The organism is Pseudomonas sp. CBS (assembly GCF_024734645.1).
Classification (GTDB): domain Bacteria; phylum Pseudomonadota; class Gammaproteobacteria; order Pseudomonadales; family Pseudomonadaceae; genus Aquipseudomonas.
On record NZ_CP102929.1, the window covers coordinates 3,497,015 to 3,610,713 of the forward strand.

At 61.3% G+C, this 113,699-nt stretch carries 111 protein-coding genes and 1 pseudogene (2 of these 112 running past the window's edge); 57 read left to right on the plus strand and 55 right to left on the minus strand.

Annotated elements, in window-relative coordinates:
- The 3 genes from NVB75_RS15905 to NVB75_RS15915 form a co-directional block, all read right to left on the minus strand.
- Positions 1-2,532, minus strand: the 5' portion of a protein-coding gene (locus tag NVB75_RS15905; protein ID WP_258348303.1) for a TonB-dependent receptor. Its footprint begins 129 nt before the window's first position; the window shows 2,532 of its 2,661 coding nt (coding positions 1-2,532); it begins with the start codon at positions 2,530-2,532; its stop codon lies off the left edge, out of view.
- A gap of 134 nt (positions 2,533-2,666) precedes the next feature.
- Complete coding sequence (locus NVB75_RS15910; protein ID WP_258348305.1) at positions 2,667-3,656, minus strand: FecR family protein; 990 nt, start codon at positions 3,654-3,656, stop codon at positions 2,667-2,669.
- A gap of 63 nt (positions 3,657-3,719) precedes the next feature.
- Positions 3,720-4,241, minus strand: a complete 522-nt coding sequence (locus NVB75_RS15915; protein ID WP_093204841.1) for an RNA polymerase sigma factor — start codon at positions 4,239-4,241, stop codon at positions 3,720-3,722.
- A gap of 205 nt (positions 4,242-4,446) precedes the next feature.
- Between NVB75_RS15915 and aroQ the strand changes: the two genes are divergently transcribed.
- Together aroQ and NVB75_RS15925 are read left to right on the plus strand one after the other, a co-directional pair.
- A complete protein-coding gene (aroQ, locus tag NVB75_RS15920; RefSeq protein WP_017477859.1) occupies positions 4,447-4,887 on the plus strand; it encodes a type II 3-dehydroquinate dehydratase in 441 nt (146 codons plus the stop codon).
- Complete coding sequence (locus NVB75_RS15925; RefSeq protein WP_258348307.1) at positions 4,884-5,750, plus strand: shikimate dehydrogenase; 867 nt, start codon at positions 4,884-4,886, stop codon at positions 5,748-5,750. Before aroQ ends, NVB75_RS15925 begins: the two co-directional genes overlap by 4 nt.
- Before the next feature lie 122 nt (positions 5,751-5,872).
- On the opposite strand, the gene NVB75_RS15930 is transcribed toward NVB75_RS15925, so the two are convergent.
- Both NVB75_RS15930 and quiC read right to left on the minus strand, forming a co-directional pair.
- On the minus strand, positions 5,873-6,538 hold the full coding sequence (locus NVB75_RS15930) for a TetR/AcrR family transcriptional regulator (protein WP_258348313.1): 666 nt from the start codon (positions 6,536-6,538) through the stop codon (positions 5,873-5,875).
- Between the two features lie 71 nt (positions 6,539-6,609).
- Positions 6,610-8,508: a 3-dehydroshikimate dehydratase QuiC gene (quiC, locus tag NVB75_RS15935; protein WP_258348314.1), complete on the minus strand. Its 1,899-nt coding sequence runs from the start codon at positions 8,506-8,508 to the stop codon at positions 6,610-6,612.
- On the opposite strand from quiC, the gene NVB75_RS15940 reads away from it, so the two are divergent.
- Together NVB75_RS15940 and NVB75_RS15945 are read left to right on the plus strand one after the other, a co-directional pair.
- Positions 8,507-8,644, plus strand: coding sequence for a hypothetical protein (locus tag NVB75_RS15940; protein ID WP_157721300.1), 138 nt, complete (start codon positions 8,507-8,509; stop codon positions 8,642-8,644). The genes quiC and NVB75_RS15940 overlap by 2 nt on opposite strands.
- A 120-nt stretch (positions 8,645-8,764) precedes the next feature.
- Positions 8,765-10,099 carry an MFS transporter gene (locus tag NVB75_RS15945; RefSeq protein ID WP_017477863.1) on the plus strand — a complete coding sequence of 445 codons (1,335 nt, stop codon included), beginning with the start codon at positions 8,765-8,767 and terminating at the stop codon, positions 10,097-10,099.
- Positions 10,100-10,104: 5 nt separating this feature from the next.
- On the opposite strand, the gene NVB75_RS15950 is transcribed toward NVB75_RS15945, so the two are convergent.
- On the minus strand, positions 10,105-10,983 hold the full coding sequence (locus NVB75_RS15950; protein WP_258348322.1) for a DMT family transporter: 879 nt from the start codon (positions 10,981-10,983) through the stop codon (positions 10,105-10,107).
- A gap of 186 nt (positions 10,984-11,169) precedes the next feature.
- Here NVB75_RS15950 and NVB75_RS15955 point away from each other — a divergent pair, with 186 nt between their 5' ends.
- The 3 genes from NVB75_RS15955 to NVB75_RS15965 all read left to right on the plus strand — a co-directional run bounded on the left by NVB75_RS15955 (position 11,170) and on the right by NVB75_RS15965 (position 13,694).
- Positions 11,170-11,586 carry a hypothetical protein gene (locus tag NVB75_RS15955; RefSeq protein WP_258348323.1) on the plus strand — a complete coding sequence of 139 codons (417 nt, stop codon included), beginning with the start codon at positions 11,170-11,172 and terminating at the stop codon, positions 11,584-11,586.
- A gap of 239 nt (positions 11,587-11,825) precedes the next feature.
- Positions 11,826-12,716 (plus strand): neutral zinc metallopeptidase, encoded by an 891-nt coding sequence (locus NVB75_RS15960; RefSeq protein ID WP_003215526.1) that lies wholly within the window; start codon positions 11,826-11,828, stop codon positions 12,714-12,716.
- Positions 12,717-13,694 (plus strand): alpha/beta hydrolase, encoded by a 978-nt coding sequence (locus tag NVB75_RS15965; protein WP_258348325.1) that lies wholly within the window; start codon positions 12,717-12,719, stop codon positions 13,692-13,694.
- 135 nt (positions 13,695-13,829) lie between these two features.
- Here the strand turns inward: NVB75_RS15965 and NVB75_RS15970 are convergent, their stop codons facing one another.
- Genes NVB75_RS15970 through NVB75_RS15980 form a run of 3 tightly spaced genes read right to left on the minus strand, consistent with a single transcriptional unit; the run spans position 13,830 to position 15,894 of the window.
- On the minus strand, positions 13,830-14,417 hold the full coding sequence (locus tag NVB75_RS15970) for an HAD family hydrolase (RefSeq protein ID WP_258348326.1): 588 nt from the start codon (positions 14,415-14,417) through the stop codon (positions 13,830-13,832).
- A complete protein-coding gene (gene tesB / locus NVB75_RS15975; RefSeq protein ID WP_017477869.1) occupies positions 14,414-15,283 on the minus strand; it encodes an acyl-CoA thioesterase II in 870 nt (289 codons plus the stop codon). Before tesB ends, NVB75_RS15970 begins: the two co-directional genes overlap by 4 nt.
- A 41-nt stretch (positions 15,284-15,324) precedes the next feature.
- Positions 15,325-15,894, minus strand: a complete 570-nt coding sequence (locus NVB75_RS15980; RefSeq protein ID WP_017477870.1) for a GNAT family N-acetyltransferase — start codon at positions 15,892-15,894, stop codon at positions 15,325-15,327.
- Positions 15,895-15,970: 76 nt separating this feature from the next.
- On the opposite strand from NVB75_RS15980, the gene NVB75_RS15985 reads away from it, so the two are divergent.
- Positions 15,971-16,891 carry a histone deacetylase gene (locus tag NVB75_RS15985; RefSeq protein WP_258348332.1) on the plus strand — a complete coding sequence of 307 codons (921 nt, stop codon included), beginning with the start codon at positions 15,971-15,973 and terminating at the stop codon, positions 16,889-16,891.
- A 172-nt stretch (positions 16,892-17,063) separates the two neighbouring features.
- Complete coding sequence (locus tag NVB75_RS15990) at positions 17,064-18,296, plus strand: TIGR03862 family flavoprotein (RefSeq protein WP_258348333.1); 1,233 nt, start codon at positions 17,064-17,066, stop codon at positions 18,294-18,296.
- Between the two features lie 242 nt (positions 18,297-18,538).
- On the opposite strand, the gene NVB75_RS15995 is transcribed toward NVB75_RS15990, so the two are convergent.
- Both NVB75_RS15995 and yedA read right to left on the minus strand, forming a co-directional pair.
- Entirely contained in the window at positions 18,539-19,870 is a 1,332-nt protein-coding gene (locus NVB75_RS15995; RefSeq protein WP_017477873.1) for a DEAD/DEAH box helicase, read from the minus strand.
- Positions 19,871-19,918: 48 nt separating this feature from the next.
- Complete coding sequence (gene yedA / locus NVB75_RS16000; protein ID WP_258348340.1) at positions 19,919-20,815, minus strand: drug/metabolite exporter YedA; 897 nt, start codon at positions 20,813-20,815, stop codon at positions 19,919-19,921.
- A 160-nt stretch (positions 20,816-20,975) separates the two neighbouring features.
- Between yedA and NVB75_RS16005 the strand changes: the two genes are divergently transcribed.
- The 3 genes and pseudogenes from NVB75_RS16005 to NVB75_RS16020 all read left to right on the plus strand — a co-directional run bounded on the left by NVB75_RS16005 (position 20,976) and on the right by NVB75_RS16020 (position 22,601).
- Entirely contained in the window at positions 20,976-21,437 is a 462-nt protein-coding gene (locus NVB75_RS16005; RefSeq protein WP_258348341.1) for an Lrp/AsnC family transcriptional regulator, read from the plus strand.
- A gap of 325 nt (positions 21,438-21,762) precedes the next feature.
- Positions 21,763-21,843 (plus strand): annotated as a pseudogene (locus tag NVB75_RS16015) (Lrp/AsnC family transcriptional regulator); the annotation flags it as partial.
- 464 nt (positions 21,844-22,307) lie between these two features.
- Positions 22,308-22,601: a DUF6124 family protein gene (locus tag NVB75_RS16020; RefSeq protein ID WP_258348342.1), complete on the plus strand. Its 294-nt coding sequence runs from the start codon at positions 22,308-22,310 to the stop codon at positions 22,599-22,601.
- Between the two features lie 129 nt (positions 22,602-22,730).
- Here NVB75_RS16020 and NVB75_RS16025 read toward each other — a convergent pair whose 3' ends face one another.
- The 3 genes from NVB75_RS16025 to NVB75_RS16035 all read right to left on the minus strand — a co-directional run bounded on the left by NVB75_RS16025 (position 22,731) and on the right by NVB75_RS16035 (position 24,743).
- Positions 22,731-23,342: a PolC-type DNA polymerase III gene (locus NVB75_RS16025; protein ID WP_017476222.1), complete on the minus strand. Its 612-nt coding sequence runs from the start codon at positions 23,340-23,342 to the stop codon at positions 22,731-22,733.
- A 24-nt stretch (positions 23,343-23,366) separates the two neighbouring features.
- On the minus strand, positions 23,367-23,843 hold the full coding sequence (locus NVB75_RS16030; RefSeq protein ID WP_017476223.1) for an NYN domain-containing protein: 477 nt from the start codon (positions 23,841-23,843) through the stop codon (positions 23,367-23,369).
- A 129-nt stretch (positions 23,844-23,972) separates the two neighbouring features.
- The gene (locus NVB75_RS16035; RefSeq protein WP_258348344.1) at positions 23,973-24,743 is read right to left on the minus strand and encodes a DUF2076 domain-containing protein; all 771 of its coding nucleotides are present in this window, start codon (positions 24,741-24,743) and stop codon (positions 23,973-23,975) included.
- Between the two features lie 179 nt (positions 24,744-24,922).
- Between NVB75_RS16035 and NVB75_RS16040 the strand changes: the two genes are divergently transcribed.
- On the plus strand, positions 24,923-25,582 hold the full coding sequence (locus tag NVB75_RS16040; protein WP_258348345.1) for a YciC family protein: 660 nt from the start codon (positions 24,923-24,925) through the stop codon (positions 25,580-25,582).
- A 41-nt stretch (positions 25,583-25,623) separates the two neighbouring features.
- A complete protein-coding gene (locus NVB75_RS16045; protein ID WP_258348347.1) occupies positions 25,624-26,712 on the plus strand; it encodes an endonuclease/exonuclease/phosphatase family protein in 1,089 nt (362 codons plus the stop codon).
- A gap of 141 nt (positions 26,713-26,853) precedes the next feature.
- Here the strand turns inward: NVB75_RS16045 and hrpB are convergent, their stop codons facing one another.
- On the minus strand, positions 26,854-29,361 hold the full coding sequence (gene hrpB / locus NVB75_RS16055; RefSeq protein WP_258348348.1) for an ATP-dependent helicase HrpB: 2,508 nt from the start codon (positions 29,359-29,361) through the stop codon (positions 26,854-26,856).
- Positions 29,339-29,527: a hypothetical protein gene (locus tag NVB75_RS16060; RefSeq protein WP_076014067.1), complete on the minus strand. Its 189-nt coding sequence runs from the start codon at positions 29,525-29,527 to the stop codon at positions 29,339-29,341. The genes hrpB and NVB75_RS16060 overlap by 23 nt, the downstream gene beginning before the upstream one ends.
- Before the next feature lie 33 nt (positions 29,528-29,560).
- On the opposite strand from NVB75_RS16060, the gene NVB75_RS16065 reads away from it, so the two are divergent.
- Positions 29,561-29,980 (plus strand): polyribonucleotide nucleotidyltransferase, encoded by a 420-nt coding sequence (locus NVB75_RS16065; RefSeq protein WP_258348350.1) that lies wholly within the window; start codon positions 29,561-29,563, stop codon positions 29,978-29,980.
- Positions 29,981-29,995: 15 nt separating this feature from the next.
- Entirely contained in the window at positions 29,996-30,889 is an 894-nt protein-coding gene (locus NVB75_RS16070; protein ID WP_258348351.1) for a cation diffusion facilitator family transporter, read from the plus strand.
- Here NVB75_RS16070 and NVB75_RS16075 read toward each other — a convergent pair.
- Positions 30,886-31,986 carry a DUF6515 family protein gene (locus NVB75_RS16075; RefSeq protein WP_258348352.1) on the minus strand — a complete coding sequence of 367 codons (1,101 nt, stop codon included), beginning with the start codon at positions 31,984-31,986 and terminating at the stop codon, positions 30,886-30,888. The two genes, NVB75_RS16070 and NVB75_RS16075, sit on opposite strands and share 4 nt — an antisense overlap.
- 414 nt (positions 31,987-32,400) lie before the next feature.
- Between NVB75_RS16075 and NVB75_RS16080 the strand changes: the two genes are divergently transcribed.
- Positions 32,401-32,880 (plus strand): Lrp/AsnC family transcriptional regulator, encoded by a 480-nt coding sequence (locus NVB75_RS16080; protein ID WP_003194418.1) that lies wholly within the window; start codon positions 32,401-32,403, stop codon positions 32,878-32,880.
- Between the two features lie 227 nt (positions 32,881-33,107).
- Positions 33,108-33,317, plus strand: a complete 210-nt coding sequence (locus tag NVB75_RS16085; protein ID WP_042610560.1) for a DUF2788 domain-containing protein — start codon at positions 33,108-33,110, stop codon at positions 33,315-33,317.
- Here the strand turns inward: NVB75_RS16085 and NVB75_RS16090 are convergent.
- From NVB75_RS16090 to NVB75_RS16105, 4 genes are all read right to left on the minus strand, one after another.
- Positions 33,312-33,953, minus strand: coding sequence for a pseudouridine synthase (locus tag NVB75_RS16090; RefSeq protein WP_029616066.1), 642 nt, complete (start codon positions 33,951-33,953; stop codon positions 33,312-33,314). The genes NVB75_RS16085 and NVB75_RS16090 overlap by 6 nt on opposite strands.
- A 71-nt stretch (positions 33,954-34,024) precedes the next feature.
- Positions 34,025-35,524: an AMP nucleosidase gene (gene amn / locus NVB75_RS16095; RefSeq protein ID WP_172834544.1), complete on the minus strand. Its 1,500-nt coding sequence runs from the start codon at positions 35,522-35,524 to the stop codon at positions 34,025-34,027.
- 156 nt (positions 35,525-35,680) lie between these two features.
- Positions 35,681-37,333 carry an acyl-CoA dehydrogenase family protein gene (locus tag NVB75_RS16100; RefSeq protein ID WP_258348358.1) on the minus strand — a complete coding sequence of 551 codons (1,653 nt, stop codon included), beginning with the start codon at positions 37,331-37,333 and terminating at the stop codon, positions 35,681-35,683.
- An 88-nt stretch (positions 37,334-37,421) separates the two neighbouring features.
- Positions 37,422-39,794, minus strand: coding sequence for a 7TM diverse intracellular signaling domain-containing protein (locus NVB75_RS16105; RefSeq protein WP_258348359.1), 2,373 nt, complete (start codon positions 39,792-39,794; stop codon positions 37,422-37,424).
- 285 nt (positions 39,795-40,079) lie between these two features.
- On the opposite strand from NVB75_RS16105, the gene NVB75_RS16110 reads away from it, so the two are divergent.
- The 4 genes from NVB75_RS16110 (at position 40,080) to NVB75_RS16125 (ending at position 43,600) form a co-directional block, all read left to right on the plus strand.
- The gene (locus NVB75_RS16110; RefSeq protein ID WP_258348361.1) at positions 40,080-40,877 is read left to right on the plus strand and encodes a hydroxymethylpyrimidine/phosphomethylpyrimidine kinase; all 798 of its coding nucleotides are present in this window, start codon (positions 40,080-40,082) and stop codon (positions 40,875-40,877) included.
- Positions 40,878-40,895: 18 nt separating this feature from the next.
- Positions 40,896-41,519 carry a thiamine phosphate synthase gene (thiE, locus tag NVB75_RS16115; RefSeq protein WP_258348362.1) on the plus strand — a complete coding sequence of 208 codons (624 nt, stop codon included), beginning with the start codon at positions 40,896-40,898 and terminating at the stop codon, positions 41,517-41,519.
- Positions 41,520-41,536: 17 nt separating this feature from the next.
- On the plus strand, positions 41,537-42,820 hold the full coding sequence (gene hemL / locus NVB75_RS16120; protein WP_258348363.1) for a glutamate-1-semialdehyde 2,1-aminomutase: 1,284 nt from the start codon (positions 41,537-41,539) through the stop codon (positions 42,818-42,820).
- A gap of 225 nt (positions 42,821-43,045) precedes the next feature.
- The gene (locus NVB75_RS16125; protein WP_017476238.1) at positions 43,046-43,600 is read left to right on the plus strand and encodes a tetratricopeptide repeat protein; all 555 of its coding nucleotides are present in this window, start codon (positions 43,046-43,048) and stop codon (positions 43,598-43,600) included.
- Between the two features lie 129 nt (positions 43,601-43,729).
- Here NVB75_RS16125 and NVB75_RS16130 read toward each other — a convergent pair whose 3' ends face one another.
- Positions 43,730-44,056: a DUF1820 family protein gene (locus NVB75_RS16130; protein WP_003215457.1), complete on the minus strand. Its 327-nt coding sequence runs from the start codon at positions 44,054-44,056 to the stop codon at positions 43,730-43,732.
- A gap of 132 nt (positions 44,057-44,188) precedes the next feature.
- On the opposite strand from NVB75_RS16130, the gene miaB reads away from it, so the two are divergent.
- The 5 genes from miaB to lnt all read left to right on the plus strand — a co-directional run bounded on the left by miaB (position 44,189) and on the right by lnt (position 49,598).
- On the plus strand, positions 44,189-45,517 hold the full coding sequence (gene miaB / locus NVB75_RS16135; RefSeq protein WP_076014076.1) for a tRNA (N6-isopentenyl adenosine(37)-C2)-methylthiotransferase MiaB: 1,329 nt from the start codon (positions 44,189-44,191) through the stop codon (positions 45,515-45,517).
- 214 nt (positions 45,518-45,731) lie between these two features.
- A complete protein-coding gene (locus NVB75_RS16145) occupies positions 45,732-46,733 on the plus strand; it encodes a PhoH family protein (RefSeq protein ID WP_003215453.1) in 1,002 nt (333 codons plus the stop codon).
- Entirely contained in the window at positions 46,726-47,199 is a 474-nt protein-coding gene (gene ybeY / locus NVB75_RS16150; RefSeq protein ID WP_258348373.1) for an rRNA maturation RNase YbeY, read from the plus strand. Before NVB75_RS16145 ends, ybeY begins: the two co-directional genes overlap by 8 nt.
- Before the next feature lie 27 nt (positions 47,200-47,226).
- Positions 47,227-48,066: an HlyC/CorC family transporter gene (locus tag NVB75_RS16155; protein ID WP_003215451.1), complete on the plus strand. Its 840-nt coding sequence runs from the start codon at positions 47,227-47,229 to the stop codon at positions 48,064-48,066.
- 8 nt (positions 48,067-48,074) lie between these two features.
- Positions 48,075-49,598, plus strand: coding sequence for an apolipoprotein N-acyltransferase (gene lnt, locus NVB75_RS16160; protein WP_258348375.1), 1,524 nt, complete (start codon positions 48,075-48,077; stop codon positions 49,596-49,598).
- A gap of 120 nt (positions 49,599-49,718) precedes the next feature.
- Here lnt and NVB75_RS16165 read toward each other — a convergent pair whose 3' ends face one another.
- Both NVB75_RS16165 and NVB75_RS16170 read right to left on the minus strand, forming a co-directional pair.
- The gene (locus NVB75_RS16165; RefSeq protein WP_258348377.1) at positions 49,719-50,480 is read right to left on the minus strand and encodes a YdcF family protein; all 762 of its coding nucleotides are present in this window, start codon (positions 50,478-50,480) and stop codon (positions 49,719-49,721) included.
- 103 nt (positions 50,481-50,583) lie between these two features.
- On the minus strand, positions 50,584-50,901 hold the full coding sequence (locus NVB75_RS16170; protein ID WP_258348378.1) for a hypothetical protein: 318 nt from the start codon (positions 50,899-50,901) through the stop codon (positions 50,584-50,586).
- Between the two features lie 261 nt (positions 50,902-51,162).
- Between NVB75_RS16170 and leuS the strand changes: the two genes are divergently transcribed.
- The 5 genes from leuS (at position 51,163) to NVB75_RS16195 (ending at position 57,217) form a co-directional block, all read left to right on the plus strand.
- Positions 51,163-53,808 (plus strand): leucine--tRNA ligase, encoded by a 2,646-nt coding sequence (gene leuS, locus NVB75_RS16175; RefSeq protein ID WP_258348383.1) that lies wholly within the window; start codon positions 51,163-51,165, stop codon positions 53,806-53,808.
- Between the two features lie 90 nt (positions 53,809-53,898).
- A complete protein-coding gene (gene lptE, locus NVB75_RS16180) occupies positions 53,899-54,504 on the plus strand; it encodes an LPS assembly lipoprotein LptE (protein WP_258348391.1) in 606 nt (201 codons plus the stop codon).
- 39 nt (positions 54,505-54,543) lie between these two features.
- Positions 54,544-55,581 carry a DNA polymerase III subunit delta gene (gene holA / locus NVB75_RS16185; RefSeq protein ID WP_258348393.1) on the plus strand — a complete coding sequence of 346 codons (1,038 nt, stop codon included), beginning with the start codon at positions 54,544-54,546 and terminating at the stop codon, positions 55,579-55,581.
- 84 nt (positions 55,582-55,665) lie between these two features.
- Positions 55,666-55,830 carry an alternative ribosome rescue factor ArfA gene (arfA, locus tag NVB75_RS16190; RefSeq protein WP_003176285.1) on the plus strand — a complete coding sequence of 55 codons (165 nt, stop codon included), beginning with the start codon at positions 55,666-55,668 and terminating at the stop codon, positions 55,828-55,830.
- A 61-nt stretch (positions 55,831-55,891) separates the two neighbouring features.
- On the plus strand, positions 55,892-57,217 hold the full coding sequence (locus tag NVB75_RS16195; protein WP_258348394.1) for a lytic murein transglycosylase: 1,326 nt from the start codon (positions 55,892-55,894) through the stop codon (positions 57,215-57,217).
- Positions 57,218-57,350: 133 nt separating this feature from the next.
- Here the strand turns inward: NVB75_RS16195 and NVB75_RS16200 are convergent, their stop codons facing one another.
- The 13 genes from NVB75_RS16200 to NVB75_RS16265 form a co-directional block, all read right to left on the minus strand.
- Positions 57,351-58,286, minus strand: coding sequence for an LD-carboxypeptidase (locus tag NVB75_RS16200; RefSeq protein WP_258348396.1), 936 nt, complete (start codon positions 58,284-58,286; stop codon positions 57,351-57,353).
- A gap of 195 nt (positions 58,287-58,481) precedes the next feature.
- The gene (lipA, locus tag NVB75_RS16210) at positions 58,482-59,501 is read right to left on the minus strand and encodes a lipoyl synthase (protein WP_003215441.1); all 1,020 of its coding nucleotides are present in this window, start codon (positions 59,499-59,501) and stop codon (positions 58,482-58,484) included.
- Between the two features lie 2 nt (positions 59,502-59,503).
- Positions 59,504-60,151, minus strand: a complete 648-nt coding sequence (lipB, locus tag NVB75_RS16215) for a lipoyl(octanoyl) transferase LipB (RefSeq protein ID WP_258348397.1) — start codon at positions 60,149-60,151, stop codon at positions 59,504-59,506.
- The gene (locus NVB75_RS16220; RefSeq protein WP_003215438.1) at positions 60,151-60,426 is read right to left on the minus strand and encodes a DUF493 domain-containing protein; all 276 of its coding nucleotides are present in this window, start codon (positions 60,424-60,426) and stop codon (positions 60,151-60,153) included. The genes lipB and NVB75_RS16220 overlap by 1 nt, the downstream gene beginning before the upstream one ends.
- Before the next feature lie 84 nt (positions 60,427-60,510).
- Positions 60,511-61,668, minus strand: a complete 1,158-nt coding sequence (locus NVB75_RS16225; protein ID WP_017476252.1) for a D-alanyl-D-alanine carboxypeptidase family protein — start codon at positions 61,666-61,668, stop codon at positions 60,511-60,513.
- A 185-nt stretch (positions 61,669-61,853) separates the two neighbouring features.
- On the minus strand, positions 61,854-62,852 hold the full coding sequence (locus tag NVB75_RS16230) for a septal ring lytic transglycosylase RlpA family protein (protein ID WP_258348399.1): 999 nt from the start codon (positions 62,850-62,852) through the stop codon (positions 61,854-61,856).
- The gene (mltB, locus tag NVB75_RS16235) at positions 62,852-63,865 is read right to left on the minus strand and encodes a lytic murein transglycosylase B (protein ID WP_063026905.1); all 1,014 of its coding nucleotides are present in this window, start codon (positions 63,863-63,865) and stop codon (positions 62,852-62,854) included. Before mltB ends, NVB75_RS16230 begins: the two co-directional genes overlap by 1 nt.
- A gap of 17 nt (positions 63,866-63,882) precedes the next feature.
- A complete protein-coding gene (gene rodA, locus NVB75_RS16240; protein WP_050543221.1) occupies positions 63,883-64,986 on the minus strand; it encodes a rod shape-determining protein RodA in 1,104 nt (367 codons plus the stop codon).
- A gap of 31 nt (positions 64,987-65,017) precedes the next feature.
- A complete protein-coding gene (gene mrdA / locus NVB75_RS16245) occupies positions 65,018-66,916 on the minus strand; it encodes a penicillin-binding protein 2 (RefSeq protein WP_258348401.1) in 1,899 nt (632 codons plus the stop codon).
- A 15-nt stretch (positions 66,917-66,931) separates the two neighbouring features.
- Positions 66,932-67,399 carry a 23S rRNA (pseudouridine(1915)-N(3))-methyltransferase RlmH gene (gene rlmH / locus NVB75_RS16250; RefSeq protein ID WP_003185785.1) on the minus strand — a complete coding sequence of 156 codons (468 nt, stop codon included), beginning with the start codon at positions 67,397-67,399 and terminating at the stop codon, positions 66,932-66,934.
- A gap of 9 nt (positions 67,400-67,408) precedes the next feature.
- Entirely contained in the window at positions 67,409-67,903 is a 495-nt protein-coding gene (rsfS, locus tag NVB75_RS16255) for a ribosome silencing factor (protein WP_003215432.1), read from the minus strand.
- Positions 67,904-67,972: 69 nt separating this feature from the next.
- Entirely contained in the window at positions 67,973-68,617 is a 645-nt protein-coding gene (gene nadD, locus NVB75_RS16260) for a nicotinate-nucleotide adenylyltransferase (protein ID WP_003215431.1), read from the minus strand.
- Positions 68,617-69,882, minus strand: a complete 1,266-nt coding sequence (locus tag NVB75_RS16265) for a glutamate-5-semialdehyde dehydrogenase (protein WP_258348403.1) — start codon at positions 69,880-69,882, stop codon at positions 68,617-68,619. The genes nadD and NVB75_RS16265 overlap by 1 nt, the downstream gene beginning before the upstream one ends.
- 176 nt (positions 69,883-70,058) lie before the next feature.
- On the opposite strand from NVB75_RS16265, the gene NVB75_RS16270 reads away from it, so the two are divergent.
- Positions 70,059-70,742: a DNA-3-methyladenine glycosylase gene (locus NVB75_RS16270; protein WP_218263839.1), complete on the plus strand. Its 684-nt coding sequence runs from the start codon at positions 70,059-70,061 to the stop codon at positions 70,740-70,742.
- Positions 70,743-70,889: 147 nt separating this feature from the next.
- Positions 70,890-72,206: a bifunctional DedA family/phosphatase PAP2 family protein gene (locus NVB75_RS16275; RefSeq protein WP_258348405.1), complete on the plus strand. Its 1,317-nt coding sequence runs from the start codon at positions 70,890-70,892 to the stop codon at positions 72,204-72,206.
- Here NVB75_RS16275 and NVB75_RS16280 read toward each other — a convergent pair.
- Genes NVB75_RS16280 through NVB75_RS16290 form a run of 3 tightly spaced genes read right to left on the minus strand, consistent with a single transcriptional unit; the run spans position 72,200 to position 73,881 of the window.
- The gene (locus tag NVB75_RS16280) at positions 72,200-72,793 is read right to left on the minus strand and encodes an LON peptidase substrate-binding domain-containing protein (RefSeq protein WP_017476259.1); all 594 of its coding nucleotides are present in this window, start codon (positions 72,791-72,793) and stop codon (positions 72,200-72,202) included. The genes NVB75_RS16275 and NVB75_RS16280 overlap by 7 nt on opposite strands.
- 21 nt (positions 72,794-72,814) lie before the next feature.
- Positions 72,815-73,531, minus strand: coding sequence for an LrgB family protein (locus NVB75_RS16285; protein WP_017476260.1), 717 nt, complete (start codon positions 73,529-73,531; stop codon positions 72,815-72,817).
- Positions 73,528-73,881, minus strand: a complete 354-nt coding sequence (locus tag NVB75_RS16290; RefSeq protein WP_017476261.1) for a CidA/LrgA family protein — start codon at positions 73,879-73,881, stop codon at positions 73,528-73,530. The genes NVB75_RS16285 and NVB75_RS16290 overlap by 4 nt, the downstream gene beginning before the upstream one ends.
- A gap of 179 nt (positions 73,882-74,060) precedes the next feature.
- On the opposite strand from NVB75_RS16290, the gene NVB75_RS16295 reads away from it, so the two are divergent.
- The 3 genes from NVB75_RS16295 to NVB75_RS16305 all read left to right on the plus strand — a co-directional run bounded on the left by NVB75_RS16295 (position 74,061) and on the right by NVB75_RS16305 (position 77,007).
- Positions 74,061-74,516 carry a MaoC family dehydratase gene (locus tag NVB75_RS16295; protein WP_258348411.1) on the plus strand — a complete coding sequence of 152 codons (456 nt, stop codon included), beginning with the start codon at positions 74,061-74,063 and terminating at the stop codon, positions 74,514-74,516.
- A 102-nt stretch (positions 74,517-74,618) separates the two neighbouring features.
- Positions 74,619-76,337, plus strand: coding sequence for a C13 family peptidase (locus tag NVB75_RS16300; protein WP_258348412.1), 1,719 nt, complete (start codon positions 74,619-74,621; stop codon positions 76,335-76,337).
- 28 nt (positions 76,338-76,365) lie between these two features.
- A complete protein-coding gene (locus NVB75_RS16305; protein WP_258348414.1) occupies positions 76,366-77,007 on the plus strand; it encodes an oxidoreductase in 642 nt (213 codons plus the stop codon).
- Positions 77,008-77,155: 148 nt separating this feature from the next.
- Here NVB75_RS16305 and NVB75_RS16310 read toward each other — a convergent pair whose 3' ends face one another.
- The 4 genes from NVB75_RS16310 to NVB75_RS16325 all read right to left on the minus strand — a co-directional run bounded on the left by NVB75_RS16310 (position 77,156) and on the right by NVB75_RS16325 (position 81,374).
- A complete protein-coding gene (locus NVB75_RS16310; RefSeq protein WP_063026896.1) occupies positions 77,156-77,440 on the minus strand; it encodes a YceK/YidQ family lipoprotein in 285 nt (94 codons plus the stop codon).
- Positions 77,433-78,062 (minus strand): flavin prenyltransferase UbiX, encoded by a 630-nt coding sequence (gene ubiX, locus NVB75_RS16315; protein WP_003219402.1) that lies wholly within the window; start codon positions 78,060-78,062, stop codon positions 77,433-77,435. The genes NVB75_RS16310 and ubiX overlap by 8 nt, the downstream gene beginning before the upstream one ends.
- Positions 78,059-79,408, minus strand: a complete 1,350-nt coding sequence (mpl, locus tag NVB75_RS16320; protein ID WP_177026234.1) for a UDP-N-acetylmuramate:L-alanyl-gamma-D-glutamyl-meso-diaminopimelate ligase — start codon at positions 79,406-79,408, stop codon at positions 78,059-78,061. The genes ubiX and mpl overlap by 4 nt, the downstream gene beginning before the upstream one ends.
- Before the next feature lie 61 nt (positions 79,409-79,469).
- Positions 79,470-81,374, minus strand: a complete 1,905-nt coding sequence (locus NVB75_RS16325; RefSeq protein ID WP_258348425.1) for a sigma-54-dependent Fis family transcriptional regulator — start codon at positions 81,372-81,374, stop codon at positions 79,470-79,472.
- Positions 81,375-81,659: 285 nt separating this feature from the next.
- Here NVB75_RS16325 and NVB75_RS16330 point away from each other — a divergent pair, with 285 nt between their 5' ends.
- The 10 genes from NVB75_RS16330 to fic all read left to right on the plus strand — a co-directional run bounded on the left by NVB75_RS16330 (position 81,660) and on the right by fic (position 92,664).
- Entirely contained in the window at positions 81,660-83,180 is a 1,521-nt protein-coding gene (locus NVB75_RS16330) for an aldehyde dehydrogenase family protein (RefSeq protein WP_003219398.1), read from the plus strand.
- A 205-nt stretch (positions 83,181-83,385) separates the two neighbouring features.
- A complete protein-coding gene (gene eat / locus NVB75_RS16335; RefSeq protein ID WP_258348426.1) occupies positions 83,386-84,834 on the plus strand; it encodes an ethanolamine permease in 1,449 nt (482 codons plus the stop codon).
- 64 nt (positions 84,835-84,898) lie between these two features.
- Complete coding sequence (locus NVB75_RS16340; protein WP_063026888.1) at positions 84,899-86,293, plus strand: ethanolamine ammonia-lyase subunit EutB; 1,395 nt, start codon at positions 84,899-84,901, stop codon at positions 86,291-86,293.
- Positions 86,290-87,138, plus strand: a complete 849-nt coding sequence (eutC, locus tag NVB75_RS16345) for an ethanolamine ammonia-lyase subunit EutC (protein WP_258348427.1) — start codon at positions 86,290-86,292, stop codon at positions 87,136-87,138. Before NVB75_RS16340 ends, eutC begins: the two co-directional genes overlap by 4 nt.
- Positions 87,139-87,230: 92 nt before the next feature.
- On the plus strand, positions 87,231-87,689 hold the full coding sequence (locus NVB75_RS16350) for an N-acetyltransferase (RefSeq protein ID WP_167665715.1): 459 nt from the start codon (positions 87,231-87,233) through the stop codon (positions 87,687-87,689).
- 240 nt (positions 87,690-87,929) lie between these two features.
- Positions 87,930-88,586 (plus strand): DedA family protein, encoded by a 657-nt coding sequence (locus NVB75_RS16355; protein ID WP_003219387.1) that lies wholly within the window; start codon positions 87,930-87,932, stop codon positions 88,584-88,586.
- A gap of 6 nt (positions 88,587-88,592) precedes the next feature.
- Complete coding sequence (locus NVB75_RS16360) at positions 88,593-89,423, plus strand: zinc-dependent peptidase (protein WP_017476272.1); 831 nt, start codon at positions 88,593-88,595, stop codon at positions 89,421-89,423.
- 93 nt (positions 89,424-89,516) lie between these two features.
- Positions 89,517-90,044, plus strand: a complete 528-nt coding sequence (gene ppa, locus NVB75_RS16365) for an inorganic diphosphatase (protein ID WP_003176323.1) — start codon at positions 89,517-89,519, stop codon at positions 90,042-90,044.
- A 215-nt stretch (positions 90,045-90,259) separates the two neighbouring features.
- Entirely contained in the window at positions 90,260-91,036 is a 777-nt protein-coding gene (locus NVB75_RS16370; RefSeq protein ID WP_258348428.1) for an XRE family transcriptional regulator, read from the plus strand.
- A gap of 506 nt (positions 91,037-91,542) precedes the next feature.
- A complete protein-coding gene (gene fic, locus NVB75_RS16375; RefSeq protein WP_214499373.1) occupies positions 91,543-92,664 on the plus strand; it encodes a protein adenylyltransferase Fic in 1,122 nt (373 codons plus the stop codon).
- Positions 92,665-92,787: 123 nt separating this feature from the next.
- Here fic and NVB75_RS16380 read toward each other — a convergent pair whose 3' ends face one another.
- A complete protein-coding gene (locus tag NVB75_RS16380) occupies positions 92,788-93,027 on the minus strand; it encodes a DUF3077 domain-containing protein (protein WP_258348429.1) in 240 nt (79 codons plus the stop codon).
- Positions 93,028-93,500: 473 nt separating this feature from the next.
- On the opposite strand from NVB75_RS16380, the gene NVB75_RS16385 reads away from it, so the two are divergent.
- The 10 genes from NVB75_RS16385 to NVB75_RS16430 all read left to right on the plus strand — a co-directional run bounded on the left by NVB75_RS16385 (position 93,501) and on the right by NVB75_RS16430 (position 106,602).
- Positions 93,501-94,145, plus strand: coding sequence for an NAD(P)H-dependent oxidoreductase (locus NVB75_RS16385; RefSeq protein WP_258348431.1), 645 nt, complete (start codon positions 93,501-93,503; stop codon positions 94,143-94,145).
- A complete protein-coding gene (locus tag NVB75_RS16390; RefSeq protein ID WP_258348432.1) occupies positions 94,084-94,476 on the plus strand; it encodes a MerR family transcriptional regulator in 393 nt (130 codons plus the stop codon). The genes NVB75_RS16385 and NVB75_RS16390 overlap by 62 nt, the downstream gene beginning before the upstream one ends.
- A gap of 147 nt (positions 94,477-94,623) precedes the next feature.
- Positions 94,624-99,231 (plus strand): polymorphic toxin type 47 domain-containing protein, encoded by a 4,608-nt coding sequence (locus NVB75_RS16395; protein ID WP_258348433.1) that lies wholly within the window; start codon positions 94,624-94,626, stop codon positions 99,229-99,231.
- Complete coding sequence (locus tag NVB75_RS16400) at positions 99,228-99,617, plus strand: hypothetical protein (RefSeq protein WP_258348434.1); 390 nt, start codon at positions 99,228-99,230, stop codon at positions 99,615-99,617. Before NVB75_RS16395 ends, NVB75_RS16400 begins: the two co-directional genes overlap by 4 nt.
- A gap of 69 nt (positions 99,618-99,686) precedes the next feature.
- The gene (locus tag NVB75_RS16405; RefSeq protein ID WP_258348435.1) at positions 99,687-100,112 is read left to right on the plus strand and encodes a FecR domain-containing protein; all 426 of its coding nucleotides are present in this window, start codon (positions 99,687-99,689) and stop codon (positions 100,110-100,112) included.
- A gap of 89 nt (positions 100,113-100,201) precedes the next feature.
- A complete protein-coding gene (locus NVB75_RS16410; RefSeq protein ID WP_258348436.1) occupies positions 100,202-101,341 on the plus strand; it encodes a Fic family protein in 1,140 nt (379 codons plus the stop codon).
- A gap of 88 nt (positions 101,342-101,429) precedes the next feature.
- Positions 101,430-101,672 (plus strand): exodeoxyribonuclease VII small subunit, encoded by a 243-nt coding sequence (locus tag NVB75_RS16415; protein ID WP_003209964.1) that lies wholly within the window; start codon positions 101,430-101,432, stop codon positions 101,670-101,672.
- Positions 101,669-102,556 carry a (2E,6E)-farnesyl diphosphate synthase gene (gene ispA, locus NVB75_RS16420; RefSeq protein ID WP_258348440.1) on the plus strand — a complete coding sequence of 296 codons (888 nt, stop codon included), beginning with the start codon at positions 101,669-101,671 and terminating at the stop codon, positions 102,554-102,556. The genes NVB75_RS16415 and ispA overlap by 4 nt, the downstream gene beginning before the upstream one ends.
- Before the next feature lie 110 nt (positions 102,557-102,666).
- Entirely contained in the window at positions 102,667-104,565 is a 1,899-nt protein-coding gene (gene dxs, locus NVB75_RS16425) for a 1-deoxy-D-xylulose-5-phosphate synthase (protein ID WP_093204678.1), read from the plus strand.
- Positions 104,566-104,706: 141 nt separating this feature from the next.
- Positions 104,707-106,602, plus strand: coding sequence for a TonB-dependent receptor domain-containing protein (locus tag NVB75_RS16430; RefSeq protein WP_258348441.1), 1,896 nt, complete (start codon positions 104,707-104,709; stop codon positions 106,600-106,602).
- Positions 106,603-106,709: 107 nt separating this feature from the next.
- Here the strand turns inward: NVB75_RS16430 and NVB75_RS16435 are convergent, their stop codons facing one another.
- The 10 genes from NVB75_RS16435 to nrdR all read right to left on the minus strand — a co-directional run.
- The gene (locus tag NVB75_RS16435; RefSeq protein ID WP_258348443.1) at positions 106,710-107,507 is read right to left on the minus strand and encodes a cobalamin-binding protein; all 798 of its coding nucleotides are present in this window, start codon (positions 107,505-107,507) and stop codon (positions 106,710-106,712) included.
- Positions 107,507-107,926 carry a nuclear FMR1 interacting 1 family protein gene (locus tag NVB75_RS16440; protein WP_258348444.1) on the minus strand — a complete coding sequence of 140 codons (420 nt, stop codon included), beginning with the start codon at positions 107,924-107,926 and terminating at the stop codon, positions 107,507-107,509. Before NVB75_RS16440 ends, NVB75_RS16435 begins: the two co-directional genes overlap by 1 nt.
- The gene (gene ribA / locus NVB75_RS16445) at positions 107,923-108,540 is read right to left on the minus strand and encodes a GTP cyclohydrolase II (protein ID WP_063026867.1); all 618 of its coding nucleotides are present in this window, start codon (positions 108,538-108,540) and stop codon (positions 107,923-107,925) included. Before ribA ends, NVB75_RS16440 begins: the two co-directional genes overlap by 4 nt.
- 128 nt (positions 108,541-108,668) lie before the next feature.
- Positions 108,669-109,622, minus strand: coding sequence for a thiamine-phosphate kinase (thiL, locus tag NVB75_RS16450; RefSeq protein WP_258348446.1), 954 nt, complete (start codon positions 109,620-109,622; stop codon positions 108,669-108,671).
- Positions 109,623-109,640: 18 nt separating this feature from the next.
- Positions 109,641-110,141, minus strand: coding sequence for a transcription antitermination factor NusB (nusB, locus tag NVB75_RS16455; protein ID WP_258348447.1), 501 nt, complete (start codon positions 110,139-110,141; stop codon positions 109,641-109,643).
- Entirely contained in the window at positions 110,138-110,614 is a 477-nt protein-coding gene (gene ribE, locus NVB75_RS16460) for a 6,7-dimethyl-8-ribityllumazine synthase (protein ID WP_003209986.1), read from the minus strand. Before ribE ends, nusB begins: the two co-directional genes overlap by 4 nt.
- Before the next feature lie 90 nt (positions 110,615-110,704).
- Entirely contained in the window at positions 110,705-111,796 is a 1,092-nt protein-coding gene (ribBA, locus tag NVB75_RS16465; protein WP_258348449.1) for a bifunctional 3,4-dihydroxy-2-butanone-4-phosphate synthase/GTP cyclohydrolase II, read from the minus strand.
- A gap of 16 nt (positions 111,797-111,812) precedes the next feature.
- The gene (locus tag NVB75_RS16470) at positions 111,813-112,490 is read right to left on the minus strand and encodes a riboflavin synthase (protein WP_258348450.1); all 678 of its coding nucleotides are present in this window, start codon (positions 112,488-112,490) and stop codon (positions 111,813-111,815) included.
- Positions 112,491-112,524: 34 nt separating this feature from the next.
- On the minus strand, positions 112,525-113,661 hold the full coding sequence (ribD, locus tag NVB75_RS16475; RefSeq protein ID WP_258348451.1) for a bifunctional diaminohydroxyphosphoribosylaminopyrimidine deaminase/5-amino-6-(5-phosphoribosylamino)uracil reductase RibD: 1,137 nt from the start codon (positions 113,659-113,661) through the stop codon (positions 112,525-112,527).
- Positions 113,658-113,699, minus strand: the 3' portion of a protein-coding gene (nrdR, locus tag NVB75_RS16480) for a transcriptional regulator NrdR (protein WP_003209990.1). It continues 429 nt past the right edge of the window; only the last 42 of its 471 coding nucleotides appear in the window; its start codon lies off the right edge, out of view; its stop codon occupies positions 113,658-113,660. Before nrdR ends, ribD begins: the two co-directional genes overlap by 4 nt.

The window sequence follows — 113,699 nt, forward strand, 5'->3', positions numbered from 1 at the left end:
ATCAGTAGCGCGGTAGCTGCTGTAAAGGTCGTAGACGGTGTAGGGTTTCCAGTCAGCGGGGTAAACGCCGGTTTGCGAGGTGGTCACGCCGACGCCGCCTTTTACGTAGTAACCGGCGCTGTAGCGGGCGCGGACACCCACATCCAGCTTGCGCTCGAAGAAACGCGCGCCCAGCGTCGCGGTGCCACGGTCCATCGGCATGTGCTCGGAGGAACCGAGGATGGCGTTGCAACCCACGGCGGCATTGGCCACGTCGTCCGGCACCATGGCGTCCACCGGCCTACGGTTACCTGGCCGGCTCTGGATCTTGGTCACGCCGCCGAGCCAGGCGGTGTTGCTGCAGAACTTGTTGCTGCCGAGCATGCGGGTGTAGTTGACCTGGCCGTAGGCAAACCCGGCGTCATAATCCAGTTGGTATTCGAGGCCGCGAAAACGGGTGGTCTCCAGGTTGTTCACATACGCCGCGTTGCCAATGTTGGCGATGCCATAACCGGGTGGCTGCACCCCCAGGGCCATATAGGAGAAGTCATCGACGCGGGTGTTGAAGTAGGACACTTTCACGCCCACACGGTCGCCTTCCAACAGCAGGTCTTGCTTGAGCACGTTGAACCCGACCTCCCACGCCGTGGACTTCTCGGGCTTCAAGTAAGGGTTGGGCAGGATCGATTCCGAGCCACCGCCATGGGGCCGGCCGCTGACCAGGGTTTCGGTGACCGCCGGAGGACGCCAGCCCTTGCCGTATGTGGCGAACAGCTGCAGCCAGTCGACACCCGGCTTGATCGACAGGCCGAAGGTCGGCGAGAAATGCCCCTCCTCCCGGTCAACGTCATAGGCCACGGGTACGCCGATCTGGCGGGTGGTGCCGATGATGAAAGTGCGGGTGTTCAAGCCGGTTTCGCCCCGCAGTCGATAGCGGTCGTAACGCAGCCCGGCATTCAGGTTCAGCCAGTCGTCGTAGTCGTAATCCAGGCGACCGAACAGGCTGCCCATCGCCCGGTCACCTTTGGGGGTGATGCTTTCCAGCGCGGAAGCCTCAACCGCAGAGCCAGCCTCCACCGGTTGGTTGGAGTCCGGCCGGACCTTGTCGTAGAAAAACTCCAGCCCGTAGTTGGCCTTGAGCACGGACAGCTCGCTCAAGGCAAAGGTCGAGGTGTTCTGCGCCTGAACGCCATAGGTGTCGGTTTGATAGGTCACGTCGTAGCCGGGTGTGCGGCCACGGGCCAACGTGGACTGGTCGTTGCGGGTGTCGACCGCGTAGAGTTTGGCCTTGAAGTCGATCAGCGGATTGTCCGGCGTGTAGCTGTAGTCCAGCGCGAGGTTCTGTGCTTTAACGTTGCTGCTGCCGAGCTTTTCCCATAATTGAGGTTTTTCGGCGGTCATCATGTTGACGTCGTCGTAGTCGACTTCGGTCAACAGGTAGCTCAGTTGCAAACGCTGGTCAGCCGGCAAGTTGAGACCGAGCTTGAGCAGACGCGAACGCATCACCGAACCCGAATAGGCAACCTGGGTATTCTTGATGCGATCCTGGCTGGCCGGTATGAACGCCGTGCCGGTACGCAGGTCGCCGATGCTGCCCTGGGTGCCGGGGTCGTAATCCCCCAGATGCCGCTCACTGGCGGCCACCAGCATGTCCCACACATCGGTGCCGACGGCAAACGCCGAACTGCCGATAAAGTGCGTACCGTTGCTGAGCCCGCCGAGGCCCGTGGTGACACGAATGCGCCCGCCGATTTGCTTGCCGTCCTTGAGCAGGTCAGCCGCCTCCACGGTACGAAAGTTGGCAACCCCGCCAATCACTCCTGCACCGCCCATGGTGGAGGTCGCGCCCTTTTCGATCACCACCTCGGACAGCAACTCAGGGTCGACATACAGCGTGCCGTTACGTTGCTGGTGACCGCTCTGCTGATAATTCTGGCGCATGCCGTCGACCGACATGTTGACCCGGCCATAGTCCTGGATCCCGCGAATATTCACCGACAGGCCAGGGTCTTGCTGACTGACCGCCGAGTAGACCCCAGGGGCCTCTTCCAGCATCTCGGCGGCATGGCGCGGCGGGTTGCGATCCAACTGTTCGCGCCCCACCACACTGACCGAGCGCGGCGATGAATACACCCAGTCATTCCTGTGCTGGCCGGTGATCGTGGTGGTCGCCAATGCCAGCGCAGCGTTGGCCGGCTGCTCAACCCGGGTCAGGGTGACCTGGCGGGCGCCGGTAAAGCGGTACTCCACCGGCGCGGCACCGAGCAAACGACCGAGGCCTTCGTGCACGCTGAAGCTGCCCTTGAGCGCGGTGCTGCTCAACCCTTGCAGGCGCTGGCTGTCGAACAGCACCTGCAAGCCGGCCTGGTCGGCGAAGCGCAGCACGGCACTGCCCAAGGGTTGCGCAGCGATGTCGAACATCAAGGTAGCGGGCTGCGATGCACCGGCCGGCGCCTCGGCGGCCTGCACCTGGCAGGCAGAGGCGAACAGCCCCAAGTGAATGGCAAGGGCCAACCGGCTGCCGGTGATACGCCCCTTGGTGATTGCAGACATCTACGTTATCCCTTCGCTGACCATTCTTGTTTATGCGAATACTTCTCACTTAACAGGACGTGTCAGGCGTGGGAACTCAGTAAGGTTTTTTTGAAAGTTTTTTCGAAGGCTGGAAATGGGGCCTGGCGACCCCATCAATAGATCAGGCTAAGCCCCGCCAGATCGAAGCGCTGCACCTGCAATTCTTCGGTCAGGGTACCGAGGGCGGTGTCGAGCATGTCGAGACGGAACACGCCGCTGACTTCACGGGTGCCCAGGTCGGCATCGGTCAGTACGACCTTGCCAGGCCGGTAGCGGTTGAGTTGCTCGATGACCTTGGCCAGTGGCAAGCGATCAAAGATCAGCACACCCCGACGCCAACTGGTGGCGCGCTCCAGGTCGAGGTCATCAAGGGCGACCACGCCGTTTTCGGGACTGTAGCGCGCAGCCTGGCCTTCCTTGAGCACGGTTTCTTTCTGCGGCAGCGCCTGGAGCGTCACCGCCACACTGTGCTGCAAGACGCCGACCCAGGCCTGCCGGTCATCTTCCCGCTCGACCACAAACCGCGTGCCCAAGGCGCGGGTTTGCCCGCTGGCGCTTTGCACCACGAACGGCCGTTTTTCCTCGCCGGCCATGGGCGCCACATCAAAGATCGCCGAGCCCTTGATCAGGCTGATGCGCCGCTGCACACCGTCAAACTCCAGCTTGATTGCACTCGCAGAATCCAGCTGCACGCTGCTGCCGTCGGCCAGGTGCACGGTGCGCACTTCGCCCTTGTGGGTGACGTAATCGGCCTGCAGGTGCAGCAACGCTTCGGGCCCGCGCACCCAGCCGACGCCGGCCGCCACCAGCAACAGCGCGACACTCGCTGCCACGCGCCACGGCTTGCGGCGCCGAGAGCCGCGCACCGGCGCAGCGGCGGTGGCTGGCCGCTGGCGATGCACCGTCTCATCGCGATGCACCTCCCCCAGCGCCGCCCATGTCTGCTCAGCAAAGCGCAGCGCCGCTTCATGGCGGCTGTCCCTGGCGATCCATTGGCGCAGCTCGGCTTGCTCCTGATCGGTCAGGGCACCGGCGTGCAGGCGCACCGCCCAATCGGCAGCCGCCTCGGTAATGCTGTGCTGTTGCGGACCTGGGCTATTCACGTGTGAATCTCGAATTTTTCGTTATGTAACGCTGTGACGTCTGACCCCAGGTTTGTCGGTAATTCATTCGTCGGATGGCCCCGCCTCGCCTTCCTGCAAACGCTGCATGACATACGCCAGCGCCTTGGCCAGGTGCTTTTGCACCGAGCTGTCGGAAATATCCAGGTGCCGTGCGACCTGGGCATGGGTCATGCCCTCGATGCGGTTGAGACGGAAAATCTGTCGGGTACGCTCCGGCAATTCCGCCAGTGCCTGCTTCAATGCCTGCCGCTGTTGCTGCGCCATCGCCTGAGCCTCCAACCCGGCCATTTCGTCTTCAATCTCGGCCAGCGCCTCATGGGGCACGGAGTCGGTCTTGCGCCGTGCCTCCTGGCGAATATGGTCGATCAGCAGATTGCTGGCCGTGCGATAGAGATAGCCCTGGGAGTTGTCGATGCGCTCGCCGACCGGCTTTTGCGCCAGGCGCAGGAAACTCTCCTGCACCAGGTCTGCGGCCAACTGCGGGTCCCGTACCTTGCGCGCGAGATACCCGCGCAGGGTATCGGCGTGCTTGAGAAACAGGCCTTTGAGATCCACGTCCGACAAACCGACTCCCTGGAATGTAAAGGAAACAGGCGGGCATCTTAAGCGTTGTCGAGAATGATTTTCAATTGATATCAACTCTGATCTGCATAACGATGGTTTTCATTCTGCGTTCGATAATCGAACGGTTCCCACCCAGATGATTGACCAAATTAACCATCCAGTACATTTTATCGGCATACATAAAAACAACAGTGGAGAACCCTTCATGCCGCCCATCGTGCTGGTGCTCAACGGCCCCAATCTCAACCTGCTCGGCACTCGCGAGCCCGCCACTTATGGCCACGAAACCCTGGCCGACGTCGCCGCCCTGTGTGGCCGCAGCGCCGAACAGCTGGGACTGAAAGTCGAATTCCGCCAGACCAACCACGAAGGCGAATTGCTGGACTGGATCCACGGCGCCCGCGCCCGTTGCGCCGGCATCGTGATCAACCCGGCGGCCTGGACCCACACCTCGGTGGCGATCCGCGACGCGCTGGTGGCCAGTGAAGTGCCGGTGATCGAAGTGCATTTGTCCAACGTGCATGCCCGGGAAGCCTTCCGTCATCACTCGTTTGTGTCACCGATTGCCAAGGCGGTGCTGGCCGGTTTTGGCAGCCATGGTTATCACCTGGCCCTCGAACATTTCAGCAAGACCTTGAAGGGATGAGCCCGGTGTCCAAACGTCGAATTCTCACCGGCCTGATAGGCGCCGGCATCCAGGCCTCCCGTACTCCAGCCTTGCACGAGCGCGAAGGCGATGCACAGGGCTTGCGTTACCTGTATCGCCTGATCGACCTCGACCAGTTGCAGACGGATACCCGCGCGCTGCCCGACCTGTTGATGGCCGCCGAGCAGATGAACTTCACCGGCTTGAACATCACCTACCCGTGCAAGCAGGCGATCCTGCCGCTGCTGGACGAACTGTCGCCCGAAGCGCGGGGCATCGGCGCGGTGAATACCGTGGTGCTTTGCGACGGTAAACGCATCGGCCACAACACCGACTGCCTGGGCTTTGCCGAAGGTTTTCGTCGCGGCTTGAATGATGTGGCTCGCACGTTCGTGGTGCAGATGGGCGCAGGCGGTGCCGGCGCGGCAGTGGCCCATGCGCTGCTGGGCGAAGGCGTGGAACGCTTGAGTATTTTTGACGTGGACGCCGAACGCGCCCGCAGCCTGGCGGACAACCTCAACCAGCATTTTGGTGCCGGTCGGGCCCAGGCAGGCAATGACCTGGAAAGCGCCATGGCCGAAGCCGACGGCCTGGTGAATACCACACCGATGGGCATGGCCAAGCTGCCGGGTATGCCCGTACCGCTGGACACCTTGCGCGCCGACTTGTGGGTAGCGGAAATCGTGTACTTCCCACTGGAAACCGAACTGCTGCGCAACGCCCGCGCCTTGGGCTGCCGCACCCTGGATGGCGGCAACATGGCGGTGTTTCAGGCGGTGAAAGCGTTTGAGTTGTTCACTGGCGAAGTGGCGGATGCCGAGAGAATGCTCGCGCACTTCCGAAGCATGACCACCCAACTGTAGAAACCGGATCAAAAATGTGGGAGCGGGCTTGCTCGCGAATGCGGAGTGTCAGTCGCCGGATGTATGGCTGATCCACCGCCTTCGCGAGCAAGCCCGCTCCCACATTTTGCTCAGTGCTGAACTCAGGCCTGCAAATAGCGCAACACCGACTCGCAGATCATCGCCCGATGCCGCTGCTTGACCGCCTCATCCGACAACTCGATCTGAAAGATCTCGCTGAAGGTGTGGCGGTTCGACACCCGGTAAAAGCTGAACGAGTTGATCAGCAAGTGCACGTCCAGCGGCTCCAGCCCTTCGCGGAACAGCCCCATCTGCGCACCCCGGCGCAACGTAGTGCCGAGGGCTTCGAGGATGTTGCTGTTCATCGCCTTGATCGACGTCGACTGCTTTACGTACTCGGCGTTATGAATGTTCTCGATGCTCACGATCCGCACAAAATCCACGTTCTGATCGTGGTGATCAAAGGTGAATTCCACCAGCCGGCGAATCGCTTCCCGGGGCTCCAGGGCCGTCAGGTTCATCCGGGTCTCGGTGTTGCGAATGTCGCCGTAGAGCTTCTCCAGCACCTCGACGTAGAGCTGTTCCTTGCTGCCGAAGTAGTAATAGATCATGCGCTTGGAAGTCTGGATACGCTCCGCGATCGCGTCCACCCGCGCGCCGGACAGGCCCTGCTGAACAAACTCGACGATGGCTTCCTGGAGAATGTTCTCGCGGGTCTTTTCCGGGTTGTTCTTGCGGCTCTTGCGCGGCGCAGTGGCCGCGGCGGGAAGCTCGGAAGTCAGGGTCATGGTGCGCTCACGGCCTTAGGTGCAGGCGGTGATTATGGGCCGCGCCGCACGCCGAAGGAAGCGCCAGCACCTTACAACCTGGCCTGGCGCGCCGCTCCGCTGCGGGACTTGGCCATGGCCGCCAGGCGCACCGCCACGTTGGCCGCGCCGTAACCGGTGTAGCCGTTCTTGCGCTGGATGATCTCGAAGAAAAACCGGCCTTCGAACGGCTCGGTGTAGACGTGAAACAGTTCACCGCCCTGGGCATCGCGGTCGTACAGCACGTTGTAGTAGGCCAACTGGCTGAGGAACTCGTCGTCGAAATCAAACCGCGCCGCCAGGTCATCGTAGTAGTTCAGCGGGATATCCAGCAGCGGCACACCGGCGTCCTTGGCCCGGCTGACCTCGGCGAAAATGTCCGCGCAGTCGAAGGCAATGTGGTGCACGCCCGAGCCGCGATAGCTCGACAACGCGTGGGAAATCGCGGTGTTGCGGTTCTCGGAAATATTCAGCGGCAGGCGAATCGAGCTGCAGCGACTGCGCAGTGCCCGGCTTTTCACCAGGCCGTAGGGGTCGGGCAGCACCACTTCGTCATCGGCTTCGAAATCCAGCAGGCTTTTGTAGAACAGCACCCAGCTGTCGAGGCTGTCGGCAGGCAACGCCATCGCCATGTGGTCGATGCGCAGCAGGCCGCCGCTGGCAGGGCTTGCGGGTTGCAGGTTGAAGTCGGTGTCGTAGAGGCCGCCTTCGTTCTGGTCTACCAGGTAGATCAGGCTGCCATCTGGTGCACGAACGGCCGCCAGCTCCAGCTCGTTGGGGCCGACGAGCCCACGATACGGCTGGCCCTTGTAGGCCACCGCCCGCTCCAGGGCTTTGGCGCTGTCCTTCACGCGGATCGCCGTGGCGCACAACGACGGGCCGTGGGCCTCGAAGAAGTTGTGGGCGAAGGAATAGGGTTCACAGTTGAGGATCAGGTTGATATCGCCCTGTCGCAGCAGGCTCACACTCTTGGAGCGATGCTGCCCGGCCTTGACGAAGCCCAGACGCTCCAGCCATGAAGTGAGCTTGGCACCGAGGTTTTCATCCACGGCAAATTCCAGGAATTCAATGCCGTCGTATTCGCTGGCGGCCGGGGTTTCAAACAGAATCTCGGGGACCGGTTTGGCTTCCTCCGCCAGCCGCTGGCGGGTCTTCTCTTCGAGGTACAGCAGCGAGCGCAGGCCGTCGGCGGCGTTGGCCCGGGTCGGTGCGGCGCGGAAGCCGTCGTTGAAGATTTCCAGGGAAAGCGGCCCGGTGTAGCCGCTCTTGATGATGGGGGCGAGGAAGCCCGCCAGGTCGAACTCGCCCTGGCCTGGGAAGCAGCGGAAATGCCGGCTCCATTCCAGTACATCCATCGCCAGGATCGGCGCGTCGGCCATCTGCACAAAGAAAATCTTGTCGCCGGGGATCTCGGCAATGGCGCTCGGGTCGCCCTTGAGGGACAGGGTGTGGAAGCTGTCGAGCAACACGCCCAGGCTCGGATGATCGATCTTGCGCACCAGGTTCCACACCTGTTGCCAGGTGTTGACGTGTCGGCCCCAGGCCAACGCTTCATAGCCAATGCGCAGGCCACGGCGGCCAGCGTGTTCGGCCAGCAGGCTCAGGTCATCCAGTAGAATGCTTTCATCGCCAACGGAATCGGCTGACGCGTTACTGCACACCAGCACCAGGTCGGTGCCCAACTCCTGCATCAAGTCGAACTTGCGCTCGGCTCGTTCAAGGTTGCGCGCCAGGCGGTCGCGGCGGCAGCCTTCAAAATCCCGGAACGGCTGGAACAAGGTGATGGCAATGCCGAGGTCGGCGCACATTTGCCTGACTTCACGCGGGCTGCCGTCGTAATACAGCAGATCGTTTTCGAAGATTTCCACGCCATCAAACCCGGCAGCCGCGATGGCTTCGAGTTTTTCCGGCAAGGTTCCGCTCAAGGAAACGGTGGCGATGGAGCGTTGCATGGGGCGACTCCCGGCAGATGAAGCAGGTCTTATTTACGGCAAATTATTGGCCGCCAGGTTCATCACAGCAATTGAAATGTACGAACCGGTTAGTTTTATGGGCGATTATCGAACAGAATGGCAATCGGCGAATTGACGATTTTTTAGCCTCTGCGCACCATCGACAGCACATTGAGTCCCGCTCGGGTTGAGTGGCCTCGGTTAACCAAGACCCTGAACACACCATAAAAATTTCAAAAAAAACGGGTACTTCCTCATGCCTTCGCAAAATCCCGCCGTGGCCGTGCGCCACAGCAATCCCCATAGCGGCATCGGCGACAAAATCCGTGGCGCCATGGCTGTCGGTAAAACCCGCTGGGGCATGCTGGCCCTGGTGTTTTTCGCCACCACCCTGAACTACATCGACCGCGCCGCCCTCGGCGTGATGCAACCGATCCTGGCCAAGGAAATGAGCTGGACGGCGATGGACTACGCCAACATCAACTTCTGGTTCCAGGTGGGTTACGCCATCGGCTTTGTGCTGCAAGGCCGGCTGATCGACCGGGTCGGCGTCAAGCGCGTGTTCTTCTGCGCGGTACTGCTGTGGAGCCTGGCCACCGGCGCCCACGGCCTGGCCACCTCGGCGGTGGGCTTTATGGTCTGCCGGTTCATTCTCGGGCTGACCGAAGCCGCCAACTACCCGGCCTGCGTCAAGACCACCCGCTTGTGGTTCCCCGCTGGCGAGCGTGCCGTGGCCACCGGGATCTTCAATGCCGGCACCAACGTCGGCGCGATGATGACGCCGATGCTGCTGCCGCTGATCCTCCACGTATGGGGTTGGCAGGCCGCCTTCCTGTGCATGTCGGCACTGGGTGCGATCTGGCTGTTGTTCTGGGGTTTGAAGTACTACAACCCGGAAGACCATCCGAGCGTTAAGCAATCGGAACTGGACTACGTGCAGCAGGAAGTCGAACCGGAACAACCCCGCGTGCCGTTCAGCCGCATCCTGCGGATGCGCGGCACCTGGGCCTTCGCCCTCGCCTACTCGATGACCGCACCGGTGTTCTGGTTCTACCTGTATTGGTTGCCGCCGTTCCTGAATCAGCAATACAACCTGGGCATCAACGTGACCCAGATGGGCATTCCGCTGATCATCATTTACCTGACGGCGGACTTCGGCAGCATCGGCGGCGGGATTCTGTCTTCGTTCCTGATCGGCCGTGGGATGAATCCGATCAAGGCGCGGCTGTTATCCATGCTGCTGTTCGCCTGCTGCATCGTCGGGGTGATCATGGCCGCCGGTTCCAGCCAGCTGTGGGTCGCGGTGTTTGCCATCTCCCTGGCCATCGGCGCGCACCAGGCCTGGACGGCCAACATCTGGAGCCTGGTGATGGACTACACGCCCAAGCACATGATGAGCACGGTGTTTGGTTTTGGCGGCATGTGCGCGGCCATCGGCGGGATGTTCATGACTCAGATCGTCGGCCACATCCTGACCGTGACCAACAACAACTACACCGTGCTGTTCACCCTGATTCCGGCGATGTACTTCATCGCGCTGATCTGGATGTACTTCATGGCGCCACGCAAGATTCCGACCGTCGAGGTCTGAATCTCCTACTTGCGCCGCTGCTGCCAGGCAGCGGCCAACCCACTCAGGCAGATCACCCCGATCCCGACCACCGTGGTCAGGTCCGGGGTGTGATTGAACACCAGCCAGCCCAACAACCCCGCAAACACGATCTGGCAATAGCCGAACGGCGCCAGCAGGGCCGGTGCCGCGAAGCGGAAGGCCTGGGTCAGCATCAAGTGCGCGGTCATCCCGCAACTGCCCAGCGCCAGCATCAACACCCCATGCCACAGGCTCGGCACTTGCCAGAAGAACGGCACCAGCGCACTCATCACCAGGGTGTTGCACAGCCCGGCGAAGAAGTTGCTGGTGGTGGGCGTGTCGTACTTGCTGAGGATGCGGGTGAGCAGTTGGTAGAAGCAGAAGAACAGCGCGGACGTCAGCGGCAACAACACCGCCGGGGTGAACAGCTCACCGCCCGGGTGCACAATGATCAACACCCCGATGAACCCGCAAATCACCGCCAGCCATTGGCCACGGGTCACATGCTCACCCAGCAGCGGCACCGACAAGGCGGTGACCAGGATCGGCGCAAGAAAGTTGACCGCCGTGGCCTCGGCCAACGGGATAAAGTGCAACGCCGCCGTGAAAAACAGGCTGGTGCCCAGCAAGCACAACGCCCGCGCCACCTGCAGCAACGGTCGTTTACTGCGCAGCACCCGCAGCCCTGATTGCGGCAGGAAAATCCCGGCCATCAACAGCGTATGCACCAGATAACGGGCCCACACCACCATCACGATCGGGTAAAACCCGGCCAGGTATTTGGACAGCGCGTCGTGGCTGGAAAACAGAAAAGTGGCCACCACAATCAGCAAAATGCCTTTGAGCGGGTGGTTGACGCCGGAAAGTGGGGTGCTGAGGGTCATTGCATTCTCTTGAGTGGCAGGCTGAAATGACCGCCGCATACCGCGGCATAATCTAGAACGGGTAAAGCGCCTCGCTCAAGAGCATAACCAAACACTGTTCGAACAGCGCACTAAATTGCGGTTTTCCAGTCCAACGCTTCACGCCGCCCTGCCCACTGCGCGTTTTTTAACCAAGGCCTTCGTACCATGAAAAAAACCCTGTTGATTCTTTCGACCCTGGCGCTGCTCAGCGCCTGCGACAAGCAAGCCGAGACCGCCAAGGCGCCGGCGCCGCCCTCCGTCCAAGCGACGCTGGTACCGGAAGTGCTGCCCACCGACAAATGGGTCGGCAAGTGGATTGGCGTCGAAGGCCTGAACCTGACCATCGCCAAGGACGACAGCATCGGCCGTGGCCACTATGTACTGACCATGAAATACGGCCTGGATGACTATGATTCCGGCACCTTCAAGGGTCAGGCATCCGAAGACGGCATCACCTTTGAACGCCCGGACGGCCCGCAGATTCTGAGCGCCGGCGACGGCGAAGCCACCGGCCTGAAATGGCTGGCCGACAAGAAAGACTGCCTGATCGTCGACACCGGCGAAGGGTATTGCCGCGACTGACACCCATAACTTCCCGCTGGACACCCATTACCTGTGGCGAGCGGGCTTGCCCCGCGTTGGGCTGCGCAGCAGCAGCCCCATAGCAGGCAAAAGTGTTCTTTCCGGAAGGATTCGGTGTTCTTATTGGGACTGCTATGCAGTCCAACGGGGGACAAGCCCCCTCGCCACCGACAGCCGGACTGGCGCCAACCCTACACACCAACAACACTGAGCTGCAGAACCATCAAGAGGATTGCCACATGCTATGGAAAAAAGGCCGACGCAGCGACAACGTGGTGGACGCCCGCGATGACAGCGGTGGCGGTGGCGGCGGCATGCGCTTTGGCGGCGGCAAGGGCCTGAGCCTGACGGCCATCGTGCTGATCGTCGGCATCGGCTGGCTGACCGGCCAGGACCCGATGCAGATCCTCGGGCAACTCAGCGGCCAGCTCACCGAGCAAGCGCCCTCCGTCAGCCCGCAAACCCGCCAGGCGCCGCCGGCCAATGATGAACAGGCCGACTTCGTGCGCGCCGTCCTCGGCGACACCGAAGACACCTGGGCCCAGGTGTTCCAGGAAAACGGCCTGACCTACAAGAACCCCAAACTGATCCTGTTCCGCGGCCGGGTGAACTCCGCCTGCGGTGGCGCCACCTCCGCCAGCGGGCCGTTCTATTGCCCGGCAGACCAACAGGTATACCTGGACCTGGATTTCTTCCGGGAAATGTCCCAACGCTTCAAGGCCGCCGGGGATTTCGCCCAGGCCTACGTGATCGCCCATGAAGTCGGACACCACGTTCAGACGCTGCTGGGCATCTCGGCGAAGATTCAGGCAGCCCGCCAGCAAGGCCGGCAGATGCAAGGCGACGGCGGCCTGCTGGTGCGCCAGGAGCTGCAAGCCGACTGCTTCGCCGGGGTGTGGGCCAACCGGGCACAAAAACGCCTGAACTGGCTGGAGCCCGGCGACATTGAAGAAGCATTGAACGCGGCCAACGCCATCGGCGATGACCGCTTGCAGCAACAGGGCCAGGGCCGTGTGGTGCCTGACTCGTTTACCCACGGCACCTCGGCACAGCGGGTTCGCTGGTTCAAGACCGGCTTCGCCCAGGGCCAGATCACTCAATGCGACACCTTTACCGCCAAGAGCCTTTAAATGAATAAACGACTGGGTCTGCTGTTAGGTTTGTTGATCACCTGTTCCTCCTCCACCTGGGCTGCCGAGCATGGCGTCAAGGTGGTCAGCCCCGATCGTTTTCACCTGGATGCCGGCGACCTGAGCGTCGGCTTGAGCCAGGACTGGCGCCAGCCGCTGCCTCAAGTCACCCGCGCGCTGATCATCGTGCATGGCCGCCTGCGCAACGCCATGACCTACCTGGGCAGCGGCGAAAAAGCCGCCGAAGCCGCAGGGCAAAACGCCAACACCCTGGTGATTGCGCCGCAGTTTCTCAACCAGACCGACATCAAGCGCAACCAGGTCGACGGCCAGACCCTGCGCTGGAACAGCAATGACTGGATGGCCGGCGAGCCGTCTACCGGCCCGGGCCAAATCAGCTCCTACGGCGCGTTGGACCAGATCATCAAGCACCTGGGCAACCGCAAACTGTTCCCGAACCTGAAAGAAATCGTGGTGGCCGGCCATTCTGGCGGCGGCCAGGTGGTGCAGCGTTTTGCACTGACCGGGCATGATCACCCGCTGCTGCAAACCGAAGGCATCAGCCTGCGCTATGTAGTGGCCAACCCTTCGTCCTACGCGTACTTCAGCCCGCAGCGGCCGGTGAAGTTCGATGTGGCCAGTTGCCCGGGCTTCAATGACTGGAAATACGGCATGCAAAACCTGCCGGCCTACGCCAAGGGGCAAAGTGCCGAGCAGCTGGAGCAGGCTTACGTTTCGCGCAATGTCACTTACTTGCTGGGCCAGCAGGACACCGACCCGAATCACCCGGCGCTGGACAAGAGCTGCGGGGCTGAAACCCAAGGTGCGTATCGCTTGATTCGCGGGCACAACTATTTTGACTACCTCAAGCAGCGGCATCCGCAGTTGGGCCATAAGCTGGTGGAAGTGCCGGGGGTTGGGCATGACGGGGACAAGATGTTTACGTCGCCTGAGGGGCAGAAAGTACTGTTCCAATAACCACTGAAGAAACCGGATCAAAAATGTGGGAGCGGGCTTGCTCGCGAATGCGGTGGATCAGTCAGCCTATGTATTGACTGACACACCGCATTCGCGAGCAAGCCCGCTCCCACATTTGATCTTCATTGCCTGGAGTTAGAGCATCCGGCGCAATACCGCGCAATCTTCGGCATGCCAATCCGCAAGTTCCGGCCACGGGTTATCCGGCAAATTAACCAACACCGTCCTGGTCCCCGCCGCCCGCCCACAATCCAGATCAAACCGGTAATCACCGACCATCACCATCTCTTGCGGCGTCACTTCCCACGCTTGCGCCAGCTTCAACAAACCACCCGGGTCAGGCTTGGGCGGCGCGTCATCGCGCCCCAACACATCCTCGACCGCAAAGCAGTCCGCCAGGCCGATTGCCTGCAACGTCACATGGGCCAGTTCCCGCGCATTGCGCGTCAGGATGCCCAGCCGATAACCGCGCCCGGCCAGTTCCCGCACCAACTCCACCGCGCCCTCAGCCGCCACCGAACCCAGCGCCAACTCACGCTCATGCTCCAGCAGCCACGCATGCTTGGCTGCTGCTTCATCAGCAGGCAATGCCGCCAGGTGCGTAAGAATGTCGTCAGTCGGCGGAATATCCAACGCTACGCGAATCGCCGCGAAGTCATGCACGGCCACCGTCAGGGTGCCATCCATGTCGAACACCCAATGCTTCACATCACTCAGGCTCATGCCCAATCCTTGCGATGACGAATCAAGCCTTCCTGGGTGACTGACGCCACCAGTTGCCCGGCGCGGTTGTACACGCTGCCCCGGGAGAACCCACGGGAATTGCCGGCCCACGGGCTGTCCATGGCGTAGAGCAACCAGTCATCGGCACGCAGGTCGGCGTGGAACCACAGCGCGTGGTCGAGACTGGCGACTTGCATGTCTTTCTGCCACACGGTTTTGCCATGGGGCAGCAGCGAAGTGGTCAGCAGGCCGAAGTCCGAGGCGTAAGCCAGCAGGTATTTGTGCAGCGCCGGTGAGTCGGCCAACGCGCCATCCGCGCGAAACCACACGTATTTGACCGGGTCGGACGGCTGCGGGTTGTACGGGTCTTTCTCGGTCACCGGCCGCACTTCGATCGGCTTGGGGCACAGCAGCTTTTCGCGCATATGCTCAGGAATCAGGTGCGCGCGCTGCTGGGTCAGTTCCAGCTCCGAGGGCAAGTTTTCCGGGCCGACCACCACGGGCATGGTGGTCTGATGCTCGAAGCCTGCTTCGTCGTACTGGAACGAAGCGCTGCAGGTGAAGATCGGGTTGCCCTTCTGGATCGCCGTCACCCGGCGCGTGCTGAAACTGCCGCCATCGCGTACCCGGTCAACCGAATACACCACCGGCAGCGCCGCATCGCCCGGGCGCAGGAAGTAACCGTGCAACGAATGCACATGCCGCGCCTCTTCAACGGTCTGGCTGGCCGCCGACAGCGACTGGCCGAGCACTTGGCCGCCGAACAGCTGGCGAAAGCCCAGGTCCTGGCTGCGGCCACGAAAGAGGTTTTCCTCGATCGGTTCCAGGGTCAGCAGGTCCACCAGATCTTCCAACACTTGGCTCATAGAGCATCTCCTACAACAATCTATTGGGCATTCCGGGCTGCTTATCCGTGCAGCGTGTCCAACCATTGGGCGCGGGTGATGCGATACAACACATGATGCCGCACCGGGTCATCCGCTGCGACCTTGGGGTGTTCAAAATCTGCCAGGGGATCGTAATGCATACCGATGGCCTGCATGACTTTTTGTGATGGCAGATTGGCTTCAGTGGTAAATGAAACGATCTCGTCCAGCTTCAGCCGGTCGAAACCACAGCGCAGGGCGGTCCAGGCGGCCTCGCTGGCGTAGCCCAGGCCCCAATGTTCCTTGGCCAGGCGCCAGCCAATTTCCACCGCCGGAGTGAACGGCGCCTCGAAGCTGACATTCAGCAAGCCGGTGAGGCCGATGAATTCGCCGCTGTCCTTGCGCTGCAACGCCCAAAGACCAAACCCGTACTCGGCAAAGTGGCCGCGAATACGCCCGATCAGCGCAGCGCTTTCCAGACGGCTCAAGGTGGCCGGGAAATAACGCATCACCTGCGGGTCGGCGCACATGCGCGCAAACTCCGGCAAGTCGGCATCACTCCATTGGCGCAGCACCAGGCGTGCGCTTTCCAATTGCAGTATTGGCTCCATTGATCCCCCTCCCTTGCCATGTGCGTGAGTGTAACGCGCTGTTAAGATCCGTCGCTGGTTCCCGTCAGAAATCGCCATGCCTTTGCCACTGATCTACCACGACGACTACAGCCCCGAGTTCCCGGCGGACCACCGCTTCCCCATGGATAAATTCCGCCTGTTGCGCGACCACCTGGTGGAGAGCGGCCTGACCAAGGACAGCCAACTGCTGCGCCCGGAACTCTGCCCAGCCGAGATTCTGGCCCTGGCCCATGAACCTGGGTATATCGAACGCTACATGAGCGGCGAGTTGTCCCGCGAAGACCAGCGGCGCCTCGGCCTGCCCTGGAGCGAAGCCCTGGCCCGGCGCACCGTGCGCGCGGTGGGCGGCTCGTTGCTGGCGGCCGAGCAGGCCCTGGAGCATGGCCTGGCCTGCCACCTGGCCGGCGGCACCCACCACGCCCACTACGATTACCCGGCGGGTTTCTGCATCTTCAATGACCTGGCGGTGATCAGCCATTACCTGCTGGCCAGCGGGCGGGTCAACCGGGTGCTGATCTTCGACTGCGACGTGCACCAGGGCGACGGCACCGCGCGCATCCTCCACGACACCCCGGACGCGATCACCGTGTCCCTGCACTGCGAAAAAAACTTCCCCGCCCGCAAGGCCGAAAGCGACTGGGACATCCCGCTGCCGATGGGCATGGGCGACGCGGATTACCTCAAGGTGGTCGACGATGCCCTCAACTACCTGCTGCCGCTGTATCAGCCCGACCTGGTGCTGTATGACGCCGGCGTAGATGTGCACAAGGACGACGCCCTCGGCTACCTCAAGCTGACAGACGCAGGCGTCGCTGCCCGCGATGAAAGCGTGATGCGCCACTGCCTGGGCCGCGATATTCCGGTGGTCGGCGTGATCGGCGGTGGCTACAGCAAAGACCGCCCTGCCCTGGCCCGTCGCCACGGGATCCTGCACCACAGCGCGCAGCGAGTCTGGACGTCATCAGGTTGTCATTGAGTTATGCACCTTACCCACAATCGCTGTGGAACTGCCTGTGGATAACCTGAGTGAAAGCCGCTGCAAGCCATAAGCTGTATGGCCTGCAGAAGGCTGTTCATTTTTTGATCAGGCAGGTTCGCCGTCCTCGGGTAGAATGCTCGGCCTACTTTGCCGAACCGCAGTTATCCCCATGCCCCAGACTCAAACCTCACCTCAACACGTCATCATCATCGGCGGCGGCCCCGCCGGGCTGATGGCCGCGGAAGTGTTGAGCCAGGCCGGGGTCCGGGTCGACGTGTACGACGGTATGCCCTCGGTGGGCCGCAAGTTTCTGCTGGCGGGCGTCGGCGGCATGAACATCACCCATTCCGAAGCCTACCCGGCGTTTCTGTCGCGCTACGCCGAGCGCGCGCCGTACATGGCGCCGTTGCTGCGTCAGTTCGGTGCCGAAGCGTTGTGCGAATGGATACATGGGCTGGGGATTGAAACCTTTGTCGGCAGCTCCGGCCGGGTGTTTCCTACCGACATGAAAGCCGCCCCGCTGCTGCGCGCCTGGCTCAAGCGTCTGCGTGACCAAGGCGTAGTTATCCACACCCGTCATCGCTGGCAGGGTTGGAGTTCAGACGGCAGCCTGCTTATCCACAGCCCCGAAGGCGACAAATGTGTGCGCGGGGATGCGGTGCTGCTGGCGTTGGGCGGCGGCAGCTGGTCGCGGCTGGGTTCGGACGGGGCGTGGCTGAAGTTGCTGGAAGACCAAGGCGTGCCTTACGTGGCTCTGCAACCGAGCAATTGTGGGTTCGAGGTGTCGGCCTGGAGCGAATTGATGGTCAGCAAATTCGCCGGGGCACCGTTGAAAAACGTCGCCATCGGGTTAGCGGACGATAAACCTCGGCTGGGTGAATGCGTGATCACCGCCACGGGCATCGAAGGCAGCCTGATCTACGCGTTGTCGGCGCCGATTCGTGAGGCGATCAACCGGGATGGATCGGCCACGGTGCATATCGACCTGTTGCCGGGCAAGCCACTGGACAAGGTGATTGCAGCACTGAGCAAGCCACGCGGCTCACGCTCGATGAGCAAGCATTTGCACAGTCAGTTGGGAGTGGACGGGGTGAAGGCGGCGCTGCTGCGGGAATTGACCCCGGCCGAGCATTTCAATGATCCGGCGCAATTGGCCGTGGATATCAAGGCGCTGCCGCTGACGCTGGTGAAAACCCGGCCGATGGACGAAGCCATCAGTACGGCGGGCGGTGTGCCGTTTGAGGCGCTGGATGAACGCTTGATGATCAAGCAACTGCCGGGCGTGTTTTGCGCAGGCGAGATGCTGGATTGGGAAGCCCCCACGGGCGGGTATTTGCTGACGGGGTGTTTTGCCAGCGGGCGAGTGGCTGGGCGCGGCGTGCTGGAATGGCTGAAGAACTGATCGTTCCCACGCTCCGCGTGGGAACGCCGCCCAGGACGCTCCGCGTCCGCTTCTGAAGCTGACGCAGAGCGTCACAGGATGCATTCCCACGCAGAGCGTGGGAACGATCCTTAACTGATTACCTGTGGCGAGGGAGCTTGCTCCCGCTGGGCTGCGTAGCGGCCCCAAAAAAAGCGGGAGCGCTGCGCACTCCAGCGGGAGCAAGCTCCCTCGCCACAGCAAGCTCCCTCGCCACAGTGACCTTACTTCTTCTTACGCGGCCCAGTATTAAACGCAGGCACCTTGCGCACCGGCTTGATCGACGGCTCCGCCACCGACACTTCACCACTCTCCACCCACTTGCCCAAGTTGCGCTTGCCGCCACCGGACGCCTTGGGTTTCTTCGGTTTTTTCGGCTTCTTCACCACCTGGCCAGTGGCATCGGTGTCCGGCACCCGATGTTCCGGCTCGAAGTCCTGCTCCATCTTCCGGGTCAATGTCTGACGGGTCAGCATCTCAATGGCCGACAGCATGTTCACTTCATCCGCACACACCAGGGAAATCGCCTCACCGGTGTTGCCCGCACGACCGGTACGGCCGATGCGGTGGATGTAGTCCTCAGCCACAATCGGCAGGTCAAAGTTGACCACCAGCGGCAAGTCTTCGATGTCCAGGCCACGGGCCGCTACGTCAGTAGCCACCAGGATCTGCACATCACTGCTCTTGAAGCGATCCAGCGCGCGCTGGCGAGTGGCTTGTGGCTTGTCGCCGTGAATCCCGTCGGCATTGATGCCCAGACCTTGGAGTTTCTCTACCAGCGCATCCACGCCGTTGCGGGTCTTGGCGAACACCAGCACCTGCTTCCAGCGGCCCTTGCGCATCAGGTGCACAAACAGTTCCGCCTTGCGCTTCTTGTCCACCGGCACCACCCACTGCTTGACGGTGTTGGCGGCAACGTTGCGCGGGCTGACTTCGACGGTCAGCGGGTCAATCAGCATCTGCCCGGCCAACTGGCGGATCTCGTCGGAGAAGGTCGCGGAGAACAGCAAGGTCTGGCGCTTTTTCGGCAGCATGCGGTAGATGTTCGCCAGTTCTTCGGAGAAGCCCAGGTCGAGCATGCGGTCGGCTTCGTCCAGCACCAAGGTTTGCAGCTGGTTGAGTTTCAGCGCGTTCTGGCGGAACAGGTCGATCAGGCGGCCAGGGGTGGCCACCAGCACATCAACACCCTTGCGCAGCTTCATCATCTGCGGGTTGATGCTCACGCCGCCGTACACGGCGTACGTGGTCAGCGGCAGGTGTTGAGCGTACTCGGCGACGCTGGCGTGAACCTGCTCGGCCAGTTCGCGAGTCGGGCACAGGATCAGCGCGCGCACCGAGTTGGCGCTGACTTTCGGCCCTTCCATGGTCAGCAGCTGCAGCAGCGGCACGGCGAAACCGGCGGTCTTGCCGGTGCCGGTCTGGGCCGCAGCCATCAGGTCACGACCGGCCAGCACCGCCGGAATGGCTTGCGCCTGCACCGGCGTCGGGGTCTGGTAGCCAAGCGTCTCAAGGGCGCGCAGCAAGGGTTCGATCAGGCCAAGTGTGGCGAAAGTCATGGAAATACCGTAGGAAAAAGTCAGCGCAAGGTCGCAATGCGCGGCAGTTTACCTTATTTCCGGTTTCGGCTTTCGCCACTGTGGCAGGCTGATCAGCAGCACGGCGCTGATGATCACCAACATTGCCAGGGCTTCTTCCATGCCGATGGTCTCGCCGACAAACACAATCCCGAGCAACACCGCCACCGCCGGGTTGACGTAGGCATAGCTGGTGGCCGCCGCCGGCCGCACGTGCTTGAGCAGGTACATATAGGCATTGAAAGCGATGATCGAACCGAACACGGTCAAGTACGCCAGGGCCAGCCAGCCTTCCAGCGGCGGCATGGCTTGCAGGTGTTCACCGCTGACGGCACTGAGCACCAGCAGCACGGCACCGGCAATCAGCATCTCCGCCGCACTCGCCATCGCGCCTTGAGGCAGCGGCAAATGCTTGCTCCACACCGACCCAAAGGCCCAGGCCGCCGCCGCAAAAATCAGCAACGCCGCACCGGTGGGGCTCGATTGCAGGTTGGAGCCCATATTCAGCATGGCGATGCCGATAATCCCCAGCACCACCCCGGCCCATTCCAGACGGGTATTACGCGCGCCCCAGAAATAACCACAGAGCAACGTGAACAACGGCACCGTCGCCACCGCCAACGCGGCAACCCCGGACGCCACGCCCGTATGCTCGGCCACACTGACCGCACCGTTACCGAAGGTCAGCAGCAAAATGCCGATCTTCGCGGCAGCCTTCCACTGCACCCACGTCGGCGCCGGCGCCCCGCGCCAGCGCAGGAAGGCATACATCAGCGCACCCGCTGTCATAAAGCGAATCCCCGCCAGCAACAACGGCGGCCAGTACTCCACACCAATGCGAATCACCAGGTAGGTAGACCCCCAGATCACATACAGCGCAAAAAAGGCGGCGATCAACGGTAAGGGAAAGCGACGTGGGCCAGGCATTGGGTAGCTCTGCGGCAGGACAAAGGAGCGTTATTTTAGAAATCCCCGGCGGTAAACATAAGTTACAAAACCTGTTTAAAGCGCCCGTACACTTTTCAAAACACGGTTATCAAGGCTATAAACCGTGCTTTCGAAAGCCATGCCTTCCCGGAGCCTTATCATGGACAAATACGACCGCATGCTTCTCAGCGCCCTGCTGGAAGACGGCCGCGCGTCCTACGCGCAACTGGCGCGCACCGTGAACCTGTCGGCCCCCGCCGTGGCCGAGCGAGTGGCGAAGCTGGAAGCCAGTGGTGTGATTACCGGGTATCAGGCCAAGGTCGACCTGTCGAAGGTGGGGTTGCCGATACAGTGCGTGATTGAGCTGCGGCTGACCAACCATGGGAACCAGAAAGTTTACGACGCCCTGGCTGAAATCCCTGAGTTGACAGAGTGCCATCGGGTGACCGGGGATCCGTGCGTGATCATGCAGGCGGCGGTGGGGTCGATGCCGGAGTTGGAGAGTTTGATCAATCGTCTGGCGAAGTTTGGATTCAGCAAAACGTCGATCATCTTGTCGAGCGCGATAGAGCGGCGAGTGCCGTTGGGGCAGTTGGAGGGGAATGGGAAGAGTGGCAACTGAACACGCCGCTCGGCAGCTCGTTCCCACGCTCTGCGTGGGAACGCATCCGGTGACGCTCTGCGTCACGACTTGAAGAGCGGACGCAGAGCGTCCAGGGCGGCATTCCCACGCGGAGCGTGGGAACGATCGCCATATTGTCGAGCGCGATAGAACGACGGGTGCCGTTGGGGCAGTTGGAGGGGAATGGGAAGAGTGGCAACTGAACACGCCGCTCGGCAGCTCGTTCCCACGCTCTGCGTGGGAACGCATCCGGTGACGCTCTGCGTCACGACTTGAAGAGCGGACGCAGAGCGTCCAGGGCGGCATTCCCACGCGGAGCGTGGGAACGATCGCCATATTGTCGAGCGCGATAGAACGACGGGTGCCGTTGGGGCAGTTGGAGGGGAATGGGAAGAGTGGCAACTGAACACGCCGCTCGGCAGCTCGTTCCCACGCTCTGCGTGGGAACGCATCCGGTGACGCTCTGCGTCACGACTTGAAGAGCGGACGCAGAGCGTCCAGGGCGGCATTCCCACGCGGAGCGTGGGAACGATCGCCACGGGCACACTTTTTAGGGCCAGCAAGACGGATCCCTTTCATTTGCAGGACCTTTCCTAGAAAATCCAACCGCCTTGTTTCGGCCGGATCAGGTAGCTAGTCTCGCTCGGTCATCGAACAATCGACGACCGGACGTGCAAGTCCGACTGGCAAGGATATACAGACGCCCTACTCCTCAACGTCCGACGTTATCTGTTATGGCGGCTGTGCGCGGGAGGTCCTCGGATCTGCCGGGTTTTCCTTTGCCCCGGTCTTGCACACCTGCGTACAGCTGCCACCTTCATTCGCGTGCAAGCGAACGGTGATAGCTTCTTACCTCAAAGGAGTTCCACCATGGTCAAAGTCACCCCCGATCCACCAGAGTTTTGCAGCGACAGCCCACTCACCCGCCGCGCCATCGATTACTACCTCAAAGCCTCCGCACCGGACGGCGCACCCTTCGTGCTCAACGACAACATGAGTTTCGAAGACGCCCTGGCACGGGCGGCCGACTTACTGCATTGCGCCGTGGCAACCGCGCAGATACCCGGCGAACACATGAACGGGCAGCAGCGGGCGGTGATGCATTTGGTGGAGATGGCGAAGGTGGTGGTGGATCGGTCGCTGGACTGCTTACAGCCTCGATAACACCGCAACTCGTTCCCACGCTCTGCGTGGGAATGCATCCGGTGACGCTCTGCGTCACCACTTCAAGAGCGGACGCGGAGCGTCCAGTGCGGCATTCCCACGCGGAGCGTGGGAACGATCATTGCCAGGTCAAAACCCGCGATGCTTCTTCAGATGATCATTGATCTTCGCCGCCGGAACCTTCTGCAAGCTGCACAGCAATTCGTGTGACAGCTCCCGCAACCCGTGGGTGCGGCGCAGTTCCTGGGCCAGATGCGCGGTAAGGTTCGCCGCCATCTCCGCATCCGCCATCGCCCGGTGAGCCTTGCCGGTGTGGGGCAGTTGGGCAAATGAGGTCAGCGTGCCCAGCTTGTGGTTAGGCGCCGCCGGCATCAGCCGCCGCGCCAGCAACAATGAACAGGCAAACTTCTGCAAACGCGTACGCCGGATCAACCCCAGCTCGAAATCCCAGAACTTCTGGTCAAACGCGGCGTTGTGGGCCAGCAGCGGCGTGGTGCCGACAAACTCGTTCACCTCGTTCATCACCCGCTCCGCCGACGGCGCGGTGCGCAACATGGCGTTGCTGATGCCGGTCAGTTGTTCGATAAACCCCGGCACGCGCACGCCGGCGTTCATCAGGCTCTGGTAGCGGTCCACGATCTGGCCCTGCTCCAGGATGACCACGGCGATTTCCGTGGCCCGGCAGCTGCTGCTCGGCTGGATGCCGGTGGTTTCAAAGTCGATGACCGCTATACGTTCCAAACCTGTTCCAACTCCGTCAAAAATCTATTTAAGCAGCAACGCGCCTTCGATCGGCACGTAGCGGCTGGCGGCGCGTATCAGTGAGTTGGCCGTCAGCCCCGGCACGCCGTAGGCCACAGCCTCGACGCCGTGCTTGTTGATGATGCGGTCCAGCAGCATGTCGAAATCACCGTCGCCGGAAGCCAGCACCACTTCGTCGACATGGGCGGCGGCGTCCATGATGTCGATGGTGATGCCCACGTCCCAGTCACCCTTGGCCGAGCCGTCGCTGCGCTGGATGTAAGGCTTGAGCTTCACGGTAAAACCGAGGTTGCGCAGGATTTGCTGGAACTGCTGCTGCTTGCTGTCGCCACGGTCGATGGCATAGGCATACGCCTCGACAATCTGCCCGCGCTGGCTGATGTCAGCCCACAGGGCGGCGTAGTTGAAGTGACAGCCGTACGCCTGGCGCACGGTGTAGTAGAGGTTTTGTACATCGGCGAACACGGCTATCTTTTTCACCGCAAATCCTCATGACACGCGCATGGACCCCGGGCTCAAAGGCCCGGAAAGGTTGCCAGTATGCCAGCCACAAGGCAGTTTCCGAGAAAAATCAGCCCGGGGCGACGAAGCGCCCCGGTTGAGTGTGGGTCAGACGAAGGAATCGTCGTCGCCAAAGGAGGAGGAGTCGTCGGAATAGTCGTTGTCGGCGAAGCTGTCGGAGCCGTTGTCGCTGCCCCAGCTGTCGTTGCCGGCAAATTTCTGGTCGTCGTTGCCCCAGTTGCCGTTGTCGCTGGCCGGCGCCGGCTCTTCGCGGATGATTTCTTCCACCACTTGCGGCTGCTGCGAGTTGTGGTTGAACAGGCTGCTGATGCCTTCTGCCAGCATCACACCACCGGCCACGCCGGCTGCGGTTTTCAGTGCGCCGCCGAGGAAGCCGCTGCCGATTGGCGCTGCGGGGGCCTGTTGTGGCTGCTGGTAATTCTGCTGTGGGGCACCGTAGTTCTGCTGTGGCGCGGGTTGGCCGCCAAACGACGGACGCGCCGGTTCACGCCAGCCACCGCCCGACGGCGCAGGTGCGCTCTGGGTCGGCTGCGGGTCACGGGAACCGCCGCCAAAAATGCTCGACAGGAAACCGCCACTGCTCGGTGCAGGCTGCGCCGCCTGGGACCTGGCCTGTTGCAGCTGCTCCTGCAATTGCTGAATCTGTTGGGCCTGCTGCTTGTTCTGCGCATCAAGGCTCTTGATTGCATGCTCTTGCACCAGAATCGACTGGGTCATGTAGTACGCAGCGGCCGGTTGGCGAGTGACGTGTTCCTTGATCCGCGCTTCGGCCTGGGCGTCGCGGGGGGCTGAGTCCGTTTCGGCTTGCTGCAACCGTGAAAACAGTCCATCGATCAGGGTTTGCTCTTCGCTGTTCATGGCGACCTCGTTAGATTGCCGGTAGAAATCTTCACCTTGCTCACTATGAGCAAGGTACAACCCAGTTATGGGGCTGTTACTGATTGTTTCAATGGTCTTTACGCAAGGTTTACGTTTGCTTGCATCTGGTCATGATCGGTTAAAGTAACGCCCTTGCTTTTCGGCCTGTGAAGACCCTGATGAATCCGTTAGACGTGCTGCGCGACTCCTTCTTCTTTTTCAAGCGCAACCTGGGCGCCATCGTGCAGTTGTGCCTGCCATTGGTAATCCTTGAGGCCCTGTTGCAACAGGTGCTCGACCACACCCTCGGCCCTGATGCATTTCCCGGCTACAGCGTGATCGTCGGGCTGCTGGTGTATCCGCTGTACACCGGCGCACTGATCCTGTTCCTCGACGCCCGCACCCGGGGCGAATCGCCGCGTACCCTGGATGTGCTGGCCATGGCGTTGACCCTGTGGCCGCGCTTCGCCTTGCTGACGGCAATCAGCACGCTGCTGATCCTGCTGGGCCTGTCGCTGTATTTCCTGCCAGGCTTGTGGCTGATGGTGGTGCTGGCCTTCGCCGAATACTTGCTGGTACTGCGGGGCATGTCGGCGCTGTCGGCCATGAAGGAAAGCCTGCGCCTGACCCGTGGACATTTCTGGCGCATCCTGGTGTGCCTGCTGTGCGTCATGACGCCACTGTGGTTGCTCAAGGGCGCCAGCGTGGCGGTCTACCCGGACCCAAACCCGTTGCTGGGCCTGCTGATGGACAGCGCGCAAAGTTTCCTGCAGCTGTTCACCAGCGTGGTGTTGTTCCGCCTGTTCATGTTGATTGGTGGCGACGCCGACGCGCGGTGATATGCTCCGGGCCTTGTCCTGCAACGCCATAAGCCGAGCCGATGACCCGATTACTGCGCATTACCTTGCTGGGCCTGCTGATGCTCGCGGCCCTGCTGAGCGGCTTGATCTACAGCCTGACCTGGCGCCCTGCCGACAAGGAAACCCTGCCCATCCGCTGCGTTGCGCCCCGAGCGCCGACGCTGTTGCCGGGCCAGGCGCTCAAAGTCATGACCTGGAACGTGCAGTACCTGGCCGGCAAGAACTACGTGTTCTGGTACGACACCCCGGACGGCAGCGGCCCGGACGACCGCCCTACCGTTGAAGACATGGCTTCAAGCCTGGACGAAGTGGCCCGGGTGATCCGCGACGAACAGCCCGACATTCTGCTGTTGCAGGAAGTCGACGAAGGCGCCAAGCGTTCCAGCTACCAGGACCAACTGGCCTTGCTCCAGGAGCGCCTGGCCGACCTCTATCCGTGCAGCGTCCAGGCATTCGACTGGAAAGCCGACTTCGTGCCCGACCTGCACATCTTCGGCAGCGTCGGCCGCAAGCTGGTGACCATGAGCCGCTACCAGATCGAACACGCCGAGCGCCTGCAATTGCCCGTGGCCCGTGCCAACCTGATCAGCCGTCAATTCCAGGCCAAACCCGCGTTATTGCTGACCTACCTGCCGTTGAGCGACGGCGGCCAGTTGGCCGTGCTCAATACTCGCCTGGACGGCACGGCCCCCGGGCACAACGCGGTGCTGGAACAGGTGCAGGCGACCGTCAAGCTGGTGGATAAATTCGAAAGCCGTGGCACGCCATGGCTGATGGGCGGGGATTTCAACCTGTTGCCGTTGGGGCAATTCCTGCGCCTGGACGCCGGCAAACGCGGGCAATATTCGCCGGACAGTGAGCTGCACCTGCTGTGGGAAAAGTACCCGATGGTCCCGAGCAACAGCCAATCCAGCGGCATTGATCGGGATAAATGGCTGACGTACTTCCCGAATGACCCGACCGTGGACGGGCGGGATCGTACGCTGGACTACCTGTTCTACAGTTCGCGTATCAAAAAGGTCGAGAGCACGGTGCGGCAGAGCGATACGGTGCTTATCTCCAATCACTTGCCGGTGATTGCGCGGTTCCTGTTGCCTGCCGCGCAGTAAGCCACACTGCAAATACTCTGTGAAAACCGATTTATGTGGGAGCGGGCTTGCTCGCGAAAGCGTTGGGTCAGTCGACATCTACATTGACTGACACTCCGCTTTCGCGAGCAAGCCCACTCCCACAGTTGATCTTCATCGCGCTTACTTTCTCGGCTTGATCCGGGCAGTCGGTTCCGCAATCAACGGATCATCCGGCCAGTAATGCTTCGGATACCGCCCTTTCAAATCCTTCTTCACCTCGGCGTAAGTACTGCGCCAGAAGTTCGCCAGATCCTGGGTTACCTGCACCGGGCGCCTTGCCGGTGACAGCAGATGCAACTTGACCACCTGCCGCCCGCCGGCAATCCGCGGGGTGTCCGCCAGCCCGAACAATTCCTGCAAGCGCACCGCCAGAATCGGCGGCTGCTCGCTGTAGTCCAGCCGCACCGACGAGCCGGACGGCACCTTCAGATGATGCGGCGCCAACTCGTCCAACCGCGCAGGCAACGGCCACGGCAGCAAGTTATGCAGGAAGCTGGAAATATCCAGATTGGCAAAATGGCTCAGGCGCGACACCTTGCCAAGGTACGGCATCAACCAATGTTCCAGGCTGGCAAGCAAGGCGCTGTCGCTGACATCTGGCCATTCACTGGCCTTGCCGGTATCCAGATCACGCAGCAGCATCACCCGCGCCTGCCATTGGCGCAGTTCAGGGGTCCAGGGCAGCAGTTCGAGGCCTTTGCGCCGTACCAGGTTTACCAGCGCCTGGCTGCGGGCAGACTCGTCAAGGCCGGTCAGCGGCTCGCGGCTGAGCACCAGTTCGCCAACCTTGCGCTGGCGTTCGGCCCGCAGTACGCCTTCGCGTTCGTCCCAATCCAGCTGGTCGACGTTGCGCACCTGCTCGGCCAGTACCGAATCAAACAACGCCGGATCAAAGTCCGCCGCGAGGTAAATCCGTTCTTCGCGCTGGCCCTGACGGCTGCCCAGGTCAGCGATCACCAGCCAGGGTTGTTTCATCAGGCTGTCGGCTTCGGCGAACAGCGCGGCGCGGCCGTTGGCGAGGCGGTATTCGGCACCGCCGGCGCGGCGCTGCTGAGCGACACGGTCCGGGTAGGCCAGCGCCAGCAACGCGCCGAGCCAGCGCGGATGATCGGGATCAGCGACCGGTTGCTCAGCCTTGCCTCTTAAATAGCCACGGTACTGCCGGGCCAGTTGTTTGGCGCGCTGCACGCCACCTTGGGTGCCACGGGCTTTTTCCTCGCCGGATAACAACGCCAGGCGACTGTGCAAATCCGCACCGGCGCCGCGCAAGATATCGCGCTCACCCAACAGCGCCGCCACGTCACAGGCCATGTTCGCCAGGCCCAGATCCTGACCACGCAACAGCAAATGAGCGATACGCGGGTGCGCAGGTAACCCAGCCATTTTCTGGCCGTGGGCAGTCAGCTTGGCATCGCTCAACGCCCCCAATCGCTCAAGCAAATCCTGAGCCTGTGCATAAGCGGCGGTGGGCGGAACGTCGAGCCACACCAACTGAGTGGGCGCCACGCCCCAGCGCCCCAATTGCAGCGCCAAACCGGAAAGATCCGCCGAGAGAATTTCCGCGCTGGAATACGCCGCCAGCCCTTCATGCTGATCCTCGGACCACAACCGATAACACACCCCCGGCTCCAGTCGCCCTGCCCGGCCGGCACGCTGGGTGGCGCTGGCGCGGGAGATGCGCTGGGTGTCCAGGCGGGTCATGCCTCTGCCCGGGTCGAAACGCGGGACCCGCGCCAGACCGGCATCGATCACTACGCGCACGCCGTTGATGGTCAGGCTGGTCTCGGCAATGTTGGTGGCCAGTACCACTTTGCGCTGGCCGGCAGGCGCCGGGTCGATGGCGGCGCGTTGGGCCGCCAGGTCCAGTTCGCCATGCAACGGGCACAGCAGCACATTGGTGTTATCACCCAGTGCGTCAGCCAACTGCTGATTGACCCGACGAATTTCCGCCTGGCCCGGCAGGAACACCAGCACGCTGCCGGTCTCATCGTGCAGGGCCTCAAGGATGGTCTGCACCAACCGCGGCTCGATAAATTCACCGGGCTGGAATGGCCGGCCCCAGCGCATCTGCACCGGGTACATGCGCCCTTCGCTGCGCAGGATCGGCGCGTCGTCCAGCAACCCGGCCAGGCGCTCGCCTTCCAGGGTGGCGGACATCAGCAGGATCTTCAGTGGCTGCTCGTCGCGAAACAGGTCTCGACCATTGAGGCTAAGGGCCAGCGCCAGGTCGGCGTCCAGGCTGCGCTCGTGGAATTCGTCGAAGATCAACAACCCCACACCGTCCAGCGCCGGGTCATCCTGCAAACGGCGGGTGAGGATGCCTTCGGTGACCACTTCGATCCGGGTGTTGGGGCCGACCTTACTGTCCAGGCGAATGCGGTAGCCGACGGTTTCGCCGACCTTTTCACCCAGCTCGCTGGCCAGCCTTTCTGCCGCTGCACGGGCGGCCAGGCGGCGGGGTTCGAGCATCAAGATGGTTTGCCCGGCCAGCCAGGGTTCATTCAACAGCGCCAACGGCACCCGTGTGGTTTTACCGGCGCCGGGCGGTGCTTCGAGCACGGCTTCATGGCGCGTCGCCAAGGCGTCACGCAGGGCGGGTAAAACATCATCGATTGGCAACGAATTCATACTGGCTCCAAAGCAGAGCGGCGAGTATAACGGCGAACTGCCGGGTGCCGGTGGTGGTCTCAAAGGCATACCCTTCACTTGCAGGAGCGAGCTTGCTCGCGAAAAACCCGAGAGCGCCGCGCACATTCAGGCAGTACGCGTTATCGTTGACATTTTTCGCGAGCAAGCTCGCTCCTACAGTTCATTTCAGGAGAGTCCCATGCGTATTGCTTCCCGTGTTATCGGCGGTGTTCTGGCCGTCACCCTGCTGAGCCAGTTGACGGCGTGCGGCTCGATTTTCTACCCCGACCGCCGTGGCCAGATCGACGGCAAGATCGACCCAGCGATTGCCGTGCTCGATGCGGTCGGCCTGCTGTTCTACGTGATCCCGGGCCTGATCGCCTTTGGTGTCGACTTCGCCACCGGCGCGATTTATTTCGAACCAGGCAAAACCGCCCAGGTGGCCCCGGAAAAACTCCAGCAAGCCATCGGCGCCGACGGCAAGGTCGACAACGCCAAGCTGCAAACCATTATCCAGAAAGAAACCGGGCACAACCTGCCGCTGGACGACCCGCGCATGATCCAGTTCAAGGGCAGCGTGCAACAGCTCGCCACCCTGGGCCTGCAACCCGCCGCATAAGGACTGACTCGCCCCATGACCACCAGTCCCGAACACGCCCGGCTGTTGCGCCTGGCCACCCGCGCGTCCGTCGGTGTGGCCTGTGTGTTGATTGTGACCAAGGCCATCGCCTGGTGGCTCAGCGGCTCGGTGAGCATGCTCGCCGGGCTAACCGACTCGCTGCTCGACGGCATCACCTCGCTGCTTAACTTGCTGGCGGTGCATTACGCGTTACGCCCGGCCGATGACGATCACCGGTATGGCCACGGCAAAGCGGAGTCTCTGGCGGGTATGGCCCAGGCACTGTTTATCGCCGGCAGTGCGGTGTTGATCGCCTTCCAGGCGTTCCAGCGCCTGCAGCATCCGGAACCGGTGGGTGCGCCATGGCTGAGTATTGGCGTGATCGTTCTGTCCCTGGCGCTGACGGCGGCGCTGCTGATCCTGCAATACCGGGTGATCCGCGAAACCGGCTCCAACGCCATCCGCGCCGACTCGCTGCACTATCGCTCAGACATGATGCTCAACGGCAGCATCCTGGTGGCGCTGGTGCTGGCGGCGTTTGGTTTTCATCAGGTGGACGCCTGGTTCGGCCTGGGCATCGCGGCCTACATCTTGTGGAGCGCCATCCAGATCGCCCGGGAAAGCTTTTCGGTGTTGATGGACGAGGAACTGCCGCCGGATGTCAGCCAGCACATGCTAGAGCTGGCGTGCAATGTGCCCGGCGTACTGGGCGCCCATGACTTGCGCACACGGATTTCCGGCAACCACTGGTTTGTGCAGTTGCACCTCGAATTACCGGGGGAATTGAGTCTGTCCGTGGCGCACGGCATCAGCGACCAAGCCGCCGATGCCATCCACAAAGCCTACCCGCGAGCCGAAGTGCTGGTGCACGCCGACCCGCAGGAAGTGGTCAAGGGCGCGAAGGCCTAGTACTGCACCTGATAGCCGCGACTGCTCAGGCAGTTGCCCTGGGCCTGGCGGTAGGTTTGCACCACGGCCGGGTCTGGGGCGTAGGTGACGGTCCTTGGATCAAAACCACTTTGTTGCACCGCCCAACGATAGCAGTCGTAACCGTCCTGCTGGACCTGCGCCGGTGATTGGCCGTTGGCCGGGTAAGCCACCACGTCATACCCATTGCCCTGGGGAGTTGGCTGCGGCGCTGGCGCGGCGGGTGGCGGCTGCACCACCACGTACTGCTGGCTGCTTTCCTCGTAGGTGTAATAGGCACCGGCGGCAAGGAAAAACAGTGCGCTGCCCACCCACACTTCCCGTGCGTAATCCGGCAGATATTGCACGCGAATCCCATATGGCGGCGCCACTACTACATAGCGCGGGCCTTGTGGGCGATACCAGTAGCCACCCGAGAAGAAGTAGTCCTGGCCACGATACGGTACGCGATAATTGCGGTCGGGGAAGCGGTCGACGATGTAACCCGGACGGTATTGCGGGCCTGGGCCCCAGCCATTGCCGTGCCCGTCGGGGCGACCTGGCCAGCGGTGATCGTTGGGATGGTTATTGCCACCGCCATTGAAGCCGGGCCGGCCGGGGCCACCATTGCCGGCCTGCCAGTGCTGATTGCCATCGTTGCGACGCGGAATGTCCTGGTAGTTGCCAGGACGTGGTTCCTGGGTCTGGCGCACGGTATCCGGGCGGCCCTGGATCGGCAGGTTATTCGCCGGCTGGGGCGCCTGGTGCGGGGGTTGCTGTTGATTGCCTTGGGGGCGACCTTGCCACTGGCCACCACCGTTCGGGCGCTCGAAGTTCTGATTCTGCGGCCGTGGCTGATTATTTTCGAAATGCTGATTCTGCGGACGCGGCTGATTGTTCTCGGGACGAGGGGCTTCAGGACGCGGTTGATTATTTTGCGGTCGAGGCTGGTTGTTCTGCGGCCGCGGCGGGTTATTGCCCGGGCGCCCTTCCTCACGCTGTCCACCGCCTTCAGAGCGAGGCTGTTCGTCGGCCATCACTTGCGCACCAACGGTGACCATCAGCAAACCAACACCTGCCAAACGCCAGATGCGCTTCATGCTATTCCTCACTGCGGATTAGGGCCTACACGTAAGACTGGAAAACCGGGGCCCGGTTCTGCGACAGGTTATCAGTCACGAGAAGTATTTTCGCAGGCAATAAAAAGGGGCGACCCGTCGGCCGCCCCTTGAGAACTTCGTCCTGGCTCAACGCTTATGACGTTGGCTCACCTCACGCCGTCTTGTGGACAGTGTGCAGCCCGGGGGCCGGGGCAACCCTGTGGGGTTGGCGGCCGCAGCCGGCGGTATGAGCGGGCTGCAGTGGACTGTATGTCCGGGCGGTGATTCTGTTGATAACTTTACGCGCCAGGCCCGGGCAGATGATTGCGAAGATTGCGTCAATAAACAGTGCTTGCGCAATTTTTAACCCTGGATAGATAATTCGCCGCAATAGTTACGACAAAGGCCAGCCCCATGAGCAAACTTGACCGATACGACCTGAGTATTTTGGCGGAATTGCAGCGCGACGCGAGGATCTCCAACCAGGAGTTGGCCGAGCGCATCGGCCTGTCGCCTTCGCCGTGCTCACGCCGGGTCAAGCAACTGGAAGACGACGGCTACATCGCCCGCCAGGTCGCCTTGCTCGACCGCAAGATGCTTGGCCTGAGTCTGACGGCCTACGTGCTGATCGGCATGGACCGACATACACCCGAGCGTTTCGAGAACTTCGAAGCCGCCATCCGCACCTTGCCGCAAGTGCTGGAGTGCAGTTTGGTGACCGGGATGGACGCTGACTACCAACTGAAGGTGGTGGTGCCAGACATGGATCACTACCAGAAACTGCTGCTGGGGCACCTGACCCGCATCGAAGGCGTCACCAGCGTGCGCTCAAGCTTTGTGCTGAACCAGGTGCTCAACAGCACCGAGCTGCCGCTGACCCACCTGCGCACTTAAGGCCAGCACGGAACAAATGTGGGAGCGGGCTTGCTCGCGAATGCGGTGTGTCAGGCACCGAATATGCTGGCTGATCCACCGCATTCGCGAGCAAGCCCGCTCCCACATTTTGACTGTGTTTCAGCAGGTGATAAGTCTGCGGCGGACCGACGCAGGTCAATGATGAGCTGATCATGCTGGCGTATACTTGCCGCCCTGCCTCAGCCGGAAACGACCCGATGAACTCGATTGATCCCGCCGTGTTTGAAGAATGGATGATGACCGGCCTGGTCAGCATCTTGATCATTTTCATGGGCTTTATCGTCTGGGACCTGGCGAAGAAATCCAAGGCCGGGCGCTTTGGCTCGCTGATCCTGTTCTTCGTGCTGGGCCTGGGCGTCGCCGCGTTCATCATCAAGAGCGTGGTGATCGGCCTGATCGAGTCCGGCGCCTTATAAGCGCGCCGGCACTTCCTTCCATTGGCCTTGATCCAGGCCGTCGATCGACCAGTCACCAATGCGCACCCGCACCAGACGCAAGGTCGGCAAGCCTACGGCGGCCGTCATGCGCCGCACCTGGCGGTTACGCCCTTCTCGAATCACCAACTCCAGCCAATGGGTCGGCACGCTTTTGCGAAACCGCACCGGCGGATTGCGCGGCCACAACTGCGGCTCGTCCAGTTGCCGGGCTTCGGCGGGCAGGGTCATGCCGTCGTTGAGTTCCACGCCGTCGCGCAGGCGTTGCAGTTGTTCTTCCGTCGGCTCGCCTTCCACCTGCACCCAGTAGGTTTTCGCCAGCTTGTGCTTGGGGTCGGCGATGCGCGCCTGCAACTGGCCGTCGTTGGTCAGCAGCAACAGGCCTTCACTGTCACGGTCCAGGCGTCCGGCCGGGTAAATGCCGGGGATGTCGATGAAATCCTTGAGGGTCGCCCGCCCGCCTTCGTCGCTGAACTGGGTCAGCACATCGAAGGGTTTATTGAACAGGATCAACTTGGGCTCAGCCGGTGGCGCCTTGGCGACACGACGCGGGGCTGACGAAGTTTGCGGACTTTTCACACCAGGGCGGCGGGAAACGGGACGGGCAGGACGGGACATGGCAAAGGAACATCTAACGGTCAGGACCGACAATGCTAGTGGCCTGACCGTTAAATAACCATCCCAACCGTTTAGCGGAACGGCGGCTCGTCGAAGCTGCGCAGTTTGCGTGAGTGCAACGAATTGAGTTCGGTGCGCAACAGATCCACCGCCTCGATGCCGATCTTCAAGTGCTGGCTGACCGCGCGCTCATAGAACGCGTTAGCCGAACCCGGCAACTTGATCTCGCTGTGCAGCGGTTTGTCCGACACACACAACAACGTGCCGTACGGCACCCGCAGGCGGTAGCCCTGGGCGGCGATGGTGCCGCTTTCCATGTCCACGGCCACGGCGCGGGACAGGTTGATCAGCGGACGCTCCTGGGCCCAACGCAGCTCCCAGTTGCGGTCGTCGTAGGTCAACACGGTGCCGGTGCGCAGGCGCTTTTTCAGCTCCTCGCCCTTCTCGCCGGTGACGTTGGCGGCGGCTTGCTGCAAGGCCATCTGCACTTCGGCCAGGGCCGGGATCGGGATGTTCGGCGGCACAACCCGGTCGAGAATCCCGTCGCGGCGCATGTAGGCGTGAGCCAGCACGTAGTCGCCGATGGTCTGGGATTGGCGCAGGCCGCCACAGTGACCAATCATCAACCAGCAATGCGGACGCAATACCGCCAGGTGGTCGGTGATGTTCTTGGCGTTGGACGGGCCGACGCCGATGTTCACCAGGGTCACGCCGTGGCCATCGCTGGCCTGCAAGTGGTAGGCCGGCATCTGGTAGCGGTGCCAGACCACGCCTGCGGCGATGGCAGATGCTTCGCCGTGGTCCATGCTCTTATCGATGATCACGTTGCCCGGCAGCACCATGCGGATAAAGCGCGGGTCGCTGCGCAACTGTTCCAGGCCATGCACGATGAACTGGTCAACGTAGCGGTGGTAGTTGGTCAGCAAAATCCACGGCTGCACATGGCGCCAGTCGCTGCCGGTGTAGTGCACCAGGCGGCGCAGGGAAAAGTCGACACGGGCGGCATCGAACAACGCCAATGGCAGCGGGTCGGTGTTTTCCCAGTCGTACAGGCCGTCGGCGATGCCATCGGTGGCGGCGGACAGGTCGGTACTCGGGAACACCCGCGCCAGCGTGGCGGCGGTCACGCCGGAGCCGGCAAGTTCATCGCCCTGCTCCACCACGTACGGGTAGGGAATGTTCTGCTGGCTGACGCCCACTTCCACCGTCACGGTGAAGTCATGCATCAACGGCACCAGTTGCTCCAGCAGGTATTTGCGGAAGGCTGACGGATGGGTGACGGTGACGCTATAGGTCCCCGGCAACTGGACCTTGGCATACGCGCGGGTGGTCTGTGGGACTTCGCCCTGCACCAGGTAGGTCAGGCGAAGTTCCGGGTAGCGAAACATCGCACGTTGTTCGGCGTCGGGTTCGACGCGGTCTTTGAGGTAGCGCTTGAGGGCTTGATTGAGCGCGCCAGTGGCACGCTCATGGAGAGCCGCCAGCCGATCCACGGCTTCTTCGGCGGTTTGAACGACAACAAAAGCTTCGGTCACGGTAAGCATCCTGTGTTCTGACTTGCAGGCCTTCATCTTGCCTGTATCCCTGGCGCACTGGAACACCGGAATTGGAATGCGATCAATGTGGGAGCGGGCTTGCTCGCGAAGGCGGAGTGTCAGTCAATGTAGATGTCGACTGATCCACCGCCTTCGCGAGCAAGCCCGCTCCCACATTTTGACCGTGTTTGTTCAGGAAAAAGGAGGTGTCGAGCGCGCGACAATCGCTTCCACATTCACACCGCGCGGCAAGGTGCCATAGACCCGGCCCGACGACTCACCCAGTCGGCTGGCGATAAAACCATCACTCACACTGGCATTACCCGCCTCCAGCAACAACTTGGCCTGCAGCGCCACGGCAATGTCCTCGGTCAGTTGCCGGGCCCGGTATTGGATGTCCTGGGTGTCCATAAAGGCCGACTTCAACTGCTCGATGTGCCGCGCCAGGTGCTTGTGACCATGACCATCCCCCAGCTCGACAAACAACGCTTCCAGCACGCCCGGTTCTTTCGACAAGGCCCGCAGCACATCCAGGCACTGCACATTGCCGGAACCTTCCCACGTGGAATTGACCGGCGCCTCACGGTACAAACGCGGCAGGATGCTGTCCTCCACATACCCGGCCCCGCCCATGCACTCGGCGGCTTCGTTGATCATCGCCGGGGCGCGCTTGCAGATCCAATACTTGCCCACCGCCGTTACCAGCCGGGCGAATTTGGCTTCCTGTTCGTTATCCAGATGGTCCAGCGAGCGGCCCATGCGCATGCTCAAGGCCAGGGACGCTTCGCTTTCCAGGGCCAGGTCGGCCAGTACGTTTTGCATCAGTGGTTGCTCGCTGAGCACGCGGCCGCCCACCAGACGATGGGCACAATGATGGCTGGCCTGGGTCAGCGCCTGGCGCATCAAGGCGCTGGAGCCGACCATGCAATCGAAACGGGTCATGGCCACCATTTCGATAATGGTCGGTACGCCGCGGCCTTCTTCGCCGATCATCCAGGCCAGCGCGCCACGAAACTCCACTTCGCTGGAAGCGTTGGAGCAGTTGCCGAGTTTGTTTTTCAGGCGCTGGATGTAGAACTCGTTGCGGGTGTCATCCGGGCGGTGCCGGGGCAGCAGGAAACAGGTCAGGCCCTTGTCGGTCTGGGCCAGGGTCAGGAAGCCATCGCACATCGGCGCCGAGCAGAACCACTTGTGTCCCACCAACTCATACGCCTGGCCCGGGCCGCCGGCACCTACCGGGTAAGCACGGGTGGTGTTGGCGCGCACGTCGGTGCCGCCCTGTTTCTCGGTCATGGCCATGCCAATGGTGGCGCCGGCCTTGTGGGCGATGCCGACGTTGCGCGGGTCGTATTCGGTGGCGAGAATTTTCGGCAGCCAGGTTTCAGCCAGGTCCGGCTGCAAACGCAGGGCCGGCACGCAGGCGAAGGTCATGGTCAGCGGGCAGCCGGTGCCGGCCTCGGCCTGGCTGTGCAGGTAGGTCATCGCCGCGCGCGCCACATGGGCGCCGGATTGCGGATGGGCCCACGGCAACGACGGCAGGCCATGCTCGACGGCGGTGCGCATCAGTTCGTGGTAGGCCGGATGGAACTCCACCAGGTCGATACGGTGGCCAAAACGATCATGGCTGTTGAACACCGGCTTGTTCTGGTTGGCCAGGAAACCGGCCTCCATCAGCGGCCCGCCCGCCAAGGCACCGTAGGTATCGATACGCTGCTCGGCCCAGCCGGCACCAAAGCGCCGGGACCATTCTTGCAGGGGTAGATCGATACGGTACAGGTTGGTGCCGTCCAGGGACGGTGGCTGGTTGGTGACGTCGTGGGTTTCGGCGAACGAGTGCAGGTTCATGACGGGCCTCCTGAAAAAAGGCCACGTTCATTGAGGCCTGAATTTCAGTTAAGCACCGTCAACCGGGTTAAAAAAGTGGCATAAGCGCCTAAGTGGCGGCGCTTTCACCCTCAACCATGTGCAACAACCGCAGTTGCAGCACCTGCTGCAAAGCCTCAAAGCGTACTGGCTTGGCCACTCGGTCAGTGACACCCACACCATGGCAGCTCTCACGCTCCGGGGCTTGCAAGGAGGTGCTCAAGGCGATCACCGGCAACTCGCCACAGCCGGGCAATGCACGGATCTGGCAGCACAGCGAGAACCCGCCTTCCGGCACATCCAGCAGCACCGCATCAAAGGTGTCACTCTGCAACAGCGCCAGGGCGGCCGGTCCGTTGTCGACGGTTTTCACGCGGTAACCGAGCTTGAGCAACATGCCGCGCACCACCAATTGCGCCACGCTGTTGTCGTCCACCAGCAGCACCGTGCACTCCTGAGGCGTACGTTGTGCCCTCGGCACTCGTCGCACGGGCTCAGGTTGTATCGGGCTGACGGCAAGTTCCAGCTGGAAGCGACTGCCGCGCCGAGGCTCGGAATTATGGGTGAGGCGGCCTCCGAGCAACTCGATCAATTGCCGGCAGATCGCCAGGCCAATGCCCATGCCGCCGTATCGGCGAGTGGTCGAGCCATCGAGCTGGAAGAAGCGCTGATAGAGGGTCGCTTCATCGAGGTAGGCGAAACCGATGCCGGTGTCGGTGACAATAAAGGTCAGGCGCAGGGTTCCGTCCGCCTGGGGCACGCCAACCACCCGCACACGTACCGAACCCTCGTGGGTGAACTTGAAGGCATTGTCCAACAGGCAATCCAGGCATTGCGCCAGCTTGCCGGCGTCACCGTTGATGCGGTCCGGCAGGTCCTCCGCCAGATCAATGGAGAACTCCAGGCCCTTGCTCTGGGCGCTGGCAGCAAACTGCTGGCGCAAGGTGTCGAGCAACCCGCGCAGGCTGAACACCTGGGGTTGCGGGCTAAGGCGCCCGGCCTGCAATTCGGTGAGGGTGAGAATGCCGTTGACCATGCGCATCATCTCGCGCGCCGCACCAGCGGCGGTTTGATGGTACTGCGCAAGGTCGCCCGGCAGCGGCTCGGTCTGCATCAATTCCAGGGAGCCGATCACACCGTTCATCGGAGTGCGCAATTCATGGGTCAAGGTGGCGAGAAACTCGTCCTTGAGCTGATTGCTGCGGGCCAGTTGCGTGTTCAGTACTTCGAGCTTCTGGCTGGCATCAAACAGGATTTGCGCCTGTTGCTCGCGCATCGAATTGATCCGGTCGGCCAGGGCCAGGGACAGCAAAGCCACTTCGAGTGCCGAGCCGATCTGGCTGGCGTACATCGTGAGGAACACATTGGGCAGATAGCCCAGAACCATCATGGTATTGACCACGCCGCCCAACAGGAACGCAGTCCAGGCAATGATGAAGTAGCGCGCCATCCGCTGGCCGCAATACCAGGCCTTGATGGCTGCCACAAAGATGGTCACGGTGAACACCAGCGCCAACCCGGTGGCCAGGCGCAAGGCGAGCGCATAGCTGGTGCACAGCGCCAGCACCATCACCCCCGCACCGCAAACGGCCAGCGCCACCAGCAGCCGGTTGATCCAGCGGCTGTAAAGTGCGGTGTGCAGGAAGCTGCGGGCAAACAGGCTGCCGAACAGCGCCGCCGAACCGATCAGAAAGGGAACCGCCGCATTCGCCCACCATGGATTGTTGGGCCAGAAGTACTGCACGGCCACGCCGTTGACCGACAGCTGATACAGGCCGAACGAGGCGATATACAGGATGTAATAGAGGTAGCTGGTGTCACGCACGCTCAGGTAGATGAACAGGTTGTAGATCAGCATGCCGAGCAACACGCCGTAGATCACACCCAGCACATAGAGGCGCAGTGGCTGTTCTTCGAGGTACGCGGTGGTCGACCAGAGGGTCAGCGGCGCCTGGATCGAGCCTTGGCTTTGCAGGCGCAGGTACAGGGTTTCCCGTTGGTCAGGCGCAAAGTCGAGCTTGAACAGGTAGTTGCTCTGACGAATTTCGCGGCTGGAGAACGGCAAAATGCTGCCGGTGCGCGACACCAGTCGATAGTTGCCGACGCTGTCGGGCTGGTACAGCTCCAGTTGGTTGAGCGGCGGATAGGCCAGTTCCAGCAGCCAGTTGCGCGAGGCTTCCGGGTTTTTCGGACGGTAATGAAGGTCGACCTTGAGCCAGAACACCGAGCGCGAATAGCCGGCATTCAGGGTAGCTTTGTCATGGGGTTTGAAACGGCTGGCCAGGATCGGGGAGCTGATATCGCCAATCGTCAGGGCACCCGTTGGGTCTTCAAGGACTTGCATCACTTGGCCCAGGGGCAGGCGGGAGGTGGACTCGTTGAACTCGACTGCGCCGGCCAGCATCGGCAGCCCGCTCAACAGTAACATCAGCAAATAGCGCATAGAGCCCCAGCGTGACCTGTCCGGTATGTCAAAAGCCTCCATTCCTTTTGAGTAGACGTATACCGGCGATACAGTTATTGGTTTTAATCCACTCTAGCATAGCCATTACAGGCCAAAAGACACCATTGAAATAATTTTTTGAAAGGCTCTAGAGCGGGCATTACAGAGCATTTGACCTGCTTTCGACGATGATAGCAAACAGCCATTTCAGTCTGTTCATCCGTTAAAAATTCAACCATCGCCCGACAGCCACCCAAAAAGCGTTTGGTGGTAAGCTCGCGCACCATGAATATCTACAGCTCTCGCCCCGTTGTCCTCTGTCTCTCCGGCCATGATCCCAGTGGTGGCGCCGGCTTGCAGGCAGATATCGAAGCCCTGCTCGCCCAGGGTTGCCATGCGGCCCCGGCCGTCACCGCGCTGACCGTGCAGAACACCGTCAACGTCAGCGATTTCCGCGTGCTGGACCGCGAGTGGGTGCTGGCCCAGGCCAACGCCGTGCTCGGCGATTCCGAAGTGGCGGCCGTGAAACTGGGCATGCTCGGTTCCCTGGAAATGGTCGACACCGTGGTCGAGCTGCTCAAGGCGCACCCGCATCTGCCGGTGGTCTGCGACCCGGTGCTGCGCGCCGGCGGCGGCGGCAGCCTGGGCAAGGACGAGGTTGGCTACGCCATGCGCGAGCGGCTGTTGCCGCTGTCGCTGATTGCCACGCCGAACCTGCCCGAGGCACGCATCCTCGCCGAACTGCCCGAAGGCACGGCGGACCAGTGCGCCGCAAAGCTGCTGCCCTTCATCAAGCACCTGCTGATCACCGGCGGCCACGGCGACGAGCACGAAGTGCACAACCGCCTCTACAGCCGCGACGGCACACACCAGACCTTTACCTGCCAGCGCCTGCCCGGCAGTTATCACGGTTCCGGCTGCACCCTGGCCAGCGCATTGGCCGGTCGACTGGCGCAAGGCGAAGGTTTGGTCAGCGCAGTGCAATCGGCCCTCAACTACACTTGGCGCACCCTGCGTGACGCTGAACAACTCGGCCAGGGGCAATTCGTGCCTCGTCGTCTGCCGTTGGATTTCTGCTCGTAACACCAAGAGGCCTGCCCGATGAAACTACGTGGCCTTTATGCCATTACCGACAGCCAACTGTTGGCCGGCAAGTTCCTGGCCTACGTCGAAGCGGCGTTGGACGGTGGCGTGACCCTGCTGCAATACCGCGATAAAAGCAGCGACGAAGCGCGCCGCCTGCGGGAAGCCGAAAAACTGCGGGAGCTGTGCTCGCGCTACAAGACGCAACTGATCATCAACGATGACGCCGAACTGGCCGCGCGCCTCGGCGTCGGCGTGCACCTGGGCCAGACCGACGGCCCGCTGACTCCGGCCCGCGCGCTGCTGGGCTCCAAGGCGATCATCGGCTCCACCTGCCACAGCCAGATCGAACTGGCCGAGCAGGCTGCCAAGGAGGGCGCCAGTTACGTCGCCTTCGGCCGCTTCTTCAACTCCAACACCAAGCCCGGCGCCCCGGCGGCCACCGTTGAACTGCTGGCCCAGGCCCGCACGCGGTTGCACCTGCCGATCTGCGTGATCGGCGGCATCACCCTGGAAAACGCCGAGCCCCTGGTAGCCCACGGTGCCGACCTGCTGGCGGTAGTCCACGGCCTGTTTGGTGCCGACAGCACCCAGGAAGTCACGCGCCGCGCCCGCGCCTTTAACGACCTTTTAAAATCTTGAATTCAGAGAACACGATCATGTCCCGTTCCGAAACCCTGTTTGCCGATGCCCAGAAACACATCCCCGGCGGTGTGAACTCCCCCGTGCGAGCGTTCAAGAGCGTTGGCGGCACACCATTGTTCTTCAAGCATGCCGAAGGCGCCTACGTCACCGACGAAGATGACAAGCGCTACGTCGACTACGTGGGTTCGTGGGGCCCGATGATCCTCGGCCACAGCCATCCGGACGTACTGGACGCGGTGCGCCAGCAGCTGCAACACGGCTTGTCCTACGGCGCACCAACCGCCATGGAAACCGAGATGGCCGACCTGGTCTGTTCCATCGTGCCGTCCATGGAGATGGTGCGGATGGTCAGCTCCGGCACCGAAGCCACCATGAGTGCGATTCGCCTGGCCCGTGGTTTCACCGGCCGCGACAGCATCATCAAGTTCGAAGGTTGCTACCACGGCCACTCCGACAGCCTGCTGGTCAAGGCCGGCTCCGGCGCGTTGACCCAGGGCGTACCGAGCTCCGCCGGGGTGCCGGCCGCGTTTGCCAAACACACCCTGACCCTGCCGTTCAACGACATCGCTGCCGTCGAGCAGATGCTCAGCGAAGTTGGCCAGGAAGTGGCGTGCATCATCGTCGAGCCGGTGGCCGGCAACATGAACTGCGTGCCGCCGGCGCCGGGTTTCCTGGAAGGCCTGCGGGAACAGTGCGACAAGCACGGCGTCGTGCTGATTTTTGATGAAGTGATGACCGGTTTCCGTGTTGCTCTCGGCGGCGCCCAGGCTTACTACGGCGTCACGCCGGACCTGAGCACCTTCGGCAAGATCATCGGTGGCGGCATGCCGGTGGGCTGCTTCGGCGGCAAGCGCGAAATCATGCAGCACATCGCGCCGCTGGGCCCGGTGTACCAGGCAGGCACCCTGTCGGGTAACCCGCTGGCCATGGCCGCCGGCCTGACCACCCTGCGCCTGATCAGCCGCCCGGGCTTCCACGCCGAGCTGACCGACTACACCACTCGCCTGCTGGACGGCCTGCAACAGCGCGCCGATGCGGCCGGCATTCCGTTCGTGACCACCCAGGCGGGCGGCATGTTCGGCCTGTACTTCAGCGGCGCTGACGACATCGTCACCTTCGACGACGTGATGGGCAGCGATGCCGACCTGTTCAAGCGCTTCTTCCATCTGATGCTGGAAGGTGGCGTGTACCTCGCCCCGAGCGCTTTTGAAGCCGGCTTCACCTCGATCGCCCACGGTGATGCCGAGCTGAAACTGACCCTCGATGCCGCCGAGCGCGCCTTCGCCGCCTTGAAATAAGCGGCGCAAAAATCCGACGTCGCCCCTGGCGGCGTCAGATTTGCTACTTTGCTTACAGGCATTTCCGTCTTTTTTCGAGAATTCACCTGCAATCCGGCAGATAACTTGCCCACGCAGCAGAAAAACGAGTAAAGACTTTGTAAGCAGGTGCCTGCTTATTTCATAATGCGCGCTTATTGGATCCCCCCGTGGGTCCCGCGCCCCGTCAGAGGTAAGTCGATTCCCATGAAACGCACCGGCCGCACCCTGGTTCTGGGCTGCCTGTTGCTCCTTCAGCCGCTGCTGGCGTTTGCCCAGGCAGGCGGCAACTCGTTGTTAATCCCAGCGATGGGTCGTTGCACCCTCAATACCCAGCCAGAAAGCCAGGCCGAAGCCCTGAGCGCGTGCCAGAAACAGGCCGATGGCGGGGATGCGCAGGCGCAATACGAGTTGGGCGAGTACTTCTACGACAGTAAAAATCCCGCACGCGACCTCAACAAAGCCTTGAGCTACTTCGAGAAAGCCTCGTTGCAGGGCCACGCCCAGGCGCAATTCCAGCTGGGCACCATGTTTTTCCACGGCGAAGGCGTACCGGCCAATAACGTTCAGGCGTACATCGTGCTGAAAATGGCGGCGGTCAACGGCGCCGAAGATGCACTGGACACGGCCGACGAAGTGGCCGAGCACATGCAGCGGGACGAACTGGAAGTGGCGACCCAGGTGCTGGGGCAGATTTTCCGTAACTACCTGCAGGAACTGCAGAGCGCAGATGGCAGCTCGCCATTTTCGCCACTTCCCTGAGTTTTGTAGCGCCTTTACTGCCGCCTTCGCGAGCAAGCCCGCTCCCACACTCGACTGTATTCCAAAGGTGGAACTCGGTCGAAAGTGGGAGTGGGCTTGCTCGCGAAAGGGTCGACGCGGTCTAAAGCCTTACTTCTCAGGCATCGGCATCGGAAACGGCATGACATTGCTCATGCCACGGGCTTCGCTGATTTTCGGCGTGCCCAGGCGCTCGACTTCATCGATGCGCACAATCGAATGCATCGGCACAAAACTGCGCACCACGCCCTCGAACTGAGCCTTGAGTTTTTCCTCGCCCGGGTCGACGACCAACTGTGTGCGCTCGCCAAAGACGAACTCTTCCACTTCCAGGAAGCCCCACAGATCACTTTGATAGATCTGCTTGGCGTACATTTCGAACACCTGGCCCTGGTTAAGGAAAATCACCTTGTAGATTGGAGCTTCACGTTTGGTCATGGTGGGCGGGTAACACATCGGGGGATATAAAAGAGGGCGCGAACTATAGCATGGCGTCCGATGCACAGTGCTAGGAACCTATCGGCATGCCCCCTATAATGCGCGGTTCTTTACCACCAGTTGACGATCCCCATGGCCAAGAAGCTTTACATCGAAACCCACGGTTGCCAGATGAACGAGTACGACAGCTCGCGCATGGTCGATCTGCTGGGTGAACATCAGGCCCTGGAAGTCACCGCCCGCGCTGAAGATGCCGACGTGATCCTGCTCAATACCTGCTCGATCCGCGAGCGGGCCCAGGACCGGGTCTACTCGCAGCTGGGCCGCTGGCGCGAACTGAAACTGGCCAACCCGGACATGGTGATCGCCGTCGGCGGTTGCGTGGCCAGCCAGGAAGGCGCCGCCATTCGCGACCGCGCACCGTACGTCGACGTGGTGTTCGGCCCGCAAACCCTGCACCGCCTGCCGGAAATGATCGACGCCGCGCGCATCACCAAGCTGCCGCAAGTCGACGTCTCGTTCCCGGAAATCGAAAAATTCGACCATTTGCCCGAGCCGCGCATCGACGGCCCGAGCGCCTATGTGTCGGTCATGGAAGGCTGCAGCAAGTACTGCACCTTCTGCGTGGTGCCCTACACCCGCGGCGAAGAAGTCAGCCGCCCGTTCGACGACGTACTGGCAGAGATCATTCACCTGGCCGAGAACGGCGTGCGTGAAGTGACGCTGCTGGGGCAGAACGTCAACGGCTATCGCGGCCAGACCCATGACGGGCGCCTGGCGGACCTCGCAGAGTTGATCCGCGTGGTGGCGGCCGTCGACGGGATCGAGCGGATTCGCTACACCACTTCGCACCCGCTGGAATTCTCCGACAGCCTGATCCAGGCCCACGCCGAAGTGCCGGAACTGGTCAAACACCTGCACTTGCCGGTGCAATCAGGCTCGGACCGCATTCTCTCGGCGATGAAACGCAACCACACCGCCCTGGAGTACAAATCCAAGCTGCGCAAATTGCGTGCGGCGGTGCCGGGGATCTGCATCAGCTCGGACTTTATCGTCGGCTTCCCGGGTGAAACCGAGAAAGATTTCCAGCAGACCATGAAGCTGATCGAAGACGTTGGTTTCGACTTCTCCTACTCGTTCGTCTACAGCCAGCGCCCGGGCACCCCGGCGGCGGATCTGGCGGACGAGACTCCGGAAGCGTTGAAGAAAGAGCGCTTGAACGCCCTGCAGCATCGCCTCAATCAACAAGGCTTCGAGATCAGCCGACAGATGGTGGGCTCGACCCAGCGCATCCTGGTGACCGACTACTCGAAAAAAGACCCTGGCGAATTGCAGGGCCGGACCGAGAACAACCGGATCGTAAACTTCCGCTGCGATAATCCGACACTGATCGGGCAGTTCGCCGACGTGCACATTGACGCGGCACAACCGCACTCGCTGCGCGGCTCGCTGATCCAATAAACCAAGTTTCTGTAGGAGCGAGCTTGCTCGCGAAAAACCTGAGGGCACCGCGTATATTCAGGCTGCAAGCGGTATCGTTGACGTTTTTCGCGAGCAAGCTCGCTCCTACAGAATCGCCCTCAGCCAAGATGCTCCGTTTAAGTGCTTTCGCACCCGGCCTGCTGGCGTTATCCTTGATTTCATCTTAATTGCCCCAGGGCGGCTAAAAACGACCTTGAACGCACCCATAGAACCACATCGTTTCCTCCTCGAGCCCTTTGAGGCTCGCCGTTTCGCCAATCTGTGCGGACAGTTCGACGAGCACCTGCGCCTGATCGAACAACGCCTGAGCATCGAGATCCGCAACCGCGGGAATCAATTCGAGCTTATTGGTGAACCCCAACACACCACCTCGGCAGAAAACCTCCTGCGCCGCCTCTACCGGGAAACCAAAGGTAGCGAGCTGTCGCCGGAAACGGTGCACCTGTACCTGCAGGAATCCGCCGTGGAAGACCTGGCGAATAACCCGGTAGCCGAAGCCAGCGTCGCGTTGCGCACCAAGAAAGGCATGATTCGCCCTCGCGGCTTGAATCAGCAGCGCTACGTCAAAGAGATCCTGGGTAACGACATCAACTTCGGCATCGGCCCTGCCGGTACCGGCAAGACCTACCTGGCCGTGGCCTGTGCGGTCGACGCCCTCGAGCGTGAGCAGGTGCGACGCATCCTGCTGGTGCGCCCGGCGGTGGAAGCCGGCGAAAAACTCGGTTTTTTGCCCGGCGACCTGGCCCAGAAGATCGACCCGTACCTGCGCCCGCTCTACGACGCGCTCTACGAGATGCTCGGCTTCGAATACGTGGCCAAGCTGATCGAGCGCCAGGTGATCGAGATCGCCCCGCTGGCCTACATGCGCGGCCGCACGCTGAACAACAGCTTCATCATCCTCGACGAAAGCCAGAACACCACCGTCGAGCAGATGAAAATGTTCCTGACCCGGATCGGCTTCGGCTCAACGGCCGTGATCACCGGCGACGTCACCCAGGTCGACCTGCCCAAAGGCACCAAGTCGGGCCTGGCCCAGGTGATCGACGTGCTCAAGGACGTGCCGGGGATCAGCTTCACGCACTTCATGCCCAAAGACGTGGTCCGTCACCCGCTGGTGCAGCGCATTGTCGAAGCCTACGAGCGCTTCGAACACCGCGATGACCAACCGGCCAAGGACACTCGCCGCGATGCTTGAGCTTGACCTGCAGCTGGCCACCGAAGCGCCCGCCCCCAGCGAAGAACAGTTCCGCCAATGGTGCGCCCTGGCCCTGCGCCAGCGCACCGCCGACTCGGAACTGACCATTCGCCTGGTGGACGAGCCCGAAGGCCGTGAACTGAATCACACCTGGCGACAAAAAGACTACGCGACCAACGTGCTGTCGTTTCCCGCTGACGTTCCCGACGAGTTACTGGACATCCCACTGCTGGGCGACCTAGTGATCTGCGTCGAAGTGGTCGAGCGTGAAGCGGCAGAACAAGGAAAGGAACTTGAAGCCCATTGGGCCCATCTAGTCATCCACGGCTGCTTGCATCTCTTGGGTTACGACCATATAGACGATGACGAAGCCGAGGAAATGGAAGCACTGGAACGAACGTTGCTTGCAGAACTGGGTCATCGCGACCCGTATGCAGATGACGAAATTGAAACTACACCTAACTGAAACAACAAAGGATTTAGAGTAATCGCTATGAGCGAAGACCGATCGAGCAACGGGCAAAAGTCATGGCTGGGGAAACTCACCCAGGCCTTTGCCCACGAGCCGAAAAACCGCCAGGAGCTGCTGGAGCTGCTGCGCGAGGCACATCAGAACAAGTTGCTGGACAGCGAAGCGCTGGCCATCGTCGAAGGCGCTATCCAGGTCGCTGACTTGCAGGTGCGGGACATCATGGTTCCGCGCTCGCAGATGGTCAGCATCAAGGCGACCCAGACCCCACGGGAATTCCTCCCGGCCGTCATTGATTCGGCGCACTCGCGCTACCCGGTGATCGGCGAAAGCCATGACGACGTCATGGGCGTCCTTCTGGCCAAGGACCTGCTGCCGCTGATCCTCAAGGAGAACGGCGACAGCTTCAACATCAAGGACCTGCTGCGTCCTGCCACTTTCGTCCCCGAATCCAAGCGCCTGAATGTGCTGCTGCGCGAATTTCGTGCGAACCACAATCACATGGCCATCGTGATTGACGAATACGGCGGTGTGGCCGGCCTCGTGACCATCGAAGACGTGCTGGAACAGATCGTCGGTGACATCGAAGACGAACACGATGTGGAAGAAGACAGCTACATCAAGCCGCTGCCCAGCGGTGACTTCCTGGTCAAGGCCCTGACGCCGATCGAGAACTTCAACGAGTTCTTCGACAGCGAATTCTCCGACGATGAGTTCGACACGGTTGGCGGCCTGGTGATGAGTGCGTTCGGGCACCTGCCCAAGCGTAACGAGACCACGGAAATCGGTGCCTATCGCTTCCGCATCCTGAATGCTGACAGCCGCAGGATCCACCTGATTCGTCTGACACCTATTGCCCGCTAAGGACTGACATGCGCCGTATGATTGCACCCGACTGGCCCGGTAACCTGCTGGCCGTGGTGGCCGGCGCCATCACCACCCTGGCGCTGGCGCCGTTCGACCTCTGGCCGTTTGCGCTGGTAGCCGTCGGGTTCTTTTATGCGGGATTGCGTGAACTGACACCACGCCAGGCCTTGGGCCGTGGCTGGTGTTTCGGTTTCGGCCTGTTTGGCGCCGGTACCAGCTGGATTTACTACAGCATTCACCATTTTGGCGGCGCTTCGGTGCTGCTGGCTGGCATGCTGATGCTGGCGTTTACGGCGGCAATAGCCTGGTTCTTTGCCCTGCCCGCCTGGCTCTGGGCGCGCTGGCTGCGTCGCAATGAAGCGCCATTGGCCGATGCCCTGGCCTTCGCGGCACTGTGGGTTGGCCAGGAAGCGTTTCGCGGCTGGTTCCTCACCGGCTTTCCCTGGCTTTATTCCGGTTACAGCCAGCTCGACGGCCCTCTCACCGGCCTCGCGCCGCTGGGCGGGATGTGGCTGATTTCCTTTGCCCTGGCGCTGACCGCCGCACTGATCTGCAACCTGCCGCGCCTGCTGGCGGCTAAGCGCAACCTGTTCATCGGTGCCGGCTTGCTGCTGTTGGTGGCGCCGTGGGCCATCGGCCTGGCACTCAAGCATCACGCCTGGACCAGCCCCTCTGGCGCGCCGCTGACCGTGGCGGCCGTCCAGGGTAACGTCGAACAAAGCATGAAGTGGGACCCCGAGCAGTTGAATGCGCAGCTCGCGCTGTACCGCGACATGAGCTTCAGCTCCAAGCCCGTCGACCTGCTGGTATGGCCGGAAACCGCTGTGCCGGTGCTCAAGGAATCCGTCGAGGGTTACCTGGGCATGATGGGCAAGTTCGCTGCCGACCGGCACACCGCGCTGATCACCGGCGTGCCGATCCGCCAGGAAGTGCACCACCAGAAGCGCTTCTTCAATGGCATCACGGTGGTGGGCGAAGGCGACGGCACCTACCTGAAGCAGAAGCTGGTGCCGTTTGGCGAGTACGTGCCGCTGCAGGACATGTTGCGCGGCTTGATCGCGTTCTTTGACCTGCCGATGTCGGACTTCGCCCGCGGGCCGTCCGACCAGGCGTTGTTGCAAGCCAAGGGCTATCAGATTGCGCCATTCATTTGCTATGAAGTGGTGTACCCGGAGTTCGCCGCCGGCCTGTCGGCCCGTAGCGATTTGTTGCTGACCATTAGCAACGACACCTGGTTCGGCCGCTCCATCGGCCCGCTGCAGCATTTACAGATGGCCCAGATGCGCGCCCTGGAAGCCGGTCGCTGGATGATTCGCGCCACCAACAATGGCGTGACCGGCCTGATCAACCCGTATGGGCAAATCACCGTGCAGATCCCGCAGTTTGAGCGCGGGATTCTCTACGGTGAGGTGGTGCCGATGCACAACCTCACGCCGTATCTGGAATGGCGCTCGTGGCCGTTGATCATCCTGTGCCTTGGCCTGTTTGGCTGGGCGCTGTTGGCGGGGCGGATGTCGAAAACGGTTTAACAGGCATACTCGGACAATGTGGGAGCGGGCTTGCTCGCGAATGCGATCTGTCAGTTAAAGCACCAGTGACTGACACACTGCATTCGCGAGCAAGCCCGCTCCCACATTTGACCGGCGGTATTACCTGTAAAACATCCGGTAGCCCACCTGCCCCACTGCTTCATTCAGCAACTGCCCGCTCTGCCAGATTGACTTGAATTCCGGCATCCAGCCACCCAGTGGCCGGGCATTGTCTAAACCGAGAAACCCCACCGGCGCCGGAACCACCGTAAATCCGGCCTTTTCGAAGCTCCAGCGCGAGCGCGGCATGTGCCAGGCCTGGGTTACGACGACCACTCGCTTGATCCCCTGCGGCAATAAAATCTCGGCGCTCATCTGCGCGTTTTCCCAGGTGGTACGGCTGCGCTCTTCCTTCCAGCGCACGCTCACGCCAAAGTCATCCTGCATCGACACCGCCATCAACTCCGCCTCACTCGGTGGCGTGCCGTAGTGCAAACCACCGCTGGTCAGCACCGGCAAGCCCGAAGCCTTGGCCAAACGGGCCGCATAGCGCTGGCGCTCAAGACCGATACCCGTGGGCTGATCGGAGCCCCACGCCGGATCCCCGCGCTCACGCCCGGAACCCAGCACCACAATCGCATCAGCCCGCTGCGCCAGGGTCGCCCATTCGTCACGGGCCAACGGCGGCTCGGTCTCCAGCGCCTTTGCCCCCCATTGCACCACCACCGGCAGGCTCATCAACCACATCCCACCGAACCCCAGAGCAAAGCACACCGCCGCCAGTCGCGGCCGGCTGCGACGAAACCACCAGGCAAGCGCCAGCAACAGCAAAAGAATGCCGGGCGGCAACAGCAATTGTTTAATGAAGTAACGAATAGGCATCGGGCATCTCCAAAGATGCCCGAAGCCTAAGGTGTAACGAGGTTTAGCGACAATCTTTACAAGAACAAACGTTGAGAAGGCTACAGATCACTAACGCGGTACTTCACTTGAAACGCACGGACCGGAGTTTTTCCGGGCTGCGACCGGCCGAGAAATCCTTGAGCCATACCACCTTGGCCGAGCGCGAAAACTCCTGGGCTGGCGGGGAGGCCATGCCATGGGGCGCGCGATGCTCATTTAACTCCAGATACACCCTGATCACGTCCAGCTCTGCCTGGCTCAAGCCACGCAGTTCCAACTCCAGAGGCCGTTCATCACACAATCGGCCCGCGGTTTTTGCTGCATCCAGTGCTCGACCCAAACGGTCGATCAGCCCTTCGTACACCTGCGGTTTCGTTAAAGTCCTCTGCGAATCAACCATCCCTCACCTCATTGAAGATAAGACCCACTCCCCACTAAACAGCGTAGTCCTGCTGGCCCCGCCTGCCCGACGCCGCGACCAACGGCCTCGGCCGCGCAATCAGGGTTTCCCTCGATAGAGTGGGGTCATGTATGCTACGGCGCTTCCTGTAACTCCACTTCCCGCAGGGTTTGGGCACGGACGCGCCGCTTTTTGGTGTCGATCAACCTGAACGTTGCACCGAAGAGGATTAGGCCACCCCTATTCAGTTCAAAAGTAGCCATGCACGAACAATATCAGCCCCGTGAAATAGAAAATGCCGCCCAGTCGTTCTGGGATGAGCAAAAGTCCTTTGAAGTCAGTGAACAGCCAGGCAAGGAGACTTTCTATTGCCTATCGATGTTCCCTTACCCCAGCGGCAAGCTACACATGGGGCATGTGCGCAACTACACCATCGGCGACGTCATTTCCCGCTATCAGCGCATGCTGGGCAAGAATGTCCTGCAACCCATGGGTTGGGACGCCTTCGGCATGCCGGCGGAAAACGCCGCGATGAAGAACAACGTAGCGCCCGCCAAGTGGACCTACGAAAACATCGCCTACATGAAGACCCAGCTGCGCAGCCTGGGCCTGGCGGTGGACTGGTCCCGCGAGGTGACCACCTGCAAGCCTGATTACTACCGCTGGGAACAATGGCTGTTCACTCGCCTGTTCGAAAAAGGTGTGATCTACAAGAAGAGCGGCACCGTGAACTGGGACCCGGTGGACCAGACCGTACTGGCCAACGAACAAGTGATCGACGGCCGCGGCTGGCGCTCCGGCGCGCTGATCGAAAAGCGCGAAATCCCGATGTACTACTTCAAGATCACCGCCTACGCGGATGAACTCTTGTCGAGCCTCGACGATTTGCCGGGCTGGCCCGAGCAGGTCAAGACCATGCAACGCAACTGGATCGGCAAGTCCCGTGGCATGGAGGTCAAGTTCCCCTACGCGCGAACTTTAGAGGGCACCCCTTACAAAGTGCCGTATGGCAACGATGAGTGGTCCGAAACTCTGTCGGTGTACACCACTAGACCTGACACTTTGATGGGTGCGACATATGTGGCTGTAGCCCCCGAACACCCTCTAGCAACATTTGCTGCTAAGCGTCCTGAAAATGCAGATCTTGCGGAATTTATCAACGAATGCCGCCGAGGCGGTGTTTCGGAAGAATCCATTGCAACTCAAGAAAAGCGTGGAATGTGGACGGGTAACTCGGTAAGACATCCGCTAACAGGGGAGCTTTTACAGGTTTGGGTCGCTAACTACGTACTTATGCACTATGGCGATGGCGCAGTAATGGCGGTCCCGGCGCACGATGAGCGGGATTTTGAATTTGCTACGACGTATGGTTTGCCGATCAAGGCTGTAGTCAAAACCAGTGCCGGGGATGAAACCCCAGCACCGTGGCAAGACGCCTACGGCGAGCATGGCACCCTGATCAACTCCGGCGAGTTCGACGGCCTGGATTTCGAAGGGGCGTTCGACGCTATCGAAGTCGCGCTGATCAAGAAAAACCTCGGTGCCTCGCGCACCCAGTTCCGCCTGCGTGACTGGGGCATCAGCCGCCAACGCTACTGGGGCTGCCCGATCCCGATCATCCACTGCGAAACCTGCGGTGACGTGCCGGTGCCGGAAGACCAATTGCCGGTCGTGCTGCCGGAAGACGTGGTGCCGGACGGCGCCGGTTCGCCCTTGGCGCGCATGCCTGAATTCTACGAATGCACCTGCCCGAACTGCGGCGCCCCGGCCAAGCGTGAAACCGACACCATGGACACCTTCGTGGAGTCCTCGTGGTACTACGCCCGCTACGCCTCGCCGCACTATGAAGGCGGCCTGGTGGAAAAATCCGCGGCCGACCACTGGTTGCCGGTAGACCAGTACATCGGCGGTATCGAACACGCCATCCTGCACCTGCTGTACGCGCGCTTCTTCCACAAGCTGATGCGTGACGAAGGCCTGGTGAGCTCCGATGAGCCGTTCAAGAACCTGCTGACCCAGGGCATGGTGATTGCCGAAACTTACTACCGTCGCGAAGCCAATGGCGCCTACACCTGGTTCAACCCGGCGGACGTCGAGCTGGTGCGTGACAGCAAGGCCAAGGTGATCAGCGCCAAGTTGATTTCCGACGGCCTGCCGGTGGAAATCGGCGGCACCGAGAAGATGGCCAAGTCGAAGAACAACGGCGTCGACCCACAGTCGATGATCGACCAGTTCGGCGCAGACACCTGCCGTCTGTTCATGATGTTTGCCTCGCCGCCTGACATGAGCGCCGAATGGTCCGACTCCGGCGTAGAGGGTTCGCACCGTTTCCTCAAGCGCGTCTGGCGCCTGGCGCACGCCCATGTGAGCCAGGGCTTGCCGGGCAAACTGGACGTGGCAGCCTTGAGCGATGAGCAAAAAGCCATTCGCCGCAGCACCCACCTGGCCATCAAGCACGCCAGCCAGGACGTGGGCCAGCACCACAAATTCAACACCGCCATCGCCCAGGTGATGACGCTGATGAACGTGCTGGAAAAAGCACCGCAGGCCACCGAGCAGGACCGCGCGCTGGTACAGGAAGGCCTGGAAACGGTCACCCTGCTGCTGGCACCGATCACGCCACACATCTGCCACGACCTGTGGAGCCGTTTGGGCCACAGCGGCGCCGTCATCGATGCCGGCTGGCCGGTACAGGATGACAGCGCCCTGGTACAGGACACGCTGCAACTGGTGATTCAGGTCAACGGCAAGCTGCGTGGCCAGATCGACATGCCAGCCAGCGCCAGCCGTGAAGAAGTCGAAGCCGCCGCCCGTGCCAATGAGAACGTGCTGCGCTTCACCGAAGGCCTGACGATCCGCAAAGTGATCGTGGTGCCCGGCAAACTGGTCAATATCGTCGCTAGCTAATCGGATCGGGCGCCAAGGGAATAACCCTGGCGCCGAACAAAACCTCCAGGGCCTCGATAAGGCCCACATGGTTTCAAGGGGAGCATCAAAATGATCAAACGCAATCTGCTGGTTATGGGCCTTGCCGTGCTACTGAGCGCTTGCGGCTTCCAGCTGCGCGGCACCGGCCACACCGAACTGGCGATCAAGGAACTGGACGTCACCGCCCGTAACTCCTACGGCGAGACCGTTCAACAGCTGCGCCAGGTCCTGGAAAGCAGTGGTGTCAAAGTCTATTCAGGCGCAGCTTACAAACTGAACCTGGTGGATGAGAAAGAAGATCAGCGCAACCTCAGCTACGCCAGTGCCGGGCGTGCTTCGGACATCGAGCTGAGCACCACGCTCTTCTTCGAAATCCAGGGCCATGACCACCTGCCGCTGATGGGCGACAAGATCCAGGTACAGAAAGTCGTGAGCCACGACGGCAACAACCTGGTGGGTTCGGACTCCGAAACCATCCAGGTGCGCAAGGAAATGCGTCGTGAGCTGGTGCAGCGCATGGTTCTGCGCCTGCAACTGATCACCCCGGAAAAACTGGATCAACTGCAGCAAACGGCAGATAACAAGGCCAAGGCAGATGCCGATGCGCTGAAAGCGGCGCAAGAGTATGAAAACAGCCAGCCTAAACAGTCGCCTGTCGAAGTCCCAGCTGAGTAAGCCAGACGGGGCGCCTCAGGCGCCCCGTTCGCCCCGCCTATGAAACTTGCCCCCGCCCAACTCGCCAAGCATCTGCAAGGCAACCTCGCGCCCGTCTACATCGTCAGCGGTGATGACCCGCTGCTGTGCCAGGAGGCTGCGGACGCGATTCGCACGGCCGCCCGGCAACAGGGCTTCGATGAACGCCAGGTATTCAGCGCCGACGCCAGTTTCGACTGGGGCACGCTGCTGCAAGCCGGGGCGAGCATGTCGCTGTTTGCCGAAAAACGCCTGCTGGAACTGCGCCTGCCTTCGGGCAAGCCCGGCGATAAAGGCGCGGCAGCATTGATGGAGTACTGCGCACGCCCTGCCGAAGACACGCTGCTGCTGATCAGCCTGCCCAAGCTTGATGGCAGCGCGCAAAAAACCAAGTGGGGCAAGGCGCTGGTGGAAGGCGGTCAGACCCAGTTCATACAGATCTGGCCAGTGGACAGCAGCCAGCTGCCGCAGTGGATCCGTCAGCGCCTGTCACAATCCGGGCTGAGTGCCAGTCAGGACGCCGTAGAGCTGATCGCGGCGCGGGTGGAAGGCAACCTGTTGGCAGCCGCCCAGGAAATCGAAAAGCTCAAGCTGATGGCTGAAGGCGGCCAGATCACCGTCGAAACCGTACAAGGCGCCGTGGCTGACAGCGCGCGCTTTGACGTATTTGGCCTGGTGGACGCGATCCTCAACGGCGAACCCGCCCACGCCTTGCGCATGCTCGAAGGGCTGCGCGGCGAAGGCGTCGAGCCACCGGTGATTCTCTGGGCCCTGGCCCGGGAATTACGCCTGCTGGCCAATATTGCCCTGCAATACAGCCAGGGCATCCCGCTGGACAAAGCCTTCAGCCAGGCACGGCCACCGGTGTGGGACAAGCGCAAACCGCTGATCAGCAAAGCCCTGCAACGGCACTCGGCGCAACGCTGGGCGCAATTGCTGCTCGAGGCCCAGCGCATTGACGCGCAGATCAAGGGCCAGGCGGCTGGATCGCCGTGGATGAGCTTGAGTCGTTTGTCACTTTTGATGTCAGGACAGCGCTTGGCGCTGCCTGCTGAATAGTCCTACGTATCGCTGGGCTGGACAGAATCCAAACTTCGGCCGATGATTCGCACCGCATCATCAACCCGCCAAAGAGTACCCATCATGAGCAAAAAGCCATCCAAGCATGGCCCCAACAAGGCCAAATCCATCATCGCCCAGCCGTTGTTCCGCAGTCGCCAGGAACGAGCCGGCAAAGGCAAAGGCAGCTACCGCCGCGAAGCCTTCCAGTCTAATAGCTGGGAGGCTTCTTACTTTCTGGCTGCCTGAAGGCAAGCGCCCCTCTGGCATGATAAGGTCTGTACCTGATTCGTACTCCCTGGACCTGTGCATGCCCTCTAGTCTTTCCCGTCGTTGGCACCTTCGCCAACTGATCGCTGCCTCCAGCCTCATTCTGTTAGTCGCCTGCGCGGAAAAACCCACCGCCGCCGATGCTCAACCCCTGCCCCCGCTCCAGACTGCACCGGTAGCCGCGCCTGCCGTCGTTGCGCCACTGGCGGTGGACAACCTTGATATCCAGCCGACCCAGACCTTTGCCGAATGGCAGGCAGGCTTTCGCGTGGAAGCCCTGAAGGCAGGGATCACGCCCCAGGTTTTCGACACAGCCTTCGCCAATGTCGTACCCGACATGGCGGTGATCCGCGCCGACCGCAGCCAGCCGGAGTTCTCCCGCCCGGTGTGGGAATACCTGGATGGCGCCCTGTCCCCACTGCGTGTCCGTAATGGCCAGGCGTTGCTGGTGAAGTACGCCGACATCCTGCAACGCATTGAGGATCGTTATGGCGTCGACCGCCAGGCGCTGGTCTCGGTGTGGGGCATGGAAAGTAACTTCGGCCAGTTCCAGGGCAACAATTCAGTGATCCGCTCCCTGGCGACCCTGGCGTATGAAGGCCGTCGCCCGGCGTTCGCCCACGCTCAACTGCTGGCGGCGCTGCAAATCATCCAGCATGGCGACATCGCCGCTGACCAGATGAAAGGCTCCTGGGCCGGCGCCATGGGCCAGACCCAGTTCATCCCGACCACCTACAACACCCACGCCGTGGACTTCGACGGCGACGGTCGCCGCGATATCTGGAACAGCCCGGCCGACGCCCTCGCTTCCACCGCGCACTACCTGCAAAGCTCCGGCTGGCAGAAAGGCCAGCCGTGGGGTTTTGAGGTGCAGCAACTGCCGTTGAATTTCGATTACGCCTTGGCCGATGGCAGCGTGCGTAAAACCGTAGGCGAATGGCTGAAGCTCGGCATCCAGGTACCGCCTGGCGCCAGCGTGCCGGCCAACGTCGACCAGCTTTCTGCCGCCCTGCTGCTGCCCGCCGGCTATCGTGGCCCGGCGTTCCTGGTGCTGGATAACTTCCGCGCGATCCTCAAGTACAACAACTCGTCGTCCTATGCGTTGGCGGTTGGCTTGTTGTCGGAACGGTTCGGTGGCGGTGGCGTGATTCGTGGGGGCTGGCCGAAAGATGAACTGCCGTTGAGCCGCTCACAGCGGATTGATTTGCAGACGGTGCTCAGCGCTCATGGTTACGATGCGGGCAACCCGGACGGGATCATCGGCGCCAACACCCGCAAGGCGATTCGTGCGGCACAGCAATCGCTGGGCTGGCCGGCCGATGGGTATCCGACGGTGAAGTTGCTGGAGTCGCTGCAAAGCCGATAGATCGGCGTATGGCTGCTACCGCATTCGCGAGCAAGCCCGCTCCCACATTTTGACCGTGCACTTCCTGAAGGAACGCGATCGAAATGTGGGAGCGGGCTTGCTCGCGAAGAGGCCTTTATCGGCGCTACAAATCTCAGGCCTTAAACACCACATCCTGCTCCAACACCAACCGCCTCTCCCCCGCATCCAACCGCACCCTCGCGCCCATCGGCAAGGTCAGGTTCGGATTGCAGTGCCCACTGCGCCAGCCGGACAGTACCGGAATGCACAACGGCTCGAAGGTCTGCTTCAGCAATCGCTCAAGTGCAGCACTATCAACGCCCGCTACATCCCCCACCACTACACCCGCCACCTGCGCCAACTTGCCGGCCAGGCGCAAATGGGTGAGCAACCGATCAATGCGGTACAACGGCTCGTTAACATCTTCGATAAACAGAATGATGCCCTCGGCATCAATCTCATACGCCGTGCCCATCACCGCTGCGATCATCGATAGATTGCCGCCCAGCAGACGCCCACAGGCGATGCCCGGCTCGACGGTGGTCAACGGGTAGGCCACCGGGTGAGTCAGCTGGCTACCGGCTTTCACCTGCCCCCGCAGCATGCTGAACAGCGACGACTCGGTAGGTTGTTGCTTTTCGCCCAACAGGTCAGCGTTGTACATCGGCCCGTGGAAGGTGACGAAACCGGCATAGCGGTTGATCGCCAGGTGTAACGCGGTGATATCGCTGTAGCCGACAAATGGCTTGGGATTGGCCCGCAGCAGGTCAAAGTCCAGGCGGTCCAGCAGGCGTGGGGTGCCGTAGCCGCCGCGCAGGCAGAAAATCGCGTCGATGGACGGGTCGGCGAACGCCGCGTGCAGGTCATTAAGGCGTACGTCATCGCTGCCGGCCAGGTAACCATCCCGCTCGCCTACACCCGGGAAAATCCGTAGTGTGTAGCCCCGGGCGCGCATCCATTGCGTGGCCTTGTCGATATCCAGCTCGGCCGGCCCGGCAGGGGCAATCAGCCCGATCACGCCTTCGGCGCGCAGCGCAGGTACCGCACAAGTGGTCAATTGAGTCGTCATCCATGGTTCTCCTCGTGTGGATTGCCCAAGGCACTCTAAACAGCAATGGTTGCAAACAGAAGAGGATGACTTAACCGCAACCTGTAGGAGCGAGCTTGCTCGCGAAGGTCGTAAACGATAACGCGCGCATCCTGGATGCGCGCGGTGCTCTTGAGTTCTTCGCGAGCAAGCTCGCTCCTACAGTGAGGGCGAGACTTACGAAACCAGGCTGGCCTTGACCAGTTTCGCCTGCTCGTCGGCGTGGTACGAGGAACGTACCAGCGGGCCGGAAGCGACGTTCTTGAAGCCCATCTTGTAGCCTTCTTCGGCAAACCAGGCGAACACGTCCGGGTGCACGAAGCGCTGTACTGGCAAGTGGCTACGGGATGGCTGCAGGTACTGGCCGAGGGTCAGCATGTCGATGTCGTGTTCGCGCATGCGCTTCATGACTTCGATGACTTCTTCGTCGGTTTCGCCCAGGCCCAGCATCAGGCCGGACTTGGTCGGAATGTGCGGCATCATCTGCTTGAATTTCTGCAGCAGGGTCAGCGACCACTGGTAGTCCGAACCCGGACGCGCAGCCTTGTACAGGCGCGGTACGGTTTCCAGGTTGTGGTTGAACACATCCGGCGGCTCGGCGGCGGTGATTTCCAGCGCCACGTCCATGCGGCCACGGTAGTCCGGGACCAGGGTTTCGAGCATCACGTTCGGCGACAGCTTGCGGATCTCGCGGATGCAGTCGGCAAAGTGCTGGGCACCGCCGTCGCGCAGGTCGTCACGGTCTACCGAGGTGATCACGACGTACTTGAGTTTCAGGTCGGCGATGGCGATGGCCAGGCTTTCCGGCTCGTTGACGTCCAGTGGCTTCGGCCGGCCGTGGCCAACGTCGCAGAACGGGCAACGACGGGTGCAGATGTCACCCATGATCATGAAGGTCGCGGTGCCACCGGAGAAGCACTCGCCCAGGTTCGGGCAGGACGCTTCTTCGCACACGCTGTGCAGCTTGTGTTTGCGCAGCAGGGCCTTGATGCGGTCGACTTCCGGCGAAACCGGGATACGCACGCGAATCCAGTCAGGCTTTTTCGGCAGTTCGGTGGTCGGAATGATCTTCACCGGGATGCGTGCAACCTTCTCGGCGCCGCGCAGCTTGACGCCGGCTTCTACCTTGGCACGCGGGGCCGGACGCTCGGTAACATCCAGCGTCGGGATCATGGTTTGCACTGCATCAGTAGTCATAATCAGTCGATTCCGCCCGTTAGGGTCGTCTGCTCAGCATAGTCGAGGTGTTTGACGAGCTGCGCGCGCAGCCGGGCACTTACCTCGGCAAATTCTAGTGGTGTTGCGTGATCACTCAACTGGGTCATCGCCAAACCGGCGTAACCGCAGGGATTGATCCGTCGAAACGGCGCCAGGTCCATGTCCACGTTCAAGGCCAGGCCATGAAAGGAACAGCCGTGGCGAATCCGCAGGCCCAGGGAGGCGATTTTCGCGCCCTCTACGTAAACCCCCGGTGCATCCGGCTTGGCCGCCGCGGTCACACCGTAGCTGACCAGCAACTCTATCAGGCATGACTCCATGCGACTGACCAGCTCACGTACGCCAAAACCCAGCCTGCGCACGTCCAGCAACAGATAAGCCACCAATTGGCCTGGGCCATGGTAAGTCACCTGCCCGCCGCGGTCGACCTGCACCACCGGGATTTCTCCCGGAAGCAGCAAATGCTCGGCCTTGCCGGCCTGGCCCTGGGTGAAAACCGGCGGGTGTTCCACCAGCCAGATTTCATCCGGGGCTTCGGTGCCGCGCTCGTTGGTGAACCGCTGCATGGCGTGCCACACCGGCTCGTATGCCATTTGGCCGAGCTCGCGAAAGCCCAGGGTCTGTGACATCACAACACCATGTGCACGAAGCCGGTGGCCCGCAGTTCGCTGTTGATGTTGTAGAGCTGGTCCTGGTCAGTCGCAACGATGTGCAACTGAATGGTGGTGTACTTGCCGTTGGTGCTTTGACGCTCATCCACGCGGTCATGGTTGATCGTTGCGTGTTTCTTGACGATCTCGATGATCTTGTCTTTGTTGCCCACACCCGTATCGCTGATCACCTTGACGGGATAGTCCACGTTTGGGAATTCGATCTTTGGCGCCTTTACTTCGGTATCGGTCATGGCGTAACGGCCTCGTAAGCGTAAGCCGTGGCGACGGGCATAACCCCGCGCCGGATCAGCGCGGGGTCATGCAGGTGCACACTATCAGTTGAACAAGCTGTAGAAGAATAGACGGATGCTATCCCACACGCGTCGGAAGATACCACCTTCGTCGACGGCATCCAGAGCGATCAGGTCGGCGCTGTGCACCACCTTGTCGTCCAGCTTCACTTCGACCTTACCGATGACATCGCCCTTGGCGATCGGTGCGACCAGCTGCGGGTTCATGGTCATGCTGGCCACCAGCTTCTTGAGCTGGCCTTTAGGCATGGTCAGGGTCAGGTCTTCAGCCAGGCCGGCCTTGACTTGATGGGTCGCGCCTTTCCACACAGGGGCTTGAGCCAGCTCGGTGCCTTTCTGGTAGAAGGTCTGAGTTTCGAAGAAACGGAAGCCATAGGTCAGCAGCTTCTGCGTCTCGGCCGCACGGGCCTGCTCGCTGTTGGTACCGAATACCACGGCAATCAGGCGCTGGCCGTCACGCACAGCGGACGACACCATGCAGTAGCCCGCTTCGTCGGTGTGACCGGTTTTCAGACCGTCGACGGTCTTGTCACGCCACAGCAACAGGTTGCGGTTAGGTTGCTTGATGTTGTTCCAGAAGAACTCTTTCTGGGAGTAGATCGCGTAGTGCACCGGGTCGACACGAATGATCGCGCGGGCCAGGATCGCCATGTCGTGAGCCGACGAGTAGTGCTCCGGGTTCGGCAGGCCGGTCGGGTTCATGAAGTGGCTGTTGGTCATGCCCAGGTCGGCCACAGTTTTGTTCATCATGTCGGCGAACGCGTCTTCGCTGCCGGCGATGTGCTCGGCCAAGGCCACGCTGGCATCGTTACCGGACTGGATGATGATGCCGTGCAGCAGGTCGCTGACAGTCACCTGCGAGCCGACCTTGATGAACATCCGCGAACCGCCGGTGCGCCAGGCGTTTTCGCTGACGGTCACCGGATCGTTTTCACCGATCTGGCCGCGACGGATTTCCAGGGTCGCGATGTAGGCGGTCATCAGCTTGGTCAGACTGGCTGGGGGCAGGCGCTGGTCACCGTTGTTCTCCACCAGCACGTTGCCGCTGGCGGCGTCCATCAGGACCCAGGCCTTGGCAGCCAGTTGCGGGGAAGCTGGCACCATTTCAACCGCCCAGGCGGCCGGGGTGATGATCAGCGAAAGAAGCAGGCACGTGCGTTTGGCTAAGGTGGTGATGTTCATCCGTCTCTCGAAATTGCTTATGGAAACTTGCCCTCGCGGGCAAAACTATTCAGACAGCCCGTCGCCAGACTGTCGCGTGTTCGGTTGTACGCCCACCCCTTGCCCCTGGGTTTTTATTGTTCAACGAGCCAACAACCAGGGTTCAAACCCGCATGCGAGCCTGAACCATCAATCCTTTGTATCGCTTATTCGGCGGTGACCACGCTGGGTTGCCCCAGGTTGGCCAGGCGCACGCTGTTCTGTACTTGCGCAACCTCGCTCGGCGAGCCGATCGGGCCCATGCGCACACGGTGCAGGGTCTGCTGGTTACGCACAATAGAGCTGATAAATACCGGCGCGTTGACCATCCCGCTGAGCTTGGACCTTAACAGCTCTGCCGCGTCCGGGTTGGCGAAAGCGCCGACTTGCAGGTACTGCCCGCCCACGGTAGACGCCCCTGGCGCTGCATGCGGAACCACGACCGTGTCCGGGGCATGCTGCGCCGGGGGTGGCGTCCACTGTTCGATCTTGCCGGCCGAAGCGGTCACTTGCGGTTGCGGGGTCTGCGGCTCGTTAAGCATCAACGGCGCCGGCTTGCCACGCTGGGCCCAGTACTGGGCCGGGTCGATGCCTTCAACCTTCACGCGCGCCGTGCCGATCTCGGCATACCCGAGCTTCTTCGCGGCGGCGTAGGACAAGTCGATGATCCGGTCCGAATAGAACGGCCCACGGTCATTGACCCGCAGGATTACCGAGCGGTTGTTGTCCAGGTTGGTCACGCGTACATAGCTGGGCAGTGGCAGGGTCTTGTGCGCCGCGCTCATGCCGTAGAGGTCATACACTTCGCCGTTGGCGGTGTTCTGGCCATGGAACTTGGTCCCGTACCAGGACGCCGTACCCGATTGCACGTAGGTCTTGGAGTCTTGCAGCGGGAAGTAGTTTTTGCCCAGCACGGTGTAGGGGTTGGCCTTGTACGGGCCGGTGTGCAGGGTCGGTGTGGCGTCCGGGATCTTCGACACATCCACATCCCACCACGGCGCGCCGTCTTTGTGGGCGCGGTTGATGTCCAGCCCCGGTTGGGAGCGGACGGCAGTGCCACCGGTTTTCTGCACCGGTGCACGGCTGGTGGAACAACTGACCACCAATAACGACAATGCGGCGTAAGCCACCAGCTTCAGGGGTTTGTACATCGGTGATACCGGCATTACTTGACGCCCCGTGCTTGGACCAGCATGTCTGACAGCTGATGCACGGCCATGGCGTACATCACACTGCGGTTATAACGCGTGATTGCGTAGAAATTCTTCAGGCCCATCCAATATTCCGGGCCGTTCTCGCCTTCAAGGCGGAACGCCGTCACCGGCATATCATCGCGTGGCGCATTCTGACTCGACCAGCCCAGCGCCCGCAACTCCCCCACCGTCTTGACGGGCTCGATACCCTGGGTCAGGCCTTCGTCGGCGCGATCACCCGTGACATCGGCGCGGATCACCACCGGCTCGCCGGCTACCCACCCATGACGCTTGAAGTAGCTGGCAACACTGCCGATGGCATCATCGGGGTTGCTCCAGATATTGATATGACCATCGCCGTCAAAGTCCACGGCGTAGGCGCGAAAGCTGCTCGGCATGAACTGCGGCAAGCCCATGGCCCCGGCGTAGGAACCCTTGAGGGTCAACGGGTCGACCTGCTCTTCACGGGCCAACAGCAGAAACTCGCGCAGCTCTTTGCGGAAGAATTCGGCACGCGGCGGGTAATCGAAGCCCAGGGTCGACAAGGCGTCGATCACCCGGTAGCTGCCGGTGTTGCGGCCGTAGAAGGTTTCGATGCCGATGATGGCCACGATCACTTGGGCCGGCACCCCGTATTCCTGCTCGGCGCGGGCCAGCACGGCTTCGTGCTGACGCCAGAAGTCCACACCACGCGCCACACGGGCATCGGTCAGGAACATCGGGCGATATTCCTTCCACTGCTTCACGCGTTCGGCGGGCCGGGAGATGGCGTCGAGAATTGCCTGCTTGCGCTGGGCCTCGCGGAACACGCCCATCAGCTGTTCACCGGCGAAACCATAGTCACGGGTCATCTCACCGACAAATTCGGCGACCTGGGGCGAGCCGTCGTAGTCGCCGGCCTGCGCTTCCTGCACAGCGGCCCCCAGCAGGCCCAACAGGCCCATCCAGGACACGTGCCGAGCAGCCCAGCCGCGCATTACTTGCATTGACATCTTCACCTTATTCAAACCTGTGCGATCCACTTACGATGGGTATGGATCGACATCAAAACCCCAAACGCTGACATCAATGTCACCAGCGAAGTTCCGCCGTAGCTAATGAACGGCAACGGCACCCCAACCACCGGCAACAGGCCACTGACCATACCGATGTTGACGAAAACGTAAACAAAAAACGTCATGGTGAGGCTGCCGGCGAGCAATTTGCCGAACAGCGTTTGCGCCTGGGCGGTAATCACCAGGCCGCGGCCGATCAGCAGCAAGTAAATCAGCAACAGTGCGCAGATGCCCACCAGGCCGAACTCCTCGCCCATCACCGCGATAATAAAGTCGGTGTGGCTTTCCGGCAAAAAGTCCAGGTGCGACTGGGTGCCCAGCAGCCAACCCTTGCCGAACACACCGCCGGAACCGATGGCGGCCTTGGACTGGATGATGTTCCAGCCGGTGCCCAGCGGATCGCTCTCCGGGTCGAGGAACGTGAGGATTCGCTGCTTCTGATAGTCGTGCATGAAAAAGAACCACATGGCCACGGCCACCGGCACGGCGGCGGCCAGCACGCTGAGGATCCAGCGCCAGCGCAAGCCACCCATAAACAGCACGAACGCGCCGCCGGCGAGGATCAGCAGCGAAGTGCCGAGGTCGGGCTGGCGCACGATCAGGATAAACGGCACCCCGATCAATATCAGGCTGATACCCACGTGCTTGAGCTGCGGCGGTAATGTGCGTTTTGACAGGTACCAGGCGATGGTCGCCGGCATCAGGATCTTCATGAATTCCGACGGCTGGAAGCGAATCACCCCTGGGATGTTGATCCAGCGGGTCGCGCCCATGGCGTTGTGACCCATGACATCCACCACCACCAGCAGCAACACCCCGGCGACATAACCCAGCGGCACCCAGCGCGCCATGAAGCGCGGCTCCAACTGGGCGATCACCACCATCGACAACAGGCCCAGGCCAAACGAGGACGCCTGCTTGATCAGCAGGTCCCAGTTCTTGCCACTGGCCGAATACAAAACAAACAGGCTGCCGGCCGCCAGGGTCAGCAGCAGGATCAGCAACGGGCCATCAATGTGCATGCGCTGCAGCAAGGTGGCGCGACGGCGCATCACATCCTCGCTGGAGAGGATGCGGTCAAAGTTACTCTTCACGGGCCGTAGCCTCCACGCTGGATGGGGTGCCGCCATATTCGGGCTTGAGCTTGCCGTCTTCGGTCAACAGCCAGGCATCCATGACTTGACGCACCACGGGCGCGGCCACGCCGGAACCGGATTCACCGTTCTCGACCATCACCGCCACGACGATCTTCGGGTTGTCGGCCGGGGCAAAACCGACGAACAAGGCGTGGTCACGGTGGCGCTCCTGAACCTTGGAGCGGTCGTACTTCTCGCCCTGCTTGATCGCGACCACCTGGGCCGTACCGCTCTTGCCAGCAATCCGGTATTGCGCGCCGACCGCCGCTTTACGCGCGGTACCCCGGGCGCCGTGCATCACTTGCTGCATGCCGTGGTTGACCTTGGTCCAGTCGGACGGGTCGCGCAGCACAATGTCGGGAATCGGGTTTTCATCCACCGGGCGTTCGCCCTCGATGGTCTTGGCCAGGTGCGGGCGGTTCCATACACCCTTGTTGGCCACCAGCGCGGTGGCCTGGGCCAGTTGCAGCGGCGTGGCCTGCATATAGCCCTGGCCGATCCCCAGGATCAGGGTTTCGCCCGGGAACCACGCCTGCCGACGGGTTGCTCGCTTCCACTCGCGGGACGGCATCAGCCCCGGGGATTCTTCAAACATGTCCAGGGAGACTTTCTGACCGAGGCCGAACTTGCCCATGTAGGCCGACAGCCGATCAATCCCCAGCTTGTGGGCCAGGTCATAGAAGTAGGTGTCGTTGGAACGCATGATCGCCGTGTCCAGGTCCACAAAGCCGTCGCCAGTGCGGTTCCAGTTACGGTATTTGTGATCGTAGTTGGGCAGCATGTAGTAGCCGGGGTCGAACACGCGGCTCGACGCCGTGACCACACCCGAGTCCAGGCCGGCAATCGCCACCGCCGGCTTGATGGTCGAGCCCGGTGGATACAGGCCGCGAAGCACGCGGTTGAACAGCGGCCGATCTATGGAATCCCGCAGCTCGGCGTAGGCCTTGAAGCTGATCCCGGTGACAAACAGGTTCGGGTCAAAACTCGGCTGACTGACCATCGCCAGCACTTCGCCAGTACTCGGGTCCAGCGCCACAACAGCACCACGGCGACCGCCCAGGGCCATCTCCGCCGCTTCCTGCAGCTTGATGTCCAGGCTCAGCACGATGTCCTTGCCGGGCACCGGGTCGGTGCGCTTGAGCACCCGCAGCACGCGGCCACGGGCGTTGGTCTCGACTTCCTCGTAACCCACCTGGCCGTGCAGTTCCGGCTCGTAGAAACGCTCGATGCCGGTCTTGCCGATATGGTGGGTGCCGCTGTAGTTGACCGGGTCGAGGGTCTTGAGCTCTTTCTCGTTGATCCGGCCCATGTAGCCGACCGAATGCGCGAAGTGCGCCCCTTGCGGGTAGTGCCGCACCAATTGCGCCACCACTTCCACACCCGGCAGCCGGAACTGGTTCACCGCGATCCGGGCGATCTGTTCTTCGGTCAGCTCGAACAGGATCGGCACCGGCTCAAACGGCCGGCGCCCCTGCTTCATGCGTTTCTCGAAGATCACTCGGTCTTCCGGCGTCAGTTGCAGCACCTCGACGATCACATCAAGGATCTGCTGCCAGTCGCCGGAACGTTCGCGGGTCATGCTCAGGCTGAAGCTGGGCCGGTTATCCGCGACCACCACGCCATTGCGGTCGAAAATCAGCCCACGGGTCGGCGGAATCGGCTGCACATGCACCCGGTTGTTTTCCGACAATGTGGAGTGATAGTCGTACTGGATCACCTGCAGGAAATACAGGCGCGCAATCAACACCCCCAGCAGTACCACCACCAAAATCGCGCCAAACACCACCCGCGCGCGTACAAGACGTGCGTCTTTCTCGTGGTCCTTGATGCGGATCGGCTGGGTCATCAGGCAGGGCGCAGATTATTTGTGGTAAGGGTGCCCGGACAGAACTGTCCAGGCGCGATACAGCTGTTCACCGATCAGGATTCTTACCAACGGGTGCGGCAGTGTCAGGGGCGACAGCGACCAGCGCTGGTCCGCCCGCGCGCACACTTCCGGCGCCAGCCCCTCGGGGCCGCCGACCATGAAGTTGACCGTGCGCGAATCCAGGCGCCAGCGATCCAGTTCCACCGCCAACTGCTCGGTGCTCCAAGGCTTGCCGTGCACTTCGAGGGTCACGATCCGCTCGTTGGGCCCGACCTTGGCCAGCATGGCTTCGCCTTCCTGACGGATAAAGCGGGCCACGTCGGCATTCTTGCCCCGGGTGTTGAGCGGTATTTCCACCAGTTCCAGCGCCAATTCGGATGGCAGGCGCTTGGCATATTCATGCCAGCCTTCTTCCACCCACTTGGGCATGCGTGAACCGACAGCGATCAGACGCAGGCGCACAGCCGTTCCTTATTCCTGGTCTTTGTTGAGCTTGTCGAAGTGCGCGTGGCCGACTTCAGGGCTGTGGTGCTTGCCATCAGCGGCACGGCTCTGCTCTGCGCCTTTCCACAGACGCTCCAGGTCGTAGAACTGACGGGCGTTGCTGGTCATCATGTGCACGATCACGTCGTCCATGTCCAACAGTACCCAGTCGCTGTCGCCCTTGCCTTCTTCACCCAATGGCTTGACGCCCTGGGCTTTGACCGCTTCGCGAACCTTGTCCAGCATCGCGCCGATCTGGCGGTTGGAGGTACCGGTGGCGATGATCATGAAGTCGGTGATGCTCTGCTTGTCGCGCACGTCCAGGACTTGAATGTCCTGGGCCTTCACGTCTTCCAGGGCAGCCACGGCAACCTTGACCAGCTCTTCGCCGGCCAGCTCAGGGCCGGTGTGGGCTTCTACTGGCAGAGGAGCGCTCTTGAACGTGCCTTTGCGCTTAACTTTGCTTACGTCTTTGTTCGTCATATAAAACTCGTTTTGCTCGTATGTTCGGGCGCTCGCTGCACGACTGTTCGTGCGTTCAAGCGCGCCTTTTCAGTTCGACGCACGGTAAAGCCCGTGCGCATCGATGTAGGCCAGGACCGCGTCAGGCACCAGGAAACGTACCGACTTCCCGCTGGCCAGCAGTTGACGGATCTGGGTGGCAGACACCGCAAGCGGGGTTTGCCAGACGAATGCAATATTCCCGCTCGGCCCGGTCAGGGCCAAAGGGTCACTTACCGACCGCGCTGCCAGCAGGTTGCGCAAGGCATCCGGCGATTCTGCGTCGGCATCCGGGCGTTGCAGCACCAGGATGTGGCAATGCTGGAGCAACTCTTCCCAGCGGTGCCAAGTGGGCAGGCCGCAAAACGCGTCCCAGCCCAAAAGTAGAAATAACTGGTCATCCGCGGCCAACTCGGCCCGCATCAGTTCCAGGGTGTCGACAGTGTAGGACGGTTTGTCGCGCTTGAGTTCGCGGTCGTCCACCACCAGCGGTGCAATGCCGGCCACCGCGAGGCGAACCATCTCCAGGCGCTGCTGCGCAGACACCTGCGGCGTGTCGCGATGGGGCGGCCGGGCATTCGGTGCCAGGCGCAGCTCATCCAGCCCGAGGGCGTCCGCGACTTCCAGTGCACTGCGCAAATGGCCGATGTGCACGGGGTCGAAGGTGCCGCCGAGCAGCCCGATGCGTTTACCCATCAAGTGCGCACATGACCGTCACCGAACACCACGTACTTCTCGCTGGTCAGCCCTTCCAGGCCAACCGGGCCGCGTGCGTGGAGCTTGTCGGTGGAGATACCGATCTCCGCCCCCAGGCCATACTCGAAACCGTCGGCAAAACGCGTCGAAGCGTTGACCATCACCGAAGCGGAATCCACTTCGTTGAGGAAACGCCGGGCGTCGCTGAAATGCTCGGTGACAATGGCGTCGGTGTGCTTGGAGCCGTAGTGGTTGATGTGTTCGATGGCCTGGTCCAGGTCGTCGACGACGCGGATCGACAGGATCGGCGCCGTGTATTCGGTGTACCAGTCCTGCTCGGTGGCTTCGATCACGTCGCTGCCGAGGATCGCCCGGGTACGTTCGCAGCCGCGCAGTTCAACGCCCTTGTCGCGGTAGATGGCAGCCAGCGGCGGCAGCACGCGATCGGCAATGCCGGCGTGCACCAACAGGGTTTCCATGGTGTTGCACGGGGCGTAGCGATGGGTCTTGGCGTTGTCGGCGATGCGGATCGCCTTGTCCAGGTCGGCGGCGATGTCGATGAACACGTGGCAGACGCCATCCAGGTGCTTGATAACTGGCACCTTGGCATCACGGCTCACGCGCTCGATCAGGCTCTTGCCGCCGCGCGGCACGATCACGTCAACGAATTCAGGCATGGTGATCAGCGCGCCAACGGCAGCGCGGTCAGTGGTCTCGACCACTTGCACCACTTCGGCCGGCAGCTCGGCCACGGCCAGGCCCTGCTGAATGCACGCGGCGATGGCACGGTTGGAATTGATGGCCTCGGAACCGCCCCGCAGGATGGTGGCATTGCCGGACTTGAGGCACAGGCTTGCGGCGTCGATGGTCACGTTCGGGCGCGACTCATAGATGATGCCGATCACGCCCAGGGGCACGCGCATCTTGCCCACCTGGATACCCGATGGCAGGTAGCGCATGTCGCGGATTTCACCGATGGGGTCAGGCAGCTTGGCCACCTGACGCAAACCTTCGATCATGTCGTCGATGCGCGCCGGCGTCAGCGCCAGGCGATCCAGCAAGGCAGGCTCCAGACCATTGGCCCGGCCGTTGGCCAGGTCTTGCTCGTTGGCGGCGGTCAGCTCGGAGCGCGAAGCATCCAGAGCGTCGGCAGCCGCCAGCAAGGCGCGGTTCTTCTGCGCCGTGCTCGCACGGGCGATCAACCGCGAGGCCTGACGGGCAGCGCGACCCAGGCGGGTCATGTAGTCAAGAACGGACTCAGTCATGGTCTGGTGGGGTCTTGGCAAAGAGGAAAGCGGCAGATTATAGCTGTGACGCCGTCCTACGGACAGCGGTGAGGGGCGGATGGTCGAAATGAACTGTAAAAACCCGACGTTCAGCGGGAATTAAGGCTGGAGTTGTTATCATCCTGTCACATTTAGCCGTATTACCTTTGATCGCCATGTCCAGTTTTTCGCCACTGATCCCCGCCAACGCCCTGCCCGACGGCTTTTTCGACCGTGACGCGCAATTGCTTGCGCGCGAATTGCTGGGAAAAGTCATTCGCCACCGTGTCGGTGATTTGTGGCTGTCGGCGCGCATTATCGAAACCGAAGCCTATTACCTCGCCGAAAAAGGCAGCCACGCGTCCCTCGGCTACACAGAAAAGCGTAAGGCTTTGTTTCTGGATGGCGGCCACATCTATATGTACTACGCCCGTGGCGGCGACTCACTGAACTTCAGCGCCCATGGCCCAGGCAATGCGGTGCTGATCAAATCGGCCTATCCGTGGGTCGACGAAGTGTCCGGCCCGGCCAGCCTGGCGCAGATGCTGTTGAACAACCCGGATGCCAGCGGCAAGCCGCGCCCCTCGCAAAAGCTGTGTGCCGGCCAGACCTTGCTGTGCAAGGCGCTGGGTTTGAAGGTGCCGATGTGGGATGCCAAACGCTTTGACCAGGAGCGTCTCTACGTGGAAGACGTGGGGCTGGCGCCGGCGCAAATCATCCAGACCACCCGCCTGGGCATCCCCGGCGGGCGCGATGAACACCTGATGTACCGCTTCGTGGATGCCGGTTATGCGCCGTATTGCACACGGAACCCGCTGCGCCGGGGCCAGGTCGAAGGCCGCGACTATTTTTTGATTTGAAACGCTAGCCCCCTGTAGGAGCGAGCTTGCTCGCGAAGAACCCGAGAGCGCCGCGCTAAACCTGATAGCCCGCGTCAGCGTTAACGACCTTCGCGAGCAAGCTCGCTCCTACAGAGGGGGCAATATTCACAAAGGGAGTTTGATTGTATGGGCCAATGGCTCGATAGCATTACCGGCTGGCTGACCCTGAACCCGCAATGGCTGGCCGTGGCGGTGTTTATCGTGGCGTGCGTGGAGTGCCTGGCCATTGCCGGCCTGATCGTACCGGGCACGGTGTTGCTGTTTGCCATCGCCGCACTGGCCGGCAGCGGCGCACTGTCCCTGGGAGAAACCCTGTTGCTGGGTTTCCTCGGTGGCTTGCTGGGTGACGTTGCTTCCTACTTCCTCGGTCGCCATTTCCACCAGAACATCCGGCGCCTGCCCGGCCTGCGGCATCACCCGGAATGGATGAGCGGCGCCGAGACTTACTTCCACAAATACGGCATTGCGAGCCTGCTGGTAGGACGCTTCATTGGCCCGCTGCGCCCGATGCTGCCGATGGTCGCGGGCATGTGCGACATGCCCTTCCCACGCTTTGCGGCCGTGAGCCTGCTGGCCGGCGCGGGATGGTCGGTGGCGTATCTGCTGCCGGGCTGGGCCACCGGCGCGGCCTTCCGCCTGCCATTGCCCGAGGGCTTCTGGCCGGAAGCCGGGATTGTCGCCGCCTGCCTGGCGGTGCTGATCGGCGTGAGCCTCAACAGCAGCCTGCGCGGCCACCGGCGCGCCACCCTGTGGATAGGCTGCATCGGCGGCACGCTGTTGCTCGCGTTGTTTATCGGCTACCCCTACCTGAACGACTTTGACCAAGGCTTGATGGCGCTGGTGCAGGAACACCGCGGCCCGGCGATCGACCGGGCGATGGTGATGGTGACCCAGCTCGGCGAGTTCAAGAAGATGTTTGTGGCCAGCGCCGTGTTGACCGGCCTGCTGGTGGTGGCGCGGCAATGGCGCCAGGCAATCTTTGTCGGCGCCACCCTGCTGGGCGCTGCGCTGATCAATACCGGCACCAAACTGTTTTTTGCGCGGATGCGCCCTGAAGTGCTGACCGACCCGCTCACCAGCTTCAGCATGCCCAGCGGCCATGCGTCCGGCTCGTTCGCGTTCTTCCTGGCCTTGGCGGTGCTGGCCGGCCGTGGTCAGCCGACCCGCCTGCGCCTGACCTGGCTGGTGCTCGGCTGCATCCCCGCCGCCACCATCGCCGTCTCCCGGGTCTACCTGGGCGCGCATTGGCCGACAGACATTCTGGCTGGCACTCTGCTGGCAATGACGGTCTGCGCCTTCAGCCTGACGTTAAGCCAGCACCGCAGCCCGCTGCCACCGATGCCGCCGAAAGCCTGGTGGCTGATCTTGCCGGTGTGTGGCGCGGTGCTCGGGTTCATTGCGTTTACCGGCACCTCTCACGCGCTGCTCAGGTACGCCTACTGAGTAAACAGTTCACCCTGCAACTCATCCAACAACAGCTGGATCGCATCCAGACGCTGTTGCGGGTCATCGAGTTGCAGCAGGTCGATCTTGTCGGCTTCGGTAAAGGGCAGCAGGTAGGCCAGCTGATTGGCCAAGGCTTGCTGGCCATCGGCGTGGGTGCCCATGTCCAGGGACGCCACCATCGGGTGCTCGGCCAGGGCATGAAGCAACGCCAGCAAGTCGGCGTCTTCCTCTTCCAGGGGCTGCTCGGGATGCTCGTCCAGCCATTGCACCTCGGCCACCAGCAGTTGGTCCTTCTGCACACCGGCGTCACGTACGCGGAAACGCCGGCCACCTTCGACCCGAATCCCCAGCAGGCCATTGTCCTGCTGCTTGAAGTCGCGGATCAGCGCTTCGCAGCCAATCAACGCGTAGCCATCCGGCGCCAGCCCGACTTCCTTGCCGTCGAGGATGCACACTACGCCAAAGCTTTCGCCCTTCTTCATGCAGCGGCTGATCATGTCCAGATAGCGCGCCTCGAACAATTGCAGGTCGAGGGTGCACCCAGGGAACAGCACGGTATTGAGCGGGAAAAGCGCCAGACTCATAAAGGTTTCCTTAAACCCGACTTAAATAACCAGCGACACGGCCAACGGCAAGAACACCGCCGTGGCCACGCCCATCAAACTCATGGCCAGCGCCGCAAAGGCGCCGGTTTCTTCGCTTTCCTGCAAGGCCACCGAGGTACCCACGGCGTGGGCGGTCATGCCCAGCGCCATGCCGCGCGCCTCGGGGCTGTGCACGCCCAGGCGCGATAAATACGCCGGGCCGATCATCGCGCCGATCACCCCGGTGATCAGCACAAACACCGCCGCCAATGCCGCCACGCCACCGATCTGCTCGGCCACCAGCATCGCAATCGGCGAGGTCACGGACTTGGGCGCCATGGTCATCAGCATCATGTGTTCCGCGCCAAACCACCAGCCCAACAGCACGCACAGGCCGGTGGCCAATACGCCTCCCACCACCAGCGTAGTAAAAATCGGCCAGAACAATTGGCGAATCCGTCGCAGATTCAGGTAAAGCGGCACCGCCAGGGCCACCGTCGCCGGGCCCAGCAGGATGCTCATGATCTCGGTGCTCTTGCGGTACTCGACGTAGGTCAGGCCACAGCTGAGCAACACGCCGATCACCAGCAGCATCGACACCAGCACCGGCTGCAGGAAAATCCAGCGGGTTTTCTCGAAGCCGGCCAGCACCAACTGATAGGCGCCGAGGGTGATGCCGATGCCGAACAGCGGGTGATGAATGACCGCCGTCCAGGCGCCGTGCCAGTCGAAGATCATTGATCCTTCTCCTTGCGCTTGACCATCTGCTGCATCAGCACGCCGACAAACCCCATGGCGATCACCAACGACAACACCAACGCGCCGACGATGGCCCAGAAGTCGGCGGCGATGTCCTTGGCATACACCATCACGCCGACCGCAGGCGGCACCAGCAGTAGCGGCAAATAACGCAGCAGACTGCTGGCCGCCAGGCTCAGGGGTTCACCGACTTCGCCGCGCCACACCAGGAAGGCCAGCATCAGCAGCAGCCCGATAATCGGCCCCGGCAGCACCGGGACAAACAAATGATTGATCGCCGTGCCGAGTAATTGAAACAGCACCAGCCATGTCAGACCGCGTAACAGCATCCGTTCTTCCCCCCAAAAGCGTGTCGGCATTATAAGCACGCTGCCTCTATGGAGCGGCATTCGCCAAAAGCATGGTGGGTTGACCGGGCCAAGTGCCCGTGATGATCTACATTGGTTCTCTGGACCTGTCCAAAACTACAAAAACGATGAAGCCAACCGAGCAAAGAAGGAGAGTCGCAATGCCCTCAGTACCCGTAGAGCAACTCAAGGATTATGTCGGCAAGGACCTGGGACGTTCCGCATGGCTCACCATCGACCAGGAGCGTATCAACCTGTTCGCGGAAGCCACCGGCGATTTTCAGTTCATCCACGTCGACCCGGTGAAAGCCGCCAAGACGCCGTTTGGCGGCACCATCGCCCACGGTTTCCTGTCGCTGTCGCTGATACCCAAGCTGATCGAAGACATCCTGATCATGCCCGAAGGCCTGAAAATGGCAGTCAACTATGGCCTGGACAGCGTGCGCTTCATCCAGCCAGTGAAGGTCGACTCCAAAGTACGCCTGGCCGTGACCCTCACCGACGCCACCGAGAAAAAACCGGGGCAGTGGCTGCTTAAGGCCACCTGCACCCTGGAAATCGATGGCCAGGAGAAACCTGCGTATATAGCCGAGTCGTTGTCACTCTGCTTCGTCTGAGCCTGGCTGTGGTGAGCCCGCCCGCTCACCACAATTCATGTAAATTTATGTATAGATCTCGCAGCTGCGGCATACTCGGCGCTCAATTATCCGGATCCCGCTATGCGCCCACTCGCCCCCCTTGCTCTTGTCCTTTTGCTCACCGCGTGCGGCGACGGCGAATCGCTGTTGCCGCCCGATGCGCGGCTGCCCGATGGCGGTCGTTACCGGGGCGATGTGGTCAACGGCTTGCTGCAAGGCCAGGGCCGAGTGGATTACCCCAACGGCAGCTGGTACGCCGGCCAGTTCGATAAGGGCCAGTGGCACGGCCAGGGCGAATGGCATGGCAGCAATGGCGAAGTCTATAAAGGCCAGTTCCAGCAAGGCCTGTTCGACGGCCAGGGCAGCCTGACCACGGCGGCCAACAGCTACGTCGGCGGGTTCAAGCAAGGCAAACGCAACGGCGAAGGCACCCTCAAAGAAGGGCAGATGACCTATCGCGGCGAATTCAAGGACGACCAGTACTCTGGCCTCGGCCGCCTCGAGCTGGCCGACGGCAGCCAGTACCAGGGCCAGTTCGCCCACGGCAAGCCCAACGGCGAAGGCCAGCGCAACGACGACAGCGGCAACCAGTTCAGCGGCCACTTCGTCGATGGCCAGCTGGAGGGCAACGGCACCTTCAACAGCGCCGAAGGCGACATGTACATCGGCCACTTCAAACAGAACCAGCTCAATGGCAAGGGCCGTTATGAAAACGCCGACGGCGACGTGTGGATCGGTGAATTCAAGGAAGGCGCCCTCAGCGGCAAGGGCGAACTGATCGGCGTCGACGGCAGCCACTACGTCGGCCAGTTCGTTGACTGGCGCTTCACCGGCCCGGGCCGTCTGAACCTCACTGACGGCAGCTTCTATATCGGCGGCTTTGACAGCGACAGCTATCAAGGGCGCGGCACCCTGGTGCTCGCCGATGGCACCGTGCAGGCGGGCACTTGGGTCAACGGCATGCGCGTGCGCGACGCCGATGGCAAATTATTGCCTGACCCACTGGAGATCGGCCTGTTTGCACAAGGCCGCTTATTGGATGACGCCCTCGCCGCCGTGCCCGCGTCCAAATCGGGCGTGGAGCTGTACACCCTGGTGGTAGCCGGCGACGGCAAACAAAGTGTGTTCCTGCGTGAAGCCGACTACGTCAGCAACATGCTCGCCACCCGCTTCGGCGCCTACGGCCAGATCCGCCTGGTCAACCACCGCGACCATATTGCTGACCGCCCCATGGCCACCCGCGAAAGCCTGCGCCGCTCGGTCCAGACCCTGGCCGAACGCAGTGGCCCGCAAGACCTGGTGTTCATCTACCTGACCAGCCACGGCACCCACGAACACGAACTGGTGCTCGACCAGCCGCGCATGGAGCTGGCCGACCTGCCGGCCGATGAGCTGGCCGCCGTGCTGGCACCGCTGAAAAACCGCGACAAGATCATCGTGATTTCGGCCTGCTACTCCGGCGGGTTCATCCCGGCCCTGAAAGACGAACACACCCTGATCATGACCGCCTCACGGGCCGACCGCGTGTCGTTCGGCTGCTCCGAAGAGGCCGACTTCACCTACTTCGGCGACGCCCTCTTCGCCCAGGCCTTCAACCAGACCGACGATTTGCAGCAAGCCTTCAAGCTGGCGCAGACCCACGTGGCCGAACGCGAACAGGCGGATAACTTCGAAGCCTCCGAACCGCAGATCTGGGCCCCCAAAGGCGTGATCGCCCATTGGCAATTATTACGCAAACAGCAGGCACGAAAGGCGCTCGAAAGCGTCTCAATGAATAGCAAGGAAGCCAAGAGCAACTAAGCTGAATCTGTATAAAGGGGGAAACACCATGTACCTGACGCCTCAGCATATTTTGCTCGCCGGAGCGACCGGCCTGACCGGGGAGCACCTGCTGGACCGCCTGCTCAACGAGCCGACCGTGACCCGGGTGCTGGCACCCAGCCGCAAGCCGCTGGCCGAGCATCCACACCTGGAAAACCCGGTGGGCGACCCGGCGGTATTCCTGCCGCAGTTGAGCGGCCAGGTGGACATCGCCTTCTGCTGCCTGGGCACCACCATCAAACAGGCCGGGTCCGAAGCAGCCTTCCGCGCCGTCGACCTGGACATGGTCGTGGCCTTTGCCAAGCGCGCCCGGGAACTGGGCGCACGGCACCTGATCGTGATCAGCGCGATTGGTGCCGACCCGAAATCCTCGATCTTCTACAACCGGGTCAAGGGCGAGATGGAACAGGCGCTGAAGGCTCAGGATTGGCCACAGTTGACCATCGTTCGGCCTTCGCTGTTGCTGGGTGAGCGGTTGGAGCCACGCTTGGCCGAGCAACTGGCCGGGCCATTGTCGCGGCTGATTCCGGGCAAGTACCACGGCATTGAAGTGTGCGAACTGGCGCGCGCGATGTGGCGGCTGGCGCTGGAAGAGCAGGATGGGGTGCGGGTTGTGGAGTCGGATGAGCTGCGCAAGCTCGGCAAATAACCCGTCTTCCAGGCCGGACACAATCAAAATGTGGGAGCGGGCTTGCTCGCGAATGCGCAGTATCAGTCAATACATCAGTGACTGATCCACCGCATTCGCGAGCAAGCCCGCTCCCACATTAGAGAGTTGGTGCTCCTGAGATTGAGTACTACAGCCCACCCGTCGCGTTAAACCCAACCCCCAACACCGTCAGCACCGACAGCGGCAACAGCAGCGTGTCGAGCAGCGCGCTGGCCGGCAGGTCCACATGGGGATAGCTCGGCGCCTCGGCCCCAAAGCGGTCCATCGCGCAACACCCGCCCTGAATCGCATACATATCCAGGCGCGTCCCGGCATACACCACCGGCGCCCCGGGTTGCGCTGCGTCCAGCGTGCGCGCCGTCGCGCACCCCGTCAGTTGCAGCGCCAGCAAGGTCATCAGTAGTTTATTCATCACTGCTCAAATGGTGCTCGCCCCAGCGCGGCAGCATGTCCTGGGGGATGTTCAGCAGGTTGAGAATCCGCGCCACCACAAAGTCCACCAGGTCATCGATGGTCTGCGGCTGGTGATAGAAGCCCGGCGACGCCGGCAGGATGGTCACGCCCATGTTCGACAGCTTGAGCATGTGCTCCAGATGGATGCTCGAATACGGCGCCTCGCGCGGCACCAGAATCAGCTGGCGACGCTCCTTCAAGGTCACGTCCGCCGCGCGCTCGATCAGGTTGTTGCAGGCCCCTGTGGCAATCGCCGACAGGGTTCCGGTGGAACACGGCACCACCACCATCGCGGCCGGCGCGCCGGAGCCCGAAGCCACCGGCGACATCCAGTCTTCCTTGCCATAGACCTTGATCTGCCCCGCCGCCGCACCGGTGTACTCGGTGAGGAAGGCCTGCATCATCTGCACCTTGGGCGGCAACGCGACATCGGTCTCGGTGGCCAGTACCAGTTGCGCCGCCTTGGAGATCAGGAAGTGCACCTCGCGGTCTTCGCGCACCAGGCAGTCCAGCAGGCGCAAGCCATAGGGCGCGCCAGACGCGCCGGTCATCGCCAGGGTGACGCGTTCCGGGCCGCTCACTTCAGGGCCTCGGCGAGTTTGCCGTGCAGGCCGCCGAAGCCGCCGTTGCTCATGATCACCACGTGAGCGCCGGGCTTGGCCTGGTGTTTCACGTGCTCGATGATGCCTTCCAGTGAGTCGCAGCAAATCGACGGTACGGTGCACAGCGCGGCGATGGCGGGCAGGTCCCAGCCGAGGTTGGCCGGTGCATACCACACAGCCTGGTCGGCATCATTGACGCTTTCCGGCAAACCATCACGGTGGGCGCCCAGCTTCATGGAGTTGGAGCGCGGTTCGATAATCGCGATTACCTGGGCATCACCCACGCGCTTGCGCAGGCCATCCAGGGTGGTGGCGATGGCCGTTGGGTGGTGGGCAAAGTCGTCGTAGATGGTAATCCCATTCACTTCGGCGACCTTTTCCATACGGCGCTTGACGCTCTTGAATGCGCTCAAGGCGGCGATGCCCATGGATGGCACCACGCCGACATGCCGCGCGGCCGCCAGGGTGACCAAGGCGTTGGCGACGTTGTGCTGGCCCGTCATGTCCCAATCGACGATGCCCTGGGCGACGCCTTCGAACAGCACTTCAAATTTTGAACCGTCTTCACTCAGCAGCTTGACCTGCCATTGGCCGCCCGCGCCGGTGGTTTGTACCGGGGTCCAGCAGCCCATCTCGATGACCCGCTGCAGGGCTGGCTCGGTGGTCGGGTGAATCACCAGGCCTTCGCTGGGGATTGTGCGCACCAAGTGATGGAACTGCCGCTCGATGGCCGCCAGATCGGGGAAGATATCCGCGTGATCGAACTCCAGGTTGTTCAGGATCGCCGTGCGCGGGCGGTAGTGAACGAACTTGGAACGCTTGTCGAAGAACGCGCTGTCATATTCATCGGCTTCGATGACAAAGAACGGGGTGTCGCCGAGGCGCGCCGACACCGAGAAATTCTGCGGTACACCGCCGATCAGGAAGCCCGGGCTCATGCCCGCGTGCTCCAGCACCCAGGCCAGCATGCTGCTGGTGGTGGTCTTGCCGTGGGTTCCGGCAACCGCCAGCACCCAACGGCCTTGCAACACGTGGTCTGCCAGCCATTGCGGGCCAGACACGTAAGGCAAACCTTTATTCAGTACGTACTCGACCGCCGGGTTACCGCGGCTCATGGCATTGCCGATCACCACCAGGTCCGGGACCGGGTCGAACTGCGCGGGGTCGTAGCCTTGGGTCAGCTCAATGCCCTGGGCCTGCAGCTGCGTGCTCATGGGTGGGTATACGTTGGCATCGGAGCCAGTAACATGATGGCCCAGTTCTTTGGCGAGGACCGCCATCGAGCCCATGAACGTGCCGCAAATACCGAGAATATGAATGTGCATAGTCGACCTCGTAAAACATCGAGGCAGGTTAGCGTAGGGTGGAAAAAATCGCACCCTTTAGCTAACGGGCGATCCCGTGTTTGCGCAGTTTTCTATACAAGGTGTTACGGCTAACCCCCAGTTGCTCCGCCGTGTGGCTCATGTGCCAGCGCTGTTGCTCCAGGGCATTGAGCAGCGCCAGGCGCTCTGCATCGTCCAAGGGCGAATCCGAACGGTCCTCCACTACTGCCGGCTGCGGGCGCGCCTGGCGAATGACTGCCGGCAGGTCCTCAAGCCCAATCCGTCCGTCGTCACATAACGCCGCCAACGTGCGCAATACCGTGCGCAACTGCCGCACATTGCCCGGCCAGGCAAAGGCCAACAGTGCCTGACGCGCAGGACCGTCCAGCAACACCGGCTGGTCGCCCGCCTCCTCCGCCAGCAGAAAGTCCAGCAACTGAGACTTGTCGCTGCGCTCCCGCAACGGCGGCAAGGCGATTTCCAGACCGTTCAGCCGGTAGTACAGGTCTTCGCGAAAACTGCCGTCCTCTACCCGCCCCAGCAAATTACGGTGGGTGGCGCTGATGATTCTGACGTTCACCGCCTGCGGCTCGCCGCCGATGGGCACGACAAGTCGGTCTTCCAAAACCCTTAACAAGCGCGTTTGCAAAGCGAGGGGCATATCGCCGATTTCATCCAGAAACAACGTGCCACCATCCGCTTGTTGCAGCTTGCCGCGCATGCCTTCCTTGCGGGCGCCGGTGAAACTGCCGCCGCGATAGCCGAACAGCTCGCTCTCGATCAGGCTTTCCGGGATGGCCGCGCAGTTCAGGGCGATAAAGGCTTTGTCGGCCCGGAGGCTGGCATGGTGCACCGCCTTGGCAAACGCCTCCTTACCGGAGCCGGTTTCGCCATTGATCAGCAACGGCACGTCGCGCTCAAACACACGCAACGCCTTACGGAAATCGTTTTGCAGCGCCGCATCACCCAGGCAAATGCCCGGCAACCGAGGCCGTTCGGGCAAGGCCTGGGGAATCGGCACCGGCACGCTGCGGGGCTGGCCGCGCAACACCGCGAACAACCCTCGGCCATCGCGGGTACGCAGGGGCCAACTGGCGTTGGCATTCGCGCTGGCACGCCCGAGCAACTCGTCCAGGGAGCAATCGAAAAACGCCTCCACCGGCTGCCCCAACAGGCCTCCACGGATTTGCCCAAGCAGGTTCAACGCACTCTGGTTCACCGCACAAATGCGCCCGTCGCCATCGAACGCCAGCAACCCCTCACTGAACAGGCCCACGGACTCCGCCTGCAAATGAAAGCGCAGCAACCAGTGGTGCTCAAAATGCCGCAGGAAGTAACAGCTCTCGATCATCTTCGCCGAAAGATTGACCAGCGCCATGGTGTGGAATTGGCTCTGGCGCGATACCGCTTCCCGGGCCGAAGACACATCCAGCACCGCCAGCAGCTCGCCATGGGGGTCGAACACCGGGCTGGCCGAGCAGGTCAGCCCGGTATGCCGGCCGCGGAAGTGTTCATCGCGATGAATCGTCAGGGACTGGCGCTCCACCAGGCAGGTGCCGATGCCGTTGGTGCCTTCGCAGGCCTCGCTCCAGTCGGCCCCCAGCCACAGGCCGGCACGTTCGAAAATCTTGCGCTCGCTGGGGGCGGTGACGCAGTTGAGGATCACCCCACGGGCATCGGTCAGCAGCACGGCATGGCCGGCGCCGGAGAGCTGTTGATGCAGGCTGTTCATTTCGCTGCCGGCGATGCTCAGCACTTGCTGCAGGCGTTCGCGACTTTCCAGCAGGCGGCCATGTTCGAGCACCGTGGGCGCGATGGTCAGCGCAGGGTCGAGGTGATAGTCCTCCAGGCATCGCAGCCAGGAGCGGGCGATGGAGGGATCGCTGCCGGGGCCGTGCAACGGGTCCTGCCCACGGGTGACCGTCAGGACTTGCTGGGCATGGCGACTGAAATGATCGTTTTGCATGTTCTTATTATTCTCCCTGCATGAACTACCCCGCGCGAGTGCCCAGCATCCTCCAGCCTCCCGACCATTGCAATCCCGGGCAGACCCACCGGTCACAGGCTGTACCGCTTATGGCACAAACTGTCACCCAGGCTGTACCAAGCCTGCCACAGCACCGATTTGCAACAACCTCTAAACCCTTGATTTACAGGCTCTACGAGGCACTGGCCCGACCTTTGCTCTACGCTTTAACAAGCACAACCGTGCGTCCTCCAATAAACACAAAAAAGCCAGGAGATACCCACCATGCGTTACGCACACCCCGGTACTGAAGGCGCTATCGTTTCGTTCAAGGCCAAGTACGGCAACTACATCGGCGGTGAATTTGTCGCGCCGGTCGATGGCAACTATTTCACCAATACCTCGCCGGTCAACGGCAAGCCCATCGCCGAATTCCCACGTTCCACGGCCAAAGACATCGACAAGGCCCTGGACGCCGCCCACGCCGCCGCTGACGCCTGGGGCAAAACCTCGGCCCAGGACCGCTCGCTGGTGCTGCTGAAAATCGCCGACCGTATCGAACAGAACCTCGAACTGCTGGCCATCACCGAAACCTGGGACAACGGCAAGGCCGTGCGCGAAACCCTGAACGCCGACATCCCGCTGGCCGCTGACCACTTCCGCTACTTCGCCGGCTGCATCCGCGCCCAGGAAGGCAGCAGCGCCGAAATCAACGAACACACCGCCGCCTATCACTTCCACGAGCCGCTGGGCGTGGTCGGCCAGATCATCCCGTGGAACTTCCCGCTGCTGATGGCCGCCTGGAAACTCGCGCCAGCCCTCGCTGCCGGTAACTGCGTGGTGCTCAAACCCGCCGAGCAAACCCCGCTGGGCATCAACGTACTGATGGAATTGATCGGCGACCTGCTGCCGCCGGGCGTACTCAACGTGGTGCACGGCTACGGCAAAGAAGCCGGCGAAGCCCTGGCCACCAGCAAGCGCATCGCCAAGATCGCCTTTACCGGCTCCACGCCAGTGGGCTCGCACATCATGCATGCGGCGGCCGAGAACATCATTCCGTCCACCGTTGAACTGGGCGGCAAGTCGCCGAACATCTTCTTCGCCGACATCATGAAAGCCGAACCGCAATTCATCGAGAAAGCCGCCGAAGGTTTGGTGCTGGCGTTCTTCAACCAGGGCGAAGTGTGCACCTGCCCTTCCCGCGCGCTGGTGGAAGAGTCGATCTACGACGACTTCATGAAAGTGGTGATGAAGAAGGTCGAGTCGATCAAACGTGGCGACCCGCTGGACACCGACACCATGGTCGGCGCCCAGGCGTCCGAACAGCAGTTCGACAAGATTTTGTCCTACCTCGAAATCGCCAAGGGCGAAGGCGCCGAGCTGCTGACCGGTGGCAAGGTCGAGAAGCTGACCGGCGATCTGGCCACCGGCTATTACATCCAGCCGACCCTGCTCAAAGGCACCAACAAGATGCGGGTGTTCCAGGAAGAAATCTTTGGCCCGGTAGTGAGCATCACCACGTTCAAGGATGAAGCCGAAGCCCTGGCGATCGCCAACGACACCGAGTTCGGCCTGGGTGCCGGCCTGTGGACCCGCGACATCAACCGCGCCTACCGCATGGGCCGGGCGATCAAGGCCGGGCGAGTGTGGACCAACTGCTATCACCTATACCCGGCGCATGCCGCGTTCGGTGGTTACAAGAAGTCCGGTGTGGGCCGTGAGACTCACAAGATGATGCTTGATCACTATCAGCAGACCAAAAACCTGCTGGTGAGCTACGACATCAACCCACTGGGCTTCTTCTAACTCGCAACCCGCTCCCACATTTGAAATGTAATAAAAATGTGGGAGCGGGCTTGCTCGCGAATGCGGTGGGTCAGTTGAAAATTCAGTAACTGATGCACCGCATTCGCGAGCAAGCCCGCTCCCACACTTGATCTTCACAAGACCTTGCTACTCATTCGGCTTCCTTAAGTAAGCCGGGATAAAACAATAAGAAAGGGATTCCATCATGCCCAGCGAACCGAATGGCGCTCCGGCGTCCGGGTCTTCCGTCGACTTTGAAAAGGTCGGCAACGAATACTTCCAACAACGGGAACTGAAAAAAGGCGCTGCCGGCTGGGTGCTTCTGGTCGGTCTCGGGGTTGCCTACGTGATCTCCGGCGACTACGCCGGCTGGAACTTCGGCCTCGCCCAGGGTGGCTGGGGCGGCATGTTCCTCGCCACACTGCTGATGGCCACCATGTACCTGTGCATGTGTTTCTCCCTGGCCGAACTGTCTTCCATGATTCCTACCGCCGGCGGCGGCTACGGCTTTGCCCGCAGCGCATTCGGCCCCTGGGGCGGGTTCCTCACCGGCACCGCGATCCTTATCGAATATGCCATCGCCCCCGCCGCCATCGCGGTGTTTATCGGCGCCTATTGCGAGTCGCTGTTCGGCATTGGCGGCTGGATGATCTACCTGGCGTTCTACATCATCTTTATCGGCATCCACATCTTCGGCGTGGGTGAAGCGCTGAAGCTGATGTTTGTGATTACTGCCGTTGCCGCGATTGCTCTGGGCGTGTTCCTGGTGGCGATGGTGCCGCACTTCAGTGTTGCCAACCTGCTGGATATTCCAGTGACCGAGGCCAAGGGCGCCAGCAGCTTCCTGCCGTTCGGATATGTCGGCGTGTGGGCGGCGATTCCCTATGCCATCTGGTTCTTCCTGGCGGTCGAAGGCGTGCCGCTGGCCGCCGAAGAAACCAAGAACCCGAAACGCGACCTGCCTCGCGGCCTGATCGGCGCCATAGTGGTGCTGACCAGTTTTGCCCTGCTGATCCTGGTCATCGCGCCCGGCGGTGCTGGCGCCTATGCACTGATGGCGTCAGGCAATCCGCTGGTGGAGGCCTTGTCCAAGGCGTACGGCGGTTCCACGTGGATGGGCCACTTCGTCAATCTGGTGGGCCTGGCCGGGCTGATCGCGAGTTTCTTCTCGATCATCTACGCCTACTCCCGGCAGATCTTCGCCCTGTCCCGCGCCGGCTACCTGCCGCGCAAGCTGTCGCAGACCAACAAAAGCAAGGCGCCGGTCCTGGCCCTGGTGATCCCCGGCATCATCGGGTTTGGCCTGTCGCTGACCGGCCAGGGTGATTTGCTGATCCTGGTGGCCGTGTTCGGCGCGACCATTTCCTACGTGCTGATGATGGCCGCGCACATCACCTTGCGCATCCGCCGCCCCAAAATGGACCGCCCTTACCGCACACCGGGCGGTATCTTCACCTCGGGGGTCGCCCTGGTACTGGCCTGCATCGCTGTCGTGGCGGGCTTTCTGGTGGATCCGCGCGTGGTGATTGGCGCCGCGATCATCTATGGAGTATTAATTGCTTACTTTGCTTTCTACAGTCGGCATCACTTGGTAGCAGGCACGCCGGAAGAAGAGTTTGCGGCGATCCAGGCCGCAGAGGCCGCCTTGCACTAAACGCCGTAAACCTCGGCGCGGGCGCTTTACTCACATTCCGCCCGCGCCGAAAAGGAGACTCTGTATGGCAAGCTTTTCCCACGCGGTCGGTGCATTCACCTACCGCTTCGACAGCCTCAAGGACGTGATGGCCAAGGCCAGCCCGGCGCGTTCCGGGGATTTCCTCGCCGGTGTTGCCGCGCAGAACGACGGTGAGCGGGTGGCAGCGCAAATGGCCCTGGCCAATATTCCGTTGAAGCACTTTCTTGAAGAAGTGTTGATCCCGTACGAAAGCGACGAAGTCACCCGGCTGATTATCGACACCCACGATAAACAGGCGTTTTCCGTGGTCAGCCACCTGACCGTCGGGGGTTTGCGGGATTGGCTGCTCAGCGACGCGGCCGACGAACAAAGCCTGCGCGCCCTGGCACCCGGGCTGACACCGGAAATGGCCGCCGCCGTGTCGAAGATCATGCGCGTGCAGGACCTGGTACTGGTGGCGCAGAAGATCCGCGTCGTCACACAGTTCCGCGGCACGATGGGCCTGCGCGGGCGCCTGTCTACCCGCCTGCAACCGAATCATCCCACCGATGAACCGGCGGGCATCGCCGCGAGCATTCTCGACGGCCTGCTCTACGGCAACGGCGACGCGATGATCGGCATCAACCCGGCCACCGACAGCATCGCTTCAATCTGCGCCATGCTGGAAATGCTCGACGCGATCATCCAGCGCTACGAAATTCCGACCCAGGCCTGCGTGCTGACCCACGTCACCACCTCCATCGAAGCCATCAACCGTGGCGTGCCGCTGGACCTGGTGTTCCAGTCGATCGCCGGCACCGAAGCGGCCAACGCCAGTTTCGGCATCAGCCTGAGCGTGTTGCAGGAAGGCTATGACGCGGGCCTGAGCCTGAATCGCGGTACCCTCGGGCAAAACCTGATGTATTTCGAAACCGGCCAGGGCAGCGCCTTGTCGGCCAATGCGCACTTTGGCGTCGACCAGCAAACCTGTGAGACCCGCGCCTACGCCGTGGCCCGGCACTTCAAACCGTTTTTGGTGAACACCGTGGTCGGTTTTATCGGCCCCGAGTACCTGTACAACGGCAAGCAGATCATCCGCGCCGGCCTCGAAGACCACTTCTGCGGCAAGCTGCTGGGCGTGCCGATGGGGTGCGACATCTGCTACACCAACCATGCCGAAGCCGACCAGGACGACATGGACACCCTGCTCACCCTGCTGGGCGTGGCCGGGATCAACTTCATCATGGGCATCCCGGGCTCCGACGACATCATGCTCAACTACCAGACCACCTCGTTCCACGACGCGCTCTACGCCCGGCAAACATTGGGTTTAAAGCCGGCGCCGGAGTTTGAACAGTGGCTGGCGAAAATGGGCATCTTCACGCAAGCCGACGGCAAGGTGCACTTCGGCAACAGCCTGCCACCGGCATTCCGCCACGCCTTGGCGCAATTGGGATGAAGAAGGAACCGCCTGTGCACATCGACACCCCGGAAAACAACGTGGACAACCCGTGGCTGGAACTGCGGCGCCTGACCCCGGCGCGAATTGCCCTGGGCCGTACCGGCACCAGCATTCCTACCGGTGCGCAGCTGGATTTCCAGTTCGCCCACGCCCAGGCGCGGGACGCCGTACACCTGCCGTTTGACCATGTAGGACTCAGCAGCCAACTGGCCGAACGTGGTCGTGACAGCCTGCTGCTGCACAGTGCCGCCGTCGACCGTCACAGCTATCTGCAACGCCCGGACCTTGGGCGGCGCCTCAGTGATGAATCGGCCCAGACCCTGCGGGACTATGCCGCAGCCAACCCGGGCGGAGTGGACCTGGCGGTGGTGGTGGCCGATGGCTTGTCGGCGCTGGCGGTGCATAAACATACGCTGCCGTTTCTTACACGCATGGAAGAGCAAACCCACGCAGAGGGTTGGTCGCTGTCGCCGGTGATTCTGGTGGAACAGGGCCGCGTGGCAGTGGCGGATGAAGTCGGGCAGTTGCTGGGGGCGAAAATGGTGGTGATCCTGATCGGCGAGCGGCCGGGGCTCAGTTCGCCGGACAGCCTGGGCCTGTATTTCACCTACAACCCCAAGGTCGGCCTGACCGATGCGTACCGCAACTGCATCTCCAATGTGCGCCTGGAGGGCTTGAGCTACGGCATGGCCGCTCACCGCTTGCTGTACTTGATGCGTGAGGCTTGCCGCCGGCAATTGTCGGGGGTCAACCTCAAGGATGAAGCCCAGGTACAAACCCTCGAGTCGGATGATCCCGACCTGATGAAAGACAATTTCCTGCTCAGCCCGCCGAAGGACTGATCCTTGCACGATTGCGCTTTTTCTCCGCTTTAGGCAGCATCGAAACACGGCCGCTTGTGTGGTCATACCCCATTTGGAAGTTGAGGCCTGGCATGCGGATAACTCAAGCGACCCTGGAACACCTGGACCTGTTGACCCCGCTTTTCGTCAAATACCGTGAGTTCTACGGCGCGCTGCCTTTCCCTGATTCGAGCCGTGCCTTTCTGGAAAAACGCCTGCGCCGCAAGGAGTCCGTGATCTATCTGGCGCTGGCCGACGATGACGACAAGAAACTGCTCGGTTTCTGCCAGCTGTATCCAAGCTTTTCATCGTTGTCCCTCAAGCGCGTGTGGATCCTCAACGACATCTACGTCGCCGAAGACGCACGCCGGCAGTTGGTGGCCGACAACCTGATGCGTACCGCGAAGAAGATGGCCAAGGAAACTCACGCCGTGCGCCTGCGTGTGTCCACCAGCAGCGACAATCAGGTGGCGCAGAAGACCTACGAGTCCATCGGTTTTCGGGAAGACACCGAGTTCAAGAACTACGTGTTGCCCATCAGCGATGACTGACATCTATTAACCAAACCTCGTGCATCAGTTGTGGGAGCCCCCTCCCACACTGACTCGCTGTCTACAATAAGACCCATGTCGCGACATCCCCCGCTACAAAACCAACACGCTTTTCACGACTCTATCCGTATAATGCGGACCTTTCAGGGTCGTAAGAATTACGCCACAACCTTGTAGCCCTTATTACCCGAAGCCTCCGCACAGGCCCGCTGAGCCAGGCCATTCACACAGGTGCCATCCATGGATTTCAACCCGCTCGACCTTATCCTGCATCTCGACGTGTACCTCGACATGCTGGTGAGAAACTACGGAGTGTGGATATACGCCATTCTGTTCCTGGTTATCTTTTGCGAAACCGGCCTGGTGGTCATGCCCTTCCTGCCGGGTGATTCCTTACTGTTTATCGCCGGCGCCATCGCCGCAGGCGGCGGCATGGACCCGATATTGCTGGGCGGTTTGCTGATGCTCGCAGCCATCCTGGGTGACAGTACCAACTACGTCATCGGACGAACGGCCGGCGAACGCTTGTTCAGCAACCCCAACTCGAAGATATTCCGCCGCGACTACCTGCAAAAAACCCACGACTTTTACGACAAGCACGGCGGCAAAACCGTGACCCTGGCGCGCTTCCTGCCGATCCTGCGGACCTTCGCACCGTTCGTCGCCGGCATCGCGAAAATGCCTTACCCGCGCTTCTTCGGTTTCAGCGTGTTCGGCACCATCCTGTGGGTCGGCGGCCTGGTGACACTGGGCTACTTCTTCGGCAACGTGCCGTTCATCAAGAAAAACCTGTCGCTGCTGGTGGTGTTCATCATCCTGCTGTCGCTGGTACCGATGATCATCGGCGTGTTCCGCAGCCGCTTTGGCCGCAGCTCTTCCGAAGCCAAGCCGCAGTAACCTGCGATGTGGTCCCTGAGCGCCTGGCGTCGCCGGCGCCTGCTGGCCAAGCACCCGATTGCCGATGAAACGTGGCAGCGGGTGCGCCATCACCTGACCTTCCTCGACGGCATCACTGCCGAGCAAGACCAGTGGTTGCGGGAAGCCTGCGTGGTGTTCCTCGCCGAAAAACACCTCACCGCCCTGCCCGGCGTCGAACTGCACCAGGAACAACGCCTGCTGCTCGCCGCCCAGGCACAACTGCCGCTGATGAACCTCGGCGACCTCGACTGGTACCAAGGCTTCCACGAGATCGTGCTGTACCCCGACGACTTCCTCAGCCCCCAGCGCCATCGCGACGCCAGCGGCGTGGAACACGAGTGGGACGGCGAACACAGCGGCGAAGCCTGGCAGCAAGGCCCGGTGATCCTCGCCTGGCCCGGCGTACTGGCCAGCGGCAACTGGGAAGGCTACAACCTGGTGATCCACGAGCTGGCCCACAAGCTGGACATGCTCAACGGCGACGCCAACGGCCTGCCGCCGTTGCACCACGACATGCGCGTGCAGGAATGGGCCAGCGTCATGCAAAGCGCCTTCGACGACCTCAACCGCCAGCTCGACCGCAACCCAGACGCAGAGACTGCCATCGACCCCTACGCCGCGGAAAACCCGGCCGAGTTCTTTGCCGTCACCAGCGAATATTTCTTCAGTGCCCCGGATTTGCTGGTCAGCAGTTATCCACAGGTATACGAACAACTGAGCCACTTCTACCGCCAGGATCCCCTGGCGCGCCTGCATCAGCTGCAGGCCGCCGACGTGCGGTATCAGACTGAACGCCAAGCGCCGTACGACGTCTGACGCATGGCATCGGCGTCAGAATATGCCTATAATCGCCGCCACTTTTAGGCCAATCCGGCCATGTTTCATGGCCAACTACGGGGGCAACGCCCAATGAGCTACAGCAAGATTCCGGCTGGCAAAGACCTGCCGAACGACATCTACGTCGCCATCGAGATTCCGGCCAACCACGCGCCGATCAAATACGAAATCGACAAAGACAGCGACTGCCTGTTCGTTGACCGTTTCATGGCCACCCCGATGTTCTACCCGGCCAACTACGGTTTCATCCCCAACACCCTGGCAGACGACGGTGACCCCCTCGACGTGCTGGTCGTGACCCCTTACCCGGTTACCCCAGGCTCGGTTATCCGCGCACGCCCGGTCGGCATCCTGAACATGACTGACGACGGCGGCGGCGATGCCAAAGTTATCGCAGTGCCACACGACAAGCTGTCCCAGCTGTATGTCGACGTGAAGGAATACACCGATCTGCCGCCACTGCTGCTGGAACAGATCAAACACTTCTTCGAGAACTACAAAGACCTCGAAAAAGGCAAATGGGTGAAGATCGACGGTTGGGGCAACGCAGACGCCGCCCGCGCCGAGATCATGAAGTCGGTCGCTGCCTACAAAGGCTGATACCGCTACACGCTCAAAAAAAAGCCCCGATTAATCGGGGCTTTTTTTGTGGGGAAAATATAAACATTCGAGCACCTCAATAAACGCATTTACAGCAACTGTTTAACTAACTTAGTTAACCAGTAGAACATTCCTGCAATAAGGAAACACCTACATACGGCAACTCAACGCATGGTTTATTTGATCTCTTTTTACGGCCAGTAAACTCTGCGTTTATGAATACATCAGGTGATCGCTTAAGAGCGCTATTACGGGAAGTTCATCTTTCCGCTTCCGACTTCGCCAAGAACCGCGATGTTACGCCTCAACACGTAAACAACTGGTTCAAACGCGGCGTCCCCATGGGCCGGCTCAACGAGTTCGCAGAACTGCTGTGCGTTACCAGCCGTTGGCTGCGTACCGGCGAAGGCCCCAAACATCCACCCGCCAACTACCAACTGGACGGCCCCGATGCAGACAACTCCCACCGTATTGCCAGGGAAAGCACAGGCAACTACATCACCCACCCGGTCTCAGGCCCGGTAAAAATCGACGTGGAGATTCCCCTCCACCCCACCTTCACCTCAACCGAAAGCATCCGCCTCTCCCTGCACGCCCTTGAAAGCATCGGCGTAAGCCCGGAGCGGGCACTCGGTGCCTACATGGTTGGCAACAGCATGATCGACATCATCCAGGACGGAAGTACCCTCGCCATCGACTGTGGCCGCAAACAGATCATCGACGGCGAAATCTACGCGGTAGAGCACGACGGAATGCTGCGCATCAAATACCTCTACAACCGCCCCGGAGGCGGCCTGCGGATGCGCAGCCACAACAGCGCCGAGCATCCGGACGAGTTTCTGACTTACGAACAGCGGCACGAGCAGAACTTTGAGATTCTGGGTTGGGTGTTCTGGTGGGCGACGCTGAATAATCGTCGGCCGCCGGTGCCGCTGGATGAGCATTTATTGGCCTACGAAGGCTCTAAATCGGATCTGGAGCTGGGAAATTGAAGTGAATGTGGGTATTATCCGCCGCACATTTGGTAGGGGGTTGGCGTGAAGCCGGCCCGCCCTGCCTGGCGATGCGGAGGAGTTCCCGCTGATGCCCCTTATCACTCAGGCGCGAGTCTGGGTGAACGATTTGAAGGCTGGTGAGGCTTACCAAAAATAAGCTGAACCAGTCCCCGAGAAGCCGGCCACAAGCCGGCTTTTTAATGCCTGGAAGAAATGCGCTACACCTGCCAGGCATCGAGCTATTTGAGAACGCGCCAACCGCTCCAAGGCACGCAAGCCGTCTTTTCCATCCTCAGGACATTCGCCTGATACGTCGCTAAAAGCCCGTTCCAAGAACACGTTTCGCATACCTGTCGTTACCAACGACATGACATCAAGACGTGTCGCAGAAATCAAAATATAGCGACACGTAGTGCACGCATGTTTACACTGACGCCACGAAAGGGCGCCCTGATGAGCCCCTCTTACCTTTAGACGGATAAGTCAAAGACCGAGCCCCATCCATGACCGCATCCCACCTTCCCTGGCAGGCTGACAAGCCCTACAACCAGCTTCCCACTTTGCCACCGGCAACTGTTCTGGAAACCCATGCAGTGCTCAAACGCTGCATTGAGGCCCGCACAGCCCTGGCCGAATTGAAGCAAGCGGCTGAGCTGATCCCTAACCAGACAATGCTGATCAACACCATTCCATTGCTGGAGGCCAAGGACAGCTCAGAGATCGAAAGTATCGTCACCACCACGGATTTGCTCTTTCAGCATGCTCAGGATGGAGATAGCCACGCAGACCCAGCGACCAAGGAAGCACTGCGCTACCGCAAAGCCCTGCAGAAAGGTTATCAATCGTTGGCCGACCGCCCACTCTCCACCGGTACTGCAGTCGAAATCTGCCGCACGCTTAAAGGCGTGAACATGGATATACGCCGGGTGCCAGGAGTCCAGCTAGCCAACGACCGAACCGGCGAGATCATCTATACCCCACCGGAAGGCGAAGATCGCTTACGTGACATGCTCGCCAACTGGGAGCGCTTCCTGCACAACGAGACCGACCTGGATCCATTAGTACGTATGGCGGTTAGTCACTATCAATTCGAAGCCATTCACCCATTCACCGACGGCAATGGCCGTACCGGGCGAGTGCTCAACACCCTGTACCTGATCCAGGAAGGCCTGCTGAATCTACCGATTCTCTACCTTAGCCGTTACATCATTGCCCATAGAGCCGATTACTACCGCCTGTTGCTTGATGTCACTCGCGAACAAGCCTGGGAGCCTTGGCTGCTGTACATGCTCAGCGCTGTGGAAGAAACAGCACGCTGGACTTGTGCAAAAATTGCCGCTATTCGCAGCCTGTCCGAGCACACCACCCAGTTTGTTCGTGAGCAGTTGCCGAAAACCTATTCCCGCGAGCTGGTAGACGTCATTTTCGAACAGCCCTACTGCCGCATCAGCAACGTCGTCGACAAACAGATTGCCCAGCGTCAAGCAGCCTCCCGTTACCTCAAAGAACTAGTCGCCATCGGCGTTCTGCAAGAGGTTCAGGTTGGCAAGGAAAAGCTCTTCATCCATCCCAAGCTGATGCAGTTACTCACTCGCGACAACAACGACTTCAAGCCATACGCCTGAGGGGACAGCTTTACTCGATGACAATCGTCTGCCGGGATCTGCGCCCCTGAGCCGTGATGATTAGCATTTGGTCAGTAGGTTGCTGACCAAATGCATCGTTACCTCAGTGTCGGCTTAGGATCCTCACCTCGGCTGCAAGCAATCCAACGCCCTATCCACCACCACCTTCGACATCTCCACCAAATGCATCACCGCCCGCTGCGCGCCGTTCAGCGGCTCGGTCGACGCCTGGGCGGTCGCCACGGCGCAATGCAACAGCTCGGCAGCATGAGCCAAAGCATCTTCGAAACTCAGTTCGTCATCAACGGTAAACGGGTTGGGTGAAGGCTGCGCGTCCGGCGCTTTGAGGTAGTGATCAATCACTCGGCGCGAGGCGTCAGTGTCACAAAGTAAGGATTTATGGAATGCGGGTGGATCGGGGTAACTTTGACCATGGTAGAACTCCTAGCAGTGAGTTAAACCACTAACCTCTCGCGACTAAACGATCAGAAGGTGGCAGCTGTACGCAGGTTAGTCGACCGGCCGCTAGGCACCGGCGCACCCGAAGGTGCCCTGCGCACAGCCACCATAAAGTGCAGGCGATAAATACCTGGCTTTGAGATGGCGCTGTACGCCTAGCGTTGTCCGGGCGACTAAACCCGATCACCGAATATGCAGTGACGGAACGCAGACTAGTCGCGGGATTTTGCTGGCGCAAGCGCTTGGAATTCTCTAGGAAACGTCCTGCAAATGAAAGGGATCAGTCTTCCTGGCCATTCCCAATCACTGCCACTTCTTGACTCTCCCCCTAAGGTCACACCTCACCCTGAACCCCCAACTTTCAGGACCCCACCACCATGAGTCAACGCATCCTGGTCATCCTCGGCCACCCTTCCCGCACCAGCTTCTGCTCTGCCCTCACCGACACCTACATCACCAGCGCCAAAACCGCCGGCCACGAAGTACGCGTTCTGCGCCTGGGCGATCTGACTTTCGATCCCATCCTGCACAACGGCTACAACCAAACCCAACCCCTGGAACCCGACCTGCTCAACGCCCAATCCGACATCCTGTGGGCCAATCACCTGACGTTTGTCTTCCCCATCTGGTGGGGTGGCATCCCGGCTTTGATGAAGGGGTTTATCGACCGAATTTTCCTATCCGGTTTCGCCTTCAAATACCGCAAAGGCAAAGCCTTCCCCGACAAACTCCTGAAGGGCCGAACTGCGCATTTGCTGGTGACCCTGGACACGCCAGCGTGGTATTACAGGTGGTTCTACCGCATGCCCGCGCTGCATCAGATGCGCAAGACAACACTGGCGTTTTGTGGCATTCAGCCGATCAAGACGTTGCAGTTCGGGCCAGTGTTGGGCTCTACGCCAGCACAGCGGGAACAGTGGCTAAAACAGGCCGGCGCACTCTTTGGGAAAAGGACTTTTCATGTACATCGGCAAAGCCGCGCAACTATCGGGCACAACCATCAAAGCGATTCGTCACTATGAGGCCATCGGCCTGTTGCCAGCGCCGCAGCGGGAAGGTCGTTATCGCATTTATTCCCCCCAGAGCGTCGAGCTGCTGAGTTTTATCAAGTGCGCCCAGCAGTTGGGTTTCAAGCTCAAGGAGTTGCAGGCGATTCTGGGTGGGCATCCTGGTGATGGCTTGCCCTGGGAGCTGGCGGACAAGGCAATCACCAACAAAAAGCAGGAACTGGTGAGGCAAATCGAAGCGCTGCAGAAGATGCACAAGGGATTGGTCGAATTTGAAGCCAGTCTCAAGGACGCTCAGGGTCAATGCAGCGCACCACTGAAAACCTCGCTGCAGTCAATGAGCTGAATCGCTGTTTTACGTAGTGCCGGGCAGCCGCTCGGTACGGAAAAAATCGCCCTCCTCGTAAGCCCAATCTGATTTTCCGGACCACTCGTCCAGGCCCCATTTTGCTGTTGCAGACTCCGACGCCTCCCCTTTGCAGAGACGTCATGGATGACTGCTTCTTCGTCCCACATTGCCCATATCGAACACGAACTGGATGGTTTTCATCAGAGCCTGGCGGTGTATCGCCAGCAGGTGGGCGCCTGGTATTCGCAAGCGCTGGACAAGGTCAGCCATGCAGCGGATTTGCCGTCGTTGCTGGGAATGGACCGAATCATTCGGGTGGGGGATTCGAGCACGTCGGTGAGCATGACCGATGACAACTTCTCGACGGTGGCGCGTTGTGAGGAAAGTGGCGTACTGGAGATCGAGAGCAAGTTCGAGTCGGTGTACGACGTGCCGCTGGGAGGCATCCCGGTTGAGGTGATTGGGCTGGATGACGGCAGTTCTACCGTCATCATTCTCGATGAACAGGGGAAAGGTTCTCACCCCTGTGTGGCCGGCAAGCGTTACCAGGTGCGAGTGCAAGGTGGCGTGTCGGACGAGCAGGTCGAGGCGCTGTTTTCGTCTTACGACGGTTTGACCGCAGACCTGGAAAGCTGGCTGCGCAAGCAATGGGGTGGTTTCCGGCCGCACTGGGAAAGGTCCACTTCAAGCGCGATTGGCAATGGCGTGCTGGCGGGAAGTTGGGCGGCGATCACCGGGGTGTGGGACGCCATCAAACAGGTGCAGGAGATCTTCAAGGACCCCGGCAAGCTGTTTGAAAGCCTCGGGGCGAAAGCCAGCGAATTGATGGAGCTGGCTCGCACTGCGCCAAAAGTTATGGAACAGGCGATGCTGCTGGCCAGTGATGAGGCGGCGCTGTACCTGATGTTGCGCACGGCGATGATTTGGCTGTCGGCGTTGCCGCCCAGTGAAGTTGCCGGGAGTACCGCCGAGGCGGTGGCCGGGTTTGTGGTGTCGTTGCTGATCGACTTGTTGGTGGCTGCGTTGCTGACGGTTGTTTTGCCAGCGGCGGGCATCGCTTATCTGAGCTCGCGTGCGCTCAGGTATGGCGCTCGGATTGTTGAGGCGGCCATTGCGTTTGTGAAGGGTATTTTCGGCGTTCTTCAGCGTTTTATGACGGCAGTGAATCGCTATAAGGCCGTGGCAGTTCGGGGCGCTGTGGAGGGGTTGAAAAAAGGTGGCGTGCAGATGCGCTGGGGGCCGCGTCAGAACACGGCGGTTCGACAGGGAGCGCATGTGGATGATGTGCCTGCTTCTGCGAAAAACCCCAATGGGGATGCTTCGGCTTGTGCAGTAGATACCTGTAAAAACGGCTGCCCGGTGTCGATGGTTACCGGTGAGGAACTGCTGACCCTCACTGACGGCTCGTTGGAGGGTGTGCTGCCGTTTGCCTGGACGCGGTTGTATCGCAGCAGTGCCGTGGAAGTGGATTGCGGGTTGGGGTTTGGCTGGAGTCATTCGCTGGCGCAGCGGTTGGTGGTGAGCGGTGAATCGGTGGTGTGGACCGATCACGAAAACCGCAGTACGACGTTTCCTCTTCCCTCTGCTGCGCGGCCAGCCATCACCAATAGCCTGGCGGAAGCGGCGATTTATCTGGGCTCGTTGCCCGATGAACTGGTGCTGGCCCAGGCGTCGCTTTTCTACCACTTCCGTGACGGTGTACTGACGTCGATCAGCGACGCGTATGACAACCGGCTGCGTATTGCCCGCGACTATTCGGGACGAATTCAGCGGATCGATAACCACGTTGGCCAGGGAATGCTGCTGCGGTATGACCGTGGACACATCGTTGCGATCGACTATCAGGTGCAGCGGGAACTCGGCTGGGTTACTGAGCAGAACGTTGTTGCCTACAAGTACGACGATGCGTGGCGGTTGATCGAAGCAACCAACGCGGTAGGCGAAAGCGAGCGTTATCGATACGACGATCAGCAGGTAATCCTGGAGCGGGAACTGGCCGGTGGGGCGAGTTTCTTTTGGGAGTGGGAACGGTCTGGCAAGGCGGCGCGATGCGTCCGGCACTGGGCCAGTTTTTCGCAGATGGACACACGGTATGTGTGGGATGACAACGGCACTGTCACCGTACACAACGCCGATGGCAGCCAGGAAGTCTACGTCCACGACCAGCGCGCTCGGCTGGTGCAGCGGATCGATCCGGACGGCGCGCAGCACTTCAAATCCTACGATGAAAAAGGCCGGTTGACGGTCGAGCAGGATCCGCTGGGGGCGGTGACGGCGTATCAGTACGACGAAGCCGGTCGGTTGATTGCGCTGTTTCCCGGTGACGATGCACCCACGTCCTACGAGCATGACAACGGGTTCGTGCGGGTTGTACGCCGTGGTGACGCGGTGTGGAAATACCAGCGTAACGACCAGGGAGATATCACCCGTAAGACTGATCCGGACGGCAATTACACCGAATACACCTACACCCAACACGGAAAGCTCAGCGGCGTCTGGTATCCGGATAACAGCAGCCAGCGGCTGATCTGGGACGAACGTGGTCAGCTCATTGAGGAGAAGCTGGCGAATGGCGGAGTGCGGCGTTATCGCTACGACGACCTGGGGCGGCAGGTTGCTTGCGAGGATGAGTATGGCGCGCTGACCCACTACCAGTGGGACGCCGTAGGTCGTTTGCTGAAGGTAATTCAGCCGGGCGGCGCCACTCGCGAATTCAGCTACAACCCGTACGGAAAAATCACTGCAGAGCGCGACGAGCTGGGTCGGGTTACTCGCTATGAGTATGCCGACGGTCTGCACCTGATCAGCCGTCGGATTAATCCGGACGGCACGCAGCTCAAATACCGCTACGACAATGTTCGGTTGTTACTCACCGAGATCGAAAATGAGGTTGGGGAAACCTACCGGCTTGAGTACCACGCCAACGGCCTGATACAGCAGGAAACCGGGTTTGATGGCCGCCGCACCGCCTATGCCTACGACCTCGCCGGGCACCTGCTGGAAAAGACCGAATACGGCGACGATGGCAGTCAGCTGGTTACCGGTTATGCGCGCGATGCGGCCGGGCGCCTCGTAAGAAAAACCCTGCCTGACGGCAGCAGCGTCAATTACACCTACGACCGCCTCGGCAATCTCCTCAGCGTCGACGACGGTAATTGGCCACTCCACTACGAATACGACCTGCAAAACCGCCTCACTGCCGAGCACCAGGGCTGGGGCACGCTGCGCTACCGCTACGACGAATGCGGGCAACTCAACTACCTGCGCCTGCCCGACAACAACCGCCTGGCCTTTCACCACGACAAAGGCGGCGACCTCGCCACCGTCGAGCTGAATGGCAAAACGCTGACCTCGCACTTGTTCAAATCCGGCCGTGAACATCAGCGCCAGCAAGGCCAACTTCTCAGCCACTACCACTACGACGACCAGGGCCGCCTGCACGCCCACGCCATCACTCAACAGGAACAACGCCACCAGCGCCGCCAGTACGACTACGACAACCGCGGCAACCTCACCCGCATCCTCGACACCCGCAAAGGCCAGCACGACTATCACTATGACCCACTCGACCGCCTGACCCGCGCCAACCACTCGCACGACCTGCAGGAACGCTTCGTCCACGACCCAGCGGGCAACCTGCTGATGCAAGACCGAGTCGGGCCCAGCGTCGTCAAAGGCAATCGCTTGTTGATGCAAGGCGACCGTCATTACGACTACGACGCCTTCGGCAATCTCCTGCGCGAACGCCGGGGCCGGGCGCAGCAGTTGGTCACCGAATACCGCTACGACTGCCAGCACCGCCTGATCAGCGTCACCCAGCCGGACGGTACCGAGGCCGCATATCGCTACGATCCGTTTGGACGGCGGATCGCCAAAATCCTCAACGGCCAGACCACCGAGTTCTTCTGGCAAGGCGACAAGCTGATCGCCGAACACAACGCCGATCACCACCAAAGCTATATCTACGAGCCCAACAGCTTCCGCCCGTTAGCGCTGCTCAAAGGCTACGGCCCGGAAGACGTAAAACCCTTCCACTACCAACTCGACCACCTCGGTACCCCGCAGGAACTCACCGCGCCCGACGGCGAAATCGTCTGGTCCGCGCACTACCGCGCCTACGGCCAAATCGCGAAGCTGGACGTCAACACCGTTACCAACCCGCTGCGCTTCCAGGGCCAATACTTCGACCCGGAAAGCGGGCTGCACTACAACCGTCATCGCTACTACAATCCGGATGTTGGTCGCTACCTGACGCCCGACCCAGTGAAGCTGGCGGGTGGGTTGAACGGATACCAGTACGTGCCCAACCCGACCGGGTGGGTGGATCCGCTGGGATTAGCATGTAAACCTACAGACTGCCCACAGGCCGCTGGCGGAACATGGGAATTTAACCCCGATGTAGATCTTGACTGGAGAACAGAAAAGGGAAGTCCTTATCAGCAAATGCGTAAAGCGCTGGACGAGGCATTTCACAAAACTGGCGTATCAAAAGACGATTACACCGTAACCAAATGGGGAAAAGACCAACACGGTAAATCATGGCCGACAGAGTGGCGAGTACTGAGAGGAGCTAACAAAGGAGCAGAAGTGAACATCGACGATCCAACGTTGGTCCCATCGACTAAAGGTCCGGCCTCACCACACGTTGGTTACCAGACCGCTGGTAAAAGAAGCGGTGGTGGAGCCAAAAGAGGGCATATATTGCTTGAGCTGATTCCTGTTAGCCGTTCAAAAATCGGTACATCTCAATGAATTATCTAGAAGAAGAAATCGATGAAGCATTAATTACTCTGGATATAGAGGGCATAAAGCTGAACTCCAGCCAGATTAGTTCACTAATCACATCTCTTATCGAGAGATTTTTCAAAACTAAACAAAAGACGCTTGACCCAAATTATCTCAATGTAAAAACCGAGCAACACAATCCGAATTTTTGGAAAGAGATACAAGACCTGATTCATAGTGACCGGCTAATTTTAATTGTTTTCGATTCAGCCCACAGAGCGTGGGAGATAGGTAGCGCCAAAAGCCTTGCTCTTATTTTATCTGAAACCACTGGCTATCCTTTCTGGATAACTGATCGAGACCTAACATTCTTAGTCCATATGGATGACCATGACTGCATAAGCTGGGCATAGAAATAAAAACTCTATAAGCAGCAAAAATCGAATACCACGAGTGACTCACTTCAAGAGCAAGCCTGTTGAATGAAGCTGATAACCGTGCCCTTTACCCAAGAAGCCTTAAAGCTTCTGGACGTTGACGCATACCCAGAGAACAAACTAGAACAACTGCATCTGAACAGCAACAGCGCGTTCGATATCGACCTCACCTCCGATATACGCCGGGTAAATCTGCGAAGAGGCCGTGTGTATCTGCAAGTCAGCCACAACAGTCGACCATTTATTGTGCAAGCCGGCGGGACTTGGATTAGGGCGTTGGGCACCGAGTTTTCCGTCGCGCATAACGACAAAGGCGGCCATGTGATCTGGCTCGACGATAAAGTCGAGCAACGCACCATCAGCCCCAGATTCAATCTGAATCAGGTCGACAGTGCCTTAGACGCGCTGATCAGCAGCCAGAAACTGAGCACCACTGCCCTCACCCGTCGGGTGTTGATCGTGCGCAGCTGACTGGACAGTGAGCCGAATAGCTCACACAATCGGCTCACCAAATGAGCCGAATAAGCCTCCTATTCGGCTCACGCACAGAGCATGCCCCCATGGATCACCCGAACTGGATCTGGCAACAACCCGACTGGCCGCACTTTCACTGGCAACCTGAGCGCCTCGCAGCGTTGTTGCGAGAGTGCACGCAGGCGCAAGGAAAGTTGCTGGGCATGCTCGGTTCGGTCAGCCAGGCACAGAGTTCAGAGAATGAACTGGATGCGTTGCTGCAAAACATTCTGACCTCCTCGGCAATCGAGGGTGAGCAACTGAATGTGGGTTCCGTACGTTCCTCTTTGGCCCGACGCCTGGGCCTGGAGCAATTGCAAGGCGGCTCCGTGAGCCGGCGCAGCGAGGGTTTGGCTGACTTGATGCTGGACGCCACGCAACAGTTTGCTCAACCGTTTACCCTCACCCGTCTATTTAACTGGCATCGGTGGTTGTTTCCCGCCGAGGAGGCCCGCTTTTCCACCCACGGCTTGAACGTAGGCGCGCTAAGGGGGGATGAGCCCATGCAGGTTGTGTCGGGACGACTGGACCGACCCACTGTGCATTTCGAGGCCCCACCCCGCCAAGGGCTAGAGCAGTCGCTGGACGATTTCATCGAATGGTTTGAAGCCAGTCGCCATCATGCGGCCCTTGACCCATTGCTGCGTGCAGGCCTGGCGCATTTCTGGTTCGTCACCCTGCATCCCTTCGATGATGGCAATGGTCGTCTGACCCGGGCGATTACCGACCTCGCACTTGCCCAGGCAGAGCATCAGGCGATCCGCTTCTATGCCATGTCGGCGAGCATCCTCGAAAACCGGGCGGGCTATTACCGCGCACTGGAAACCAGTCAAAAGGCCACGCTGGATATCACCGATTGGCTTGAGTGGTTCCTGCAAACGCTGCTTCGTAGCTTGCAGCAGGCCATGGTGCGGATTGACCGGGTGCTGGGCAAAACCCGCTTCTGGCAGCAGCATCGGGACCACGCACTCAGCGCCGAACAGACCAAAGTCTTGAATCGCCTGCTCGACGGTGGCGAAAAGGGCTTTGAGCACGGGATCAGCGCCGCCCAGTATCAGGCAGTGGCCAAAGTGTCCAAGGCCACGGCAACCCGACATCTGGCCGATCTTCTGGAAAAAAACTGTCTGGTTCGGCTACCCGGCGGCGGCCGCAGCACCCGCTATCAAATCAACACTCAAGGCGATTGATTTTCAAGGCAAATCCCCCCACTCATTTGCCCCAATCCCCCATGTCTGCTAGTGTCGCGCCGGTTTACCGTCTACCGGAATAGCCGCCATGGCCCGCAAAAAAGTTGCACTCGATTTCGAACAATCCCTCGCCGACCTGCAAACCCTGGTCGAGCGTATGGAGAACGGCGAGTTGTCGCTGGAAGACTCGTTGACCGCATTCGAGCAAGGCATCGGACTGACCCGCGACTGCCAGAGCGCCCTGGCGCAGGCGGAGCAGAAGGTCCAGGTGTTGCTGGAACGCGATGGGGAGTTGGCCGAAGAACCTTTCGATGCGGAACAGCCTGAATGATCGACGCTTATCAGGCCGGCAGCCAGGCCCGGGTCAATGCTGCGCTGGAACCGCTGTTTATTGCGCCCAGCCCCGAGCTGAACCGTCTGTATGAGGCTATGCGCTACAGCGTGATGAACGGTGGCAAACGCGTTCGCCCCTTGCTCGCCTATGCGGCCTGCGAAGCACTCGGCGCTCAGGCGGAGGAAGCCAACGGCGCCGCCTGTGCGGTCGAGTTGATTCACGCTTATTCCCTGGTACACGACGATTTGCCGGCGATGGACGACGATGATCTGCGTCGCGGCCAGCCCACTACCCATAAAGCCTTTGATGAAGCCTGTGCGATTCTCGCCGGTGACGGCCTGCAAAGCCTGGCGTTCAGCGCTCTGCTGGACCCGCGCCTGAGCAACGTCAACGCCGAGATCCGCTTGCGCATGGTTACCGCGCTGGCACTGGCCGCAGGCCCTGCCGGCATGGTCGGCGGCCAGGCGATTGACTTGGGCTCGGTCGGTTTGAAGCTCGATCAAAAAGCCCTGGAATACATGCACCGTCACAAGACCGGCGCGCTGATCGAAGCCGCCGTGCACCTCGGCGCTCTGGCCAGTGGCCGTGCCGAAGCCGCGCAACTGGCGGCGCTGCAAACCTACGCGCGGGCCATCGGCCTGGCGTTCCAGGTGCAGGACGATATTCTCGACGTTGAAAGTGATACCGCAACCCTCGGCAAACGCCAGGGTGCCGATATCGCACGGGACAAGCCGACTTATCCTTCACTGCTCGGCCTGGAAGCCGCCAAGACTTACGCCCTGGAGCTGCGGGATCAGGCCCTGGATGCCCTGCGACCTTTCGACGCGGCTGCCGAGCCACTGCGTGACCTGGCGCGGTATATCGTCGAACGCCGCCACTGACAGCAGCGGCCTTTTCCACCGCATATCAGCCAAGTTCGGCGCTCTGCGTGGGCAGTTTGCGATGCTTGAGGTAAACTGCCGCCTCTTCTATACCTATAACGATTCGCCTGATGCCCACGACGTTTCAAGAGATTCCCCGCAAGCGCCCGGCCACGCCCCTGCTGGACCGTGCCAACACGCCAGCCGGCCTGCGCCGCCTGGGTGAAGCCGAGCTGGAAACCCTGGCCGATGAGTTGCGCCTGGAATTGCTCTACACGGTCGGCCAGACCGGTGGGCATTTCGGTGCCGGTCTGGGCGTCATCGAGCTGACCATCGCATTGCACTACGTATTCGACACCCCGGATGACCGGCTGGTGTGGGACGTGGGTCATCAGGCCTATCCGCACAAGATCCTCACTGGACGCCGCGAGCGCATGGCCAGCCTGCGCCAGAAGGACGGCATCGCCGCCTTCCCGCGTCGCTCCGAGAGCGAGTACGACACCTTTGGCGTCGGCCACTCCAGCACCTCCATCAGTGCAGCGCTGGGCATGGCCATTGCCGCCCGCCTGCAGAACAGCGATCGCAAGGCGATTGCAGTGATCGGTGATGGCGCGTTGACCGCCGGCATGGCCTTCGAGGCGCTGAACCACGCGCCGGAAGTGAACGCCAACATGTTGGTGATCCTCAACGACAACGACATGTCGATCTCGCGCAATGTCGGCGGCCTGTCGAACTACCTGGCAAAAATCCTCTCCAGCCGCACTTACGCCAGCATGCGTGAAGGCAGCAAGAAGGTGCTCTCGCGTCTGCCTGGCGCGTGGGAAATTGCCCGTCGTACCGAAGAATATGCCAAGGGCATGCTGGTTCCCGGCACCCTGTTCGAAGAGCTGGGCTGGAACTACATCGGCCCGATCGACGGCCACGACCTGCCAACCCTGATCGCGACCCTGCGCAACATGCGTGACCTTAAAGGCCCGCAGTTCCTGCACATCGTCACCAAAAAAGGCAAAGGCTTCGCCCCGGCGGAAGTCGACCCGATTGGTTACCACGCGATCACCAAGCTTGAACCGCTGAACGCCCCGGCTGCTGCGCCCAAGAAAGCCAGCGGGCCGAAGTACTCTGGTGTATTTGGCGAATGGTTGTGCGATATGGCCGCCGCCGATCCACGCCTGGTGGGCATCACCCCGGCGATGAAGGAAGGTTCCGACCTGGTGGAATTCAGCGAGCGTTTCCCGCTGCGCTATTTCGACGTGGCCATCGCCGAGCAACATGCGGTGACCTTCGCCGCCGGCATGGCCTGTGAAGGCGCCAAGCCGGTAGTCGCGATCTACTCCACGTTCCTGCAACGTGGTTATGACCAGTTGATTCATGACGTCGCGGTGCAGAACCTCGACGTGTTGTTCGCCATCGACCGTGCCGGTTTGGTGGGCGAAGACGGCCCGACCCACGCCGGCAGCTTCGACCTGTCGTACCTGCGCTGCATCCCCGGCATGCTGGTGATGACCCCGAGTGACGAGAACGAACTGCGCAAGATGCTCAGCACCGGCCACCTGTACAACGGCCCGGCGGCTGTGCGTTACCCGCGCGGCAACGGCCCGAATGCCGTGATCGAAAAGGACCTTGAGCCTATCGAGATCGGCAAGGGCATCGTGCGTCGCCAGGGCAGCAACGTTGCCTTGCTGGTGTTCGGCGTGCAATTGGCTGAAGCCTTGAAAGTCGCCGAGAAGATCGACGCCACGGTGGTGGACATGCGCTTCGTCAAACCACTGGACGAAGCCCTGGTGCGCGAGATCGCCGGCAGCCATGCGCTGCTGGTGACCCTTGAAGAAAACGCCATCATGGGCGGCGCCGGTGCGGCAGTCAGTGAGTTCCTGGCGCGGGAGAACATCCTCAAGTCGGTGCTGCATCTGGGCTTGCCGGACGTGTATGTCGAGCATGCCAAACCGGCGCAGATGCTGGCCGAGTGCGGGCTGGATGAAGCGGGGATTGAAGCTTCGGTTCGTCAGCGCATGGCCCTGCTGGGCCTGTAGAAACGCGATTAAAAATGTGGGAGCGGGCTTGCTCGCGAAAGCGGTGGGTCAGTCAACAGATGTATTGACTGACACTGCGCCTTCGCGAGCAAGCCCGCTCCCACATTCGCTTATGCCAACTTCAAATGCTACGGACAGCCCATGAACCGCCTTCGCCTTGCCCTGCCCCTTCTGTTATTGCCAGCCACCGACCTGCTCGCCGACAGCTTTGAGCGCGACCAAGCCCTGAAGCTGCCCGACGTGGTGATCAGTGCCAACCGCCAGGTCCAGGCGCGCAACGACAGCAGCGCCGCCAACACCATCTTTACCCGCGACGACATCGAACGCCTGCAACCCACCAGCGTGACCGACCTGCTGAGCCGTGTGCCCGGCGTACAGGTTTCACAAGCCGGTGGCCGTGGCAGCCTGGCAAGCATTTACATTCGTGGCACCAAATCGGCCCAAAGCCTGGTGTTGGTCGATGGCCAGCGCATTGGCAACTCGACCTCCGGCGACAGCAACCTGCAGCACCTGAACATCCAACAGATCGAACGGGTGGAAGTGCTGCGCGGTTCGCGCTCGGTGATCTACGGCAGCGATGCGATTGGCGGGGTGACTCAGATCTTTACCCGGCGCAGCAACGAGTCCGGCCTGCAACCCCGCCTGCATGTGGGTTTTGGCAGCAACCAGACGTGGGAACGCAGCTTGGGCCTGTCCGGCGGTGACGAGAAAACCCGCTTCAACCTCGGCGCCAGCCTGGATGATACCGCCGGGATCAATCGCACGTATGCTTCGTACCCCAGCGACCGCGACCATGACGCCTATCGTAACCAGTCCACCAGTTTCAGCCTGAGCCATGCCTTCAACGAAGACCTCGAAGCCGGTGTGAACGTGCTCGATAATCGTGGCAAAAGCGAATTCGACAATCCGTTCGGTCGCTTCGATACGACCACCTTCCAAAGCTTCCAGCAAAAGCCCTATTCCAACTTCACCGTAAGCAGCGTCAGCAGCTATGTCGACGCGCGCATCAATGACGTGTGGAAGTCCCGGCTGGAAGCGGGCCACAGCGAAAACCGCGAAGAAACCCGGGACAAGCTCAGCACCGAGCGCAGCGTGTTCAACACCTACCGCAACTCGCTGAACTGGCAAAACGACCTCACTCTCAACGAGCAGAACAGCCTAATCCTGGGCGGCGACTGGTACGAGGACCGGGTCAACAGCAGCACAGCGTTCGCCGAAGACAGTCGCTGGAATAGAGCTGCGTTTATCCAGCACCGTTTCCAGGCGCAATCTTTCTCCACAGAACTGGGCCTGCGCCGCGACCAGAACCAACAGTTCGGCGGCCACAACAGCTGGAGCGGCACCCTCACCCTGCCGCTGAACCCGGACAATGACCTGTTGCTGAGCTACAGCGAAGGCTTCCGCGCACCGACGTTCAACGACCTCTACTACCCGGACGAATTCGGCTTCAAAAACAGCAACCCGAACCTCAAGCCCGAAACCTCGAAAAGCTACGAAGTGCAGTGGCGCAGCCAACTGAGCGACACCAGCCGACTGGAAGCCTCGCTGTACCGCACCGATATTAAGGATGCGATCGTGTTCGCCAGCAATGGCCCGCAAAACGTCAGCTCCGCGCGCATCAACGGCTTTGAAGCGGCGCTCAAGCAAGAGCTGTTCGGCTGGCAAAGCAGCCTCGGTATCGCACTGATCGACCCACGGGACCGCGACACCGGGCGCACACTGGCCCGTCGAGCCAAGCGCACCCTGAGCCTGGACCTGGATCGCCAATTCGATCAGTTCGGCGTCGGCGCCAGTTGGCAAGCGGTGAGCAGCAGCTACGACGATGCGGCGAACCAGCAACGCCTGGGCGGGTACGGTTTACTCGGACTACGGGGCAGTTGGGCGGTGAATCGTGAGATCACACTGGAAATGAAGCTCGATAACCTGCTGAACAAAGACTACAGCCGGGCGCTGTATCAGTATCAAGGCCAGCAATATGGCTATCGGGAAGAAGGCCGCGCGCTGATGTTCGGGGTGACCTGGACACCGGAGCTCTAAGTCGTCTGCACCGGCCTCATCGCGGGCAAGCCCGGCTCCCACATTTAACCGCGTCGCATGAACGAACGCGACCGAATGTGGGAGCTGGCTTGCCTGCGATAGCGGTCTCACAGCCCCGGTGCAATCACCTGACACAACCGCGCCACCGCTTCCAGCATCTGCCCGCTGGGCCGTTCCAGGCCCTTGTCGGGCACCACCAGCAAATGCCCGTTCGCCACTGCCGCCACTTGGGGCCAGGCCTTCCACGCATCCAGTTGCGATTGATCACCCGCCAGAATCACCTCGGGATCGCGCTGCAGCACCGACTCAATGCTGACCTGCGGTGCCGGTAATTTCAGATCATCGAACACATTGCGCGCGCCGCACACACTCAGCGCGTCACTGATGATCTGCCCGCCGCCCACGGTGTACATCGGCTGGTTCCACACCTGATAAAACACCCGCAACGGCTCGGCCCGGTGATAGCGCAAGCGCAACTCGGCCAGGCGCTGACGCAACTGCGCAGCCAATTGCCGGCCGGCATCAGCCCGCCCCAGTTGCCGGGCAATGGTTTCAACTTGCGAGGTGAGTTGTTCGAGGCTGTGGGGTTCAGCGACAAACACCGGGATGTTCAGGCGTTGGAGCTGCTCACGCTGGGCCGGGCCGACGCTGCCGGGCCAGAGCAGGATCAGGTCTGGCTTGAGGCTGAGCAGCCGTTCCATGTCCAACTGCCCGTAGTTTCCCACCGAAGGCACATTCGCCAAGGCCTGTGGACGCTCGCCGCCATCCAGCACGCCTACCAGCAAATCAGCAGCGCCCAGCTCAACGACGATTTCAGACAAGGAAGGAGCAAGGCTGACAACCCGCTCGACCGCCGCAACCTCAGCCGTGACGACCAGCAGCAACAACGCCAGCCAGGCGCGCATCAACCCAACTGACGCGGAATGCGATAGAGGTAGAACAGCACCAGGGTCGACAGCGCCAGCAGAAACAGCGGCACCGCTTCCAACCCGACAAACACCGCCAGTGCGCCGATCCAGGCCGGCAGTGAGGCCACCAGCAAGGCCACACGGCGACGGGCCGCGAGGGTGATCCAGGCAGCCGGTTCTTCAGGGGTATCGAGGGCTTTGCCGGTGGCAATCAGCGCGTGTTTATAGCCATGGAAGTAACGCAGGCTGACAAACATCGAAGCCACACCGGCGATGAAAAACGGCATCGCCAGCACCGGCAGCAAGGGCTCGGCCTTGCCAAACACCAGGTTGATCACAAACAACGGCACCAACGCCAACGCCAGGTATTGCCACCAGTTAAACGACAGTCGCCGCTTGACCTGGCCGCGCGTCACGCCCGGTCGACCTCGCCCTGGTGCTCGTTGCCCATCATGTGGTCGAGCTTGCTGGCCTTGGTGGCCAGGTACAGCTTGTTATGCGGGTTGTGGCCGGTGTGCAGGGGCACGCGCTCGGCGACGGTGATGCCCATGTCGGTCAAGGCTTTGACCTTGCGTGGGTTGTTGGTCATCAGGCGCAGGGATTTGACGCCCAGGTGCTGGAGCATCGGCAGGCAGATCCCGTAGTCACGCTGGTCAGCGGCAAAACCCAGGCGCTCGTTGGCTTCTACGGTGTCGGCCCCGCCATCCTGCAGCTCATAGGCGCGGATCTTGTTCAGCAGGCCAATGCCACGGCCTTCCTGACGCAAGTACAGCAACACGCCACGGCCTTCGCGGGCGATGGCCTGCATGGCGGCTTCCAGTTGCGAGCCGCAGTCACAGCGCTGGCTGAACAGGGCATCGCCGGTCAGGCACTCGGAGTGCACGCGACCGAGCACCGGAGCGCCGTCCGCCACGTCACCGAGGCTCAGAACAACGTGTTCGCGCCCGGTGGTTTCCTCAAGAAAACCATTCATGGTGAACGTGGCAAAAGGGGTTGGCAGCTTGGAAGCGGCAACGAAAACGACGGGCACCGTGTGCTCCTGATTTCTGATTTCACAGGGGATAGATTGTAACAGCAGGTTCCTACAGACGCTTAAGCTGAATTGTCGCTGATAAAGATCAATAGGTTCGATTGGCCTTCAGCTTGGTTCTATGGGTGTCAGAAATGTTGATAGCCACGGATGGCGGGTGTGATGTCCTGGCCCGCCGCGTCCAGCAGGGTAACGCCCTGCCCCGCCTCGACCCGGCCAATCACATGGACCGGCGCACCGGCAGCCAACAACGGTGCCAGTTCGACAGGTGGCAAGGTGAACGCCAGTACGTAGTCGTCCCCGCCGCTCAACGCGGCTACCCGCGCATCCGCGTCGCCGACAAAGGCGAGCAAGGCCGCCGACAACGGCAACTTTTGCTGCTCGATCAACAAACTGACAGCCGACGCCTTGGCGATATGCCCGCAATCAGCCAGAAGACCGTCGGAAATATCCATGGCAGACGTCGCCTTGCCCCGCAACGCCAGGCCCAGCGCCAACTGGGGTTGCGGCGACCAGTAATGGGCCAGCAACGGCTCGGCGACAGCGGCCTCTGCCGTGCGCTGCCCCAGTACCAGCGGCAATGCGCCCGCCGCGTTACCCAGCTCACCGCCAACACACAGCAAGTCGCCGGGCCGCGCACCGCTGCGGGTCAAGGCCTGGCCCGCCGGCACCCGGCCAAACACGGTCAGGGTCAGGCTCAGCGGCCCACGGGTAGTGTCGCCACCCACCAGAACCACACCGCAACTCTGGGCCATGGCGTTCAAACCCTGGGCATAGCGTTGCAGCCAATCGGCATCAACCGTCGGGGTGGTCAGGGCAAGGGTAAACGCGAGGGGATTGGCGCCCATGGCTGCCAGGTCGCTGACTGCCACGGCCAGCGAGCGCTGGCCGAGCAGAAACGGATCACAGGGGTCGGCAAAGTGCACGCCGGCCACCAAAGTATCAGTTGAAACCGCCAGCTGTTCCCCGGGAGGAACCGCCAGCAAGGCGCAGTCGTCGCCAATCCCCAGTGCAATGCCTTCGCCGCCTTGCGCACAGGGCGCGGCGGCGAAGTAGTTGCGGATCAGCTCAAACTCGCCCATTGCGTCAGCAAGCGCCAGTTAGCGCTTGTACGCCTTCACTTCGGCTTCACGCAGGCGCGGGGCCAGCTTGTCGAGCACGCCGTTGACGAACTTGTGACCGTCGGTGGAACCGTAGACTTTCGCCAGTTCGATCCCTTCGTTGATCACAACGCGGTACGGTACGTCGACGCGCTTGAGCAGTTCCCAGGTGGACAGGCGCAGTACGGCCAGTTCAACCGGGTCCAGCTCTTCGAGGGTCAGGTCCAGGCACGGCGACAAAGCAGCATCGATCTCGTCCAGGTTGGCCGGAACGCCGTGCAGGATGTCGTGGAAGTAGCTCTGGTCGGCAAACGTGAAGTCGTTATCGACGCGAAATTGCGCTTCAATCTCGTTCAGCGAAGTGCCGGCCATATGACGCTGGTACAGCGCCTGGGTGGCGAGCTGACGAGCCGAACGACGCTTTTCGCTTTTCGAGGGCTTGCCGGCGTCTGTTGGGCGCGGGTCCTGGGGGTTGAACTGATCGCTGTCGTCGCTAATCACTTGGCCTCCAACTGTGCCAGCAGGCTGACCATTTCCAGGGCGGACAGGGCAGCTTCGGCACCTTTGTTACCGGCCTTGGTGCCGGAACGTTCGATGGCTTGCTCGATGGAATCAACGGTCAGCACGCCAAAGGCGACCGGCACGCCGAACTCCATGGACACCTGGGCCAGGCCCTTGGTGCATTCGCCAGCCACGTATTCGAAGTGCGGAGTACCGCCACGAATGACCGCGCCCAGGGCGATGATCGCCGCGTATTCACCCTGCTGTGCAACTTTCTGCGCAACCAGTGGAATTTCGAAGGCGCCAGGAGCGCGGATAATGGTGATGTCGCTTTCGCTCACACCGTGGCGAACCAGGGCATCCACGGCACCGCTTACCAGGCTTTCAACCACGAAGCTGTTGAAGCGGCCAACCACCAGGGCATAGCGGCCTTTGGGGGCGATGAAGGTACCTTCGATGGTCTTCAGGGTCATTCGACAAATCTCTTAAAGAGCCGGGACGCGCTTAGTGCGCGCCCCTCAGTGATATTTGAACCGCGAACAAGGGGTAAACAACGCCGGCCTTTATTCGGAGGGCACGTATTCTACTACTTCCAGGTCGAAACCGGATATGGCATTAAATTTCATTGGCGCACTCATCAGGCGCATTTTGCGTACGCCCAGGTCCCGCAGGATCTGCGAACCGGCACCGACGATGCTGTAGGTGGTCGGTTTTTTCACCGGCACGTGGTCGGCGGTTTCACGGATATGCGCCAGCAACACGTCGCCATCCACCGGGTTACCCAGCAGCAATACCACGCCGCTGCCAGCATCGGACACCGCAGACATCGCGGCCCGCAGGCTCCAGCGCCCCGGTTGCTTGACCATCAGCAGGTCGCGCAGCGGGTCCATGTTGTGCACCCGCACCAGGGTCGGTTCTTCAGCGCAGATGGTGCCCAGGGTCAGGGCCATGTGCACGTCGCCTTCCACGGAATCACGATAGGTCACCAGGTTGAACTGGCCCAGCTCACTGTCCAGCGGCTGCTCGGCAATCCGCTGAACGGTACGTTCGTGGATCATTCGGTAGTGAATCAGGTCGGCAATGGTGCCGATCTTGATGTTATGCAGCGCGGCAAACTCTTCCAGCTCGGCGCGACGGGACATGGTGCCGTCGTCGTTCATCACTTCGCAGATCACACCGCTCGGCTCGAAACCGGCCATGCGCGCCAGGTCGCAGGCAGCTTCGGTGTGGCCGGCGCGAGCCAGGGTGCCACCCGGTTGGGCCATCAGCGGAAAGATGTGACCAGGGCTGACGATGTCTTCGGCCTTGGCGTCTTTCGCGGCAGCGGCTTGTACGGTGCGGGCACGGTCAGCAGCGGAGATGCCCGTGGTGACACCGGTGGTGGCTTCGATGGACACGGTGAACTTGGTGCCAAACCCCGAACCATTGCGCGGCGCCATCAACGGCAGCTTCAGCAGCTCGCAGCGCTCGCGGCTCATTGGCATGCAGATCAGGCCACGGGCGTGCTTGGCCATGAAGTTGATGTGTTCCGGCTGGCAGCACTCGGCGGCCATGATCAGGTCGCCTTCGTTTTCGCGGTCTTCGTCATCCATAAGGATAACCATCTTGCCTTGGCGGATGTCTTCAACCAGTTCTTCGATGCTGTTGAGCGCCACGCGGCACCCCCTTGGGTCAGGATTTAAGGTAGCCGTTAGCGGCTAAAAAACTTTCAGTGATGTTACCGGCGGACCCTTGAAGAGAGTCAGACTCTGCGGCCTTATCGCCCAACAACAGGCGCTCCAGGTAACGGGCAAGCAAGTCGACTTCCAGGTTCACCCGGCGACCCGGCTGGTACGACGCCATGATGGTTTCGCTCAGGGTGTGGGGAATGATGGTCAGTTCAAATTCGGCGCCATTCACGGCGTTCACGGTCAGGCTGGTGCCGTCGACGGTGATCGAGCCCTTGTGGGCGATGTACTTGGCCAGCTCCTTGGGCGCGCGGATGCGGAATTCCACGGCGCGGGCATTTTCGCTGCGAGCAACGACTTCGCCGACCCCGTCGACGTGACCACTGACCAGGTGCCCACCGAGACGGGTGGTCGGGGTCAGGGCTTTTTCCAGGTTCACCGGGCTGCCGCTCTTGAGGTCGTTCATCGCGGTGCAGTCCAGGGTTTCCCGGCTGACATCGGCGGCAAAGCCGTTGCCAGGCAATTCGATGACAGTCAGGCATACACCGCTGACGGCGATGCTGTCGCCCAGTTTGACGTCGCTCAGGTCGAGCTTGCCGGTTTCAACCAGCAGGCGTACGTCGCCGCCTTTTGGGGTCATTGCACGGATGCTGCCGATGGATTCGATAATGCCGGTGAACATGCCGTTCTCCTGAAGACGTGGCGCAGGCCGGGAATTATACGCTCGCTGCAGGGACGGGGACGGCAGTGACTCGCCAGTCATCGCCCACAGCGCGCATTTCAGTGATCTTGAGTTGGGGGGCGTCGGCCAGTTTCTCAAGCGGCCAGTCCAGCAAAGGCCGAGCAGCGGAGCCGAGGAACTTGCCGGCGACGAATATCACGTACTCGTCCACCAGGCCTTGCTGGGCGAAGGCACCGGCCAGACTTGGGCCGGCCTCCACCAACACCTCGTTGACGCCACGGGCGGCCAGGGCCACCAGCGCGGAACGCAGGTCGACCTGACCGTCGACGCCCGGCACCACCAGGCACTCGGGCCCGGTTGGGTATTGGTTGTCCGGGGTCACGCAGGTGATGACCAGCGCGGGGCCGGCCTTGAAGAACGGCGCATTCAGCGGCACCCGCAGGCGGCCGTCGATCAATACGCGCAGCGGCGGACGGGACATCGCCAGGGCGGTGGTTTCTTCATCCAGCCCCAGCTCGGCGGCGCGCACCGTCAGGCGAGCGCCATCGGCCAGCACGGTGTCGGCGCCGGTGAGCACCACACTGGCCTGGGCCCGCAGTCGTTGCACGGCGGCACGGGCGGCCGGGCCGGTGATCCACTGGCTTTCGCCATTGGCCATGGCGGTGCGACCGTCCAGGCTCATGGCCAACTTGACCCGCACAAACGGCAGGCCATGCTCCATGCGCTTGAGAAAGCCCGGGTTGAGCGCCCGTGCTTCGTTTTCCAGCAAGCCGCTGTACGTCTCGATCCCGGCCTGGGCCAACCGACGCATGCCACGCCCGGCGACTTCCGGATTCGGGTCCTGCATCGCCGCGACCACACGGGCCAAACCGGCATTCACCAGGGCATCGGCGCACGGTGGCGTATGCCCGTGGTGGCTGCAGGGTTCAAGGGTCACGTAAGCCGTGGCGCCCCGGGCCTTGTCGCCCGCAGCCCGCAGGGCATGGACTTCCGCATGGGGTTCGCCGGTGCGCACGTGCCAGCCTTCGCCGACAATCTGCCCATCACGCACGACCACGCAGCCAACTCGGGGGTTGGGGTGGGTGGTGTACAGGCCCTTGCGCGCCAATTCCAGGGCACGAGCCATGTAATGAGCGTCGAGTACCGCTTGTTCTGCCGAAGGTGGGTTCATTCTTTTACCGGCTCACGGGCCAGGCGGTCGATCTCTTC

Coding starts and splice junctions, on each gene's coding strand:
- aroQ (WP_017477859.1), top strand. CDS start 4,447: ATGCCGCCCATCGTGCTGGTGCTCAACGGCCCCAATCTCAACCTGCTC.
- NVB75_RS15925 (WP_258348307.1), top strand. CDS start 4,884: ATGAGCCCGGTGTCCAAACGTCGAATTCTCACCGGCCTGATAGGCGCC.
- NVB75_RS15930 (WP_258348313.1), bottom strand. CDS start 6,538: ATGACCCTGACTTCCGAGCTTCCCGCCGCGGCCACTGCGCCGCGCAAG.
- NVB75_RS15940 (WP_157721300.1), top strand. CDS start 8,507: ATGGGGCGACTCCCGGCAGATGAAGCAGGTCTTATTTACGGCAAATTA.
- quiC (WP_258348314.1), bottom strand. CDS start 8,508: ATGCAACGCTCCATCGCCACCGTTTCCTTGAGCGGAACCTTGCCGGAA.
- NVB75_RS15945 (WP_017477863.1), top strand. CDS start 8,765: ATGCCTTCGCAAAATCCCGCCGTGGCCGTGCGCCACAGCAATCCCCAT.
- NVB75_RS15950 (WP_258348322.1), bottom strand. CDS start 10,983: ATGACCCTCAGCACCCCACTTTCCGGCGTCAACCACCCGCTCAAAGGC.
- NVB75_RS15955 (WP_258348323.1), top strand. CDS start 11,170: ATGAAAAAAACCCTGTTGATTCTTTCGACCCTGGCGCTGCTCAGCGCC.
- NVB75_RS15960 (WP_003215526.1), top strand. CDS start 11,826: ATGCTATGGAAAAAAGGCCGACGCAGCGACAACGTGGTGGACGCCCGC.
- NVB75_RS15965 (WP_258348325.1), top strand. CDS start 12,717: ATGAATAAACGACTGGGTCTGCTGTTAGGTTTGTTGATCACCTGTTCC.
- NVB75_RS15970 (WP_258348326.1), bottom strand. CDS start 14,417: ATGAGCCTGAGTGATGTGAAGCATTGGGTGTTCGACATGGATGGCACC.
- tesB (WP_017477869.1), bottom strand. CDS start 15,283: ATGAGCCAAGTGTTGGAAGATCTGGTGGACCTGCTGACCCTGGAACCG.
- NVB75_RS15980 (WP_017477870.1), bottom strand. CDS start 15,894: ATGGAGCCAATACTGCAATTGGAAAGCGCACGCCTGGTGCTGCGCCAA.
- NVB75_RS15985 (WP_258348332.1), top strand. CDS start 15,971: ATGCCTTTGCCACTGATCTACCACGACGACTACAGCCCCGAGTTCCCG.
- NVB75_RS15990 (WP_258348333.1), top strand. CDS start 17,064: ATGCCCCAGACTCAAACCTCACCTCAACACGTCATCATCATCGGCGGC.
- NVB75_RS15995 (WP_017477873.1), bottom strand. CDS start 19,870: ATGACTTTCGCCACACTTGGCCTGATCGAACCCTTGCTGCGCGCCCTT.
- yedA (WP_258348340.1), bottom strand. CDS start 20,815: ATGCCTGGCCCACGTCGCTTTCCCTTACCGTTGATCGCCGCCTTTTTT.
- NVB75_RS16005 (WP_258348341.1), top strand. CDS start 20,976: ATGGACAAATACGACCGCATGCTTCTCAGCGCCCTGCTGGAAGACGGC.
- NVB75_RS16020 (WP_258348342.1), top strand. CDS start 22,308: ATGGTCAAAGTCACCCCCGATCCACCAGAGTTTTGCAGCGACAGCCCA.
- NVB75_RS16035 (WP_258348344.1), bottom strand. CDS start 24,743: ATGAACAGCGAAGAGCAAACCCTGATCGATGGACTGTTTTCACGGTTG.
- NVB75_RS16040 (WP_258348345.1), top strand. CDS start 24,923: ATGAATCCGTTAGACGTGCTGCGCGACTCCTTCTTCTTTTTCAAGCGC.
- NVB75_RS16045 (WP_258348347.1), top strand. CDS start 25,624: ATGACCCGATTACTGCGCATTACCTTGCTGGGCCTGCTGATGCTCGCG.
- hrpB (WP_258348348.1), bottom strand. CDS start 29,361: ATGAATTCGTTGCCAATCGATGATGTTTTACCCGCCCTGCGTGACGCC.
- NVB75_RS16065 (WP_258348350.1), top strand. CDS start 29,561: ATGCGTATTGCTTCCCGTGTTATCGGCGGTGTTCTGGCCGTCACCCTG.
- NVB75_RS16070 (WP_258348351.1), top strand. CDS start 29,996: ATGACCACCAGTCCCGAACACGCCCGGCTGTTGCGCCTGGCCACCCGC.
- NVB75_RS16075 (WP_258348352.1), bottom strand. CDS start 31,986: ATGAAGCGCATCTGGCGTTTGGCAGGTGTTGGTTTGCTGATGGTCACC.
- NVB75_RS16080 (WP_003194418.1), top strand. CDS start 32,401: ATGAGCAAACTTGACCGATACGACCTGAGTATTTTGGCGGAATTGCAG.
- NVB75_RS16090 (WP_029616066.1), bottom strand. CDS start 33,953: ATGTCCCGTCCTGCCCGTCCCGTTTCCCGCCGCCCTGGTGTGAAAAGT.
- amn (WP_172834544.1), bottom strand. CDS start 35,524: ATGAAGGCCTGCAAGTCAGAACACAGGATGCTTACCGTGACCGAAGCT.
- NVB75_RS16100 (WP_258348358.1), bottom strand. CDS start 37,333: ATGAACCTGCACTCGTTCGCCGAAACCCACGACGTCACCAACCAGCCA.
- NVB75_RS16105 (WP_258348359.1), bottom strand. CDS start 39,794: ATGCGCTATTTGCTGATGTTACTGTTGAGCGGGCTGCCGATGCTGGCC.
- NVB75_RS16110 (WP_258348361.1), top strand. CDS start 40,080: ATGAATATCTACAGCTCTCGCCCCGTTGTCCTCTGTCTCTCCGGCCAT.
- thiE (WP_258348362.1), top strand. CDS start 40,896: ATGAAACTACGTGGCCTTTATGCCATTACCGACAGCCAACTGTTGGCC.
- hemL (WP_258348363.1), top strand. CDS start 41,537: ATGTCCCGTTCCGAAACCCTGTTTGCCGATGCCCAGAAACACATCCCC.
- NVB75_RS16125 (WP_017476238.1), top strand. CDS start 43,046: ATGAAACGCACCGGCCGCACCCTGGTTCTGGGCTGCCTGTTGCTCCTT.
- NVB75_RS16130 (WP_003215457.1), bottom strand. CDS start 44,056: ATGACCAAACGTGAAGCTCCAATCTACAAGGTGATTTTCCTTAACCAG.
- miaB (WP_076014076.1), top strand. CDS start 44,189: ATGGCCAAGAAGCTTTACATCGAAACCCACGGTTGCCAGATGAACGAG.
- ybeY (WP_258348373.1), top strand. CDS start 46,726: ATGCTTGAGCTTGACCTGCAGCTGGCCACCGAAGCGCCCGCCCCCAGC.
- NVB75_RS16155 (WP_003215451.1), top strand. CDS start 47,227: ATGAGCGAAGACCGATCGAGCAACGGGCAAAAGTCATGGCTGGGGAAA.
- lnt (WP_258348375.1), top strand. CDS start 48,075: ATGCGCCGTATGATTGCACCCGACTGGCCCGGTAACCTGCTGGCCGTG.
- NVB75_RS16165 (WP_258348377.1), bottom strand. CDS start 50,480: ATGCCTATTCGTTACTTCATTAAACAATTGCTGTTGCCGCCCGGCATT.
- NVB75_RS16170 (WP_258348378.1), bottom strand. CDS start 50,901: ATGGTTGATTCGCAGAGGACTTTAACGAAACCGCAGGTGTACGAAGGG.
- leuS (WP_258348383.1), top strand. CDS start 51,163: ATGCACGAACAATATCAGCCCCGTGAAATAGAAAATGCCGCCCAGTCG.
- lptE (WP_258348391.1), top strand. CDS start 53,899: ATGATCAAACGCAATCTGCTGGTTATGGGCCTTGCCGTGCTACTGAGC.
- holA (WP_258348393.1), top strand. CDS start 54,544: ATGAAACTTGCCCCCGCCCAACTCGCCAAGCATCTGCAAGGCAACCTC.
- arfA (WP_003176285.1), top strand. CDS start 55,666: ATGAGCAAAAAGCCATCCAAGCATGGCCCCAACAAGGCCAAATCCATC.
- NVB75_RS16195 (WP_258348394.1), top strand. CDS start 55,892: ATGCCCTCTAGTCTTTCCCGTCGTTGGCACCTTCGCCAACTGATCGCT.
- NVB75_RS16200 (WP_258348396.1), bottom strand. CDS start 58,286: ATGACGACTCAATTGACCACTTGTGCGGTACCTGCGCTGCGCGCCGAA.
- lipA (WP_003215441.1), bottom strand. CDS start 59,501: ATGACTACTGATGCAGTGCAAACCATGATCCCGACGCTGGATGTTACC.
- lipB (WP_258348397.1), bottom strand. CDS start 60,151: ATGTCACAGACCCTGGGCTTTCGCGAGCTCGGCCAAATGGCATACGAG.
- NVB75_RS16220 (WP_003215438.1), bottom strand. CDS start 60,426: ATGACCGATACCGAAGTAAAGGCGCCAAAGATCGAATTCCCAAACGTG.
- NVB75_RS16225 (WP_017476252.1), bottom strand. CDS start 61,668: ATGAACATCACCACCTTAGCCAAACGCACGTGCCTGCTTCTTTCGCTG.
- NVB75_RS16230 (WP_258348399.1), bottom strand. CDS start 62,852: ATGCCGGTATCACCGATGTACAAACCCCTGAAGCTGGTGGCTTACGCC.
- mltB (WP_063026905.1), bottom strand. CDS start 63,865: ATGCAAGTAATGCGCGGCTGGGCTGCTCGGCACGTGTCCTGGATGGGC.
- rodA (WP_050543221.1), bottom strand. CDS start 64,986: ATGCGCCGTCGCGCCACCTTGCTGCAGCGCATGCACATTGATGGCCCG.
- mrdA (WP_258348401.1), bottom strand. CDS start 66,916: ATGACCCAGCCGATCCGCATCAAGGACCACGAGAAAGACGCACGTCTT.
- rsfS (WP_003215432.1), bottom strand. CDS start 67,903: ATGACGAACAAAGACGTAAGCAAAGTTAAGCGCAAAGGCACGTTCAAG.
- nadD (WP_003215431.1), bottom strand. CDS start 68,617: ATGGGTAAACGCATCGGGCTGCTCGGCGGCACCTTCGACCCCGTGCAC.
- NVB75_RS16265 (WP_258348403.1), bottom strand. CDS start 69,882: ATGACTGAGTCCGTTCTTGACTACATGACCCGCCTGGGTCGCGCTGCC.
- NVB75_RS16270 (WP_218263839.1), top strand. CDS start 70,059: ATGTCCAGTTTTTCGCCACTGATCCCCGCCAACGCCCTGCCCGACGGC.
- NVB75_RS16275 (WP_258348405.1), top strand. CDS start 70,890: ATGGGCCAATGGCTCGATAGCATTACCGGCTGGCTGACCCTGAACCCG.
- NVB75_RS16280 (WP_017476259.1), bottom strand. CDS start 72,793: ATGAGTCTGGCGCTTTTCCCGCTCAATACCGTGCTGTTCCCTGGGTGC.
- NVB75_RS16285 (WP_017476260.1), bottom strand. CDS start 73,531: ATGATCTTCGACTGGCACGGCGCCTGGACGGCGGTCATTCATCACCCG.
- NVB75_RS16290 (WP_017476261.1), bottom strand. CDS start 73,881: ATGCTGTTACGCGGTCTGACATGGCTGGTGCTGTTTCAATTACTCGGC.
- NVB75_RS16295 (WP_258348411.1), top strand. CDS start 74,061: ATGCCCTCAGTACCCGTAGAGCAACTCAAGGATTATGTCGGCAAGGAC.
- NVB75_RS16300 (WP_258348412.1), top strand. CDS start 74,619: ATGCGCCCACTCGCCCCCCTTGCTCTTGTCCTTTTGCTCACCGCGTGC.
- NVB75_RS16305 (WP_258348414.1), top strand. CDS start 76,366: ATGTACCTGACGCCTCAGCATATTTTGCTCGCCGGAGCGACCGGCCTG.
- NVB75_RS16310 (WP_063026896.1), bottom strand. CDS start 77,440: ATGAATAAACTACTGATGACCTTGCTGGCGCTGCAACTGACGGGGTGC.
- mpl (WP_177026234.1), bottom strand. CDS start 79,408: ATGCACATTCATATTCTCGGTATTTGCGGCACGTTCATGGGCTCGATG.
- NVB75_RS16325 (WP_258348425.1), bottom strand. CDS start 81,374: ATGCAAAACGATCATTTCAGTCGCCATGCCCAGCAAGTCCTGACGGTC.
- NVB75_RS16330 (WP_003219398.1), top strand. CDS start 81,660: ATGCGTTACGCACACCCCGGTACTGAAGGCGCTATCGTTTCGTTCAAG.
- eat (WP_258348426.1), top strand. CDS start 83,386: ATGCCCAGCGAACCGAATGGCGCTCCGGCGTCCGGGTCTTCCGTCGAC.
- NVB75_RS16340 (WP_063026888.1), top strand. CDS start 84,899: ATGGCAAGCTTTTCCCACGCGGTCGGTGCATTCACCTACCGCTTCGAC.
- eutC (WP_258348427.1), top strand. CDS start 86,290: ATGAAGAAGGAACCGCCTGTGCACATCGACACCCCGGAAAACAACGTG.
- NVB75_RS16350 (WP_167665715.1), top strand. CDS start 87,231: ATGCGGATAACTCAAGCGACCCTGGAACACCTGGACCTGTTGACCCCG.
- NVB75_RS16355 (WP_003219387.1), top strand. CDS start 87,930: ATGGATTTCAACCCGCTCGACCTTATCCTGCATCTCGACGTGTACCTC.
- NVB75_RS16360 (WP_017476272.1), top strand. CDS start 88,593: ATGTGGTCCCTGAGCGCCTGGCGTCGCCGGCGCCTGCTGGCCAAGCAC.
- ppa (WP_003176323.1), top strand. CDS start 89,517: ATGAGCTACAGCAAGATTCCGGCTGGCAAAGACCTGCCGAACGACATC.
- NVB75_RS16370 (WP_258348428.1), top strand. CDS start 90,260: ATGAATACATCAGGTGATCGCTTAAGAGCGCTATTACGGGAAGTTCAT.
- fic (WP_214499373.1), top strand. CDS start 91,543: ATGACCGCATCCCACCTTCCCTGGCAGGCTGACAAGCCCTACAACCAG.
- NVB75_RS16385 (WP_258348431.1), top strand. CDS start 93,501: ATGAGTCAACGCATCCTGGTCATCCTCGGCCACCCTTCCCGCACCAGC.
- NVB75_RS16390 (WP_258348432.1), top strand. CDS start 94,084: ATGTACATCGGCAAAGCCGCGCAACTATCGGGCACAACCATCAAAGCG.
- NVB75_RS16395 (WP_258348433.1), top strand. CDS start 94,624: ATGACTGCTTCTTCGTCCCACATTGCCCATATCGAACACGAACTGGAT.
- NVB75_RS16400 (WP_258348434.1), top strand. CDS start 99,228: ATGAATTATCTAGAAGAAGAAATCGATGAAGCATTAATTACTCTGGAT.
- NVB75_RS16405 (WP_258348435.1), top strand. CDS start 99,687: ATGAAGCTGATAACCGTGCCCTTTACCCAAGAAGCCTTAAAGCTTCTG.
- NVB75_RS16410 (WP_258348436.1), top strand. CDS start 100,202: ATGGATCACCCGAACTGGATCTGGCAACAACCCGACTGGCCGCACTTT.
- NVB75_RS16415 (WP_003209964.1), top strand. CDS start 101,430: ATGGCCCGCAAAAAAGTTGCACTCGATTTCGAACAATCCCTCGCCGAC.
- ispA (WP_258348440.1), top strand. CDS start 101,669: ATGATCGACGCTTATCAGGCCGGCAGCCAGGCCCGGGTCAATGCTGCG.
- dxs (WP_093204678.1), top strand. CDS start 102,667: ATGCCCACGACGTTTCAAGAGATTCCCCGCAAGCGCCCGGCCACGCCC.
- NVB75_RS16430 (WP_258348441.1), top strand. CDS start 104,707: ATGAACCGCCTTCGCCTTGCCCTGCCCCTTCTGTTATTGCCAGCCACC.
- NVB75_RS16435 (WP_258348443.1), bottom strand. CDS start 107,507: ATGCGCGCCTGGCTGGCGTTGTTGCTGCTGGTCGTCACGGCTGAGGTT.
- thiL (WP_258348446.1), bottom strand. CDS start 109,622: ATGGGCGAGTTTGAGCTGATCCGCAACTACTTCGCCGCCGCGCCCTGT.
- ribE (WP_003209986.1), bottom strand. CDS start 110,614: ATGACCCTGAAGACCATCGAAGGTACCTTCATCGCCCCCAAAGGCCGC.
- NVB75_RS16470 (WP_258348450.1), bottom strand. CDS start 112,490: ATGTTCACCGGCATTATCGAATCCATCGGCAGCATCCGTGCAATGACC.
- ribD (WP_258348451.1), bottom strand. CDS start 113,661: ATGAACCCACCTTCGGCAGAACAAGCGGTACTCGACGCTCATTACATG.